Annotated in this window: 116 protein-coding genes, 3 pseudogenes and 1 riboswitch (2 of these 120 cut by a window edge); of the genes and pseudogenes, 59 read left to right on the forward strand and 60 right to left on the reverse strand. The window is 76.1% G+C overall.

Annotation, left to right across the window (positions count from 1 at the left end; all coding sequences use genetic code 11):
* Both ACWIZO_RS16105 and ACWIZO_RS16110 read left to right on the forward strand, forming a co-directional pair.
* Positions 1-36 carry the end of a hypothetical protein gene (locus ACWIZO_RS16105; RefSeq protein ID WP_448638657.1) on the forward strand. The gene continues 930 nt to the left of window position 1, outside the view, so only the last 36 of its 966 coding nucleotides appear in the window; its start codon lies off the left edge, out of view; it ends in the stop codon at positions 34-36.
* Between the two features lie 187 nt (positions 37-223).
* Positions 224-586 (forward strand): cupin domain-containing protein, encoded by a 363-nt coding sequence (locus tag ACWIZO_RS16110; RefSeq protein WP_448638658.1) that lies wholly within the window; start codon positions 224-226, stop codon positions 584-586.
* A 122-nt stretch (positions 587-708) separates the two neighbouring features.
* Here the strand turns inward: ACWIZO_RS16110 and ACWIZO_RS16115 are convergent, their stop codons facing one another.
* Positions 709-1,227 carry an HAD domain-containing protein gene (locus tag ACWIZO_RS16115; protein ID WP_448638659.1) on the reverse strand — a complete coding sequence of 173 codons (519 nt, stop codon included), beginning with the start codon at positions 1,225-1,227 and terminating at the stop codon, positions 709-711.
* A gap of 249 nt (positions 1,228-1,476) precedes the next feature.
* Here ACWIZO_RS16115 and ACWIZO_RS16120 point away from each other — a divergent pair, with 249 nt between their 5' ends.
* On the forward strand, positions 1,477-2,151 hold the full coding sequence (locus ACWIZO_RS16120) for a hypothetical protein (protein ID WP_448638660.1): 675 nt from the start codon (positions 1,477-1,479) through the stop codon (positions 2,149-2,151).
* Between the two features lie 112 nt (positions 2,152-2,263).
* Here ACWIZO_RS16120 and ACWIZO_RS16125 read toward each other — a convergent pair whose 3' ends face one another.
* Positions 2,264-2,581, reverse strand: a complete 318-nt coding sequence (locus tag ACWIZO_RS16125) for a type II toxin-antitoxin system PemK/MazF family toxin (RefSeq protein ID WP_448638661.1) — start codon at positions 2,579-2,581, stop codon at positions 2,264-2,266.
* 348 nt (positions 2,582-2,929) lie between these two features.
* Positions 2,930-3,553 carry a hypothetical protein gene (locus tag ACWIZO_RS16130; RefSeq protein ID WP_448638662.1) on the reverse strand — a complete coding sequence of 208 codons (624 nt, stop codon included), beginning with the start codon at positions 3,551-3,553 and terminating at the stop codon, positions 2,930-2,932.
* Positions 3,554-3,709: 156 nt separating this feature from the next.
* Here ACWIZO_RS16130 and ACWIZO_RS16135 point away from each other — a divergent pair, with 156 nt between their 5' ends.
* The gene (locus ACWIZO_RS16135) at positions 3,710-4,393 is read left to right on the forward strand and encodes a hemerythrin domain-containing protein (protein ID WP_448638663.1); all 684 of its coding nucleotides are present in this window, start codon (positions 3,710-3,712) and stop codon (positions 4,391-4,393) included.
* Between the two features lie 163 nt (positions 4,394-4,556).
* Positions 4,557-5,273: a hypothetical protein gene (locus ACWIZO_RS16140; RefSeq protein WP_448638664.1), complete on the forward strand. Its 717-nt coding sequence runs from the start codon at positions 4,557-4,559 to the stop codon at positions 5,271-5,273.
* Between the two features lie 93 nt (positions 5,274-5,366).
* Here ACWIZO_RS16140 and ACWIZO_RS16145 read toward each other — a convergent pair whose 3' ends face one another.
* The 6 genes from ACWIZO_RS16145 to ACWIZO_RS16170 all read right to left on the reverse strand — a co-directional run bounded on the left by ACWIZO_RS16145 (position 5,367) and on the right by ACWIZO_RS16170 (position 10,981).
* Entirely contained in the window at positions 5,367-5,981 is a 615-nt protein-coding gene (locus ACWIZO_RS16145) for a GrpB family protein (RefSeq protein WP_448638665.1), read from the reverse strand.
* Between the two features lie 52 nt (positions 5,982-6,033).
* Positions 6,034-9,282 carry a BTAD domain-containing putative transcriptional regulator gene (locus ACWIZO_RS16150; protein ID WP_448638666.1) on the reverse strand — a complete coding sequence of 1,083 codons (3,249 nt, stop codon included), beginning with the start codon at positions 9,280-9,282 and terminating at the stop codon, positions 6,034-6,036.
* 98 nt (positions 9,283-9,380) lie between these two features.
* On the reverse strand, positions 9,381-9,809 hold the full coding sequence (locus ACWIZO_RS16155) for an SRPBCC family protein (RefSeq protein WP_448638667.1): 429 nt from the start codon (positions 9,807-9,809) through the stop codon (positions 9,381-9,383).
* 79 nt (positions 9,810-9,888) lie between these two features.
* A complete protein-coding gene (locus ACWIZO_RS16160; RefSeq protein ID WP_448638668.1) occupies positions 9,889-10,266 on the reverse strand; it encodes a type II toxin-antitoxin system death-on-curing family toxin in 378 nt (125 codons plus the stop codon).
* Complete coding sequence (locus ACWIZO_RS16165; RefSeq protein WP_448638669.1) at positions 10,263-10,466, reverse strand: ribbon-helix-helix protein, CopG family; 204 nt, start codon at positions 10,464-10,466, stop codon at positions 10,263-10,265. Before ACWIZO_RS16165 ends, ACWIZO_RS16160 begins: the two co-directional genes overlap by 4 nt.
* A 98-nt stretch (positions 10,467-10,564) precedes the next feature.
* Positions 10,565-10,981, reverse strand: coding sequence for a cupin domain-containing protein (locus ACWIZO_RS16170; protein ID WP_448638670.1), 417 nt, complete (start codon positions 10,979-10,981; stop codon positions 10,565-10,567).
* A gap of 156 nt (positions 10,982-11,137) precedes the next feature.
* Here ACWIZO_RS16170 and ACWIZO_RS16175 point away from each other — a divergent pair, with 156 nt between their 5' ends.
* Together ACWIZO_RS16175 and ACWIZO_RS16180 are read left to right on the forward strand one after the other, a co-directional pair.
* Positions 11,138-12,526 (forward strand): DUF4407 domain-containing protein, encoded by a 1,389-nt coding sequence (locus ACWIZO_RS16175; protein WP_448638671.1) that lies wholly within the window; start codon positions 11,138-11,140, stop codon positions 12,524-12,526.
* A 6-nt stretch (positions 12,527-12,532) separates the two neighbouring features.
* Positions 12,533-13,117 (forward strand): hypothetical protein, encoded by a 585-nt coding sequence (locus tag ACWIZO_RS16180; protein WP_448638672.1) that lies wholly within the window; start codon positions 12,533-12,535, stop codon positions 13,115-13,117.
* A 3-nt stretch (positions 13,118-13,120) separates the two neighbouring features.
* Here ACWIZO_RS16180 and ACWIZO_RS16185 read toward each other — a convergent pair whose 3' ends face one another.
* The gene (locus ACWIZO_RS16185) at positions 13,121-13,705 is read right to left on the reverse strand and encodes a tetratricopeptide repeat protein (RefSeq protein WP_448638673.1); all 585 of its coding nucleotides are present in this window, start codon (positions 13,703-13,705) and stop codon (positions 13,121-13,123) included.
* Between the two features lie 159 nt (positions 13,706-13,864).
* Here ACWIZO_RS16185 and ACWIZO_RS16190 point away from each other — a divergent pair, with 159 nt between their 5' ends.
* Positions 13,865-14,137 (forward strand): type II toxin-antitoxin system Phd/YefM family antitoxin, encoded by a 273-nt coding sequence (locus tag ACWIZO_RS16190; protein WP_448638674.1) that lies wholly within the window; start codon positions 13,865-13,867, stop codon positions 14,135-14,137.
* On the forward strand, positions 14,134-14,424 hold the full coding sequence (locus ACWIZO_RS16195; protein ID WP_448638675.1) for a type II toxin-antitoxin system RelE family toxin: 291 nt from the start codon (positions 14,134-14,136) through the stop codon (positions 14,422-14,424). Before ACWIZO_RS16190 ends, ACWIZO_RS16195 begins: the two co-directional genes overlap by 4 nt.
* Before the next feature lie 147 nt (positions 14,425-14,571).
* Here the strand turns inward: ACWIZO_RS16195 and ACWIZO_RS16200 are convergent, their stop codons facing one another.
* Entirely contained in the window at positions 14,572-15,252 is a 681-nt protein-coding gene (locus ACWIZO_RS16200) for a helix-turn-helix domain-containing protein (RefSeq protein ID WP_448638676.1), read from the reverse strand.
* A gap of 78 nt (positions 15,253-15,330) precedes the next feature.
* Positions 15,331-16,734 (reverse strand): ADP-ribosylglycohydrolase family protein, encoded by a 1,404-nt coding sequence (locus tag ACWIZO_RS16205; RefSeq protein ID WP_448638677.1) that lies wholly within the window; start codon positions 16,732-16,734, stop codon positions 15,331-15,333.
* Between the two features lie 84 nt (positions 16,735-16,818).
* On the opposite strand from ACWIZO_RS16205, the gene ACWIZO_RS16210 reads away from it, so the two are divergent.
* Positions 16,819-20,100 (forward strand): TM0106 family RecB-like putative nuclease, encoded by a 3,282-nt coding sequence (locus tag ACWIZO_RS16210; RefSeq protein ID WP_448638678.1) that lies wholly within the window; start codon positions 16,819-16,821, stop codon positions 20,098-20,100.
* Positions 20,101-20,121: 21 nt separating this feature from the next.
* Here the strand turns inward: ACWIZO_RS16210 and ACWIZO_RS16215 are convergent, their stop codons facing one another.
* A complete protein-coding gene (locus ACWIZO_RS16215) occupies positions 20,122-21,024 on the reverse strand; it encodes a carbohydrate kinase family protein (RefSeq protein WP_448638679.1) in 903 nt (300 codons plus the stop codon).
* A gap of 270 nt (positions 21,025-21,294) precedes the next feature.
* Between ACWIZO_RS16215 and ACWIZO_RS16220 the strand changes: the two genes are divergently transcribed.
* On the forward strand, positions 21,295-21,804 hold the full coding sequence (locus ACWIZO_RS16220; RefSeq protein ID WP_448638680.1) for a hypothetical protein: 510 nt from the start codon (positions 21,295-21,297) through the stop codon (positions 21,802-21,804).
* A gap of 56 nt (positions 21,805-21,860) precedes the next feature.
* Here the strand turns inward: ACWIZO_RS16220 and ACWIZO_RS16225 are convergent, their stop codons facing one another.
* Both ACWIZO_RS16225 and ACWIZO_RS16230 read right to left on the reverse strand, forming a co-directional pair.
* Positions 21,861-23,054 carry a DUF222 domain-containing protein gene (locus tag ACWIZO_RS16225; protein ID WP_448638681.1) on the reverse strand — a complete coding sequence of 398 codons (1,194 nt, stop codon included), beginning with the start codon at positions 23,052-23,054 and terminating at the stop codon, positions 21,861-21,863.
* A 191-nt stretch (positions 23,055-23,245) separates the two neighbouring features.
* Complete coding sequence (locus tag ACWIZO_RS16230) at positions 23,246-23,758, reverse strand: C40 family peptidase (RefSeq protein WP_448638682.1); 513 nt, start codon at positions 23,756-23,758, stop codon at positions 23,246-23,248.
* Between the two features lie 12 nt (positions 23,759-23,770).
* Positions 23,771-23,904, reverse strand: a riboswitch (cyclic di-AMP (ydaO/yuaA leader).
* Positions 23,905-24,277: 373 nt separating this feature from the next.
* Between ACWIZO_RS16230 and ACWIZO_RS16235 the strand changes: the two genes are divergently transcribed.
* The 4 genes and pseudogenes from ACWIZO_RS16235 to ACWIZO_RS16250 all read left to right on the forward strand — a co-directional run bounded on the left by ACWIZO_RS16235 (position 24,278) and on the right by ACWIZO_RS16250 (position 26,752).
* Positions 24,278-24,433: a hypothetical protein gene (locus tag ACWIZO_RS16235; protein ID WP_448643011.1), complete on the forward strand. Its 156-nt coding sequence runs from the start codon at positions 24,278-24,280 to the stop codon at positions 24,431-24,433.
* A gap of 253 nt (positions 24,434-24,686) precedes the next feature.
* Positions 24,687-25,322: a DUF4352 domain-containing protein gene (locus ACWIZO_RS16240; protein WP_448638683.1), complete on the forward strand. Its 636-nt coding sequence runs from the start codon at positions 24,687-24,689 to the stop codon at positions 25,320-25,322.
* Between the two features lie 238 nt (positions 25,323-25,560).
* Positions 25,561-25,983 carry a serine hydrolase domain-containing protein gene (locus tag ACWIZO_RS16245; RefSeq protein ID WP_448638684.1) on the forward strand — a complete coding sequence of 141 codons (423 nt, stop codon included), beginning with the start codon at positions 25,561-25,563 and terminating at the stop codon, positions 25,981-25,983.
* A gap of 118 nt (positions 25,984-26,101) precedes the next feature.
* Positions 26,102-26,752 (forward strand): annotated as a pseudogene (locus ACWIZO_RS16250) (serine hydrolase domain-containing protein).
* Between the two features lie 40 nt (positions 26,753-26,792).
* Here ACWIZO_RS16250 and ACWIZO_RS16255 read toward each other — a convergent pair.
* From ACWIZO_RS16255 to ACWIZO_RS16265, 3 genes are read right to left on the reverse strand one after another with little or no spacing between them, the layout of a single operon-like run.
* Positions 26,793-27,722: an MBL fold metallo-hydrolase gene (locus tag ACWIZO_RS16255; RefSeq protein WP_448638685.1), complete on the reverse strand. Its 930-nt coding sequence runs from the start codon at positions 27,720-27,722 to the stop codon at positions 26,793-26,795.
* Positions 27,723-27,781: 59 nt separating this feature from the next.
* Positions 27,782-28,309 (reverse strand): hypothetical protein, encoded by a 528-nt coding sequence (locus ACWIZO_RS16260; RefSeq protein ID WP_448638686.1) that lies wholly within the window; start codon positions 28,307-28,309, stop codon positions 27,782-27,784.
* 1 nt (position 28,310) lies between these two features.
* Positions 28,311-29,468 carry an RtcB family protein gene (locus tag ACWIZO_RS16265; protein WP_448638687.1) on the reverse strand — a complete coding sequence of 386 codons (1,158 nt, stop codon included), beginning with the start codon at positions 29,466-29,468 and terminating at the stop codon, positions 28,311-28,313.
* A 178-nt stretch (positions 29,469-29,646) separates the two neighbouring features.
* Here ACWIZO_RS16265 and ACWIZO_RS16270 point away from each other — a divergent pair, with 178 nt between their 5' ends.
* Together ACWIZO_RS16270 and ACWIZO_RS16275 are read left to right on the forward strand one after the other, a co-directional pair.
* Entirely contained in the window at positions 29,647-30,615 is a 969-nt protein-coding gene (locus ACWIZO_RS16270; protein ID WP_448638688.1) for a TIGR03557 family F420-dependent LLM class oxidoreductase, read from the forward strand.
* Between the two features lie 70 nt (positions 30,616-30,685).
* Entirely contained in the window at positions 30,686-31,042 is a 357-nt protein-coding gene (locus ACWIZO_RS16275) for a cupin domain-containing protein (protein WP_448638689.1), read from the forward strand.
* A 20-nt stretch (positions 31,043-31,062) separates the two neighbouring features.
* Here ACWIZO_RS16275 and ACWIZO_RS16280 read toward each other — a convergent pair whose 3' ends face one another.
* The gene (locus ACWIZO_RS16280) at positions 31,063-31,455 is read right to left on the reverse strand and encodes an ATP-binding protein (RefSeq protein WP_448638690.1); all 393 of its coding nucleotides are present in this window, start codon (positions 31,453-31,455) and stop codon (positions 31,063-31,065) included.
* Between the two features lie 98 nt (positions 31,456-31,553).
* Between ACWIZO_RS16280 and ACWIZO_RS16285 the strand changes: the two genes are divergently transcribed.
* A complete protein-coding gene (locus ACWIZO_RS16285) occupies positions 31,554-31,904 on the forward strand; it encodes an STAS domain-containing protein (protein ID WP_448638691.1) in 351 nt (116 codons plus the stop codon).
* Between the two features lie 10 nt (positions 31,905-31,914).
* Positions 31,915-34,227 carry a SpoIIE family protein phosphatase gene (locus tag ACWIZO_RS16290; protein WP_448638692.1) on the forward strand — a complete coding sequence of 771 codons (2,313 nt, stop codon included), beginning with the start codon at positions 31,915-31,917 and terminating at the stop codon, positions 34,225-34,227.
* A gap of 3 nt (positions 34,228-34,230) precedes the next feature.
* Here the strand turns inward: ACWIZO_RS16290 and ilvA are convergent, their stop codons facing one another.
* Both ilvA and ACWIZO_RS16300 read right to left on the reverse strand, forming a co-directional pair.
* Positions 34,231-35,532, reverse strand: coding sequence for a threonine ammonia-lyase IlvA (gene ilvA / locus ACWIZO_RS16295; protein ID WP_448638693.1), 1,302 nt, complete (start codon positions 35,530-35,532; stop codon positions 34,231-34,233).
* Positions 35,533-35,714: 182 nt separating this feature from the next.
* Positions 35,715-41,960: a DUF3320 domain-containing protein gene (locus tag ACWIZO_RS16300; protein WP_448638694.1), complete on the reverse strand. Its 6,246-nt coding sequence runs from the start codon at positions 41,958-41,960 to the stop codon at positions 35,715-35,717.
* A 359-nt stretch (positions 41,961-42,319) separates the two neighbouring features.
* Here ACWIZO_RS16300 and ACWIZO_RS16305 point away from each other — a divergent pair, with 359 nt between their 5' ends.
* The 7 genes from ACWIZO_RS16305 to ACWIZO_RS16335 all read left to right on the forward strand — a co-directional run bounded on the left by ACWIZO_RS16305 (position 42,320) and on the right by ACWIZO_RS16335 (position 46,093).
* A complete protein-coding gene (locus tag ACWIZO_RS16305) occupies positions 42,320-42,784 on the forward strand; it encodes an NUDIX domain-containing protein (protein WP_448638695.1) in 465 nt (154 codons plus the stop codon).
* A 129-nt stretch (positions 42,785-42,913) separates the two neighbouring features.
* Complete coding sequence (locus ACWIZO_RS16310) at positions 42,914-43,051, forward strand: hypothetical protein (RefSeq protein ID WP_448638696.1); 138 nt, start codon at positions 42,914-42,916, stop codon at positions 43,049-43,051.
* Between the two features lie 147 nt (positions 43,052-43,198).
* Positions 43,199-43,339, forward strand: a complete 141-nt coding sequence (locus tag ACWIZO_RS16315; protein WP_448638697.1) for a hypothetical protein — start codon at positions 43,199-43,201, stop codon at positions 43,337-43,339.
* 170 nt (positions 43,340-43,509) lie between these two features.
* Positions 43,510-44,481, forward strand: coding sequence for a ferritin-like domain-containing protein (locus ACWIZO_RS16320; RefSeq protein WP_448638698.1), 972 nt, complete (start codon positions 43,510-43,512; stop codon positions 44,479-44,481).
* Positions 44,482-44,597: 116 nt separating this feature from the next.
* Complete coding sequence (locus ACWIZO_RS16325; protein ID WP_448638699.1) at positions 44,598-45,023, forward strand: hypothetical protein; 426 nt, start codon at positions 44,598-44,600, stop codon at positions 45,021-45,023.
* 125 nt (positions 45,024-45,148) lie between these two features.
* Positions 45,149-45,388 (forward strand): hypothetical protein, encoded by a 240-nt coding sequence (locus ACWIZO_RS16330; RefSeq protein WP_448638700.1) that lies wholly within the window; start codon positions 45,149-45,151, stop codon positions 45,386-45,388.
* A 120-nt stretch (positions 45,389-45,508) separates the two neighbouring features.
* Entirely contained in the window at positions 45,509-46,093 is a 585-nt protein-coding gene (locus ACWIZO_RS16335; RefSeq protein ID WP_448638701.1) for an LppU/SCO3897 family protein, read from the forward strand.
* Positions 46,094-46,156: 63 nt separating this feature from the next.
* On the opposite strand, the gene ACWIZO_RS16340 is transcribed toward ACWIZO_RS16335, so the two are convergent.
* Positions 46,157-46,540, reverse strand: a complete 384-nt coding sequence (locus ACWIZO_RS16340) for a PaaI family thioesterase (RefSeq protein WP_448638702.1) — start codon at positions 46,538-46,540, stop codon at positions 46,157-46,159.
* 83 nt (positions 46,541-46,623) lie between these two features.
* Positions 46,624-47,088: a GNAT family N-acetyltransferase gene (locus ACWIZO_RS16345; RefSeq protein ID WP_448638703.1), complete on the reverse strand. Its 465-nt coding sequence runs from the start codon at positions 47,086-47,088 to the stop codon at positions 46,624-46,626.
* Between the two features lie 109 nt (positions 47,089-47,197).
* Here ACWIZO_RS16345 and ACWIZO_RS16350 point away from each other — a divergent pair, with 109 nt between their 5' ends.
* The 6 genes from ACWIZO_RS16350 (at position 47,198) to ACWIZO_RS16375 (ending at position 53,381) form a co-directional block, all read left to right on the forward strand.
* The gene (locus ACWIZO_RS16350) at positions 47,198-48,220 is read left to right on the forward strand and encodes an iron ABC transporter substrate-binding protein (RefSeq protein WP_448638704.1); all 1,023 of its coding nucleotides are present in this window, start codon (positions 47,198-47,200) and stop codon (positions 48,218-48,220) included.
* Between the two features lie 68 nt (positions 48,221-48,288).
* Complete coding sequence (locus ACWIZO_RS16355) at positions 48,289-49,797, forward strand: ABC transporter permease (protein WP_448638705.1); 1,509 nt, start codon at positions 48,289-48,291, stop codon at positions 49,795-49,797.
* Positions 49,794-50,858, forward strand: a complete 1,065-nt coding sequence (locus ACWIZO_RS16360) for an ABC transporter ATP-binding protein (RefSeq protein ID WP_448638706.1) — start codon at positions 49,794-49,796, stop codon at positions 50,856-50,858. The genes ACWIZO_RS16355 and ACWIZO_RS16360 overlap by 4 nt, the downstream gene beginning before the upstream one ends.
* A 200-nt stretch (positions 50,859-51,058) precedes the next feature.
* Positions 51,059-51,850, forward strand: a complete 792-nt coding sequence (locus tag ACWIZO_RS16365; RefSeq protein WP_448638707.1) for an aldolase/citrate lyase family protein — start codon at positions 51,059-51,061, stop codon at positions 51,848-51,850.
* Positions 51,847-52,704 (forward strand): NAD-dependent epimerase/dehydratase family protein, encoded by an 858-nt coding sequence (locus tag ACWIZO_RS16370; protein ID WP_448638708.1) that lies wholly within the window; start codon positions 51,847-51,849, stop codon positions 52,702-52,704. The genes ACWIZO_RS16365 and ACWIZO_RS16370 overlap by 4 nt, the downstream gene beginning before the upstream one ends.
* Positions 52,701-53,381, forward strand: coding sequence for a glycosyltransferase (locus tag ACWIZO_RS16375; protein WP_448638709.1), 681 nt, complete (start codon positions 52,701-52,703; stop codon positions 53,379-53,381). Before ACWIZO_RS16370 ends, ACWIZO_RS16375 begins: the two co-directional genes overlap by 4 nt.
* 1 nt (position 53,382) lies before the next feature.
* On the opposite strand, the gene ACWIZO_RS16380 is transcribed toward ACWIZO_RS16375, so the two are convergent.
* The 3 genes from ACWIZO_RS16380 to ACWIZO_RS16390 form a co-directional block, all read right to left on the reverse strand.
* Positions 53,383-54,231 (reverse strand): ABC transporter permease, encoded by an 849-nt coding sequence (locus ACWIZO_RS16380; RefSeq protein ID WP_448638710.1) that lies wholly within the window; start codon positions 54,229-54,231, stop codon positions 53,383-53,385.
* Positions 54,228-55,259, reverse strand: coding sequence for an ATP-binding cassette domain-containing protein (locus tag ACWIZO_RS16385; RefSeq protein ID WP_448638711.1), 1,032 nt, complete (start codon positions 55,257-55,259; stop codon positions 54,228-54,230). The genes ACWIZO_RS16380 and ACWIZO_RS16385 overlap by 4 nt, the downstream gene beginning before the upstream one ends.
* A 98-nt stretch (positions 55,260-55,357) precedes the next feature.
* Positions 55,358-56,791 (reverse strand): hypothetical protein, encoded by a 1,434-nt coding sequence (locus ACWIZO_RS16390; RefSeq protein ID WP_448638712.1) that lies wholly within the window; start codon positions 56,789-56,791, stop codon positions 55,358-55,360.
* Between the two features lie 62 nt (positions 56,792-56,853).
* Here ACWIZO_RS16390 and ACWIZO_RS16395 point away from each other — a divergent pair.
* Positions 56,854-56,964: pseudogene (locus tag ACWIZO_RS16395) on the forward strand (very short patch repair endonuclease); the annotation flags it as partial.
* A gap of 164 nt (positions 56,965-57,128) precedes the next feature.
* On the opposite strand, the gene ACWIZO_RS16400 reads toward ACWIZO_RS16395, so the two are convergent.
* Positions 57,129-57,719, reverse strand: coding sequence for a DUF6328 family protein (locus tag ACWIZO_RS16400; RefSeq protein WP_448638713.1), 591 nt, complete (start codon positions 57,717-57,719; stop codon positions 57,129-57,131).
* A 135-nt stretch (positions 57,720-57,854) separates the two neighbouring features.
* Between ACWIZO_RS16400 and ACWIZO_RS16405 the strand changes: the two genes are divergently transcribed.
* Both ACWIZO_RS16405 and map read left to right on the forward strand, forming a co-directional pair.
* Positions 57,855-58,082: a hypothetical protein gene (locus ACWIZO_RS16405; protein WP_448638714.1), complete on the forward strand. Its 228-nt coding sequence runs from the start codon at positions 57,855-57,857 to the stop codon at positions 58,080-58,082.
* Positions 58,083-58,124: 42 nt separating this feature from the next.
* A complete protein-coding gene (gene map, locus ACWIZO_RS16410; RefSeq protein ID WP_446759771.1) occupies positions 58,125-58,907 on the forward strand; it encodes a type I methionyl aminopeptidase in 783 nt (260 codons plus the stop codon).
* 54 nt (positions 58,908-58,961) lie between these two features.
* On the opposite strand, the gene ACWIZO_RS16415 is transcribed toward map, so the two are convergent.
* The 4 genes from ACWIZO_RS16415 to ACWIZO_RS16430 form a co-directional block, all read right to left on the reverse strand.
* Positions 58,962-59,474, reverse strand: coding sequence for a PGPGW domain-containing protein (locus ACWIZO_RS16415; protein WP_448638715.1), 513 nt, complete (start codon positions 59,472-59,474; stop codon positions 58,962-58,964).
* 44 nt (positions 59,475-59,518) lie between these two features.
* On the reverse strand, positions 59,519-60,064 hold the full coding sequence (locus ACWIZO_RS16420; protein WP_448638716.1) for a hypothetical protein: 546 nt from the start codon (positions 60,062-60,064) through the stop codon (positions 59,519-59,521).
* A 105-nt stretch (positions 60,065-60,169) separates the two neighbouring features.
* Positions 60,170-60,439 carry a DUF2277 domain-containing protein gene (locus ACWIZO_RS16425; RefSeq protein WP_448638717.1) on the reverse strand — a complete coding sequence of 90 codons (270 nt, stop codon included), beginning with the start codon at positions 60,437-60,439 and terminating at the stop codon, positions 60,170-60,172.
* A gap of 119 nt (positions 60,440-60,558) precedes the next feature.
* Complete coding sequence (locus tag ACWIZO_RS16430; protein ID WP_448638718.1) at positions 60,559-61,179, reverse strand: hypothetical protein; 621 nt, start codon at positions 61,177-61,179, stop codon at positions 60,559-60,561.
* Between the two features lie 138 nt (positions 61,180-61,317).
* On the opposite strand from ACWIZO_RS16430, the gene ACWIZO_RS16435 reads away from it, so the two are divergent.
* From ACWIZO_RS16435 to eutC, 5 genes are all read left to right on the forward strand, one after another.
* Positions 61,318-61,731 carry a hypothetical protein gene (locus tag ACWIZO_RS16435; RefSeq protein ID WP_448638719.1) on the forward strand — a complete coding sequence of 138 codons (414 nt, stop codon included), beginning with the start codon at positions 61,318-61,320 and terminating at the stop codon, positions 61,729-61,731.
* Positions 61,732-61,805: 74 nt separating this feature from the next.
* A complete protein-coding gene (locus tag ACWIZO_RS16440; RefSeq protein ID WP_448638720.1) occupies positions 61,806-62,687 on the forward strand; it encodes an SDR family NAD(P)-dependent oxidoreductase in 882 nt (293 codons plus the stop codon).
* Positions 62,688-62,869: 182 nt separating this feature from the next.
* Complete coding sequence (gene eat, locus ACWIZO_RS16445) at positions 62,870-64,339, forward strand: ethanolamine permease (RefSeq protein ID WP_448638721.1); 1,470 nt, start codon at positions 62,870-62,872, stop codon at positions 64,337-64,339.
* Positions 64,336-65,751, forward strand: a complete 1,416-nt coding sequence (locus ACWIZO_RS16450; protein ID WP_448638722.1) for an ethanolamine ammonia-lyase subunit EutB — start codon at positions 64,336-64,338, stop codon at positions 65,749-65,751. Before eat ends, ACWIZO_RS16450 begins: the two co-directional genes overlap by 4 nt.
* Positions 65,752-65,824: 73 nt before the next feature.
* Positions 65,825-66,568 carry an ethanolamine ammonia-lyase subunit EutC gene (gene eutC, locus ACWIZO_RS16455; RefSeq protein WP_448638723.1) on the forward strand — a complete coding sequence of 248 codons (744 nt, stop codon included), beginning with the start codon at positions 65,825-65,827 and terminating at the stop codon, positions 66,566-66,568.
* A gap of 3 nt (positions 66,569-66,571) precedes the next feature.
* On the opposite strand, the gene ACWIZO_RS16460 is transcribed toward eutC, so the two are convergent.
* The 4 genes from ACWIZO_RS16460 to ACWIZO_RS16475 form a co-directional block, all read right to left on the reverse strand.
* Positions 66,572-66,967, reverse strand: a complete 396-nt coding sequence (locus ACWIZO_RS16460; protein WP_448638724.1) for a nuclear transport factor 2 family protein — start codon at positions 66,965-66,967, stop codon at positions 66,572-66,574.
* Positions 66,968-67,186: 219 nt separating this feature from the next.
* Positions 67,187-68,800 carry a tripartite tricarboxylate transporter permease gene (locus tag ACWIZO_RS16465; protein WP_448638725.1) on the reverse strand — a complete coding sequence of 538 codons (1,614 nt, stop codon included), beginning with the start codon at positions 68,798-68,800 and terminating at the stop codon, positions 67,187-67,189.
* Positions 68,801-69,319, reverse strand: a complete 519-nt coding sequence (locus ACWIZO_RS16470) for a tripartite tricarboxylate transporter TctB family protein (protein WP_448638726.1) — start codon at positions 69,317-69,319, stop codon at positions 68,801-68,803. It abuts the gene before it with no gap.
* Positions 69,316-70,371: a Bug family tripartite tricarboxylate transporter substrate binding protein gene (locus ACWIZO_RS16475; RefSeq protein ID WP_448638727.1), complete on the reverse strand. Its 1,056-nt coding sequence runs from the start codon at positions 70,369-70,371 to the stop codon at positions 69,316-69,318. The genes ACWIZO_RS16470 and ACWIZO_RS16475 overlap by 4 nt, the downstream gene beginning before the upstream one ends.
* A 177-nt stretch (positions 70,372-70,548) precedes the next feature.
* Between ACWIZO_RS16475 and ACWIZO_RS16480 the strand changes: the two genes are divergently transcribed.
* From ACWIZO_RS16480 to ACWIZO_RS16490, 3 genes are all read left to right on the forward strand, one after another.
* Positions 70,549-72,132, forward strand: coding sequence for an ATP-binding protein (locus tag ACWIZO_RS16480; RefSeq protein WP_448638728.1), 1,584 nt, complete (start codon positions 70,549-70,551; stop codon positions 72,130-72,132).
* Entirely contained in the window at positions 72,129-72,848 is a 720-nt protein-coding gene (locus ACWIZO_RS16485; protein ID WP_448638729.1) for a response regulator, read from the forward strand. The genes ACWIZO_RS16480 and ACWIZO_RS16485 overlap by 4 nt, the downstream gene beginning before the upstream one ends.
* Positions 72,849-72,952: 104 nt before the next feature.
* Positions 72,953-73,348: a universal stress protein gene (locus tag ACWIZO_RS16490; RefSeq protein ID WP_448638730.1), complete on the forward strand. Its 396-nt coding sequence runs from the start codon at positions 72,953-72,955 to the stop codon at positions 73,346-73,348.
* A 51-nt stretch (positions 73,349-73,399) separates the two neighbouring features.
* On the opposite strand, the gene ACWIZO_RS16495 is transcribed toward ACWIZO_RS16490, so the two are convergent.
* Positions 73,400-74,113 carry a GntR family transcriptional regulator gene (locus tag ACWIZO_RS16495; protein ID WP_448638731.1) on the reverse strand — a complete coding sequence of 238 codons (714 nt, stop codon included), beginning with the start codon at positions 74,111-74,113 and terminating at the stop codon, positions 73,400-73,402.
* Positions 74,110-75,192, reverse strand: coding sequence for an Ldh family oxidoreductase (locus ACWIZO_RS16500; protein WP_448638732.1), 1,083 nt, complete (start codon positions 75,190-75,192; stop codon positions 74,110-74,112). The genes ACWIZO_RS16495 and ACWIZO_RS16500 overlap by 4 nt, the downstream gene beginning before the upstream one ends.
* Before the next feature lie 46 nt (positions 75,193-75,238).
* On the opposite strand from ACWIZO_RS16500, the gene ACWIZO_RS16505 reads away from it, so the two are divergent.
* From ACWIZO_RS16505 to ACWIZO_RS16515, 3 genes are read left to right on the forward strand one after another with little or no spacing between them, the layout of a single operon-like run.
* Positions 75,239-75,550 (forward strand): putative quinol monooxygenase, encoded by a 312-nt coding sequence (locus ACWIZO_RS16505; RefSeq protein ID WP_448638733.1) that lies wholly within the window; start codon positions 75,239-75,241, stop codon positions 75,548-75,550.
* On the forward strand, positions 75,547-75,987 hold the full coding sequence (locus ACWIZO_RS16510; protein WP_448638734.1) for a cupin domain-containing protein: 441 nt from the start codon (positions 75,547-75,549) through the stop codon (positions 75,985-75,987). Before ACWIZO_RS16505 ends, ACWIZO_RS16510 begins: the two co-directional genes overlap by 4 nt.
* Positions 75,984-77,084 (forward strand): isocitrate/isopropylmalate dehydrogenase family protein, encoded by a 1,101-nt coding sequence (locus ACWIZO_RS16515; RefSeq protein WP_448638735.1) that lies wholly within the window; start codon positions 75,984-75,986, stop codon positions 77,082-77,084. The genes ACWIZO_RS16510 and ACWIZO_RS16515 overlap by 4 nt, the downstream gene beginning before the upstream one ends.
* Positions 77,085-77,142: 58 nt before the next feature.
* On the opposite strand, the gene ACWIZO_RS16520 is transcribed toward ACWIZO_RS16515, so the two are convergent.
* The 3 genes from ACWIZO_RS16520 to ACWIZO_RS16530 form a co-directional block, all read right to left on the reverse strand.
* Entirely contained in the window at positions 77,143-77,790 is a 648-nt protein-coding gene (locus ACWIZO_RS16520; protein ID WP_448638736.1) for a dihydrofolate reductase family protein, read from the reverse strand.
* A gap of 84 nt (positions 77,791-77,874) precedes the next feature.
* Positions 77,875-79,050: an MFS transporter gene (locus ACWIZO_RS16525; protein WP_448638737.1), complete on the reverse strand. Its 1,176-nt coding sequence runs from the start codon at positions 79,048-79,050 to the stop codon at positions 77,875-77,877.
* Positions 79,047-79,802, reverse strand: a complete 756-nt coding sequence (locus ACWIZO_RS16530; protein ID WP_448638738.1) for a GntR family transcriptional regulator — start codon at positions 79,800-79,802, stop codon at positions 79,047-79,049. The genes ACWIZO_RS16525 and ACWIZO_RS16530 overlap by 4 nt, the downstream gene beginning before the upstream one ends.
* Before the next feature lie 111 nt (positions 79,803-79,913).
* On the opposite strand from ACWIZO_RS16530, the gene ACWIZO_RS16535 reads away from it, so the two are divergent.
* The 3 genes from ACWIZO_RS16535 to ACWIZO_RS16545 all read left to right on the forward strand — a co-directional run bounded on the left by ACWIZO_RS16535 (position 79,914) and on the right by ACWIZO_RS16545 (position 81,240).
* Entirely contained in the window at positions 79,914-80,231 is a 318-nt protein-coding gene (locus ACWIZO_RS16535; RefSeq protein ID WP_448638739.1) for a putative quinol monooxygenase, read from the forward strand.
* 46 nt (positions 80,232-80,277) lie between these two features.
* On the forward strand, positions 80,278-80,775 hold the full coding sequence (gene rraA, locus ACWIZO_RS16540) for a ribonuclease E activity regulator RraA (RefSeq protein WP_448638740.1): 498 nt from the start codon (positions 80,278-80,280) through the stop codon (positions 80,773-80,775).
* Between the two features lie 147 nt (positions 80,776-80,922).
* The gene (locus ACWIZO_RS16545; RefSeq protein ID WP_448638741.1) at positions 80,923-81,240 is read left to right on the forward strand and encodes a hypothetical protein; all 318 of its coding nucleotides are present in this window, start codon (positions 80,923-80,925) and stop codon (positions 81,238-81,240) included.
* Between the two features lie 2 nt (positions 81,241-81,242).
* Here ACWIZO_RS16545 and cydC read toward each other — a convergent pair whose 3' ends face one another.
* The 3 genes from cydC to ACWIZO_RS16560 are packed head-to-tail and all read right to left on the reverse strand — an operon-like array spanning position 81,243 to position 87,204.
* A complete protein-coding gene (gene cydC, locus ACWIZO_RS16550; RefSeq protein WP_448638742.1) occupies positions 81,243-84,614 on the reverse strand; it encodes a thiol reductant ABC exporter subunit CydC in 3,372 nt (1,123 codons plus the stop codon).
* The gene (gene cydB / locus ACWIZO_RS16555) at positions 84,611-85,630 is read right to left on the reverse strand and encodes a cytochrome d ubiquinol oxidase subunit II (protein ID WP_448638743.1); all 1,020 of its coding nucleotides are present in this window, start codon (positions 85,628-85,630) and stop codon (positions 84,611-84,613) included. The genes cydC and cydB overlap by 4 nt, the downstream gene beginning before the upstream one ends.
* A 14-nt stretch (positions 85,631-85,644) precedes the next feature.
* Positions 85,645-87,204, reverse strand: coding sequence for a cytochrome ubiquinol oxidase subunit I (locus ACWIZO_RS16560; protein WP_448638744.1), 1,560 nt, complete (start codon positions 87,202-87,204; stop codon positions 85,645-85,647).
* Between the two features lie 172 nt (positions 87,205-87,376).
* On the opposite strand from ACWIZO_RS16560, the gene ACWIZO_RS16565 reads away from it, so the two are divergent.
* A complete protein-coding gene (locus ACWIZO_RS16565) occupies positions 87,377-87,736 on the forward strand; it encodes a BlaI/MecI/CopY family transcriptional regulator (protein WP_448638745.1) in 360 nt (119 codons plus the stop codon).
* 1 nt (position 87,737) lies between these two features.
* Positions 87,738-88,670: a M56 family metallopeptidase gene (locus tag ACWIZO_RS16570; RefSeq protein WP_448638746.1), complete on the forward strand. Its 933-nt coding sequence runs from the start codon at positions 87,738-87,740 to the stop codon at positions 88,668-88,670.
* Positions 88,671-88,676: 6 nt separating this feature from the next.
* Here the strand turns inward: ACWIZO_RS16570 and ACWIZO_RS16575 are convergent, their stop codons facing one another.
* The 8 genes from ACWIZO_RS16575 to ACWIZO_RS16610 all read right to left on the reverse strand — a co-directional run bounded on the left by ACWIZO_RS16575 (position 88,677) and on the right by ACWIZO_RS16610 (position 95,942).
* Positions 88,677-89,576, reverse strand: coding sequence for an oxidoreductase (locus ACWIZO_RS16575; protein ID WP_448638747.1), 900 nt, complete (start codon positions 89,574-89,576; stop codon positions 88,677-88,679).
* A gap of 87 nt (positions 89,577-89,663) precedes the next feature.
* Entirely contained in the window at positions 89,664-90,950 is a 1,287-nt protein-coding gene (gene thrS, locus ACWIZO_RS16580) for a threonine--tRNA ligase (protein WP_448638748.1), read from the reverse strand.
* Between the two features lie 250 nt (positions 90,951-91,200).
* Complete coding sequence (locus tag ACWIZO_RS16585; protein WP_448638749.1) at positions 91,201-93,459, reverse strand: heavy metal translocating P-type ATPase; 2,259 nt, start codon at positions 93,457-93,459, stop codon at positions 91,201-91,203.
* 16 nt (positions 93,460-93,475) lie between these two features.
* Positions 93,476-94,276 carry a hypothetical protein gene (locus ACWIZO_RS16590; RefSeq protein ID WP_448638750.1) on the reverse strand — a complete coding sequence of 267 codons (801 nt, stop codon included), beginning with the start codon at positions 94,274-94,276 and terminating at the stop codon, positions 93,476-93,478.
* 25 nt (positions 94,277-94,301) lie between these two features.
* Complete coding sequence (locus tag ACWIZO_RS16595) at positions 94,302-94,511, reverse strand: heavy-metal-associated domain-containing protein (protein ID WP_446759807.1); 210 nt, start codon at positions 94,509-94,511, stop codon at positions 94,302-94,304.
* Positions 94,512-94,540: 29 nt separating this feature from the next.
* Positions 94,541-94,852, reverse strand: coding sequence for a metal-sensitive transcriptional regulator (locus ACWIZO_RS16600; protein ID WP_448638751.1), 312 nt, complete (start codon positions 94,850-94,852; stop codon positions 94,541-94,543).
* Positions 94,853-94,877: 25 nt separating this feature from the next.
* Positions 94,878-95,312 carry a helix-turn-helix domain-containing protein gene (locus tag ACWIZO_RS16605; protein WP_448638752.1) on the reverse strand — a complete coding sequence of 145 codons (435 nt, stop codon included), beginning with the start codon at positions 95,310-95,312 and terminating at the stop codon, positions 94,878-94,880.
* A gap of 141 nt (positions 95,313-95,453) precedes the next feature.
* Positions 95,454-95,942: an Hsp20/alpha crystallin family protein gene (locus ACWIZO_RS16610; protein WP_446759810.1), complete on the reverse strand. Its 489-nt coding sequence runs from the start codon at positions 95,940-95,942 to the stop codon at positions 95,454-95,456.
* Between the two features lie 130 nt (positions 95,943-96,072).
* Here ACWIZO_RS16610 and ACWIZO_RS16615 point away from each other — a divergent pair, with 130 nt between their 5' ends.
* From ACWIZO_RS16615 to ACWIZO_RS16630, 4 genes are all read left to right on the forward strand, one after another.
* The gene (locus tag ACWIZO_RS16615; RefSeq protein ID WP_448638753.1) at positions 96,073-96,609 is read left to right on the forward strand and encodes an STAS domain-containing protein; all 537 of its coding nucleotides are present in this window, start codon (positions 96,073-96,075) and stop codon (positions 96,607-96,609) included.
* 48 nt (positions 96,610-96,657) lie between these two features.
* A complete protein-coding gene (locus ACWIZO_RS16620) occupies positions 96,658-97,947 on the forward strand; it encodes a YibE/F family protein (RefSeq protein ID WP_448638754.1) in 1,290 nt (429 codons plus the stop codon).
* 119 nt (positions 97,948-98,066) lie between these two features.
* Positions 98,067-98,732, forward strand: coding sequence for a class I SAM-dependent methyltransferase (locus ACWIZO_RS16625; RefSeq protein WP_448638755.1), 666 nt, complete (start codon positions 98,067-98,069; stop codon positions 98,730-98,732).
* Positions 98,722-99,051, forward strand: coding sequence for a TraR/DksA family transcriptional regulator (locus ACWIZO_RS16630; RefSeq protein WP_448638756.1), 330 nt, complete (start codon positions 98,722-98,724; stop codon positions 99,049-99,051). Before ACWIZO_RS16625 ends, ACWIZO_RS16630 begins: the two co-directional genes overlap by 11 nt.
* 168 nt (positions 99,052-99,219) lie before the next feature.
* Here ACWIZO_RS16630 and ACWIZO_RS16635 read toward each other — a convergent pair whose 3' ends face one another.
* From ACWIZO_RS16635 to ACWIZO_RS16655, 5 genes are read right to left on the reverse strand one after another with little or no spacing between them, the layout of a single operon-like run.
* Complete coding sequence (locus ACWIZO_RS16635; RefSeq protein WP_448638757.1) at positions 99,220-100,122, reverse strand: glycosyltransferase family 2 protein; 903 nt, start codon at positions 100,120-100,122, stop codon at positions 99,220-99,222.
* Complete coding sequence (locus tag ACWIZO_RS16640) at positions 100,119-100,997, reverse strand: glycosyltransferase family 2 protein (RefSeq protein WP_448638758.1); 879 nt, start codon at positions 100,995-100,997, stop codon at positions 100,119-100,121. The genes ACWIZO_RS16635 and ACWIZO_RS16640 overlap by 4 nt, the downstream gene beginning before the upstream one ends.
* Positions 100,994-102,031: a prenyltransferase gene (locus tag ACWIZO_RS16645; protein WP_448638759.1), complete on the reverse strand. Its 1,038-nt coding sequence runs from the start codon at positions 102,029-102,031 to the stop codon at positions 100,994-100,996. Before ACWIZO_RS16645 ends, ACWIZO_RS16640 begins: the two co-directional genes overlap by 4 nt.
* Positions 102,032-102,068: 37 nt before the next feature.
* Positions 102,069-102,833 carry a class I SAM-dependent methyltransferase gene (locus tag ACWIZO_RS16650; protein ID WP_448638760.1) on the reverse strand — a complete coding sequence of 255 codons (765 nt, stop codon included), beginning with the start codon at positions 102,831-102,833 and terminating at the stop codon, positions 102,069-102,071.
* Positions 102,827-104,080, reverse strand: a complete 1,254-nt coding sequence (locus ACWIZO_RS16655) for a glycosyltransferase family 4 protein (protein ID WP_448638761.1) — start codon at positions 104,078-104,080, stop codon at positions 102,827-102,829. The genes ACWIZO_RS16650 and ACWIZO_RS16655 overlap by 7 nt, the downstream gene beginning before the upstream one ends.
* A gap of 62 nt (positions 104,081-104,142) precedes the next feature.
* On the opposite strand from ACWIZO_RS16655, the gene ACWIZO_RS16660 reads away from it, so the two are divergent.
* The 4 genes and pseudogenes from ACWIZO_RS16660 to ACWIZO_RS16675 form a co-directional block, all read left to right on the forward strand.
* Complete coding sequence (locus tag ACWIZO_RS16660; protein ID WP_448638762.1) at positions 104,143-104,436, forward strand: Dabb family protein; 294 nt, start codon at positions 104,143-104,145, stop codon at positions 104,434-104,436.
* Between the two features lie 55 nt (positions 104,437-104,491).
* Entirely contained in the window at positions 104,492-105,271 is a 780-nt protein-coding gene (locus ACWIZO_RS16665) for a hypothetical protein (RefSeq protein WP_448638763.1), read from the forward strand.
* A gap of 124 nt (positions 105,272-105,395) precedes the next feature.
* Entirely contained in the window at positions 105,396-106,493 is a 1,098-nt protein-coding gene (locus ACWIZO_RS16670) for a DUF4192 domain-containing protein (protein WP_448638764.1), read from the forward strand.
* Between the two features lie 413 nt (positions 106,494-106,906).
* Positions 106,907-107,176: pseudogene (locus tag ACWIZO_RS16675) on the forward strand (hypothetical protein); the annotation flags it as partial.
* 98 nt (positions 107,177-107,274) lie between these two features.
* Here ACWIZO_RS16675 and ACWIZO_RS16680 read toward each other — a convergent pair.
* The 4 genes from ACWIZO_RS16680 to ACWIZO_RS16695 form a co-directional block, all read right to left on the reverse strand.
* Entirely contained in the window at positions 107,275-108,009 is a 735-nt protein-coding gene (locus tag ACWIZO_RS16680; RefSeq protein WP_448638765.1) for a 4'-phosphopantetheinyl transferase family protein, read from the reverse strand.
* 78 nt (positions 108,010-108,087) lie between these two features.
* A complete protein-coding gene (gene sbnB / locus ACWIZO_RS16685; RefSeq protein WP_448638766.1) occupies positions 108,088-109,116 on the reverse strand; it encodes a 2,3-diaminopropionate biosynthesis protein SbnB in 1,029 nt (342 codons plus the stop codon).
* Positions 109,113-110,084 carry a TauD/TfdA family dioxygenase gene (locus ACWIZO_RS16690; protein WP_448638767.1) on the reverse strand — a complete coding sequence of 324 codons (972 nt, stop codon included), beginning with the start codon at positions 110,082-110,084 and terminating at the stop codon, positions 109,113-109,115. Before ACWIZO_RS16690 ends, sbnB begins: the two co-directional genes overlap by 4 nt.
* Positions 110,085-110,113: 29 nt before the next feature.
* Positions 110,114-110,532, reverse strand: the 3' end of a protein-coding gene (locus tag ACWIZO_RS16695) for a non-ribosomal peptide synthetase (protein ID WP_448638768.1). The gene runs 2,005 nt beyond the window's last position; 419 of the gene's 2,424 nt are visible here — the last part of the coding sequence; its start codon lies off the right edge, out of view; its stop codon occupies positions 110,114-110,116.

Here is a 110,532-nt window from a genome sequence, read left to right on the forward strand (position 1 = left end):
GCGCGAGCCTCCGGCTGGTCCTCGACGAGCACGTGACCTGGCCCCGCACCGACGCCGGTCACCGGGGCGCGACCGCGGCCGTTGACCGTCGCGGGTGGGGCGAGCACAGTCGACGGCACCGGACACCTGCGCCCGACGCGGCAGGAACATTCCGTTCGGTTGCGCTGCGGGGGACGCGGCCCGGTCGTCCACACCCCTCCCAGTCAGCAGGAGGCGACCAGCGATGGCCAGCATCGAGACGAAGAGCCTGGACCGCCCTGACGAGTCGCGGGCCCCGGACAAGACGAGCGTGGGCGTCGTCCACCTGGGCGGCGCCACCGTGGGTCGCTTCACCCTGCAGCCCGGTTGGCGGTGGTCGGACTGCATCAAGCCGGTGGCCGGCACGGACACCTGTGAGGCGGCGCACCTCGGATACGTCGTCTCCGGCAGGATGCACGTCGCCGCGACCGACGGCGCTGAAGCCGACCTCGGTGCGGGTGACGCCTACCGTCTCGAACCGGGCCACGACGCCTGGGTCCTGGGCGATGAACCGGTCGTGGTGTTGGAGTTCGAGAGCAAGACGGCCGACACGTACGCCAAGGGCTGACCCGACGGCCGCGGCCGTCGGTGCGCTCCGATCCGCACCGGAGCGGCTCCACGCCACGACCTCGGGGAGGTGAGCCGCTCCGGTTCACCGGGCACTCCCGGGACGCCACGTCACGGGCGCGGCTACAGCCACGCCTCGATCGCGTCGAGCTGGGCGTGGGTCAGCCCGACGGCCCGGTCCGGGGCGACCACCAGCACGTGCGGGTGGGCGGCCAGCCAGTCGCCGGTGTCGTCGGCCTGCTCGGCCAGGTCGTCGTCGATCCACACGATCCGCCGGTCGGGCTCCGCCTCGACCACCTCGCGGGCCATGGCGAGCTTCCACCACCCCGACGCGCCGTCGAGCGCCCCGAGGAACCCGGTCGGCGCGGCGCCGGCGCGGGCGTGCGTGCGCAATCCGCGCGGCAGCCCCATCGGCTCGGCCAGCAGCCGGTCGGCGTCACCTGCCCAGGTGGTCAGCCACTGGATCTCCACCCGGCCCGACTCGTGCAGCTCCCGCAGCCGGGCGGTGACGGTCGGGTCCCACGACAGCAGGAAGCCGTTGAACGTGCCCCGCTCCCAGCCCTCGGGGAGATCCCGGCGGGGCGCGTTGAGCACGCCGTCGACGTCGAGCAGCAGGACCGGGCGGTCCCTGGTCGCGCTCATGATCGGTCCTCCGCCTCTGCCGGATGCGCGATCGAGCGTGCCCTACCCCGGGCTCTGACGGCGGTGAACTCAGCAGCCGCACGCCGTGTCGGCCGACTCGGTCGTCGCCGTGTCGCCCGGTCACGCACGAGAGGCCGTCCCGGCGCATCCACACACGCTGCTACCGGTGAACAGCCGAGCTGGGGGTCCGGGACCGGACCGCTCCCGAGAACGCCTGGGAGCAGCTCCCGTCCCCCTATCCTCGCGGAGGTGCGGCAACCCGATCGCGCGGTCACCTCCCCCCGGCGCCGACGTCGCCGGTGGGAGGTGGCCATCGCCACCACCGCCGCGGCCCTGGGAGTGAGCAGCGTGGTGGCCCTGGCGACGACGGACGGCGAGCGTCCGACGAGCGCGACCCCGACCGCTGCCGCGACGACCAGCAGTTCGCCCTCGACGTCGCCGCCGGTCCAGCCTCCCGCCGAGGAGTTGGCCGCCGCCCCGCCGGAGACCATCGCAGGCCTGGTCGAGGACCTGACGGCGCGACCGGACGCGGCCGGACCGGCCGGCCCACTGCTGCGGGATGGGCTGCAGGGTCTCGGATCCGAGGACGAGGGCGTGCGCCAGGTGTCGGCCCTGCAGGTGCTGTCGGTCGTGATCAGTGGTGACGCGCTCGACCCCCGGTACGCCACCGCCACCCGGCTGGCCCTGTTCCGCACGTTGACCGGCCGGGCACCGGCGCCGGCCGGACTCCCGTCGTGCCTCGAGGTCCGGCAGGGGACGCCGCCGGCCGTGGTGCAGGGGTACGCGCGTCAGATCGTCGACGCGTTGCCGGCCTGGCAGGCCGACGGCTTCCCGGCCGACGAGAGCGCACGCCTGCGGGAACTGATCGCACCGGTGGTGGCGGGCCAGGCGACCCTCGACCTGGCTCCGTGCCCGGGGCAGTGACACCCACCGGGCACCGGCGGACTGCACGCACGCGTTACGGGTGCGACTGAGACCGCTCAGCAACACCGGCCCCGGGCCAGAGGTGGGTCGTCCGTTCGGGCCGTCCGTCCCGTCAGCTGGAGAGGGGTAGGTCCTCCAGGTCGAAGGCGGCGTGCAGCGCGGCGGTGAGGGAGACTTCCTGCTCCGGCCGCCGTAGGCCGATCTGCCGACCCAGGACCGACGCCGGCACGGTGACGACGTCGTCGCAGCTGACGACGCTCGGATGGTCGAGGCCGTTGTCGGTTCCGACCGGTACCTCGGTCGAGCGCCCGCGGATCCTGCTGGTGATCGGGGCGTTGGTGACCCGGGACAGATGTGGGCGCACCACCTCACGAGTCAGCACGAGCACGGGACGGGTCTCGTCGAGCTGAGCCAGGTGGATCGGGCGCATCAGTCGAGATCGTCGAGTGGCGTCCGGGCGGCGTGCTCGGCGAGTGCGTCCAGGTCGTCGGGGCCGGGATCCGCAGCCAGGATGGCCGCGTCCCGGGCTGCGATCTGGCGACGCCGTTCCCGTCGGAGCGCCTGGCTGACCACGGCGGCCCGGGACGACGCGGCCGTCGGACACCAGCTGGTCGATGAGCAGGGTGACGGCCGAGGAGATCCTCGAGCTCCGCGACACCGATCACCGGTGACGATCGCCGTCGACCTCCCCACAGGGGTCGCCCCGACCGGGCGGCGGACGACGGCGAGCGCCCCGCGCCCGGGGTCACGGGGCACGGGGCGCTCGGGTTCCGGCAGGTCAGGCGGGCGTCCGGCTCAGCCAGCCGGCGGCGGCGATGCCCAGGCCGAAGACGACGGTGCCGGGGATGATCCCCCAGCCCTCGACGGGCAGCGCCCCCGCCAGCACCCCGCCCACCGGTAGCGCGAGCAGCGACACCGCCACCGGCGCGGGCAGCAGCCGCGAGCGCAGCGCCCCGACGGCGACGAGCAGCGGGCCGAGCAGCGTGGCGGTGCCGGCCAGCGCGGAGAACCACAGGGTCGCCTGCTCGACCGCGGCGAAGCCGGAGTGCATGGCAGGCGCGACGTAGGCCTCCGTGTAGCCCCCGACCGGGATGAGCACCAGCCCCACCCACAGCACGGCCAGGCCGATCGTGGCGACCCGCGAGGGAGCGAGGCGGGCGGCGAGCGCGCCGGCCCCGGCGGCGACGAACACCGCACCGGCGCCGAAGGTGACGTGCGCGGCCACCCAGGTCGCCGCCTGGTGGGCCGCCTCGCTGTGCTCCATCGGGTGCAGGGCGTTGCCGGCGGCGAACAGCACGCCCCCGGCGGTGACGGCCAGCCCCCGCAGGGACGGGGACGGCCGGTGGTCGCGGACGGCGGCAGCCGGGGTCGCGGTGGACGGAGGGAGGGCGGTGGCGGTCAAGGCGTGTCCTCGTGGTGAGTCGGAGTCCGGGGAACCCGGTCGCTGAGGACCGTGGCCGGTCGCGCTTCCCGCCTCCTTGCAGCGGCGTCGTAAGCGACCGGTAAGTGGCCCGGGGGAGCGTCCGCGGCGACCGACCCCACCGCCCGGAGGAACACCGTGACCAGCACCGACCCGATCCGCGTCCGCCCCCGCGCCGAGGGCGACCCCGTGCCCGACGTCCTGGGCATGCGCCTGGCGCACCGCGCGATGCTGCGGGACGCCACCCGGTTGACCGACCTCGCCGAGCGGCTCGCCGCCGCGCCGGCGACCGGGCAGCGGCGGGCCGACGCCGTCGCGCGCTACGTCCGCGACTTCGCCGACTCGGTGCACCACCACCACAGCGTCGAGGACGACGTCCTGTGGCCGGTGCTCGCCGCCTCGGCCGGGCCGCACGTCGACCTCACCGAGCTGTCCGACGACCACGCCGCCCTCGACCCGGCGCTGGACCGCCTGCGCGCCGCCGCCGACGCCTTCCGCGCCCGTCCCGGTGAGGACACCGCCACCGCCCTCGCCGTCGAGCTGGCCGAGCTGCGCGACACCCTCACCGAGCACATCGGTGACGAGGAGGCCTCGGTCTTCCCGGTGATCGAGCGCCACGTCTCCGTCGCCGACTGGGCCGCGGTGGAGGCGCGCATCCGCAGGCGGGCGCGGCTGTCGTTCGAGGCGCCGCGGGTCCTCGCCGTCACCACGCCGGAGGAGCGCGCGGCCATCGAGCGGGAGGGCGGCCTGGCGCTCAGGCTGCTGCTCGCCGCCCTGGTCCCGCCGTTCCGGCGCCGGGAGAGGGTGGTCTTCTCCGGCTGAGGCTGCACCGGACGGGGCGCTGGGAGGACACCCGTCGTCCGACCAGCCCCCTACACTGCGTCGCGCGCCGGCTGCGTCGATGCGGAGGTGGGAGATGTCCGCCCTGCCCAGATCGCCCCGCCCGAGGTCCGCGTGCGCCGGGCGGAGCCGGCCTCTGGTCGCAGTGCTGGTCGCCGGCTTGCTCGGTGGGTGCCAGGGCGGTTCGGACGGCGGCTCCGCCGGCGCGGAGGCCTCGTCGTCCTCACCGTCCGAGCTGCCCGGTGGGTGCTCGCAGGACAGGCACTGCGAGTTCGCGGCCGGCACCTACCGGCTCAGCGGCGGCGAGGTCATCCCGGGGATGCAGCTGACCCTGCCCGCGGGGTGGTCGAGCAGGGAGAACAACCGGGGAGAACTCAACCTGCTCCCGCCGGACAGCGACGACGACCAGGTGTTCTTCTGGATCGACATGGTCCCGGTCACGAGCACCGGCCCGGGCCACGGGACCGCCTTGACCGACGTCGGGACCAACCCCGACGCCCTGGTCACCTGGCTCACCGGCAACCCCGACGTCGAGATCGTCACCCCACCGGAGCCGGGGACCGTCGGGGACACCCCGGTGACGACGCTGACCGCCACGGCCTCCGCCACCGCCGACTACGGGGACCCGGACTGCCCGGCGAACCCCCGGTGCGTCGACCTCTTCACCAACCCCCGCACGTGGGGGACCAACTCCTACGGCATCGGTGGCGACGAGGAGGCGATGATCTCCCTCGGCACGGTGGCCCTGGGCGACGGGACGCACACCGTGGTCGTCGCGCTGGACTCCCCGGACCACGAGCGGCTCACCCGCCTGTCGAGCGCCGCCCAGCCGATCATCGACAGCGTCCGGTTCCCGGCGTAGCACCGCAGCGGCGCCGGTCCGGGCCCTGCCGGCACCCGCCGGCCAGCAGGCGGCCGGTGGATCGGGCGCCGGCCGGCACGCGCGGCCGGCCGCTCACCCACCTGGACGGCCACCGCTCGCGGCCGGTGGGCCCTCCGCGGCGCCGAGGACCTCCTCGACCACGGCGGTCTTCGCGTCGGCGTAGTCCTGCACGTGCCGCCAGGTCCGCCGGGCCAGCTCGCGCTCGGTGCGCGCGTAGCGGTCGCGCGCCGTGTCGTCGGCGCGCAGCCGGTCCCGGAAGCGCACCATCCGCTGCACCTCGGCCGCGCCCGCGCCGAAGACGTGCACGTTGACGTCGGTGTCGGGTCCCTCGAGGAGGCGGTGCTCGAACCAGTCGGGCTCCCGGATGCGCAGCACGTAGCCGGCCGCCTCCAGTTGCGGTACGTAGCCCGGCTCGTCGGCCGGGTCGGGGACGACCAGGAGGACGTCGACGACCGGCTTGGCCACCAGCCCGGGGACCGAGGTCGACCCGACGTGCTCGATGCGCAGTGCCACGGGGCACAGCGCCGCGCGCAGGCGGTCGGCCTCGCGGCGGAACAGTCGCGGCCAGTCGGGGTCGTACGCCACGAGGGTGATCGGGCCCTCGTGCGGTTCCAGCGGACCGACCGTGACCGCCTGGAGCTCCTCGTCGCGGCGCTGGTCGTCGGTGCCGTCGGCCGGCGGTGCCATGGCGCCATGCTCCCCCGACCCGAGCCGTTCCCGGGCCGGGACGACTCGCCCGTCAGAGGTCGACGCCGGCCAGCTGCGCGGCCAGCGCCGCACGCACCCGGTCGGCGCCGCGCCGGGCGGCGGCCGCGGCGTCGGGCTCCCCGAGGACGTCGGCGACCGCGGCCAGCGCCTCGTCGACCGGCCCGACCACCAGCGTGCCGGAGTCCAGCCCGGCGATCCGCCCGACCCACGGCAGCAGCTCCTCGCGCGCCTGCCGCGCCACCGGGAGGTCACCGAGCCGGGCGGCGGCGTGCGCGCGCAGCGTGGTGGTGGCCAGCCAGTAGTAGTCCCGGCTGACCGGACGGCGCGCCCGCCAGGCCGCGCGGGCCTCGTCGACGCGTCCGGCGTCGAGCAGGCCGAGGACGACGGCGTCGGTGAGCGCGCCGGGCATCGCGCCGTGCAGCCACGCCAGCTCGTCGGCCATCGGCGCGAGGTCACCGCGCGCGAAGCCGGCGGCGAACCGGCCGACCAGCGCCATCAGCCCCCCGTTGGTCGCGCCGGTCTCGACCAGGTGCGCGGCGACCTGCTCGTAGCGGGCCCGCCCCTCGTCGTACCGGCCGGCGAGCACGAGCAGCGCGCCGTCGAAGATGCGCAGTGCGCCCAGCAGGTGGCCCAGCTGGCCGGTGTCGGCCAGGGCGACCGCGGTGTCGGCGTGCCGGCGGGCTGCGGCGAGGTCGGTCCGCGCCGCGGCGGCCAGGAAGAGCAGCCAGTGCGCCACGGCCTGGTGGTCGGCCAGCCCGGCGGCGGTCGCCACCGCCCGCAGCTCCTCGGCCAGCGGCTCCCGGACGGCGGCCAGGTGCGGACCGAGCGCGGCGTAGGCCCGCACGTTGAGCGCCGCGCACAGCAGCCGCGGCGCGCCGTCGACGGCGTGCACCCGCCGGGCCAGTTCCAGCGCCTGCGCGCTCGCCGCGTCGGTGCGGTCGTCGTCGACTCCCTCGGTCTCGCGCACCAGCGCCACCAGCAGCCGGCAGCGCACGTCGTCGGGCAGGTCCGCACCGGCCGGGGTCTCCAGCAGCTCCAGCAGCGGGTCGAGCAGCTCGGGGTCCTGCGCGCCGTCGTCGCGGACGGTCCACACCAGCGGCGCGTCCCAGGCGGCGAGCGCGTCAACCAGCAGGTCGCGCCGGCCCAGCCGCCGGGCGGTGCGGACGGCGTCCCGCTGCTGGGTGCGGGCGGTGACCGCGTCGCCGGCGCGGGCGTGCGCGGGGATCGACGGCAGCAGCACCGCCAGCTCCTCCGCACCGCCGGTCCGCCCGGCCAACTGGAGCAGCCGCAGCGCCGACGCCCACTGCCGGGCCTCCTCCGCCGCGGCGCCCAGCCGGCCGGCCTCCCGCGCCGCGGCGACGACGAAGGGGACGGCGTCGGCGGCGGTGCGCGGACCGGCCGAGGCGACCGCGTGGTGGGCCAGCGTCGCGGCGTCGGCACCGACCTCCCGCAGCACCGCCAGGGCCGCGGCGTGGACCCGGCCGCGGCGCAGCAGCGGGGTGTCCTCGTAGAGCACGTCGCGCACCAGGGCGTGGGTGAAGCGCACCCGCCCGGGCGCCGGCTCGTCGAGCAGGCCCGCCAGCACCGCGGTCTCCAGTGCGTCGAGCAGCTCGTCGGCGTCCCGCCCGGCCACGGCCGCGAGCACGTCGACGTCGGCCTCCCGGCCCAGCACCGCGGCCTGGCGCAGCGCCGTCACCGCCGTCCCCGGCAGCCGCTCGACGCGGCGGCGCAGCACGTCCCGCAGCCCGGCCGGCACGCCGGTGCGCGCCGCGCCCCGGCCCTCGGCCACCAGCAGGCGGGTGAGCTCGCGGACGAACAGCGGATTGCCGTCGGTGCGCTCGCGCAGCAGCGCGAGCTCCGCGGGCCCGGCGTCCGCCAGCCCGGACTGCCGGGCCAGGACGGCGATGCCGTCGTCGTCCAGCCCCCGCAGCCCCAGGTGCCGCGCCCCGGCCGAGGCGAGCGCCGCGCGGGTGGCGGCCAGCGCCTCGCCGGCCTCGGCGTCCCGGTAGGTCGCGAGCACCAGCAGCGGGCAGCCGGTCAGGGAGTCCACGACCTGGCGGAGCAGCTGCAGGGTGAGCTCGTCGGCGCGGTGGACGTCGTCGAGCACGACCAGCAGCGGCTGCTCCCAGGCGGCCTCGCGCAGCCGGTCGGCGACCGCCCGCGCCAGCCAGAAGGCGGTGCCCTCCTCGAGCGGGGCGGCGCCCAGCGCGCGGGTGATCTCGGTCCACGGCCAGGCCGGGGGAGCGCCGTCCACCTCGGGGCAGCGCCCCTCCACCACCCGCCAGCCGTCCGCGTGCAGCCGCGCCGCGGCGGCCTCGACGAGCGTGGTCTTGCCCGCGCCCGCCTCGCCGGCGATCCACACGACGCGGGCTCCCTCGGCGGCCAGGTCGACCAGCCGGCGCAGCTCGGCGGCGCGGCCCAGCGACGGCGGCGGCGCAGGCGGCAGCACCGCGGGCAGCGGCGCGCTGCGCGGCCCGGGCAGGTCCAGCGCCGGCACCTGCCCGAGGATCGCCGTCTCCAGGTCGCGCAGGCCGGAGCCCGGGTCGACGCCGAGCTCCTCGGCCAGCCGCTCCCGGGCCCGGCGCAGCACGGACAGCGCGTCGCCCTGCCGGCCGCTGCGGTAGAGCGCCAGGGCGAGCAGGCGCACCGCCTCCTCCCGCTGGGGGTGGTCGTGCAGGTGGCGCTCCAGCTCGGGGACGACGGACGCCGCCCGCCCGAGCGCCAGGTCGGCGTCGGCGCGCAGCTCCACGGCGACCAGCCGCAGCTCCTCCAGCCGCGCGACCTCGGGCGCGGCCCAGGAGGCGTCGGCCGACCCGGCGAACGCCTCACCGGACCAGCAGCCGAGCGCCCGCTCCAGCAGCTCCCGCCGGGTGGCGACGTCGTCGGTGCCGGAGGCCCGGGCGACGAGGTCCTCGAACCGCCAGGCGTCGACGGCCTCCCGCGGCAGCTGGAGGCGGTAGCCCGGCGGCACGCTGACCACGACGGTCGCCCCCGACCGCCGTCCACCGGCCGGCTCCAGGGCCCGGCGCAACCGGGAGACGTGCACCTGCAGGGCCGCGAGGGCCTTGGGCGGGGGCTCGCCGTCCCACAGGTCCTCGACCAGCCGGTCGGTGGAGACGACGTGCCCACCGGCGAGCACCAGGCGGGCGAGGACCGACCGCTGCCGCGGGCCGCCCAGCGGCGCCGGCTGCCCGGCGACCGTGGCCTGCACGGGCCCGAGGACGGACACCTCGACGGACGGGACCTGCGGGGACGGGACGTCGGACACGCGTTCAGCCATGGCGCGGGAAAGGTAGCCGGGCCGTCCCTCCGCGGAGGTGGATGCCGCCGTGTCGGGGGAGCGGCTCGTGGCAGGAGGGCGAACGGCGGGTGGGCCGGTCACTCCTGCTCGGCGAGGGCGGCGAGCCGGTCGAGCGAGGCCTGCAGCCGGTCGGCCGTGGTCGCCCGCGCGCGAGGGAGGCGCCCCTCGTCGGTCAGCCGGGACCAGTCGTAGGTGTGGGTGACGCGGGTCCGCGACGGACCGATCGGCTCGAGCTCCCACCGCCAGAGGTGCCCCGGCGGCTCCTGACCCGGCTCCGCGGGGCGCCACGCGATGAGCCGGCCCTCGTCGAACTCGACGACGTGGTTCTCCCGGACGCTGCCCATGGTGAGCGTCGTGCGGAACACCTCGCCGACGGCCCGGACCCGCTGACCGTCAGCGGCCTTGGCCAGGTTGTCGTTGCCGTCCCAGTCGGGTTGCCGGGCGGGGTCGGCGATGAGCTCGAAGACGCGTCCGGCGCCGGCTGCGATCTCACGCCTGGCGCTCACGACGCGCGGGACCTCCTCGTTGCCGCTCATGCCGACATGGAAGCAGTCGCCCTGGCTGTCGGCGACGTCGTGCGCTCCGTCAGCTCCACGGGGCCGTGCCGTCGCGCAGACGTCCGGCGATCGACGCGACGTCGTCGAGCTGCCCCGAGGCGATCGCCATCACTAGCTCGTAGGCCTCGTCGTTCGACAGGGTCAGCTGCACGCCGTTGAGGCCGTAGAAGGCGATGGTCGCGGCGAGCGAGAGCCGTTTGTTGCCGTCGACCAGCGGGTGGTTGCGGGCGACCGAGTGCAGCAGGGCTGCGGCCTTGTCGTGGATGGATGGGTAGGCGTCCTCCCCGAAGGCGGTCGCCTGCGGTCTGGCCGCCGCGGACTCCAGCAGACCGATGTCGCGCACCTCGAAGGCGCCCAGCGTCCGCCGGGCGACGTGCAGCAGGTCCTCGAGGTCGAGGTGGATCACTGGCCGAGCCGCTCCAGGGCCTCGGCATAGCGAGGGAGCTCCCGGTCGAGGACCCGGTCGAGCAGCTCGCGCTTGCTGTTCCGCTCGATGTAGTCGCGGACCGCCTGCCGGGCGACGTCCTGCATGGACCGGCCCTCGAGCTCGGCTCTGCGGCGCAGGGCCTCGGTCTCGTGCTCGTCGAGGCGCAATGTCATGGCCATGGGGTCGTATGATACCAGCACTGATACCGTGAGGGCCTGACCTGCAGCAGCTGTAGCGCAGGCTGCGTCGCCAGTGGTGGCCCCCGCGACAGGGTCGGTCAGGTCAGCCCGGGCAGGTTGACCACGATCGCCTCCTGGCTGCTGCGGGCGATGACGACCACGGCCTCCTCGTCGGTCAGGTTCTCCTCGCGGTGCGGGGTGTGCGGCGGCACGAACACGTAGTCACCCGGCCCCGTGGCCAGCCGCACCTCCTCGCCGTCCTGTGCGAAGACGAACACCGGGTGGCCGCGCAGCACGTGGATGGCGGTCTCGGAGTCGCCGTGGTGGTGGTCGCCGGACGACGTCCGTGGGGCGACGTGGGTCTGTCCCATCCACACCCGCTGGGAGCCGACGGTCTTGGCCGAGATCGCCTCCCGCCGCGTCATCCCGCTGGTCTGGCCGGTGTCCCCGGTGAGGTCGTCGGCCCGGACGTGCCGCAGCGGCTGGTGCCAGCCGTCGGCGTGCTGCTCGGTCATGCGGTCACCCGACCGTGCCATGGGGCCGCGGTCAAGCCGCGGCCGTGGGACGGGTGTGACGACGGCGACCCGGCCGGTGGTCCCGACCGAGATCGGGACTGCCGATGAGCCAGGGGAGCGGCGGTCCGACCCCCGTCGCGAGGGAGTGGCTCTCGCATGGCTGGACGACGACGGCTGCAGGACCGCCTGGCGGTCCTCGGTGGCGCGCGGCCCGACCTGCTCGAGGCGGCGCCCGGCGCGCGGCCGAAGTTCGCCGCGCTCGGCGGCGTCCTGCTCAGCACCGGCGGCCTCGCTGTCGCCTCGGCCTCCTTCGCCCTGCACATGGCCCTCGGCGTCTGGTGGCCCTTCGCGCTCGTGCTCGGCCTGGGCTGGGGCGCCGTCGTGGTCAACCTCGACCGGATGCTGCTCGTCGGCATGGCTCATGACGCCTCGCTCAAGCGGAACCTCGCGCTCGCCGTCCCGCGGGTCGGGCTGGCGCTGGTGCTCGGCGTCGTCGTCGCCACGCCGCTGACGCTGCAGGTGTTCCACAAGGAGATCGACGCCGAGATCACCGTCATGCAGGCCGAGGCCGCCGACGCCTACCGGCAGTCGCTGGAGTCCGACGCGCGCTTCGCCGGCCTCGACGAGCTGCAGGCGAAGGTGACCGCCGAGCAGGACGTCGTCGCCAGCGGCGGGGCCACCGACGCCGCGCTCACCGCCGTGCAGGCCGACCTCACCGCCAAGCAAGGCGCCTACGACTCGGCGCTGGCCACCCAGCGCGACCTCGAAGCCCGTGCCCAGTGCGAGCTCGACGGCACCTGCGGCACTGGGGACCCCGGCACCGGCGACGCCTACGTCCAGGCCCGCGCCGCCGCCGACGCGCAGGCCGCCGTCGTGGCGTCGGCCCGGGCGGAGCTCGACGCCGCGGAGGCGACCTCCTCCGACGCCGAGTCGCGCAGCGCCGACCTCGCCGCCGCCGCGCTGGCCACCGACTCCGCCGAGCTGACCCGGCTGACCGCCGAGCTCGACCGGCTGCAGTCGGCGTTCGACGCGACCAACGAGGGGTCCGGCGGCATCCTGCTGCGGCTGGAGGCGCTCGACCGGCTCAGCGACCGCAACGCCACACTGGCCGCGGCGAAGTTCATGCTCTCCCTGCTGTTCATGTGCGTGGAGATCCTGCCGGTGCTCATGAAGGTCCTGCTCAACTTCGGCCCGTCCACCGCATACGACGAGCTCGCCGCGCTGCGCGACTCCGGCGACGTCGAGATCGAGCAGCTGCAGCAGCAGTCGCGGCGCACCGTGGCCGAGGCCAAGGAGGAGCTGCTGGTGATGGCCGAGCAGGAGCGTCTCGACCGGCAGAAGGCCGCCATCCGCGCCCGCCACCTCGCCGCCCTGGCCGCCGCGCAGCTGGAGGCCGAGGAGGCCGCCCGCCCGGCGCCGCAGTCCGCGCCGGCCGTCGAGGAGCCCGGCCGGCAGCTCTGGGACACCGGCCCGATCCGCCTGGCCCGCTCGGCCGCGCGGACGCTCCGGACCTCCCGCCGTCCCAGCGACCGCGTCGCGGTCTGACCCGGGGTGACCGCGACCTGGGGGCCGCTCCCCGTACCGCAGCTCCGGACGGGTGACGAGCCCATCGCCGGAGCGGACGCCACCCTCCGCGACTTCTGGTCCTGGGCCTACTCCGACCTGCGCACCAACACGGTGCGCCCGCTGTTGGCCGAGTACCTGGTCGCCCGGGCCGTGGGCGCCGAGCCGCGGCCGCGCGTCGAGTGGGACTCCTACGACGTCCGGACGCCGGAGGACCTGCGGCTGGAGGTGAAGTCCGGCGCCTACCTGCAGGCGTGGGAGCAGTTGGCGCTGTCGACGGTCACCTTCACGGGCCTGCGGGGTCGCACGTGGTCGCCGAGCGGCGGTTACAGCCCTGAGGGCACCTACAACGCCGACGGGTACGTGTTCGCCGTCCTGACCGCCACCGAGCACGCTCGCTACGACGCGCTCGATGTCGGCCAGTGGTCGTTCTGGGTACTGCCGCGCAACATGGTCGCCGCGACCAGGCAGGCGAGCATGGGCCTGGCCCGAGTGCAGGCGCTGGCCGGGCCGCCGGTGACGTATGCCGGGTTGGCCGACCGCATACGCGAGGTCGTTCGCTTCGCTGCTTGACGGTCAGTCCGGCAGGGCGTCGAGGTCGACCGGAGGGACGAGCAGGTCCCAGTCGTCGGGTGGCATGCCGAGTCGCTGGCGCACCCGCCGCCGCGACCGCAGCAGGTGGGCGGCCTCGAACGACAGGTCGTCGTCCTCGACGTCGGGCATCGTCCTCCGTGCGCCCAGGGTCAGCCAGCGGTGCGCCTCCCGCAGGTCCCCGTGCCCCTCGTAGTCCTCGCCGATGAAGAGGTAGACGTCAGCCTCGACGGGGCGCTCCCGCCGGACCTGCTCGGCCAGCTCGCGGGCGGCATCGACGTCCCCTGCCTCGAGCAGTGCGTTGTGCAGGAAGCAGCGCGCGTCGGGCGTCGTCGGCTTCCCCGTTGCCACCGCGAGGCGGAACAGACGGACGGCCTCTGCGGTGTCCCCGACCCGGAGGAGCTGCTCCCCGGCTGCGACCAGGAGGTCGGCGGCAGTGACCTCGGCGCCGGCCGGCTCGTCCTCCCCGGCCCACACCTCGAGCTGCCGCGCCATCGCCCGGCTCCGGTCCGGCGTCCGACCGGGCGAGTAGGTCGCGTCCAGGTCATCCAGCGTGAGTGGCCTCCGCATCCGCCGACCGTATGCCGGTGTCTGCGGGGAGAGCAGCATCATGGACGTGATCGCGCTAGTGGTGCGGGGCGCGACCGGTCGCCGCGGGGTGGACCACCTCCGCGGACCGGGTGTACGAGCGCCCCTAGTTCTGGCCAGAAATGGGGCTAGGATGACCGGGTGACCACCGTTCCTCTCAGCGAGGCGAAGGACAAGCTCTCGGCACTGGTCGACGCAGCGGAGAAGACGCACGAGATCGTCACCATCACCCGGCACGGCCGCGAGGCAGCCGTCCTCATGGCGAAGGAGGACCTCGACTCGCTGCACGAGACCCTCTTCTGGCTCTCGCAGCCCGGCGTCCGCGAGGACGTCGAGGCGGCCCGCGCCGAGGACGAGCGCGGTGAGACGACGTCCGCTGCCGAGCTGAGAGTCGAGTTCGGCCTCGGCGAGTGACTGCACCGTTCGACGTCCGGGTCACCTCGGCCGCGCGGCGGCAACTCAGCCGCCTGCCCGTCAGGGTGGCGACGGCCGTCGTAGAGTTCCTGACCGCCGTCCTGCCCGAGAACCCGCTGCGGCTGAGCAAGCCCTTGACTGGCGAGCTGGCCGGACTGCGCAGCGCACGGCGCGGTGACTACCGGGTCCTCATCGAGGTCGACGAGCACAGGCGGGTGGTCCTCGTCGCCCGGATCGGACATCGATCCGACGTCTACCGTCCTCCGACACCGTCCGGCTCCGACTGACTCCGGGCTCCCGCTCAGGTCGCAGGGGCAGCCGGCCGGCGCCGCTCGTACAGAACGAGGCGAGCCTCGCGGCGCCACCGTGCTGGTCCGGTCACGCAGCAAGCACGCCGGCGAGCGGGGGCAGCACGACCGGCGGCCCGGCCTCCGTCACAGGTGCGTCGCCGCGAGCGCGCCGGCGAGCAGGTCGAGTCCCGCGCGCCGGGTCCGGACGTCGGCGGACTCGGCCAGGTCGACCGCGACGACCGCCGTCGGCATGTGCGCGCGGCCGGTCAGGGGGAGTGCGTCGAACCGGGGGACCCGGACGACGAGGTTGGGCTCACCGCGGTCGGACAGCCCGAGGTCGCGCCGGAGCCCGGCCAGCGTCGCGGCGGTGCAGTAGACCTCTACGGCCGCAATCGCTGCCACGATGTCCGCGCGTACCGCATCGGCGGCCGAGAGCCCCGAGACGACGACGCCCTCGCGTGCCAGCACCCGGTCGCGGTAGGCGGGGAGGACGCGCAGCTCGTACCGATCAGCGCGGTCGCGGGTCGCCGCGACCAGGTGCTCGGCGTCGGTGTCCCGCAGCCGAGCCTGCACCCGGGACCTGCCGGACCTCTCCAGCCAGTCGGCGCGTTCACCGGACAGCTCCCAGAGCGTCGCCCAGGCGACGGGTGCGGAGAGGACGCGTCCCGGGGCGATGTCGAGCCGCGCCCGCTCGTCCACCGCCTCGTCGGAGAGCACGAGCGTGCGCCCCACCCGCTGTGCGGACAGCGTGCCCGCCCGGACCAGCCGGCGTACCTCCTGGGCGCTGACACCCAACCGCGCCGCGGCCTGGTCCACCGTCAGCACGGCGGCCTCCTCGTTGCAGAAACAGCGCGATAGCGCATCAATTCTGCAACAGCGGTCCGGCTCGCCCGTGCGACACGCTCAGGAGCGGCTCCCGGCCAGGCGGTCCAGCGCCGCGGTGAAGCTGGCGTTCCACAGCCCGAGGTGCGGCCAGCGCTCGGCGACGTGCGCCGTCGCCTCGGCCGGCGTCATCCCCTGCTCACGCACCAGCCAGGCGCGCAGCACCAGCCCGGTCCGCGACGCCCCGCCGTGGCAGTGCACGAGCACCCGGTGGCCCTCGGCGTGCAGCGCGGCGAGGTCGTCGAGGACGTCGGTCAGCATCACGTCGAGGTCGACGTTGTGGTCGTTGTCGGCGATGTAGGCCAGCCGGTGGTTGGGATGCGGGAACGGCTCACCGAGCCGGCATAGCGAGATGACGGCGAAGTCCTCGTCGGAGAACCGCGCGCCGTCGAGGTTGCCCGCCCAGATCCCCGGCAGCACCTCCACCGGACCGATCCGCGGGATGACGCCGGGGTCGTAGGACTGCGCCGGCTTGCCGTCCAGCGCCGCGGCCAGCTGCTGGAGGTCGGCCAGCCGCCACACGCGGTCGCCGTGCCCGGGTACCTGGCCGTGCACCGCCGACGACCACCGCATCGGGATCCCGCCCATCCCGTACACCGCCCCGGCCAGCCCGCCGGCCACGCACGCCACCGTGTCGGTGTCCCCGCCCAGGTCGACCACCAGCCGCAGCACCTCGGCGAAGTCGCGCCCGTGCCGCAGCGCCCACACCGCCTGCCCGAGCGTCGGCCACACCGCGCCGTTCGACTCGGTGGCCTGGTCGGGTGTCCAGTCGGGCGCCAGCACCGCCGCCCACCGCTCGCGGTGCGGATCGCCCACGAGGGAGAGGGCAGACGGGACGGCGGCCAGCGGGTCGCCGCCGTCCAGCGCCACCCGCAGCAGCTCGTGGAACACCGCGCAGCCCTCGCCGGCCGCCGGGTCGCCGTGGGTCAGCATCGAGATCCGCCGGGCGGCGTCCACCGTCGCGTCGGTGCCGAACCGGCTGAACCGGATCGCGGCCGGCGTCGTCCGCATCAGCGACCCGTTGCCCGCCGCGCGCCCGGACCGCGCGACGTGGTCAGCGGCGGCGCGGTCCCACGGCAGCCCGGAGGTCAGGACGGCGCGCGTCTGCGCGCCGATGTCCGGCGGCCCGGCCTGCGCCCACGCGACGAAGCGGGCGAACAGGTCGGCCTCGTCCAGCCCGTCCCGCTCCAGCAGAGACGCCGCCACCAGCAGTGCCAGCTGCGTGTCGTCGGTGAACTCGCCCGGCTCCCGGCCCGCCGGCCCTCCGCCGCACATCTCCGTGGCCGAGCCCCGCGCCGGCGCGGGGAAGCGGGCGGAGAAGGCCCCGAGCGGGCCGAACTCGAACGGCGCGCCCAGCGCGTCACCCACGGCCGACCCGACCAGCGCGCCGGCCACCCGGTGCGAGCGGTGCAGTCCAGCGGTCACGTCCGCATCCTCCGCCCCACCGGATCACCGCCTCCGGCGCGGGTTCCCCCGGCCGGAGCGGCCGCGTGAGACCGTCCCGTCCCGATGTACCGCTCCGACGGCTCTCTGGTCCTCAGCCCCACCGACCTGACCCGCCACCAGGCCTGCGCCCACCTCACCACGCTCGACCTCGCCGTCGCCGACGGTCGGCTCGAGCCGCTCGCGGAGGGTCCGACCGACCACGCCGCGCTCATCGCCGACCTCGGCACCGAGCACGAGCTGCGCTACCTGGAGACGCTGGAGGCCGAGGGCCGGAGCGTCGTCCGCATCCCCGTCCGGCTCGACGCCGCGGGCCGCCGGGAGGCCGAGGCGCTCACCCTCCAGGCGATGCGGCAGGGCGTCGACGTCGTGCACCAGGCGCAGTTCACCGACGGCCTGTGGGCCGGCGCGGCCGACTTCCTCCTCAAGGCGCCGACGCCGTCCGCATTGGGACCGTGGTCCTACGAGGTCGCCGACGCCAAGCTCGCCCGCCGCGTCAAGGTGCCCGCGCTGCTGCAGATGGCCACCTACGCCGAGCGGCTCGCCGTCCTGCAGGGCCGGCAGCCCGACCGCGTCTGCGTGGTCACCGGCGACGGCGCGGCCCACCCGTGGCGGCTGGTCGACGTCGCCGCCTACGCCCGCCGCGCCCGCGCGAAGCTCGCCGCCTTCGTCGCCGACCCGCCGGCCACCGAGCCGGTCCCGGGGCCCTACTGCAACCAGTGCACGTGGAAGCCACGGTGCGACACCGAGCTCGCCGACGCCGACGACCTCAGCCTCGTCGCCGGGATGCGCCGCGACACCCGCGACGCCCTGCGTGCCGCCGGCATCACCACCCTCGAGCAGCTCGCGTCGGCCGACCCCGGGACGCTCAGGGCCGCCCGCATCGGCGCGGCCACCCGCACCCGGCTGCAGGAGCAGGCGCAGCAGCAGCTCGACGAGCGCCGCACCGGCGTCCCCAGCCGCACGCTGCTGCCGCCGTCGGCACCCACCGGCCTGCTCCGCCTGCCCGAACCCAGCGACGGCGACCTCTACCTCGACTTCGAGGGCGACCCGCACTCCGCCGACGGCGCCGGGCTGGAGTACCTGGCCGGCATCGGTGACCGCTCGGGCCGGTTCACCGCGCTGTGGGCGCACGACCCCGCCGCGGAGAAGCAGATGGTGTGCGACCTGGTCGACCTGGTCATCGACGCCTGGTCGGTGGACCCGGGCATGCACGTCTACCACTACGCCGCCTACGAGGTCAGCGCGCTCAAGCGGCTCACCGGCCGCTACGGCGTCCGCGAGGCCGAGCTCGACCAGCTGCTGCGCGCCGAGCGGTTCGTCGACCTGTATCCGGTCGTCCGGCAGTCGATGCGGATCAGCAAGGGCTCGTACTCGATCAAGAAGGTCGAGGCGTTCTACGGCCGGCAGCACACCGGCGACGTCGCTGACGCGATGGGCAGCGTCATCGCCTACGAGCAGTGGCTGGCCGACCGCGACCCGAAGCGCCTCGAGTCGATCGAGCTCTACAACAAGGACGACGTCGACTCCACCCGCGAGCTGCACGACTGGCTGGAGGAGCAGCGCGACGCCCTGGAGGCGCACTACGGACCGCAGCCGCGGCCGATGGTGCCCGAGGCCACCGGCCCGGCGCCGCGGTCGGAGGCGGAGGCCGCGGAGCTGGCGCTGGTCGGGCGGCTCTCCGATGCCGGGCACCAGCTGCTCGGCGACCTCGTGCAGTGGCACCGCCGCGAGGCCCGGCCCGGCTGGTGGGAGTTCTTCAGCCGCGGCGACCTGGAGACCGAGCAGCTCGTCGAGGACCGCACGGCGCTCGGCGGGCTGGCCGGCGGCGTCGAGGTCGGCGCCGAGAAGCGGTCGAAGCTCTACGAGTTCACCTTCCCCGCGCAGGACACGAAGCTGTCGGTGGGGGAGCGGGCATTCGACGTCGACACCCGGGTCGCCGTCGGCTCGGTGTTCGCGCTGGACGCCGTCGGCGGGCGGGTGGTCGTGAAGAGCACCAAGCCGCCGGCGTCGGTGCGCGGGCTGGGGCCGGGCGGGCCGCTGGACGACACGGGCATGCGCGAGGCCATCGCGGCCACCGCGGACGACGTCCTCGCCGGGAGGCCGTGCCTCGGGGAGGCGCTGCTGGCGCGGCGGGTGCCGGCGGACTGCCGCCGGCTGCCGGGGGAGGAGGCCGGGGACGCCGTCGTCCGGCTCGGCCTGGCCCTGGACGGCGAGGTGCTCGCCGTGCAGGGGCCGCCGGGCAGCGGCAAGACGCGGGCGGCGTCGCGGCTGATCCGGGCGCTGCTGGACGCCGGCAGGAAGGTCGGCGTGACGGCGACGTCCCACGCGGTGATCGGCAACGTGCTCTCGGCGGTCGGGCGACCGGCGCTGCAGAAGTGCGAGGAGAAGCAGGCGTGCGGGGCGCCGGGCGTCGAGTGGTCCCGCGACGGCAAGGACGTCGCCGCGCGGCTGCTGGACGGCGACGTGTCGCTGGTCGGCGGGACGGCGTGGTTCTGGACCAACCCCGACCTGGCCGCGGCGGTCGACGTGCTCGTCGTCGACGAGGCGGGGCAGTTCTCGCTGGCCAACGCCGTCGCGGTGGCGCGGTCGGCGCGCTCGCTGGTGCTGCTCGGCGACCCGCAGCAGCTGGCCCAGCCGACGCAGGCCGTGCACCCCGGCGACTCCGGGCTGTCGGCGCTCGAGCACCTCCTGGAGGGGCACCCGACGGTGCCGGAGGACCGCGGCGTCTTCCTCGACACCACCTACCGGATGCACCCGGCGCTGACGGCGTTCGTCTCGGACCTGGCCTACGAGGGCCGGCTGGAGTCGGCGGCCGGCCGCGACCGGATCACCGTGCGGCCGGGCGGGCTGGTGTCGGGCAGCGGGCTGGCGGTGCGGTACGTGGAGCACGCCTCGCCCTGCTCGGCGTCGTCGGAGGCCGAGGCCGCGGAGGTGGCGGCGCTGTGGCGGTCGCTGCAGGGCGTCGGGTGGGTGGACGCCGAGGGCGTCGAGCGGCCGCTCGGGCCGGACGACGTCCTCGTGGTGGCGCCGTACAACAGCCAGGTCGGGCTGATCCGCTCGCTGCTGCCCGACGGCGCGCGGGTGGGCACGGTCGACCGGTTCCAGGGCCAGGAGGCGCCGGTGGTCGTGTACTCGACGACCTCGACCTCGGCCGACGACGCGCCCCGCGGGGTGTCGTTCCTCTACGACCTCAACCGGCTCAACGTCGCCGTCTCCCGCGCCAAGGCGTTGGCGGTGGTGGTGATGAGCCCGCTGCTGCTCGACGCCGCCGTCCGGACGCCGCAGCAGCTCCGGCAGGTCAACGCGCTGTGCCGCCTGGCGGAGATGGCGGCCCGCGCCGGCTGACCCGCCGAGCCCGCGTGGGGGTCACGGCGGCGGCTGGCCACCGACCACCCCGGCGACCACGGCCGCCGCCGCGTGACCGGAGCGGACGGCGTCGAGCACGGGCACCCCGGCGCGCCAGCCGGTCAGCACCCCGGCGACGAACGCGTCCCCGCACCCGGTCGTGTCGCGCAGCCGCCCCTCCGGCAGCGGGTCGACCGGCACCTCCCACGAGCCCGCCGTCGTGACGACCCGGGTGGGGCGCGCGCCGGCGTGCACCAGCACCAGCCCCGGTGCCCAGCCCGGCATCTCGTGGCCGTCCAGGCCCAGGACCGCGGCCTCGGCGGCGTTGCAGGAGAGCAGGTCCGGCCGCAGCCCGGTGAGCAGGTCGACGTACGCCGCGGCACCGTGGCGCCCGATCCGCGTCGCGGCGGCGACGTCCGCACTGACCGGCACCCCGAGGTCGTGCGCCGCCGACGCCGCGGCCCGCACCGCGGCGGGGAAGCGCAGCAGGTCGTAGCCGTCCACGTGGACGACGGCGGCACCGGCGAACCACTCCGGACGGACGTCGGCCGGCTCCAGGCCGCCCTCGCCGCGATCGGTCAGCAGCGTGCGCTCGCCTCCGGGGTGCACCAGGACCGTCGACAGCGGCGCCCGGCCGCGGCGCGCCACCGCCACCTCGACCCCGCGCGCGGCCAGCCCGGCCAGCAGCCCGTCGGCGAGCGGGTCCGCACCGGCCCAGCCCGCCAGCCGGGCCGGCGCGCCGAGGCGGACGACGCCGGCCGTCACGTTGGCCGGTGCCCCGCCGGCCGCCGTCGTCCGCACCACCCGCTGCTGCCCGCCGACCACCAGGGGCGCCGACAGCTCGAGCAGTTGGTCGGCCACCAGCTTGCCCACCGCCACCACCGGGCCCCGGCCTGCGGGGCGCGGCCACCCCGGACCGTCCACGGGGTCAGCGTGCCGTGGGGCCGACACCGTCAGCACGTGGACGACGCCACCGGCCCGGGGAGCCGCGGCGCCGGACGCCACCTCCGCGTCGCCGTGCGACCACGGAGAGGCGGGCACGCCGGTGCGGTGGGTGCAGGCGGAGGTCAGGGACCCGGCGATCGACGCCCCACGGGCGCCCTCCGGCCCGTAAGCTCCCCGCTTCATACGGGCGGCCCGGACGTCACCGGAGCCGCCCGTGGTCACTGCCGAGTCGTCCGGAAGAAACCCCACATGGCCGACAGCCGCACCATCCCCCCTCCCTCCGACCGCCACCGGCACGCGCACCGGCCGGTGCCGAGACGCCGCCGGTCTGCGCTCCTGATCGCCGGCATCGCCGTCCTGGTGGCCGCCATCGCGGCCGCGCTGGTCCTCGCCTCGGGGGACGGGACCGACGAGGCGGACGCCGCCGATCGGGCCGTTGCGAGCCCGGCGGCGAGCACGACCCCCGTGGCGAGCAGCGAGAGCAGCCCGCCCCCCACAGCACCGGCTCTGAGCGCCGAGGAGACGGCGAGCACGCCAGACGTCCCCGAGGAGTTCGCCGCGGCCCTGCAGCAGATGGGGATCCCGCTCGACGCCCACACCGGCTGGGTCGTCGCGCAGGGGATCTGCGTCCGGCTGGGGCAGCCGGAGTACGACCAGTTCAGGATGTCCGAGGGCGTCGAGCGGCTCTTCCCCTCCGTGGAGGACGAGCAGGCCCACGACTTCGTGGCCATGGTCGCCGAGTCGGTCTGCCCCGTCTGACACCACCTGCCCGGCCCGCCGGCGGGTGTGCCGGACAGGCCGCCGGCGGCGGGCCGTCAGGCGGCGCGCAGCAGCGGTGCCAGGGTGGTGATCTCGGTGCCGTCGGGCCGCCAGGTGCGCCATCGGCCGTCCGGTCGTCGTTCGACGCGGAAGCCGTGGTGGACCTTCGTGTGGTGCCGCTCGCACAACAGCGCCGAGTTCTCCAGGTTGGTCTCGCCGCCGTCGATCCAGTGAACGAGGTGGTGAACGTCGCACCACCACGTCGGGGCTCGGCAGCCGGCGAACACGCAGGCCTGGTCGCGCAGCTCGACCGCGCGGCGCAGGTGGCGGTCGGCGAGGCGTCGTTCGCGGCCGAGGTCGATCGGAGCGCCGTCCGGGCCGAACACGACCCGGGAGACGGCGCCGTCACAGGCCAACCAGCGGGCCCGCGCCGCGGAGATCACCGCGCCGAACCTCATCCGCCCGGCACCGTGCCCGGTGGCGGGGTCGGCCAGGTCGTCGAGGTCGATCACGACCGCCACGTGCGGCTTGACCGTGCGCAGGGTCGGCAGGCCGCCGGCGGCCAGGGCGTTGTCGGCCAGCTGCACCAGGGCGTCGCCGAGCCGCTGGGCGCGGGTGCGCTCGTCGCCGGCGGGCCGGTCGGCCTGCGCGAACGACTCGACCGCCGCCTGCAACCTCTCCCCACCCACGGCGTCGAGCTCCCCGCGGATCGACAGCGACCCGTCGGCGTGCTTCGACAGCGTCAGCCGCCGCCCCTCGGTCGGGTCCGGCTCGGGCCCGTCGGGATCGAGCCGCGTCAGGTAGTGCCGCACCGCGCTCACGAAGTCCGCATGGGGGTGCTCGACGGCCAGCCCGGTGAGCACCGCGTCGATCTCCACCAGGTCCACACCACGCTCGGCGGCCGCGGCCAGCCGCTCGGGCGTGAGCACCACCGCGGCCACGCCCACCTGCTCGGCCGACACCAGCCCGGCGTCGTGCGCCTCGGCCAGCGCCGGCAGGTGCCCGAGCACCCGCCCGTTGCCCACCAGCCGGGCGGCCGCGGCGGCCGAGAGCCGGCAGTGGCCACGCAACCAGGACCGCATCGACCTCAGCCCGTCGCGCTCGGGTGCCTGCCGGTTCTCCGCCACCCGCGCCAGCCGGGTCAGCCGGGCGTCGATCCGGTTCCGCTCGGCGACCGCAGCCGCGATCTCGTCCAGGACCTCCGCGTCCGTCAGCGCGGTGGTGTCACCGACCGCGTCAATCGAACACATGTACGGAGTCTAGTCCACAGAGGTGGGCGGATCAACCTGAAAGCCCAGCTCAGAGCCCGATTTGCGGTCGTTGCCGGGTGACTGGGTCCGTTCGGACGCCGCTGCGAATGCAAGCGACTGGTGACGGCTGCGTCCGGACGTGACGGTGCCCCGGCCGGGGAGTCCGGCCGGGGCACCGTCAGGGCTGTCCGTCAGGCGACCCGGCGGGCGCCCACGTAGCTCGGCATGGAGTCGAGGTTCACCACCGCCACCGGCTTGCCGGCGGTCGAGGCGTGGACCATCTGACCGTTGCCGATGTACATGCCGACGTGCGAGACCGGGCTGTAGAAGAACACCAGGTCACCGGGCTGCAGGTCGGCCTTGGCCACCGGCGTGCCGAACGTCGACTGGGCCTTCGAGGTGCGCGGGATCGAGATCCCGGCCGCCTTGTAGGAGAAGCTGGTCAGCCCCGAGCAGTCGAAGGAGTTCGGGCCGGTCGCGCCGTACACGTACGGGTCCCCGACCTGGGCCAGCGCGGTGTCGACGGCGACCTGGGCCGCGCTGGAGGACGCCGCGGCCGGCGCGGCGGCCACGGCCGTGCCAGCGCTGTCACCCGCAGCAGCCGAGGCCGGCAGGGGGGAGAGGGCGATGCCGGCTCCGGCGATGGCCGCGACGGCGATGCCGCGGAACGAGCGACGAGCGATGGACGTGCGTGCAGTCGTCATCGACGACGGTTCTCCTGTTCTCCACGATCGCCTGCCGGGTTAGCTGACGGGTTCGGACGGGGGAGTCGCCCGGCGCGACGAGTCGCGCTTCACCCCAGTGCTCAGGTGGGTCCCCGGTCCGGGTACCGGCTGGGTGCCGGCATCCGGTTCGGCGTGTCCGGCGGGTGTCACGCGGGAGGTGACGAAGGGCCCTGGCCGAACCGCGACGACGGTAGGTAGGGGATGTGGAGCCCTCAACCGGCCCGGGGGATCGCCACGCCCGGACCACCTTGCTGGACTTGACAAGTACCGGAAATCCGAAACGCCGTGCTGAACTGCGGATATGTATCGACCTGTCGCCCTCTCACGGGCCCCTCGTGCGGGCTGACACGCAGGTCGGCGGTAAAAAGGACATAACGGTGCGTCCGAACGCTGAGTCAGCGGTTCGCCACGAGGACAGTGATCAGGACGCCGGGATCCGCACGGTTGCCGTGCCCGTTCACCGGGCATCGGGACAGCAGTCGACAGGAGGAGGACCCCGTGGGGATGTTGAGGAAGCTCGTGGCTTCGGGCGTCGCCGCCAAGGTGGTGCAGGAGCTCCAGAAGCCGCAGAACCAGGCCAAGATCAAGCAGTTCATCCGCGACTACCAAGCCAAGAACAAGAGGGGTGGAGGCGGCGCAGCCGGTCGCTACTGACGCCCACCCTGCAGCACCCCTCGCGACCCCCGTCCCCGGTACCCGGGACGGGGGTCGCGCCATGTTCAACGGGCGAGGCGGCCGTGTCGACGGTGACTGGTGTGTCGCCAGTGCGAGTTGGGGACGACTCGGTCTCGGTACATCCGGGATCAGAGACACAGGCGTGTCACGGTTCCTGCGTTCGCTCCCGACGCGGCGCCGTCACACAGCGCACGGCCACCTCCGCCGTCTGGGCCTCACACCAGGGAATGCCATGACCCAGCCGACCTACAGCCCGCCGCCGCCCGCCGCTCCGGCGCCCGAGCCCGCGAAGAAGCCCTTCTACAAGAAGGCATGGTTCCTCGTCCTCGCCGCGATCGTCGTCATCGCGGCCTTCGCATCACAGAAGGGCGGCGCCAGCACCAGTGATGCGGCATCGGGTGACTCGGCTGCCGGTGAGTCGGCGGCCCAAGGGCCGACCGACGCGGTGGAGCAGGAGTCGACCGACTCGGCGACCGTCGGTATCGGTCAGCCGGCCGCCGATGGGGACTTCCAGTACGTCGTCAACGGCGTCGACTGCAGCCAGACCCAGATCGGCGACCAGTACTTCAACACGACCGCGCAGGGCCAGTTCTGCCTCGTCGACCTGACGATCACCAACATCGGCAGTGAGTCGCAGAGCTTCCTCGGCGACAACGCGACCCTGTTCAACGCCCAGGGGCAGGAGTTCAGCGCCGACACCGAGGCCGCGATCTACCTCGAGAACGCCGACTCGCTGTACGAGGACATCAATCCCGGTAACACCCTCAACACCAAGGTCGTCTTCGACGTCCCGGCCGGCATGGTCCCCAGCTCCATCGAGCTGCACGACTCGATGCTGTCCGGCGGTGTCACCGTCGCCCTGCAGTAACCCGATTGACCGCAGGGGGTCTCGCCACGTCGGCGAGGCCCCCTGTCTCGTCTCATGGTGGCCGCCGGCGTCAGGAGCGCAGGCTGCAATCGACCTCGGGCGCTGAGAGGGATCCGTCCCATCCGAACACCCGGTCCCGCCGGCGTCCGGACACGGCGCCGTTGCGCCACCCCTGGTCACGCGCCAGCCTGACGCCGGGGCCACCGCAGAGTCGCGGCGGACCAGCCGAGGAGGGGGCATGAGCAGGGACATCGACGGCAGCCGGATCGACGCGGTGCTCGCCGACGCGGTGCTCGCCGACGCGGTGCAGAGCGGAGCGGTGCCGCACGTCGCCGCGATCGCCGCCGACCGGGACGGCGTCCTCTACGAGGGCGGCGCGGGGGTGCGGGTCGCCGGGGAGTCCGACGACCCCGTGGGCACCGGCACCCAGTTCCGGATCATGTCCATGACGAAGATGGCCACCACCACCGCCGCCCTACAGCTGGTCGAGCGCGGCGACCTCGACCTCGCCGCGCCGGTCGAGGAGTACCGCCCCGAGTTCGCCGCCGTCCAGGTGCTCGAGGGCTGGGACGGCGACACCCCGCGGCTGGTCCCGCCGGTCAGCCGGGCGACCGTCCACCAGCTGGTCACCCACACCACCGGCCTGGGCTACTGGTTCTAGAGCGCCGACCTGCTCCGGTACGAGACGGTGACCGGCGTCCCCAACGTCGTCCCGGGCTCGGCCGAGGCGTTCAAGGCGCCGATGGTGGCCCACCCCGGGCACCCGGTTCGTCCACGGCATCAACACCGACTGGCTCGGCAGGGTCGTCGAGGCCGTCGCCGGCACCACGCTCGACGAGGTCGTGCGGACGGGGATCACCGAGCCGCTCGGGATGGCCGACACGATGTTCCGGCCCGACGAGAGCCGGAAGGCCGACTGCGTCGCCATCCAGACCCGCGGCGAGGACGGCCGTTGAACCGCCGTCCCCGAGATCCTCAACCAGGAACCCGACTGGTGGGCCGGCGGACACGGCCTGTACTCGACGCCGCGCGACTACACCCGCTTCGCGCGGGCGCTGCTGCGCGGCGGCGAGCTCGACGGCGAGCGCATCCTGTCCGAGGAGACGGTCGACCGGGCCTTCACCAACCAGATCGGCGACCTGGGGTTCCCCGCCGAGATCCCCACCGTCGACCCGCCGATCACCGACGGCCTGCGGGTCGGGCCGGGCTGGACGTGGGGCCACGGGCTGCTGCTCAACACCGAGGACCAGCCGGGCCGCCGCCGGGCCGGCACCGGCGCATGGGCGGGCCTGTTCAACACCCACTTCTTCATCGACCGCACCACCGGCGTCTGCGCCTCGATCTACACCAACTCCCTGCCCTTCATCGAGCAGGACGGCGCCTGGCGGGTCTACGGCGAGTTCGAGGAGGCCCTCTACGCCGCGCTCTGAGCACGCGCGGGGGACGGCGCGCCGTCCCCCGCGCCTCGGCTCAGGCCCGGCAGCCGATGGGGCCGCCGTGGAACGCGACCATGTCCGGCCAGATGGCCGTCAGCGGCAGCCGCTCGCCCAGCGGCCGGCCGTCGAGCTCGGCGTACGCCCGGTGCAGGTTGCCCACCAGCCGCTCGGACTCCTGCCAGGCCGCGTAGGGGTTGTCCGCGTGCCGGCGCGCGGTCTCCAGCGGCGACCACCCGGCGGCGTGCCCCTCCCGCGCCGCCGCGTCGACGAAGGCCGCGTAGCCCGCGAGGTCGTCGAGCAGCCGGGTCACCTCCGCGCCGCGGCACACCGGGCCGTGGCCGGGCACCAGCACCTCCGGCTCCAGCGCCCGCAGCGCGGCCAGCGCCCGCGGGTACCCGGCGACGCTGCCCTCGGCCAGGAACGGCTGACCGCCGGCGAAGGCGATGTCGCCGGCGAACACGACCCCCTCGGCCGGCAGCCGGACGACGACGTCGCCGCGCGTGTGTGCCGGCCCGACGGCGTGCAGCCCGACCGCGCGCTCGCCCAGGTGCAGCGTCATCGCGCCGGTGAAGGTGACGTCGGGCGGCCGCACCTCCAGGTGCCCGTAGTCGGGACCGGTGAGCACCTGAGCGGCGATCAACCCGGCGGCGAGCTGGTCCTCCCGCGCGAGCGCGTGCCCGACGACCGGGGTGTCGGCCGGCGCCAGCCAGTTGCCGAAGGTGTGGTCGCCGTGGTGGTGGGTGTTCACCAGCGCGCGCAGCCGGCCCGGCGCGACCCCGCCCACCGCCGCGAACAGCGCCCGGTTGCGGGCCTCGGTCGAGGTGGTGTCGACCATGAGGCCCGCGCCGTCGTCGCCGACGACGACACCGGTGTTGTTGATCATCCAGCTGCCGTCGGGCTGCACGTAGGCGAAGACGCCCGGTGCCACCTGCTGGAGCGCCGCTGCCTCGATCGACGTCGTCACCGGGCCACTGTCCTGCACCGCGGCCCCGACCGGAAGCGAGCCGGCATCCCCGTCATCGCTCAGGACACGGCGACGCCCGAGGATGCATCACCCTCGGCGGACGACTGTCCGTCGACACACAGGAAGGTGGCGGGTGCTTCGCTCGTTCTGAGCGACGTGCGTGTGGCTGCTTTGAGAGCCATCTCGGCGCGTTCAGCCAGAAGACGGTCGGCTGCATCGAACGCCAGCCAGCGTCCGTCCATGCCACGTCTGACGACGGACCGCTCCTGCCAGTACGTCAAGGCGATGTCCGCTTCTGCAGCCTTGATGTACAGCCAAGGTCGGATGCCCTGGAGCACCCGGATGCCGCTGGAAGCGCTCGCCTGCCAGTTCCAGGCCTGGTTGGCGTAGCGCCTGTTCATGACCGTCAGCGAGCCGCCCCATCGGGCCTGGCGGCGTTCGAGGAGGTCTGTTGACCTCGGTGTGGCTCGTTGCGTCACCTGGACGCGCAGCGTGCGACCGGGACGCAGCTTGTTGCCGTTGCCGTAGATCCCGATGCTTCCCTCGCCGTCGAAGAAACCTGCGAAGTACGGCAGGAAAGCGTCCACTTCAGTCGCCTTTCACATTGACTACTTGCCGGAGTCGGTGCTTCACCTCCACTAGATCAGCAGCGTCTGACATCACAACGTCAATGCTCTTGTAGGCATCGGGGTGCTCGTCGAGGAAGGCGTCCGAGCGGCCCCACGCGATGCCCCTCATCCGCCGGTCGAGGTCGGCGCGGGTGAACATCCGCCGCGCGGCGCCGCGCGAGTGGTTGCGGCCGGCACCGTGCGGGGCCGACATCAGCGCCTCGGCGTTGCCCTTGCCGACGACGACGTAGGACGCCGTGCCCATCGACCCGGGGATCAGCCCCCACTGGCCCTCCCGCGCGGAGATCGCCCCCTTGCGCGACAGCCACACCTCGGCGCCGTGGTGGGTCTCCCGCTCGGTGTAGTTGTGGTGGCACTGCACCACCTGCACCCGCCGGACCTCCTCGCTCAGGAAGCGCGACACCTGGTCGGCGACGCGGTCCATCATCTCCTCGCGGTTGAGCGCGGCGAACCGCTGCGCCCAGTGCAGCGCCTCGACGTAGGCGTCGAACTCCGCCGTCCCCTCCTCCAGCCAGGCGAGGTCGCGGTCGGGCAGGTCCGTCCCGCTGCAGCGCTCCTGGGCCACCCGGATGTGCTTGGACGCCAGCTTGTTGCCGACGCCGCGCGAGCCGGAGTGCAGGAAGAGCCACACCTGGTCGGCCTCGTCGAGGGAGATCTCGATGAAGTGGTTGCCCGACCCGAGCGAGCCCAGCTGCAGCGGCCAGTTGGGCGCGACGCCGTCGGCCTGGGCCGCCCCCGGCAGGTCCCGCAGCTCCGCGACCCGCGGCGCCGCCGTGTCCCGCACCTTCCTGTTGTGCCGCCCGGCCGACAGCGGGACGGACCGCGAGATCTGCTCGTGCAGCGTCGCCAGGTTGCGGCCGCGGACGTCGTCGCCGGTGAACTGGGTGCGCACGGCCATCATCCCGCAGCCGACGTCCACGCCGACCGCGGCCGGGATGATCGCGCGGTCGGTCGGGATCACCGAACCGACGGTCGCGCCCAGACCGAGGTGGGCGTCGGGCATGAGGGCCACGTACGGGTGGATGAACGGCATCGAGGCGGTGCGCTCGGCCTGGGCCCGGGTGGTCGGTTCGAGGATCGACGCCCAGGTGAGCAGCCGGTCGTTGATCTTCTCCATGGCTCGCTTCTCGTGACGCGGGTGGGGCCGGCGGATGGGCAGGGCCGGGGCGGTCGACGGGCCCCGCGCACCCGGTTACCCGGCCGGGACGCCGGCACCCCGGCGTGCCGTTTCCGTTCCGCGGACGCCGGGCAGGCCGGACGGCGACCGAGCGCACCCCACAGTGAGGACGACGACGATGCAGGTCGGACTGAAGCTCGCCACCGAGGCCTTCCCGCCGAAGGAGATCGTCCGGCAGACGGTCCGCGCCGAGCAGGCCGGCTTCGACTTCGTCGAGCTGAGCGACCACTTCCACCCGTGGCTCGACGTCCAGGGGCACAGCGGCTTCACCTGGTCGATGCTCGGCTCGATGGCGGCCAGCACCGAGCGCATCGGCCTGGCCACCGGCGTGACCTGCCCGATGATCCGGTACCACCCGGCGGTCATCGCCCAGGCCGCGGCCACCGTGCAGATCCTGTCGGACGACCGGTTCACCCTCGGCATCGGCGCCGGCGAGCGGCTCAACGAGCACGTCGTCGGCGAGGGCTGGCCGGCCGTGCGGACGCGGCACAAGATGCTCACCGAGGCGCTGGAGATCATCAAGCTGCTCTGGCAGGGCGGCTACCAGTCCTACGACGGGCAGTACCTCCAGCTCGAGGACGCCCGCGTCTTCGACCTCCCGGACCGGCTGCCGGTCATCGCCGTCGCCAGCGGCGGGCACAACGCCTCCGTGCTGGCCGCCGAGCACGGCGACGGGCTGTTCGCCACCGAGCCGCGCGCCGACCTGGTCCAGGCCTACCGCGACGCCGGCGGCAGCGGCCCGCGCTACGCCGAGGTGCCGATGGCGTGGGCGACCGACGAGGACACCGCCGCGCAGACCGCGCTGGAGACCAGCCGCTGGGCGGTCACCGGGTGGAAGGTCATGAGCGAGCTGCCCAACCCGGTGAACTTCGACGCCGCCAGCGCGACGGTCACCCTCGACGACATCAAGCAGCAGTTCTCCTGCGGCCCGGACGTCGACGAGCACGTGCAGCAGGTGCAGCCCTACGTCGACGCCGGCTTCGACCACCTCGTGCTGCAGAACGCCGGCCCCGACCCCGACGGCTTCATCGACGCCTGCGCCGGCGGGCTGATCGACCGGGTGCGCGCGCTCACGCCGTCGTCCTGACCGCCCGGGCCGGCGGGCTGCCCGCGGGAGGTGCGCTTGTCCGGCACCTCCCGCGGGTAGCCCGCCGTCCGTGAGCGGGACGAGTGAGAGCCGGGTCAGCAAGGTGGAGGCGGCGGCCGTGGCGGCCGGACGGATGGGGCAGCGGAAGCTGGCGGCGGGCTCCCGGGTCGCGATGCGCCTGTGGGCCGCGCAGCAGCCCAGCGAGGGCGAGCCCGAGCTGGCCCGGGAGTACGAGACGGTGGGCTACGCCGTCTCCGGGCGGGCCCGGCTGCGCGCGGAGGACCAGACGCTCGAGCTGGGACCGGGTGACTCCTGGGTCGTGCCGGCGGGGGTGAGCCACACCTACGAGATCCTCGAGGCGTTCACCGCGGTCGAGGCCACCTCCCCGCCTGCGCAGGAGGCCGACCGGGACGCCCCGCCGTCCTGAGCCCGCGGCGGGGTCGGGCGTCAGCGGCGGTCGAGCAGCCGCAGCGGCGGGCGGGTGGACAGCCGCTTCTCCAGCACCACGCGGTGGCGGCCGTCGGCGTCCTGGCGGAAGTCGAGCCGGTCGACCAGCGCCTGCATGAGCGTCAGGCCCGCGCCGCCCTCGACCGGATCCCGGTCGGCGACGTCCTCGGGGTCGAAGCCGCTGCCGTCGTCGACGACGGTGATGCGGCAGACGTCGTCGCGGATGTCGACCGTCACCTCGTACTCGGCCTGCTCGCCGGCGTGCTCGACCACGTTCGCGCACGCCTCGGTGAGCGCCAGCGTGGTCTCCTCGACGACGGCCCGCTCCATCTGCAGGTGTTCCAGCGCCTGCCGGCACAGACCACGGATGAAGGGCACGCTGTCGACGTCCACCGGAAGACGTACGGTGAAGCCGATCTCCACCCCGGGCCCCTCTCCGCACCGTCCGGTTACGCTCCCTGGGTCCGTCACCGCACCGAGGGAGCCCGATCGTGCAGTTCGCCGTCGACCGCACAGCGGTGCACGGACGGCCGGCGCTGAGGGTACGCGGTGAGCTCGACGTCGCGACGGTGGCGCGGCTGGCCGAGTGCGTGGAGGTCGAGCTGTCCGCCTCGCCGCGCCGTCTGGTGGTCGACCTGACCGAGACGACGTTCCTGGACTCCTCCGGCGCCCGGCAGCTGGCCCGCACCGCCCGCCGGGCCGGCGAGACCGGTACGGCGCTGCAGGTCGTCTGCCCGCGGGAGAACACCCCGGTGCGCCTGGTCATCGACCTGCTCGAGCTCGACCGGGTCGTGCCGGTGGTGGAGCAGGCGGGCATCGCCGACGGAGAGGTCGGGTCGTAGGGTCGCGCCGGTGACGACGCCCGAGCCGCCGCCCGCCGCCGCGGACGCGGCCGCACCGGCACCGGCGGCACCGTCGCGCGCCGACGCCCCGTTCCTCGACCCGCGGGCCCTCGCCCGCTGCGCCGACGAGCCGATCGCCGTCCCCGGCGCGATCCAGCCGCACGGTGCGCTGCTGGCGGTCACCGAGCCTGGCCTCGCCGTCGTCGTCGCCTCGGCCAACGCCGCCGACGTCCTCGGTGCCGACGTCCTCGGTGCCGACGTCCTCGGTGCCGACGTCCTCGGTGCCGAGGTGGCCGACGCGACGCTGGCCGACCTGCTGACGCCCGCCGAGCTCGACCGGCTGCGCGAGGCGCTGGCCGGGGACGTCGCCGAGGCCGAGCCGCTGCGCGTGGCACCCGGGGGCCGCGACGTCGACCTGGTGCTCTCGCGCAGCGGCGACCTGCTGGTCACCGAGTGGGAGCCGCTCGCCGGCGCCGGGCAGGCCGGCGCGACCTGGCACCGCCGGCTGCCCACCGTCCTGCAGCGGCTCTCGGCGCCGACGACGCTCGAGGGGCTGACCGGGGTCCTGGCCCGCGAGGTGCGGGCGCTCACCGGCTTCGACCGGGTGATGGTCTACCGCTTCGACGCCGAGTGGAACGGCGAGGTGGTCGCCGAGGACCGCCGGGAGGACCTCGAGCCCTTCCTCGGCCTGCACTACCCGGCCAGCGACATCCCGGCCCAGGCCCGCGCGCTCTACGCCACCAACTGGCTGCGGCTCATCCCTGACGCCACCTACACCCCCGTGCCGCTACAGCCGCGGCTGGTGCCCGGGACCGGTGCGCCGCTGGACCTGTCGGGCGCGGCGCTGCGCAGCGTCTCGCCGGTGCACCTGGAGTACCTGGCCAACATGGGCGTCACCGCCTCGATGTCGGTGTCGCTCATCGACCGCGGCCGGCTGTGGGGCCTGGTCGCCTGCCACTCCTACAGCGGCCCGCACCGGCCCTCGCCCGCCGACCGCACCGCCGCGGAGTTCCTCGGCCGCACCGCCTCGCTGCTGCTGCACACCACCGTCGAGGCCGGCGCGCGCGACGAGGCGGTCGCGGTGGCCCGGCGCGAGGCCGAGCTGGCCGCCGCGGTCGGCCGCACGCCGCGGACGCCGGCCACCGCGCTGGTCGACGGCGCGGTCACCGTGCTCGACCTGCTGCCCGCCGCCGGCGCCGCCGTCCGCCTCGGCGGCCGGCTGCACCTGCTCGGGTCGACGCCCCCGCCCGAGCGGGTCGCCGCCGTCGTCCCCGCCGTGCTGCGCACCGGCGGGGCCACCGACCGGCTGACCCGCGACCTGCCCGGCTTCGCGGACCTGGCCGACGCCGCCAGCGGCGTGCTCGCCGTCGAGGTCGGCGGCGGACGCGGAGGTTTCCTCGCCTGGTTCCGGCCGGAGACGCCGCGCGAGGTCACCTGGGGCGGCGACCCGTACGCCTCGGAGCTCACGCGGGACGACGGCGGCCCGCGGCTGAGCCCGCGCCGCTCCTTCGCCCGCTGGACCGAGACCGTCCGCGGCACCGCCCGCCCGTGGCGCGAGCACGAGCGGGCCGCCGCCCGCGCGCTGGCCGGCCACCTGGGCGAGGCGGTGCTGGCGCGCGCCGGCGAGGACGACCGGCTCGCCACGGCGCTGCAGCGCACCCTGCTGCTCGAGGAGCTGCCGAAGGTCCCCGGCGTCGCGCTCGGCGCCCGGTACCGGCCCAGCCAGGAGGACGTCGTCGGCGGCGACTGGTACGACCTGGTGCCGCTGCCGTCGGGCCGGCTGGCGGTGGTGCTCGGCGACGTCGCCGGGCACGGGCTGTCCGCGGCGTCGGTGACCGCCCAGCTGCGGCACGCCCTGCGCGCCGCGCTGCTGCGCGACGAGGGCCCGGGCGCGGCGCTCACCGAGCTCAACCGGCTCATCGGCGCGCTGCTGCCCGAGGAGATGGCGACCGCCGTCGTCGTCCAGCTCGACCCGGCCACCGGCGAGGTGGCCCTGGCCAGCGCCGGGCACCTGCCGGCCGTGCACGCCGGCGACGGCGGGAGCCGGCTGGTCACCGACGGCCGCGGCCCGGCGCTGGGCCTGCTCGACGCCGCGGACTACCCGCAGGCCGGGCTGCGCCTGGACGCCGGCGACCGGCTGCTGCTCTACAGCGACGGCCTGGTCGAGCGCCGCGGCCGGGACCTCGCCGAGGGGCTGGAGGCGCTGCGCGCCGCGGTGGCCGCCGTCCCCGGGGCGCCGCAGGAGGTCGTGGACGGTGTGGTCGCCGCGCTCGACCCGCCCGGCACCGACGACGTCACCGTGGTCGGCCTCGCGCGGCTGTGATGCTCAGCCGGCGCCGCCGCGGACCAGGTAGCGGTAGGCCGGCGAGTCCGGGTCCAGGTGCTGGATGCGCAGCGGGCTGGCTTGCGTGCGCTCCAGCAGGCCCGGGAGGCTCCCGGCGCAGCCGAGCTCGATGCCGGTCAGCGCCGCGCCGGTCTCGCGGTTGTCCCGCTTGACGTACTCGAACAGCACGATGTCGTCCTCGGGGCCGAGGACGTCGTCGAGGAAGCGGCGCAGCGCCCCGGGCTCCTGCGGGAAGTCGACGAGGAAGTAGTGCTTGAGGCCCTGCTGCACCAGGGACCGCTCGATGACCTCGGCGTAGCGGCTGACGTCGTTGTTGCCGCCGGAGAGCAGGCAGACGACCGTCTGGCCCGGCTCGACCCGCACCGCGCCGCCGGTCAGCGCCGCGGCGGCCAGCGCCCCGGCGGGCTCGGCGATGACGCCGTCGACCTGGTAGAGCTCGAGCATCTCGGTGCAGACCTGGCCCTCGGGAACGGCGACCAGCTCGGCGCCGGAGTCGCGCACCAGCGGATAGGTGACCGCGCCGGCCCGGCGGACCGCGGCCCCGTCGACGAACGTGTCGATCGCCGGCAGCTCGACCGGCCGGCCCGCCGCCAGCGCCGCGGCCATGCTCGCCGCCCCGGCCGGCTCCACCCCGACCAGCCGGGTGCCCGGGCTGGCCTGCCGCAGCCAGGTGCCGCACCCGGCGAGCAGCCCGCCACCGCCCAGCGGGAGGACGACGACGTCGGGCGCGCGGCCCAGCTGCTCGAGGACCTCGACGGCGACGGTCGCCTGCCCGACCACCACCGGCCACGCGTCGAAGGCGGGCACCAGCGTGGCGCCGGTGCTGCGGGCCCGCGCGACGGCGGCCGCCGCGGCGTCGTCGTAGGTGTCGCCGGTGACCACCAGCTCGACCATCTCGCCGCCGAGCGCCTGGATGCGGGCGCGCTTCTGCCGCGGCGTCGTCCCGGGCACGAACACCGCGCCGCGGACGCCGAGTGCCCGGCAAGCGTACGCGACGCCCTGGCCGTGGTTGCCGGCGCTGGCGCAGACCACGCCGGCCTCGCGCGCCCCGGTGTCGAGCCGGCTGATCGTGTTGTAGGCGCCGCGCACCTTGTAGGACCGGCCGACCTGCAGGTCCTCGCGCTTGAGCCACACGTCGGCGCCGGTGAGGGTGCTCAGGCGCTCGTTGCGCTGCAGGGGTGTCCGCTCGGCGACGCCGGCCAGCCGGCCGACGGCGTCGCGCACGTCGGCGGGGAAGCTCTCGAGGTCGCGCAGCGCGGAGGGGCTCGCGGCGGTGCTGGTCACGGCGTCCATCCTCCCGCCGGCGCCGCCCGGGCCCCGGCAGGGTGTGCCCGGCCGGTCGTCGTGCTCTGCCCACACGTGTGGGCAGAGCTCGAAGGGGCGGGGCAGGGGTGTCCGGCCGGACCTCGTGCTCTGCCCACCGGTGTGGGCAGAGCACGAGGTCGCCGGCAGGAGACCCTCGTGGGTCAGGCAGTGACGCGGCCGTCGTCGTGCACGGTGAGCCGGCCGGCGGCGGTCAGCCGGTCGAGGGCCGCGGTGAGCAGCGGGGCGAGGGACGGGGTGCGGCGGCGGTAGCCGAACACCTCGGCGGTGCGCAGGAACAGCTCGTCGCGGGTCGGGACGGCGCCGGCGTCGGTCGCGGCCCGGCACAGCGCCGCCATCGCGTTGCCGACCTCCTCCGGCGCGACGTGCTCCAGCGGACGGGCGCTGCTGGCCGCCTGGCGGCGGAAGGCGGTCCACGAGGCGCGGTCGAGCGACTCGGGCCACACGAACTCCCCGTCGACGCTGGCCTCCGGCAGCAGCGCGAGCAGGGCGTCGCGGCGGGCCTCGCCGACCCGCGACAGGCCGAAGGCGCCGGCCGTGAGGCGGGTGAGCCGGTCGCGGTGCACCGGGCCCTCGGCCTTCACCCCGGCGAGCAGGACCCGCCGCACGAGTCGGGCGGTGCGCGCGTCGGCCAGCTGGTCGAGGGCCTTGCGGTCGCCGGCGGGCCGAGGTGCCCACGGGCGGAACGGCAGCTCGCCGTCGAGCCCGGGTTCGGCGAGGCGCGCCGCCGCCGGCCGCGGCGGCGCAGCGACCTCGGCGACCGCCCCCGCGAGTGCCGGGGCCGGCTCGTCCACGGCGGGCTGGGCGACCGGCTCCGTCCCCACCGGCTCCGTCCCCACCGGCTCCGTCCCCACCGGCTTCGTCTCCACCGGCTTCGTCTCCACCGGCTCCGTCTCCACCGGCTCCGTCTCCAGCGGCTCCGTCCGCACCGGCTCGGTGTGCACGGGTTCGGTGTCCACCGGTGCCGGCACCACGGTCAACGTCACCGGCCCGGGACCCGGCTCGGCGGAGGCGCCGGCGGGCAGCGCGGCGAGGGCGGCCGGCCCCACCGAGCGCAGCGCCCGCGGCGCGACGGGCGCGGCAGCGGGGACGTCGTCCGCGACCCCGACTGTCGGCACGCTCGCCAGCACCGGCGCCGGCACCGCCGCCACCGGGAACGCCATCGGGAACGCCACCGCCGGAACGGCGGGGAGGGCGGCGACCAGCCGGTCGAGCACCGCCTCGCGGTCGCGCAGCCACGCCGGCAGCCACACCCGCTCCACCGCCGGCCAGCCGAGCGGCCCGCCGAGCACCTCGACCGGCAGGCCGTCGCGGTCGCCGACCGTGGCCCGCCGCGCCCACGCGGGACCGTCGAGCAGCACGGCCATCAGCGGCGTGTCCGGTGCCGAGGGCCGGGCCACCGACAGGTCCACCCGGAAGCCGGAGAGCCCGACGTCGGTGCGCACGACGAGCCCGCGCGAGCGCAGCGCCGCCGCGACGTCCTCGCGGTGCCGGTCGGGCACCCCGGCCCGTCGGGCCCCGCGGGGCAGCGCGTCGGTGCCGGGCGCGGCCAGGTCGAGCCAGGCGCGCAGGTGCTTGACGCCCACCGACGAGGTCTGCTCGGCCCGCAGCGCCGCGGGGTCGAACGAGGAGAAGACGACGACCTGCCGCCGCGCCCGGGTGATGGCAACGTTCAGCCGGCGCTCGCCGCCGAGCCGGCTGAGCGGGCCGAGGTCCAGGGGCAGCACCCCGCGGTCGTCGGGGCTGAACGCGGTGGAGAACAGCACGACGTCGCGCTCGTCGCCCTGCACGTGCTCCAGGGTCTTGACGAACAGGCCCTCGCCGTCGGTGCGCTCCAGCGCCTCGACCAGCCGCTCGTCGCCGGCGTCGCGCAGCAGCGACTCGACGTAGGCCCGCTGCTGGGCGTCGACGGTCACGACGCCGATCGACGGGGCCGTGTCGGGGGAGGCGGCGAACCGGCGGCGGACCTCCGCGACGACGGCCTTGGCCTCCATCGGGTTGGTCCGCAGCAGCCACCCCGCCCCGGTGCGGTGGAAGGTGCCGTCGACCCGCACCAGGCTCAGCCCGCGGCCGTCGACGTCGGCCGAGGGCCGCCCGTGCGCCGGCGCGGGGAACGACGCCAGCCGGTCGTCGTAGTGGTGCGCGTTGCTGAACGCGATCAGCGACTCGTCCTGGCTGCGGTAGTGCCACGACAGCCGGTGCCGCGGCACCTGCGCCCGCACGCAGGCCGAGAGGATCGACTCCTCGTCCTCCACCACGGTGCCGAGCAGGTCGGCCAGGTCGTCGTCGCAGGCCGCGGCCAGGTCGGCGGACGACGGCGGCAGCTGCCGGCTGTCGCCGACGACGACCGCGGCGCGGGCGCGGCCCAGCGCGCCCACGGCCTCGGCGACCCGGAGCTGCGAGGCCTCGTCGAACACGACCAGGTCGAACAGGCCGGCCCGCGCGGGGAGGAACCGCGCCACCGCGTCCGGACTGGCCAGCACGCACGGCAGCACCGCGGTCACCGCGTCGCCGTGCTCGGCGAGCAGCGCGCGCACGCCCGAACCGGGCGAGCGGCCCAGCTCCCGCTGCAGCGCGCCGAGCCGGTCGTTCCCCGCGTCGGGCCGGCCGTCCCGGAGCCGGGCGGCCGCCACCGCCGCGGGCAGCGCCGTGGCCAGGTGCCGGCGGACCGCGCGCGAGGCGGCCGTGAAGCGGGCGACCGCCCGGTCGTGCGCCGCCGCGTCGAAGCCGTCCAGGCCGGTGGCGGCGCGCCGCTCGGCGGCCGCGGCGGCGGCGAGGCCCGCTTCGAACGCGCGGCCCGCGTCCTCGGCGGGCAGCCGGCCGCTGACCAGCGCCTGGCGGGCCTCGGTCAGGCCGGCGGCGCGCAGCGGCTCGAGGGTGTCGAGGAGCTCCGCCCACCGGCGCAGCGAGATCAGGCCGGGGTGGTCCAGGCCGCGCTCGGGGCGGGTCATCGCCCAGCGCAGCACCACGCCGTCGTCCCCGCACCAGGTGGCCAGCTCCGCGGAGCTGCTGCCGCACACCCGCAGCAGGGCCACGAGGGCCGTGCGCAGCCGGGTGACCGCCGCGGCGGCGGCCACGTCGGGACCGGGCCCGGAGACGACGTAGCGGCGCAGCGCGACGGCGAAGGTCCGCGCGCTGTCGACGACGGCGCCGGCCCGCTGCAGCCAGGCCACCTGGGGGTCGAGCAGCGTGGGCTCGGCCAGCGGGTTCCACCCGGCGGGCACCGACAGTCCCGGGATCACCGAGGCCCGGGCGACGAGGGCGCCGGCCGCCGTCTGCACCCGCCACAGCGCGGCGGTCAGCTCCGCGACGTCGCGCAGCCGCACCGCCGCACCGGGCCGCAGCACCGGCGCCAGCCGGTCGCGCACCGTGCGCAGCCCCTGCCGCCGGGTCCACCAGCGGGCGGCCTGCGCGGTCTGGGCGGCGACGTAGAGGTCGGCCAGCGGCAGCTCGAGCGCCTCGGGGGTGGCCAGCTCCAGGCCGGGGTGGACGGTGGCGGCGAAGGCGGCCACGTCGCCGAGCACCGTCTCCGTCGCCGTCCGCCAGCGCTCCGTGGGCACCTCGTCGAGCACGTCGAGGCCGATGTCGGGACCGGCCAGCAGGTGGGCGAGCACCCCGAGGTCCTCGGGGGAGCGCACCTCGCGCAGCGCCCGGCCCAGGTGCTCCTCGGCCGGCAGGGCGCGGATGGCGTCGTCGACCTCGGCGGCGGCCCGGTGCGCGGCCGTGAGGTCGACCCGCGCGGTGTCGACGAAGGCCCACGGGTGCCGCGCCGAGGGACGGGCCAGGTCGGCGACGTCGGGCAGCAGCGCCAGTGCCCGGCGCACCGCGGTCAGCGTCGCGGCCGGGGCGGTGGCCGCGAACGCCGGCGGCAGGGGCAGCGGGCGGACGTCGTCGCCGACCGCCAGCTGCGCCGTCCGCGCGGAGTGGAACGACAGCCCGGCGGCGTTGGGTGCGTGCAGCCGGTCGGCGTAGCGGGCGAGCGTGCGGCGGGCCGCGCGCAGGTCGTCGCGGTCGGCGGCCAGGCCCTGCTCGTCGACGGCGACCGCGCAGTCCAGCGCCGCGCGGACGCGGGCGCGCAGGTCCGCGGCGCGCGCTCCCCGGTCGTGCAGGTCGAGGGTGAACGGGCCCATGCCGACCGCCTCGAGCCGCCGGGCGACGGCGTCGAGAGCGGCTCGCTTGCCGGAGACGAAGAGCACTCGCCGGCCGTCGGCGGCCGCACGGGCGAGCAGGTTGGCGACGGTTTGCGACTTGCCGGTGCCCGGCGCGCCCTCGAGCACGACGGTGCGCCCGGCGAGGCCCTCGGCGACGGCGCGCAGCTGCCCCGCGTCGGCCGGCAGCGGGCAGGCGGCGGCCAGGTCGTCGAGGTCCGGCGCTCCGGCACCGGCCGGTACCGGGTCGACGAAGGCCTCGCCCGGGGCGTGCAGGAGGTGGGACACCAGCGGGTTGGCGGCGTACTCCGCCCAGTGCTCGTCGAGGTCGCGCTCCAGCCGATACCGGGCGGAGGGCAGGACGGCGAGGTCGGCGGTCGCCTCGACGCGGAAGGGCAGCCCGGCGTCGGCCAGCGCCTGGCGGACGCCGGTCAGCGCGCCGTCGACGTCGACGCCCTCCGGTCCGTCCTGACCGGCCAGGTCGGGCACCTTCAGGCCGTGCACGCGGCGCAGCTCCTCCAGCAGGCACCGGTTGGGGCCGGCGCTGCCGGTCCCGTCGACAGCGAGCCGGTAGCCGGCGCGGCCGGCGGGGGAGAGGACCACCGGCAGCAGCACCAGCGGGGAGCGCACCGGCCGGCCGTCGAGCTCCCAGGCCAGGCTGCCGAGGGCGACGTACAGGTCGTTGGCGCCGGTCTCCTCGTGCACGGTCCGCGCGCGGTGCGCCAGCGCGCGCAGGCGCGGCAGGTAGCCGCCCTCGGTGACGTCGGCGTGCACCGCCCGCTGCTCGTGCAGCAGGTCCCCGAGCCGCCCGACCGGCAGCTCGCGCGCCGAGCGCAGGCCCTGCTCGGAGTGCTCCGCCGCGAGCCGGTCGGCCGGGAGCAGGGACACCGGGGTGCCGCCGGTGAGCAGGTCGGCCAGCGTGGCCAGGTAGGCGCCGGGGACGGTCAGGGGCAGGCCGGCACCCTCGGAGGAGTCGAGGAGCCGGTCGCGCGTGCCGGTGCCGAGCAGGGCGGTCCGCCACTCCTGCACGCGCGGGGGCACGCCGGGGCGGCTGCCGGTGCCCGGGGCGGCGTGCCGGCCGGGGGACCGCGCGGCCGGGTCGGAGTCGGCCGGGCGGTACTCGACCACCTGCACCGCGCCGGTGGCGCCGCGGGTGCGGGCCGGCAGCGGCAGGATGCCGTCGCGGCGGGCCCGCGCGACGTCGGTGACGCCCAGCACCCGGTCCGGCGGGCCGGCGAGCCAGGCGTCGTGCGCGGCCCGGTGCAACCGCTCGACCGTGGGCTCCGCGGTCGGCTCGGCAGGGGGCTCGGCACCGGGCCCGGCGTCGGCGTGGCCGGTCAGCAGGGTCGTCTCCACCAGGCCCACCAGGCCGCGGTCGACCAGGTCGACCAGCGGCGTGACGTCGGTGGTGGCGGCGCTCGGCGTGCTGCGCTCCTCGCGCCAGTAGCCGAGGAACGCCGAACTGTCGGCCAGGAACAGCAGCGGGCGGACACCGGCCGCCTCCAGCGCGGCGGCCACGACCACGGTGGTGTCCAGGCTCGTACCGGCCCGCCCCTCGAGGACGTCGCCGGGCGTGCGCACCTCCTGGGCCCGCGCGGTCCAGCCGGCCGGGAGCCCGACGCGCCGGATCCCGCGGGCGCGGACGGCGGCGGCGACCGCGGCGACGATCTGGTCGATCCGCTCCGGACCGGCGGAGGACCCCTGCACCGAGGCGTCGGCGGTGCGCTGGTCGAGCAGCGCGGCCGCCTCGGTGAGCAGCGCGGTCACCGCCGGGTCGTGGGGGAGGACGTGCGCGGCGAGCAGCTCCAGCGCCAGCGGCAGGGGAGCGGCCGACCACTGGCCGGCCGCGAGCACCTGCACGGGGACGGCGGTGCCCCCGACGTCGACGCCGTCGGCGGTCACGTCGATCTCGATCGAGCCGGGCCGCTGCTCGCCGATGTGCCGCACGGCCGCCGGGTCGACCAGCAGGCCGACGTCGCTGAGGACCGTCGTCCGGCCGGCGTCGAGGTCGACGGTCAGCTCGAGGGGGCTGCCGATCGGCCCCTCGGTGTCGCGCACGCCCAGCCGCACGGTGGCGTCGTGCAGCGCGCCGCCGTGGGTGGTGAGGGCCAGCCGGGACACCACCGGCACGCGGGTGTGCGCGAGGGCGGAGGACAGCACCGGCGTGGTCGTCGCGGCGATCGACACGGCCACCCGGGCAGCCCCGTCGTGCGGATGCGACGGGGTGCCCGTGGTGCCCATGGCGTCCTGTCTACCGGTCCGGACGGACCGGTCCGGTCTTCGCCGACCGCGTCTGGGACGGGTGTGACGGGAGCGTCGAGACGTTGCCCGGCGGCGCCCGGCGGCTGCCGATGACGACCGCCCGCGGGGCCCTTCCGTCACCGCCGACTGCTGTCCCGGCGGCCCCGACGGCGACCACCCCGCTGCCGACGACCCCGATCGCGCCGTCGGCCGCCCCCGATCCCCCGGCACCGGTCCCACCGGCACCGCCCGCCGAGGTGTGCGACGCACCCGGTCGCAGCGAGCACGCCAGAGGGAACGGGACCCCGGACTGCGGTTGACCGGCGCGCCTCCTCCCGGAGGCGTGCCAGGCTGGGCCGGTGCCGAGGCGGAGCGCGGGGGTCCTGCTGTACCGGCGGGAGCCCGACGGCACCGTCGCGGTCCTGCTCGGGCACATGGGCGGCCCGTTCTGGGCGAGGAAGGACGACGGCGCCTGGTCGATCCCCAAGGGGGAGTACGCCGACGGCGAGGACCCGCTCGTCGCCGCCCGCCGCGAGTTCGCCGAGGAGCTCGGCAGCCCCGTGCCGGCGGCCGGGCTCGTCCCGCTCGGCGACCTGCGGGCCGGCGGCAAGGTGCTCACCGTGTGGGCCGCCGAGGGGGACCTCGACGCCACGGCGATCCGCAGCAACACCTTCCCGCTCGAGTGGCCGCCCCGGTCCGGGCGCGTGCAGGAGTTCCCCGAGGTCGACCGCGCCGCCTGGTTCGGCGTCGAGGAGGCGCGCACCAAGCTGGTCACGGGCCAGCGGCCCTACCTGCAGCGGTTGCTCGACCTGACCGCCGGCTGACGACGGACCACCTCCGGGGGAACGGCGTCGGTCGATCGCGTGACGTCTGCGCCGCGCGGCTGTGCCGGGCCTGCCGGACGGCGCCGCGTGCTGCCACCCTCGGCGCCTCCCGACCCACCGGAGGTCCCCGTGAACCCCGATCCCCACCGTCCCGGCGAACCCGACCGTCCCTCCGCCTGCACCCGCACCGCCCGCCCGGTGGTGACCGCGGTGGTGCGCCGCCGCCCGCGCTGGACGCCCGCCGCGGACGTCCAGCCGTCCTCCTGACCCGGCCGCCGGCACGGGGGAGAGTCGCCCAGGTGACGGATCGCTGACGACTCGTCCCACCCGTCACACGGGACGTGCTCCTGTCGGCTGCGGGTGGCAGGTTCTCCCTCCCGAGTCCCGTCGGACTCCTGAGCGAGGAGATCCCCCGTGCCGTGTGTCACCTGCGCCGCCGAGACCACCCCCGGCCCGGTCTGCGCCCGCTGTGCCGCCCTGGCGCAGCTGACCCAGCCGGTACTGCGGCTGCAGACCCGCCGCCGCCCGCCGGTGCCGACGACGCCGGCCCGCTGACCCTCGCCGGCCGCGCCGTCCCTGCGGGACGGCGCGGCCGGCACCGACCCAGCGACACGGCGTGACCGAGCTCACCGCTAGCAATGCGCTTGCAGGAGTTAGCGGCGCGGGGGAGCGGGGCATGACCGATGACGTCAGGTCATCCCCGATCGTTGGAGTCCCCCCCCGTCATGACCGACAACACCAAGATCGTCAACCAGCTCCGCGCGCTCGTCCTCCTCAGCCAGACCGAGGAGCAGGTCGCCCGCACCCGCGTGTCGCAGGCCCGCACGGACGCCGTCCGCCGCGAGCTCAACCAGAACGCCGACCACGCCGCGGAGCGCACCCGCGCCATCACCGAGCAGCTGCGCGCCCTCGGTGGCGTGCCCGACGTCGTCACCCCGGCCATCGGCCGGCTGTCGTCGGTGCTCAAGGCCACCTTCGAGCAGGCCGAGCCGCTCGAGGAGGCCCTGCTGCAGGACCTGCAGCTCGAGCACCAGCTGCACGACCGCGCCACCTACGTCAAGGTGCTCGCCGAGAAGAACGAGCTGCCCCGCGTCCGCGCCCTGGCCGAGCGACTCGTCACCGCCCACAAGGCGACGATCGAGTGGCTGACCGTCGTGCTGGCCGAGGAGGCGCTCGGTGGCCCCGCCGCCCTGCAGCCGACCCCGTTCCAGCAGGTCGCCGGCACCGCGGTCCGCGCTGCCAACCTCCCCTACCGCTTCGTCGCCAACCGCGTGAACGAGGCGCTCGACACCGCTCAGCAGCGTCGTGAGGCGGCGGAGGACCGGATCGGCCAGGCGGCCGAGCGGGCCAGCAGCTTCACCGACGCCGTCCGCGAGACCCTCACGGTCGGCCGCAGCGCCGCGCTGCGCCGGGCGGAGCGGATCGCCCGCCGCGAGGGCAACCGCGAGGCCGCCAACACGGCCAAGGCCGCCCGCGAGGAGCTCGGCGACGTCTCCGCCGACGAGCTGCCGGTCAAGGGCTTCGACTCGCTGTCGACCTCGGACGCCGCCAAGGCGGTCAAGGCGCTGCGCAAGCCGCACGACATCCGCGTGATCATCCGGTACGAGGAGACCCACAAGAACCGGTCGGGCGTCATCAGCGCCGCCCAGGTCGCCCTCGCCGAGGTCGCCAAAGAGGCCGTGGGCGTCGACAGCTGACGTCCGCCACTCTCCGGAGGGCCCGCACCCGTCTCGGGTGCGGGCCCTCCGCCGTTCGGGGAGACCTCCGTCGCAGCGGGCCCGCCGCCCCCGGCCGCTGCGGCACAGTGGGGTGCATGAGCATCACGCCCGAGGCCCTGGAACAGGAGTTCTCGCTGCAGACGGCCGCCACCCGACTGGACTTCCTCAGCCGGCGCGACAGCGGGGCCACGACCCTGAACACCGTCAGCGAGCCCGCGGCCGACGACTGGAGCACCCTGCTCGACGCCGGCACCTCCCTCGACGTGCCCGAGTCGCTGGAGCTGCTCGCGCTCGGTGAGGTCATCGCCCGCAAGGCCCACGACAGCCAGCTGGTCGGCTTCCGCGCCGCGCTGCGCGGCGGGGCCACCTGGGAGCAGATCGCCGCCGCGCTCGACGTTCCCCCGGCCGAGGCCTGGTCGGCCTTCCACGCGGCGATCGAGCGCCAGGAGCGCTCGGCCGCGCTCGGACCCGACGAGGCCGCCTCCGCCCGCGAGCTGGCCGGGGCGCGCCCCCGCACCTGAGCGAGCCCGCAGCGGCCCGGGCAGGCGTGAGACCGGTCCGGCTGGGCATGTGAGCAGGGAGCGCACCAGAGCCGACACCGCCGACGGGCGCCGACGACGCACCCATCGACGAGCAGGAGCCAGCCGTGTCCGAGGCCGACCGCACACCCGACCCGAGCGACCCGCGCCGCGGCATGACGCCGAAGCCGAAGCGCGGCCGGGCGCTGTTCTTCGGCACCTTCCTCGGCCTGATCGTCCTCGTGTTCCTGTTCATCACCCTGGTCGCCCAGTGCGGCACCGGTGACGACGACGAGGTCTACGAGAACGACCCGCAGGGCATCGCGCTGGTGGTCGACGACCCGGCTCCCTCGCCCACCGGGGTCTGACCGGCGACAACGGGTCGGCAACGGCCCGCGCGCGTCGCGCAGGACGGCTCACCGCGGCTGCCATGCTCCCGGCCGTTGACCGGCGCCCGCCCGGCGCCGGCCGGAGACCAGGAGCACGACATGACCCACCCGGGGCAGCCCGGCACCCCGCCGTCGCCGACCGGAGGCCCGCAGCCCGGGCCGCAGACGCCGCCGGGGCGGTCCGCCGCGTGGGGCCCCCAGCAGCCCGGCGCCCAGCTCTTCGGTGGCCCCCAGCCCGGCGCGCCGGCCGGCAGCTGGGGCCGGCTCAACCCCGGCATGCCGCCCGCTCCCGACCTGCAGCCCGGCGGGCAACCCGCCGTGCAGCCCGGCGCGGACGTGCCGCCGGCCGCCCCGGCCCGCAGGAGCCGGGGGGCCCGCCTCGGTGTGCTGATCGGTGCGGTCGTGATCGCGGGCGGGGTCGCGGCCGTCGACCTCGGCGGCGTCGGCGCCCCGGAGGTCGGCGACTGCGTGCAGCGGGTGGGGGTCTCGTTCGAGACGGTCGACTGCGGTGACGCCGACGCCGACGTCCGCATCGTCGGGGTCGTCGACGACGCGATGAGCGAGGACGAGTTCGACGACCCCACCGTCGACCCGTGCACCGACTTCCCCGAGGCCACCGCCGCCCTGTGGCAGCAGGACGTGGTGGGGACCGACGGCACCGTCTACTGCGCCGAGGGCGTCTGACCCCTCCGCCTCCCGTCACGAGCGCCCCACCGGTCCGGCCGGCGGGGCGCTCGCGCGTCGAGGTCAGCGGTCGAGCAGCGCGAACGTGGCGACGGCGTGCGCGACGGCCCGGCCGTCCTGCTCGACGTCGGCCTCGCAGATCGTGAGGTGCTCGCCGCGGGTGCGCACCCGGCCGCGCACCTCCAGCCGGCCGGGCCGGCCCGGCCGCAGGTAGGTGACGGTGAGCTGGCTGGTCGCCGGCACCTCGCCCTCGCCGGTGGTGCTGCGCACGGCCTGGCCCATGACCGTGTCGACCAGCGTCGCGACGACGCCGCCGTGCAGCGTCCCCGCGGGGTTGAGGTGCTCGTCGGCGGCCTCGAAGGTCAGCGTCGCGGAGCCGTCGTCGGACTCCCGCAGCGCCGCTCCGAGCCGTTCCGCGAAACCGCCTACGGGCGCGTCGTCTGCCATGGCGCGGCGGTACCCGGCGGCACGTCCGGGACACCCAGCTGGGGACGCCGGGTCGGCCGCGGGTCCGCGACCGCGGGCGCGGGTCAGGCCGGCTCGCGGCGCATCGGCACGTGCGGGATGCCGTCCTCGACGTAGCCGGGGCCGCTGCGCCGGAACCCGAACCGTCCGTACCAGTGCTCCAGGTGCGCCTGCGCGCCCAGCGTGACCGGGACGCCGTCGCACAGCCCGATGGCCGCCTCGACCAGCCCGGCGGCCAGACCGCGGCCGCGGGCGCTCGCGTCGGTGGCGACCCGGCCGATGGCGCGGGTGTCGCCGTCGTCGAGGACCCGCAGGGTGGCCAGCACCCGCCCGTCCTCCTCGACCCACAGGTGCACCGTCGCCGGCTCGGTGTCGCGCCCGTCGAGCTCCGGGTACGGGCACTGCTGCTCCACGACGAAGACGTCGACCCGCAGCCGGCAGAGCGCGTAGACCTCGAACGGGGTGAGCTCGGCGAAGCGGGCGCGGCGCGGCGCAGGGGCGGTCACTGAGGCGCTCACGGAGGCGGTCACGGGGGATTCGTACCCGACGGGGCGCGACGCCGGCCGCGCCGTCTGTTTAGGTGTGCCTACCCTGGGCCGTGCCCGCGTGCACACCCCCGACGACCGCTGGAGGACCTCCGTGACCAGGCCCGGCCGCGCGACCGCCGCCGCCCTCACCGCGCTCGCCCTCGCCGGTGGGCTGACCGCCTGCGGCGACGCCGGGGCTTCCGACGCCGAGACGCTCACCGTCTACAGCGCCCAGCACGAGAGCCTGGTGCGCACGATGGTCGAGGGCTTCACCGACGAGACCGGCATCGAGCTGGAGTTCCGCGACGGCAGCGACGCCGAGCTGGCCAACCAGGTGGTGCAGGAGGGTGACGCCTCCCCGGCCGACGTCTTCCTCACCGAGAACAGCCCCTCGATCGACGTGCTCGACCGCGAGGGCCTGCTCGCGCCGCTGGACCAGGCGACCCTCGACCAGGTCGGCCCGCAGTTCCGGCCCGCCTCGGGCACCTGGACCGGCTTCGCCGCGCGGTCGACGGTGCTGGTCTACAACCCCGCGCAGCTGCCCGAGGCGGAGCTGCCGGCCTCGATCCTGGACCTGGCCGACCCCGCCTGGCAGGGCCGCATCGGCATCGCGGCCGGCGGCGCGGACTTCCAGGCGATCGTCGCCGCCGTCCTGGCCCTCCGCGGCGAGGACGCCACCCGCGCCTGGCTGCAGGGCCTGGAGCGCAACGCGAACGTCTACCAGAGCAACACCGCGGTGATGGTCGCCGCCGACGAGGGCGAGATCGACGCCGGGATCATGTACCACTACTACTGGTACCGCGACCAGGCCGAGAACGGCCTCAAGGGCGACGACGCGGCGCTGCACCTCTTCGGCAACGGCGACCCGGGCGCCTTCCTCAGCGTCTCCGGCGCCGGGGTGCTCGCCTCCTCCGACCAGCAGGACGCCGCCCAGCAGCTGGTCGCCTGGCTGACCGCCCCGGAGGCACAGCAGCGGCTGGCCGAGAGCTCGGCGCTGGAGTACGCGGTCGGCACCGGCGTCGCCTCCGCCGAGGCGCTGCCCCCGCTGGACACCCTCGGCGCCCCCGCCGTCGACCCCGGCTCGCTCGACCAGGACCGCGTCACCGAGCTGATGCAGGAGGTGGGTCTGCTCTGAGCACCCCCGTCCTCCCGGCGTCCCGGCAGCGGCGCTCGTCCGCGGCGCGGCGCCGCTCGCCGGTCCCCGTGCTGCTGGCCGCCGCGGTCGCGGCGCTGGCGCTGGTACCGCTGGGTCACATCGTCGTGTCCGCCGTCGGTGTGGGGTGGAGCGGGATCGCCGAGCTGGTGTTCCGGCCGCGGGTGGCCGACCTGCTGGGCAACACCGCCCGGCTGGTGGCGGGCACCGTCGTCGTCTGCGTCGTCCTCGGGGTGGGGGCGGCCTGGCTGGTCGAGCGCTCCGCCGTCCCGGGGCGGCGGGCCTGGCACGTGCTGCTGGTCGCCCCGCTGGCGGTGCCGGCGTTCGTCAACAGCGTCGCCTGGATCTCGCTGCTGCCCGGCTTCGACACCTACGGCGGGGCCCTGCTGGTGGTGTCGCTGTCCTACTTCCCGTTCGTCTACCTGCCCGCCGTCGCCGCCTTCCGCGGCCTGGACCCGGCGCTGGAGGACACCGCCCGCGGGCTGGGGCTGTCGTCGTGGGCGGTGTTCCGGCGGGTGCAGCTGCCGCAGCTGCAGGTGGCCGTGCTCGGCGGCGCGCTGCTGGTCGCGCTGCACGTGCTGGCCGAGTTCGGCGCGCTGGCGATGCTGCGCTACCCGACCTTCACCACCGCCGTCTACGACCAGTACCGCGCCACCTTCAACGGTCCCGGCGCCACGATGCTGGCCGGCGTCCTCGTGCTGCTGTGCCTGGTGCTGCTGCTCGCCGAGATCCGGCTGCGCGGCGCCCGCGGCTACGCGCGCACCGGCGCCGGCGCGGCGCGCACGGTGGTGCCGGTGCGGCTCGGCGCGCTGACCGGCCCGGCGCTGCTGGCGCTGGCGGCGCTGGTGGCGCTCGCGGTGGCCGTGCCGCTGGGCAGCCTGGTGTCCTGGCTGGTCACCGGCACCTCCGCGCGGGTCGATCTCGCCGCGCTGGCGGGCACCACGGGGACGACGCTCGCGCTGGCCGGCGCGGCCGCCGTCGTCACCACCGCCCTGGCGCTGCCCACCGGGTGGCTCGCCGTGCGCCGGCGCGGGCCGCTGACCACGCTGCTCGAGCGCTCCACCTACCTGGGCAGCGCGGTGCCGGCGATCGTCATCGCGCTGGCGCTGGTGACCGTCGCCATCCGCGTGGTCCCGGACCTCTACCAGACCGTGCCGGTGCTGCTGGCCGCCTACGCGATCCTCTTCCTACCGCGCGCGCTGGTGACCGTGCGCGCCGCGGTGGAGCAGTCGCCGCCGCTGCACGACGACGTCGCCGCCTCCCTCGGCGCCTCGGCACCGGCCCGGCTGTGGCGGGTGACCCTGCCGCTGCTGGCCCCGGGCATCGGCGCCGGCGCGGCGCTGGTGTTCCTCGCGGTGGTCACCGAGCTGACCGCCACGCTGCTGCTCGCGCCCACCGGCACGACGACGCTGGCGACGGCGTTCTGGTCGGCCAGCAGCGCCCTGGAGTACGGCGCCGCCGCGCCCTACGCCGTCGTCATGGTCCTGCTGTCGGCGCCGGCCACGGTGCTGCTCTCCCGCGACGCCCTCCCCGCTGCCCGACGAGGTCTCCCCACATGAGCGCGCTCACCGTCACCGGCGTGACGAAGTCCTACGGCCGCACGCCGGTGCTCACCGGCGTCGACCTGCACGTGCCCGCCGGCACCACCACCGCGCTGCTCGGGCCCTCCGGCTGCGGGAAGACGACGCTGCTGCGGATCGTCGCCGGCTTCGACGACCCGGACGCCGGCACGGTCGAGCTCGGCGGCCGGGGAGTGGTCGGGGCGGGGCGCGCCGTGCCCGCACGCCGGCGCGGCATCGGGTTCGTGCCCCAGGAGGGCGGCCTGTTCCCGCACCTGTCCGTGGCCGGCAACGTCGCCTTCGGCCTGCCGCGCCGGCTGCGCCGCGACCGGGGGCGGGTGGCGGCGCTGCTGGCGCTGGTCGGCCTGGACGCCGCGCTGGCCGCCCGCCCGCCGCACCAGCTCTCCGGTGGGCAGCAGCAGCGGGTGGCCCTGGCCCGCGCGCTGGCGCCCGAGCCCTCGCTGGTGCTGCTCGACGAGCCGTTCTCCTCGCTGGACGCGTCGCTGCGCGAGGACACCCGGCGCGCGGTCGTGGAGGCGCTGCGGGCCACCGGCGCCACCGCCGTCCTGGTCACCCACGACCAGGCCGAGGCGCTGTCGACCGCCGACCAGGTGGCGGTGCTGCGCGGCGGGGCGCTGGCGCAGCTGGCCGACCCGCGCACCCTCTACCGCGACCCGCGCGACCTCGACGTGGCCGCGTTCGTCGGCGAGGCGGTGGTCCTCGACGGGGACGCCGTCGGCGGGCGGGTCGCCTCCGAGCTCGGCGAGCTGGTGCTCGGCCGCGCGTGCCCCGACGGGCCGGTGCGCGTGCTGCTGCGTCCCGAGCAGCTGCGGCTCTCGGCCGGTCCGGGCCCGCGGGCGCGGGTGTGCGCCGTCGACTTCTACGGCCACGACGCCCGGGTGGAGCTCGAGCTGCCCTCGGGGCGGCGGGTCAGCGCCCGCACCGAGGGCGGCGACCTGCCGGTGACCGGCACCGAGGTGTCGATCGGCGTCCTGGGGACGGCGGTCCCCTACCCGGCAGCGCCGTCGTCGCCGTCCGAGGTGACCGCGGCCCCCGCCTGAGGTGGGCCACGATCAGGGGACCTGATCATGGCGTGTCCTCCCGCACCGCAGACGGTGAGGGAGGACGCGCTGCGGTGAGGGAGGACGCCGTCCCGGGCCCGCGGTGATTCCCCGCCGGCCCGCACCGGTCAGCGCGGTCGCGGCCACCTGGTGAGGGGCTGGGTGTCGCCTGTTAGTTAGGTGTGCCTAAGCTCACTCCCGTGGACTTGCTGCTCTTCACCGTGGACCCCGGCTTCGGCCGTGACGTCGTCGCCGCCGGTGCGGCTGGCATCGTCGTCGACTGGGAGCGCCGCGGGAAGGCCCGCCGCCAGGCGGGGGAGGGCACCCAGATCAACGCCGACACCCTCGAGGACCTCGTGCGCATGCGGGCGGCCACCGACGGCCGGCTGCTGTGCCGCGTCAACGGCGCCGGCCCGTGGACCGCCGGGGAGGTCGAGGACGCTCTCGCCGCCGGCGCCGACGAGATCCTGCTGCCGATGGTGCGCACGGCCGCCGAGGTCGACCGGACGCTGGACCTGGTCGCCGGCCGCTGCGGGCTGGGCATCCTCGTCGAGACCCAGGACGCCGTCGACCGGGTCGCCGAGCTCGCGCGCCGACCGCTGTCGCGCATCTACGTGGGCCTCAACGACCTGCGCATCGACCGCCGGTCGACCGAGCTGTTCCGGCCGCTGGTCGACGGCACGGTCGACGCCGTCCGCGCCGCGGTGGCCCAGCCCTTCGGCGTCGGCGGGCTCACGCTGCCCGGCGGCGGGTTCCCGGTGCCGGGGATGCTGCTGGCCGCCGAGCTGGTGCGGCTGGGCACCGGTTTCACCTTCCTGCGCCGCTCCTTCACCGCCGACATGGCCGGCCGCGACCCGTTCGTCGAGGTGCCCCACCTGCTCGCGGCGCTGGCCGGCCTGGCCGACGCCGACCCGCTGACCGTCGCCGACCGGCGGGCCGACTTCGTGGCCGCGGTGGAGGGCGCCGCGGCTCCCGTCCCCGTCCCGGCGTGAGCGGTCGCGCGCTGGTCACCGGCGCCGGCGGTTTCGTCGGGCGGCACCTGGTCGCGCGGCTGCGCGGCGAGGGCTGGTCGGTGACCGGCCTGACCCGCGCCGACGTCGACCTCGCCGACCCAGTCGCGGCCGCGGCGGCGGTGCGCGACGCCGACCCCGACGTCGTCTTCGCTCTCGCCGCGAGCCGGGTCAGGGCGACGGCGGCCGAGCGGGCCGCCACCGTGGCGGTCAACACCAGCGCCTGGCTGGTCGACGCGCTGCCCGACCGCTGCCGCGCCGTCGTCCGGCTGGGCTCCTCGACCGAGTACGCGGCCGGGCCGGCGCCGCTGGCCGAGGACGCGCCGCTGCACCCGCGCGGCTTCTTCGGCGCGACCAAGGCGGCCGGCTCGCTGCTGCTGCAGGCGGCCGCCGCCGAGCGCGGCGTGCGGGCCGCGGTGCTCCGCGCCTTCCAGGTCTACGGCCCGGGCGACCACCCGACCCGGCTGGTCCCCGTCGTGCTCACCGCCGCGCGCACCGGGACGGCGGTGCCCCTGCCGGCCGCGGTCAGCCGGCGCGACTGGGTGTGGGTGGGCGACGTCGTCGACGCCTGCGTCCGGGCCGCGCTCGCCGAGGACCTCCCGCCGGGCGCGGTGCTCAACATCGGCACCGGCGTGCAGACGGACGTGCCGGAGCTGGTCGCCACCGCCGAGCGGGTGACCGGAAGGCCGATCGCCACCGCGGCCGGCGCGCACCCGGGCCGGGCCTGGGACGCCGCCGACTGGGTGTGCGACCCGCGCGCCGCCCGCGACGCGCTGGGCTGGGTGCCGGGCGTCGACCTCGCCGAGGGGCTGGCGCGTACATGGGCGGCCGGGTGAGCGCGCCGCGGGTCTCCGTCGTCGTCCCGGTGTACGGCAACGCCGCGACGCTGTCGCCGCTGGCCGCGCGGCTGGCCGGCGTGCTCGCCGGCCGCGACTGGCGACTGCGGCTGGTCGTGGACGCCTCGCCCGACGACAGCCTCCGTGTGGCGACCGAGCTGGCCGGCGGCGATCCCCGGATCACCGTCACCGGGCTGGCGGTCAACGTCGGCCAGCACCGGGCGCTGGCCACCGGCCTGGCGGCGGAGGACGCCGACGTCTGGGTGTGCCTCGACGCCGACCTGCAGGACCCGCCCGAGGCGGTGCCGCTGCTGCTCGACCGGCTGGCCCGCGGCGACGCCGGCGCGGTCTTCGCCGGCCGGCGGGGCCGCTACGAGTCGCCGGGACGGCGGCTGACCGGGGAGGTGCACCGCCGGCTGGCCGCCCGGCTCACTGGCCTGCCGCCCGACGCCGGGGCCTTCCTCGCGCTGGGCCCGGCCGTGCGGTCGGCCGTCGTCGACCTGGTGCTCGGCGGGAGCGCCCCGAGCGTCGTGCTCGCCGCCGGCCGGGCGGGGACGCCGCTGGTGAGCGTGCCGGTGACCCGGGACCGCCGGCCGGCGGGCTCCTCGGCGTGGACGGCGCGTGCCCGGGTGCGGCAGTCGCTGCGGTCACTGGCCTGGGCGGCCCGCACGCGCTGACTCAGGCGCGGTTGCCGTAGCGCCGCATGGTCAGCGGCCCGAGGACGGCGACGAGCGCGACCGCCCAGACCAGCACCAGCACGACCTCGCCGCCGACCGCCGCACCGTGCACCAGCCCGCGCACCGAGGTGACCAGCGAGCTGACCGGGTTGACCGCGACGACCGCCTGCAGCCAGCCGGGCATCGTGGCGGGGTCGACGAAGATGTTGCTGCCGAACGTCAGCGGCATCAGGACCATCATGCTCCAGCCCATCACCGCCTGCGGCGTGCGCAGTCGCAGCGCCAGGTAGGTCCAGATCCAGCCGAGGGCGAAGGCGAAGACCAGCAGCAGGGCGACCGCGGCCAGCACCCCGGGCAGCCCGCCGCCGGGCCGGAAGCCCAGCGCCAGACCGAGGCACAGCACCACCGTCGAGGCCAGCACGAACCGGACGACGTCGCCCAGCAGCGCCCCGACCAGCGCGCTCGGCCGCCACACCGGCAGCGACCGGATGCGGTCGAAGGTGCCCTTCTCGATGTCGGTGTTCAGGGCGACGCCGGTGTACATGGTGATCATGAGGATGCTCTGCACGAGGATCCCGGGGAGGAAGAACTGCACGTAGGCCTCGACCGAGCCGGCCAGGGCGCCGCCGAAGAGGTACGAGAAGATCAGCGTGAGCATCACCGGGAAGACGGTAACGTCGAAGAGCTGCTCGGGGACGTGCTTGATCCGCAGCAGCGTGCGCCACCCGAACGTCGCCGAGGCCGCCACCGGGCCCTGCGGGCGAGGGCGCTCCCCGGACCCGAGGGCCGCGAGCACGGCCGCGGTGTCGGGGGCCGCGAGGGCGGGTGGGGCGTGCTCGACGGCGGTCATCGCGGGTCCTCCGGATCGGGGGGAGTGGGCTCGGCGGGTCGGCCGGTCAGGGCCAGGAACACCTCGTCGAGGCTGGGCTGGCCGAGCGCGAACTGCGCCAGGGTCAGGCCGGCGTCCTCGAGCGCGGTCAGTGCGCGGGCCGTGGGGGCCCTGTCGGGAGTGCGGGCGGTGAGCGCCGCGGGGTCGCTGCCCTCGGCCACCGGCACCCCGAGCACCTGCTCCAGCAGGCGGCGGGCCTCGCCGCGCCGGGCGGGGTCGAGGACCCGCACGTGCAGGCTGCCCGACCCCACCGACGCCTTGAGCTGCCCGGGCGTGCCCTCGGCGATGACCCGGCCGGTGTCGATGACGGAGATGCGGTCGGCGAGCTGGTCGGCCTCGTCGAGGTACTGGGTGGTCAGCAGCACCGTCGTCCCCCCGCGCACCAGCGCCCGGACGACGTCCCAGACCTGGTTGCGGCTGCGCGGGTCCAGACCGGTCGTCGGCTCGTCGAGGAAGACCAGGTCGGGCCGCACGACGATGCTCGCGGCGATGTCGATCCGCCGCCGCATGCCTCCCGAGTACTGCTTGACCTGCTTGCCGGCCGCCCCGGTGAGGCCGAACGCGGACAGCAGCTGGTCGGTGCGCTGCCGGGCGGCGGCCCGGGAGTACCCGAGCAGCCGGGCCAGCAGCAGGAGGTTCTCCGCGCCGCTGAGGTCCTCGTCGAGCGAGGCGAACTGCCCGGTCAGGCTCACCCGGGCGCGGACGGCGTCGGCCTCGGTGACCACGTCGTGACCGAAGACCCGCGCCGTCCCGCCGTCGGGGCGCAGCAGCGTGGCCAGCACCCGGATGGTCGTGGTCTTGCCCGCGCCGTTGGGGCCGAGGAAGCCGTGCACGCCCCCGACCGGGATGCGCAGGTCGACCCCGTCGACGGCGCGGGTGCTGCCGAAGAGCTTGACCAGGCCCTCGGTCTCGATCGCCAGGGGGGAGCGGTCGCCCGGCCCCTGCTGGTCCGTGCCCGCCGCGACCACGTCGCCGATGTCGGCCGTCACGTGCCTCACCTCCGGGGTCGGTCCGGTGACACCGTGCCACGCGGGTCCGACAGTCCCGACCGCCCGGCGCCGGTGGAGTCATCGGCGCGGATCGCGGCTCAGCGGGTCCAGAGCTGCAGTACCAGGTCGGTCTTCGTCCCGGGGAACTCGCGGCTGTCGGTGAGGGACAGGCCGGCGTCGGCGAGGATCGCGTCGTCGTCGGTGGGCACCGGCGCGCCGTCGACCAGCCGCCGCACCACCCAGACGCGGCCGGCGCCGGGCGGGGCGTCGTCGGGGGGCAGGACGACGTCGGGCCGCAGCCGCGGGGCCATCGTGCGGACGTAGTGGTCCAGGCCCAGGGCCGCGCGCTGGTCGGCGGCGACGACCGGCTCCCCGGGCTGCTGCACCCGGGCCAGCACGGTCACGAGGTCGTCGGAGCGCTCCCGCGGCTCCCGCACGGCCAGCGGTGAGCTGGCCAGCAGCGAGAAGGCGACCAGTGCGGCGCCGACCGGAGCGCGGGCGCCGCGGGGGAGGGCCGTGGCGCCGGCCGCGGCCAGCACACCCAGCCCGAGCAGCCCGGCCAGCAGGTAGCGCGGGTGGTACAGCGGCCGGACCAGCTCGCCGGCGAGCAGGAGCAGCAGCGGGACCAGCAGCCAGCAGACCCCGACCACCCGCACGCCGGCACCGCGCAGCGCCCCGACCACCGCCAGCCCGACGGTCAGGTACAGCAGCGGGGTGCGGCCGCCGGCCCAGGCCTCGACCGCGAGGTCGGCGAGCGTGCTGCCGGTGTCGCGCAGGTGCTCGGCGTTGCGCGAGCCGGTGCCGTTGAGCAGGTTGACGCCGATCAGCGCGACCACCGGCAGCACGGCCAGGACGCCGGTGACCGCGACGCGGACGGCGGCCCGGCCGCGCAGCAGCAGCGCCGCGACGACGAACGCGGCCAGCACCGTGACCGCGTACCAGTGCGCCAGCCCCATCCCCGCGCCGGCGAGACCGAACAGCGCCAGGCCGCGCGGCGGCTCCTGCAGCCACCGGACCAGCCCGAGCAGCGCCCCGCCGGTGGCCAGGACGACGAGGCCGTAGCTGCGCGCCTCTACCGCCTGCTCGAGCAGCAGCGGCGCGGTCGCGAGGGCCAGGCCGGCCAGCACGCCCGTCGCCGGGCCCGCCAGCCGGGTGAGCGCCCGGGTGACCAGCGCCAGCCCGCCGGCGGTGGCCAGCACGGAGAGCACCCGCAGCGAGGTGTCGCCGCCCAGGCCCGGCAGCGACACCCACGCGTGCACGACCAGGTAGTACGGCGCGTTGTAGGACGGCGGGACGTCGGCCAGGTAGCTCGTCACCCCCTCGCCGGTGACGATCGCGCGCAGGATGTCGGCGAGCGGGCGGCGGCCCACCTCGGCGGTGAACAGCTCGTCGAACCACAGGCCGTGACCCGGGGCGAGCAGGACGGCGGCGAGCAGGACGAGCGCCAGCGGGGGCAGCAGCTCGACCGGCGTCCAGCGGGGGACCGGCGGGGCCTCGGGTGCCGCGGTCGCCCGGGTCGCCGTCGTCGTCACGGAACGGAGGGTAGGCGACCCTTACCTGCACCGATCGTCGGTGCAGGAGTCCAGCCCGCGACCGGCGCGCCGACGCCGTCCTCACCGGACTGGGGTGGCGGGTGCTGCGCTTCTGGGAGCACGAGGACCCCGACGACGTCGCCGACGCCATCTGCGCCGCCCTCGGCCGCTGAACCCGCGCTGTCTCCCGGGTCCGACCTCCACCGCGATCATGGCGCGGCGGTCGCGACCCGCCGTGGACCGTCGGCGTGTCGGCGTCACAGCGCCATGATCGTCGTGGCGGGATCGTCGTGGGGGGATCGTCGTGCGGGGAGGCCGAGCGCCCCGGGAGAGCCGCTCAGGCGCCGCCGCGGCGGTCGCGGGCGCGCTGCACCGCGGGGCTGCCGATCCACAGCCAGCCCAGCAGCACCGCGACCAGCGCACCGGTGACCAGGGCCTGCGGCAGGGCGAACAGGAAGTCGACGACCAGCACCACCGCCGAGACGATGGCGAGGGCGAGCACGACCAGCCCGAGGAAGGCGTTGCGGTTGCTCCGCCGCAGCAGGTCCTCCTTGTCGTGCTGGCGGAACAGCGCCCGGTGCTGCGCGGCCGGCGCGATGAGCAGGCCGGTGGCCACCACGGCCGCGATCAGCGTCACGAAGTAGACGTCGCGCTGGAAGTCCGTCGCGCGGGACGTGGCCTGCTGGAACGGCACGACGAGCAGGAAGGCGAACAGGAACTGCACGCCCGGCAGCGCGATCCGCAGCTCGTTGAGCAGCTCCATGAGCTCCCGGTCGATCCGCTCGGCACGGCTCTCGTCGCGGCCGTCGGAGCCGTCGCCGCCACGGGGCCCGCCCCGGCCGTCCCCGGCCGCGCCGGTTCGCGTTGCCGGTGCCTGCCCCGGCCGCGCGCCGCGCCGTGTCCGCTGTCCCGATCCCGTGGTGGCCATGTCTCGGCTCTCCTCGTGTCCCGGCGCCGTCCCTGGGCTGGTGCGCCCGACCGTCCACCCGCCGTGTGCCTTACCGCAACCCCCTCGTCACCTCGCCGTCACCGGTGTCCTCCGCCGGTGGGTACGGATGCGGTCGTGTCCACGTGGGAACCGATGACGCCGTACCGCCCGCACCCGGACGACGAGATCGCCGCGGCCGATCCCGGAGCGGGCGCACCGCCGCCGGCCGAGGGGTTCGGCGTCGCCGGTGAGGAGCCCGACCGCCCGGACGAGGTGGCGGCCGACCCCGAGGAGCCCGGCGGGACACCGCCCGGGGACGTCCCCTTCCGCACACCCGACCCGGCCGAGGTCCGCCGGACCTGAGCCGGGACGGGCGCCGTCCAGGTCCGCCGTACCGTCGAGGGCGTGGACCTGACCGTGCTGCCGCGCCGCACCGCCGACGAACTGGACGCCATGCGCGCCGCCGGCCGCGTGGTGGCCCGGACGCTGGCCGCAGTTCGCGCCGCCGCGGTGCCCGGCGTCCGGCTGCGCGATCTCGACGACCTGGCGCAGACGACCATCCGCGAGGCCGGCGCGACGTCGTCGTTCCTCGGCTACAAGCCGGCCTGGGCGCCGACGGCCTACAACGGCGCCCTGTGCCTGTCACCCAACGAGGTGGTCGTGCACGGCCGGCCCAGCGGGCAGCGGCTCAAGGACGGCGACCTGCTCAGCGTCGACTGCGGCGCCATCGTCGACGGCTGGCACGGCGATGCGGCGGTGACCGTGCAGGTGGGCGCCAGCGGGGCGGCCGAGGACGCCCGGCTGGTCGCCGCCACCGAGGAGGCGCTGGCCGCCGGGATCGCCGCGGCGGTGCCCGGAGCGACCCTGCTCGACGTCGCCCGGGCGATCGACGCCGTCGCCCGCGCGCACGGCTACGCCCACCTGCCCGACCACGGCGGCCACGGCATCGGCCGGTCGATGCACGAGCCGCCGTTCGTCCCCAACCGCCCGGCCGCGGGCCTGGACCGGGTGCGGCTGCACGCCGGCAGCACGCTGGCGATCGAGCCGATGCTGCTGGCCGGCGGCGAGCGCTACCGGCACAAGAAGGACGGGTGGGCGGTGGTCACCGCCGACGGCCGCCGCGCCGCGCACGTCGAGCACACGGTCGCGGTCACCGACGAGGGCCCGGTCGTCCTCACCGGGGCCTGAACGCGGACCGGCCGCCGCCCACAGTGCGGACGGCGGCCGGTGGGCGAGCAGCGGTCAGCCGAGGCCGACCAGGCGCTTGCCCCGGTCGACGAGGTGCCAGTGGCCGACCGCCCAGAACACGAAGGCGGCGGCCGCGAGCCCCCCGATCGTGACGGCCGCGGAGCTCACCGGGTGCTGCTTGGCGTGCCGCCAGGTGTCGACGGCCTTGCGCTTGGAGGCGGCGAAGAACCGGCGGGCCCACTCGAACTCGGTCGACCACACCCACAGGCCGACCAGGACCGGCGGGATGGTGAGCGGTCCGGGCAGCACGGTCAGCGCCAGCCCGAGCAGCACGAACAGCAGCCCGACGACGAACACGGCGATCCGGTAGGTCAGCGCCAGCGGCGGGTTGCGCCGTACGCGGTCCCGCCAGGACCCGGGCGTCACCGGCCGTGGCCCGCCGAAGCCGTCGGTGCAGTCGGGGCACCGGGTGGCGCCCTTCCCGCCGTCGTGGCGGTCGTGCGACCGCTCGTCGGCCACGGCGTTGCCGGTGACGGAGACGCTGCGCGTCGCCGGGCTCCGGGTCACGGGTCCCCCCCGGACCGGTGGTGCAGGTGCGGCCGGGCCGGCCGTCAGCGGCGGGCGACGCCCTTGACGACCTCGCTGGCGCGCTGCTGCTCGCCGGCGTAGGAGCTGATCGCCACGAGCGTGCCGGTGAGGGCCGGGATGACCCACTGCAGCGTGTCCAGCTGCTCCTGCGCGGCGGCGATCTCGGCCTTGGTGCGCTTGGTCGGCTTGGTGCCCGACCGCGACGACGGGTTGCCGGCGCCGCTGCCGGGGCCGTTGACGACGATGCCCAGCGAGCGGCTGTAGGCGGTGGCGCCCAGGGCGGCGGCGGTGACGAGGGTCTTGAGGGCGGACATGCCGGCCACGCCCTCCTGCTGCGCGACGCGGCCGCGGTTGCCGATCAGCTGGCCGACGCTGCCGACCAGGTGCGCACCGATCGCGACGGCGTTGACCGGGGTCCAGCGGTTCCAGCCGACGTTGGCCACCTTGCCGGTGTCCTTGCCGGCCTCGCCCGCGGCGGCGTTGAGGGCGACGGCGTTGGCGAGGGTCCCACCGAACCAGGCGGACAGGCCGAGGTCGTGCAGCGCGCGGGACACGGTGTTGCGGGCCATGGGTGCTCTCCCAGAGTGATCGGGTCAGGTGAGCCCGGCACCTACCCGCTCAACCCGCGGCCATGCCCACCGTCGGCGGTCGGATCATGCACCACCGGACGGGGCTCACCTCCCGTAGCGCACCGCGGCCCGCGCGCGGGCCTTCGCCGCCTCCACCTCGCGGTCCTTGGGCGGCGCCGTCGTGACCAGCGCGTCGAGCAGCCGGGCCGAGGCCGCTGCGATCTCGGCGACGGCGCGGTCGAAGGCCTCGCTGTTGACCCGCGACGGCGCGGCCGAGCCGCTGATCTTGCGCACGTACTGCAGCGCCGCGGCCGTGACCTCCTCGTCGGTCGCCGGCGGCTCGAAGTTCGACAGCGGGCGGATGTTGCGGCACATGCCGCGCAGCGTAGGACCGCAGGACGACAGCGGGCCGTGCCGGCGGACCAGGCATCGGAGGCTCCACCCACGTCCCGGACGCCAGGAGGTGGGTGGAGCCTCCGATGCCTGGGGTGCGCTCAGAAGCCGGCGCGGTCGACCCTGCGGTGGTAGCGGGTGCCGAGCGTGCCGCCGAGGACGGCGCCCAGCAGCGTCACGACCAGGACCGCCACCAGCGTGACGATGCCGGCCGTCGTCGCCGTGCCCTCGTCGATCGGGATGCGCGGCAGGTTCAGCTGCTGCAGCACGTCGTACCGCGTGCCGAGCACGGTGCTCACGATGGCGAGCACCACCACGACCAGCAGGCCGATCAGCCACACGGCCAGGCCCTGACGGACGCCGTCGAAGCGGGACATCCGGCCGGCGACGTACCCGCCGGCCAGGTAGGCGAGGAACAGGATGACCAGCAGCGCGATGCCGCCGGCGATGCCGAGGGTGCTCGCCGGGTCGGCCGGGACGTCCTCGACGCCGTCGACCTCGGCGAGGCTGAGCCCCACGCCGGTGGCGGCCAGCAGCGCGATGAGGATGACCGCCAGTCCGTTGGCCGACAGCCAGCCGAAGAACGCGGCACCCCACTTGATGCCGCCGAAGCGGGCCCGCTGCGCCGCGACGGCGTCGCGGGCCGCGCCGCGGGTGACGTGCGCGCCCTCGGGCGTGACCGTCGCGGCGCGGTCGGGGTGGATGCGGTCGTCGGTCGCCATCGGACCTCCTCGTCGGCGGCGGGAGTGGCTCCCCGCCGGGCCTGGCACCGGTCCTCCCGGTGCGTTCTCGCAGGTCGGGTACCCGGTCGCGACGATGGTGAACAGCCGCGCCCGACCGGGTGACCCGCGGGAGGTGGGATGACGGTCCTGCTCGTCGACGCCGCCAACGTCGTCGGCTCGCGCCCCGACGGGTGGTGGCGCGACCGTGCCGGCGCCACCGCGCGGCTGCTGCGGCGGCTGGCCGGGCTGCCCGGCCGGGAGCTGCCCGAGGAGGTCGTGGGGGAGGGGGTCGTCGAGGAGGTGGTGGCCGTCGTCGAGGGGGTGGCGCGCGACGTCCCGGCCCCGGACGGCGTCCGGCTGGTGCGCGCGCCCGGCAGCGGGGACGACGCCCTGGCCGCCACCGCCGCCGCGCTCGCCGGGGCCGGCCGGCGGGTGCTCGTGGTCACCGCCGACCGCGGCCTGCGCGCCCGCCTGCCGGAGGGGACCGGGGTGATCGGCCCGGGCCGGCTGCTCGACGTGCTCGATCGCATGGCGGGCAACGAGTCGGGGTAGCCGGGGGAGTCCGCCGAGCCGGGGCGGCGGCCGGTCCGCGTCCTCGGCACCCGAGTCGAGGAGACGAACGCCGCATGCCGCAGACCGTGCTGATCACCGGGGCCTCCAGCGGCATCGGCCGCGCCACCGCCGTCCTGTTCGCCCAGCGGGGCGCCCACCTCGTGCTGCTGGCCCGCGGCCGGCCGGCGCTGGAGGAGGCCGCGGCCGAGGCGCGCGCCGCGGGTGCCGCCGACGTCGTCGTCTGCCCGGCCGACGTCCTCGACGAGGACGCGCTGGGCACCGCCGTCGACGGCGCCGTCCGCCGGTTCGGCTCCCTCGACGTCGTCGTGCACTCCGCGCAGGTCATCGCCTACGGGCGGATCGAGGACGTGCCCAAGGAGGTGTTCGAGCGGGTGGTCGACACCGCCCTGCACGGCACGGCCAACCTCGTGCGCACCGTGCTCCCGGTGTTCCGCCGCCAGGAGGCCGGCCACCTCGTGGTCGTCAGCTCACTGCTGGCGTCGGTGACCACGCCGTTCATGGGCAGCTACAACGCCGCCAAGTGGGGCCAGCTCGGTCTCATCCGGACGCTGCAGCAGGAGACCCGCGACGTCCCCGGCATCTCCGTCTCGGCCGTCGCCCCGGGCGGGGTCAACACGCCGATCTATTCGCAGGCGGGCAGCTACATCGGGCTCAAGGGCCGCCCGCCCATCCCGATCTACTCGCCCGAGCGCGTGGCCCGCTCGGTGGTCGCCCGGCTGGACCGGCCGCGGCGGCTGATCCAGTCCGGCTTCGCCAACCCGGTCGTCATCCTCGGCTTCCGGCTGTTCCCCGCGGTCTACGACGCCCTCGTCGGGCCGCTGCTGCGGGTCTTCGCCCTCGCCGACGACGACCGGAGCGAGCCGACGCCGGGCAACGTGTTCGAGTCGCGGCCGGAGGGCAACGCGACGACGGGGCGCTGGCACGGCATCCCCTGAGACGACGGCATCCCCTGAGACGACGGCATCCCCGGGGACCACGGCATCCCCGGGGACCACGGCATCCCCGGGGACGGGGCGGTGGACGGCGCGTTGCGGCCGGAGCCGGCCGTTGACCCGGTGCGCGGCGCGGGTCGAGGCTGGCCCTCCCGCCTCCGGCGGGCCCACCTGCGGAGGCGCCCGTGACCGTCGATCCCACCGCCCGTCCCCCCTCGGCCCGGCCCGGCGCGCACGCCGGGGTGGAGGCCGAGCGGGTCGACGCCGGCTACCTCGAGCGGCGCCGGCTGCGCACCGGGACGGCGGGCTGGCTGCTGCTGGCCGGCCTCGGCGTCTCGGCGGTCATCTCCGGTGACTACGCCGGGTGGAACTTCGGCCTGGCCCAGGGCGGCTTCGGCGGGCTGCTGATCGCCGTCGTCCTCATGGCGGTCATGTACACCGCGATGGTGTTCGGGCTGGCCGAGCTCGGCTCGGCGCTGCCGACCGCCGGGGGCGGCTACACCTTCGCCCGCCGCGCCCTGGGCCCGTGGGGCGGGTACGCCACCGGCGTGGCGGTGCTCATCGAGTACGCGATCGCCCCGGCCGCGATCGCCACGTTCATCGGCGCCTACGTCGAGTCCCTCGGGCTGTTCGGCATCACCGACGGCTGGTGGGTCTACCTCGTGGTCTACGCGCTGTTCATCGGCATCCACCTGATGGGCGTCGGCGAGGCGCTCAAGGCGATGTTCGCCGTCACCGTCGTCGCGCTCGCCGGGCTCGTGGTCTTCCTCGTCGGCGCCGTCCCGCGGTTCGACGCCGGCAACCTGCTCGACATCACGCCCACCGGCGCCGCCGGCGCGTCGTCGTTCCTGCCCTACGGGGTGCTCGGCATCTGGGCGGCGTTCCCGTTCGCCATCTGGTTCTTCCTGGCGGTGGAGAGCGTGCCGCTGGCCGCCGAGGAGGCCCACGACCCGGCCCGGTCGATGCCGCGGGGGATCGTCGCGGCGATGGGCGTGCTCGTCGTCCTCGCCGTCCTCATGCTGGTGGTCACCCCGGGTGCCGGCGGCGCGTCGACCATCGCCGACTCGGGCAACCCACCGGTCGACGCGCTGGCCGCCGGCGGTGCGCCCGACGCCCTGACCCGGGTGGTCAACTACGCCGGCCTGTTCGGGCTGGTGGCCAGCTTCTTCTCGATCATCTACGCCTACTCGCGGCAGACCTTCGCGCTCTCCCGCGCCGGCTACCTGCCGCGGGCGCTGTCGGTGACCAACGCACGCAAGGCGCCGGTGCTGGCCCTGCTGGTGCCGGGGGCCATCGGCTTCGTGCTCTCGCTGACCGGCCAGGGCGCGATGCTGCTGAACATGGCCGTGTTCGGCGCGACGGTGTCCTACGTGCTGATGATGGTCAGCCACATCGCGCTGCGCCGACGCGAGCCGGACCTGCCCCGCCCGTACCGGACGCCGGGCGGGACGGCGACCACCGGGGTGGCGCTGGTGCTCGCCGCCGCGGCCGTCCTGGCCACCTTCCTCGTCGACGTCACCGCGGCGCTGTGGACCCTCGTCGCCTACGCCGCGTTCCTCGCCTACTTCGCGCTCTACAGCCGCCACCACCTGGTGGCCTCGGCGCCCGAGGAGGAGTTCGAGCTGCTGGCCGACGCCGAGGACGAGGTCCGATGACCGCGCGGCGGGCCACCGTGGGCGGGCACACCCACGAGTTCCCGACGCTGGTGGAGCTGATGGCCAAGGCGACCCCGGCCCGCTCCGGCGACGTGCTGGCCGGGTGCGCGGCGGAGTCGGCCGCCGAGCGGGTCGCCGCGCAGACGGTGCTCGCCGACCTGCCGCTGGCCACCTTCCTCGACGAGCAGGTGGTCGGCTACGACGAGGACGACGTCACCCGGCTGGTCCTCGACACCCACGACGCCGCGGCGTTCGCGCCGGTCGCGTCGCTGACGGTGGGGGAGTTCCGCGACCGGCTGCTGGCCTGGGCCGCCGCCGGTGACGAGGCGTCGATCAGCGGGCTGGCGCCGGGGCTGACCCCGGAGATGGTCGCGGCGACGTCGAAGCTCATGCGCAACGCCGACCTGGTCGCCGTGGGCCGGCGCACCCGGGTGGTGACCGGGCTGCGCTCCACCCTGGGCCTGCCCGGCCGGCTGGCCTCGCGGCTGCAGCCCAACCACCCGACCGACGACCCGCTGGGCGTGACGGCGTCCATCGTCGACGGGCTGCTGCAGGGCTCCGGGGACGCCGTCATCGGCATCAACCCGGCCACCGACTCCCCGGCCCGCACGGTGGCGCTGCTGCAACTGGTCGACGAGGTCATCGCCCGCTACCAGATCCCCACCCAGTCGTGCGTGCTCGCCCACGTGACCACCACGCTGCGGGCGCTGGAGCAGGGCGCGCCGGTCGACCTGGTGTTCCAGTCGGTCGCCGGCACCCAGGAGGCCAACCGCGGCTTCGGCGTCACCCTCGACCTGCTGGCCGAGGCCCGTGCGGGGGCGCTGGCGCTGGGCCGCGGCACGGTCGGGGACAACGTGACCTACTTCGAGACCGGGCAGGGCTCGGCGCTGTCGGCGGACGCGCACCACGGGATCGGCGGGCGGCCGGTCGACCAGCAGACGCTGGAGGCGCGGGCCTACGGCGTCGCCCGGCACTTCGCGCCGCTGCTGGTGAACACCGTGGTCGGGTTCATCGGCCCGGAGTACCTCTACGACGGCAAGCAGGTGCTGCGCGCCGGGCTGGAGGACCACTTCTGCGGCAAGCTGCTCGGCCTGCCGATGGGCGTGGACGTCTGCTACACCAACCACGCCGAGGTCGACGAGGACGACATGGACGCCCTCATGCTGCTGCTCGGTGCGGCGGGGGTCACCTTCCTCATCGCCGTGCCCGGGATGGACGACGTGATGCTGCACTACCAGTCGCTGGCCTTCTCCGACGTGCTCACCACCCGCTCGGTGCTCGGGCTGCGGCCGGCGCCGGAGTTCGAGGCGTGGCTGGCGCGGATGGACCTGCTCGACGACGCCGGCCGGGTGCGGGAGCTGACCGCCGACGCGCCCGCGGCCCGGGCCCTGCTCGCGGCGGCGTCGGCATGACCGAGCCCGCGAGGTCGTGCAGGGACACAGCACCGCCGGGCACGAGGCTGACGAGCGCCAGCGAGGAGGACTCGTGACCGAGGCGCTGGACCGGCCGCTGCCGCCCCGCGACGACCCGTGGTCGGTGCTGCGGTCGGCCACCCGGGCGCGGGTGGCGCTGGGCCGCGCCGGTGACGCGCTGCCCACCGCGCGGGAGCTGGAGTTCCGCGCCGCGCACGCCGCCGCGCGCGATGCGGTGCACCAGCCGCTGGAGGCCGACCGGCTGCGGCCCGCGCTCGGGGAGTTCCTCGAGGTGCACTCGGCGGCGCCCGACCGGGCGACCTACCTGCAGCGGCCCGACCTCGGCCGGCGGCTGGCGGAGGGCACGTCGCTGCCGCGGGCCGACGCCGACCTGGCGGTCGTGGTCGCCGACGGCCTGTCGCCGCGCGCGGTGCACGAGCACGCCGCCGGCCTGGTGACGGCGCTGCTGGAGCGGCTGCCCGGCTGGTCGGTCGCGCCCGTGGTGGTGGCACACCAGGCGCGGGTGGCGCTGGGCGACGCGGTCGGGGAGGCCCTCGGCGCCCGCGCGGTGGTGGTGCTCATCGGCGAGCGGCCCGGGCTGTCGTCGGCCGACTCGCTCGGCGTGTACCTCACCTGGGACCCGCGGCCGGGGCGGGTGGACTCCGAGCGCAACTGCGTCTCCAACGTCCGCCCGCCGCACGGGCTGTCCTACGCGCAGGCCGCCGACACCGTCGCGGCGCTGCTCGGCGCGGCCCGCGAGCTGGGCGCCTCCGGCGTCGCGCTCAAGGACGAGGGCCCGGCGCTGCCCGCCGGGTGAGCGTCAGGCGAGGAACGCCTCCATCACCGCCGGTTCGGTGGGGGCGTTCCAGAACTCGGCCACCCGACCGTCGGCGTCGAAGCGGACGACCTGCGCCACCAGCGTGTCGAGGTGCCGGTCGCCGCGGTGCGCGGTGAACCGGACCAGCGCGGTGCCGTGCTCGTCGTCGGCGCACAGGAGCACCGGGTCCACCCGCAGGCTGTTCTCGGTGAGCTCCATCGAGCGGCCGAACATGGCGAAGACCGCCTGCGGACCCTCGTAGTCCCCGGAGAGCGGGCCCTCGCCCGGCTCGTGCCAGCGGATGTCCTCGCCGAACAGCTCGGTCATCGCGGCGAGATCGCCCTTGGCGAAGGCGGTGTAGGCCTCCCGCATGCGGGCGACGTTGGTGTGGTCGGACACGGTGCGCTCCCTCCCGAGGACGGCTCCCCCGTGGACGGCGCGAGCAGTGTCGGCCCGCCGCGGCCACGGGGGGAGGAGCTCCCGCGCGGCCCGGTGTGGCGGTCGCCGGGGGTGAGCCGCCGGTGCCCGACGGCGCGGGCGCCGGCAGTGCAGGCCCGTCCCCGGACAGCACGGAGGGGAGGGAGCTCGCGCGTCCCTCCCCTCCGTGGGCCCGTGGTGTCAGGTCCCCTCGCCGCCGTGCGGCCGGTCGGGGGCCTTCGGCGCGTGCCGCTCGACGGCGACCGCCGTCGTCGCGCCGTGGTGGGCGTGCGCCTCCTCGATCTCGTGCACCGCCTCGTCGAGCACCGGCAGGTGTGCCTTGCGCGGCAGCAGCCGCCGGACCAGCGGGAACAGCAGGACCAGCGCGACGATCGCGAAGACGACGACGGACATCGGGTCGACCAGCCCGCCGAGGTCGCCGTTGCTGATCTGCAGCGCCTGGCGCAGCTCCTGCTCGGCGTAGGGCCCGAGGATGACGCCGATGATCGCCGGCAGCAGCGGCAGGCCGTAGCGCCGCATCACGAACCCCAGCGCCCCGATGGCCAGCAGCAGGAACAGGTCGAAGGTGGAGGCGTCCGAGGCGTAGGCGCCGAGGCTGGCGAAGAACAGGATGCCCGCGTAGAGGTAGGACCGCGGGATCCGCAGCAGCCGGGCCCAGATCGGGGCCAACGGCAGGTTCAGCACCAGCAGCGCCGCGTTGCCGATGAACAGGCTGGCGATCAGGCCCCACACCAGCTGGGGCTCGTTGTCGAACAGCTGCGGCCCGGGCTCGATGCCGTAGCTCTGGATCGCCGCGAGCATCACCGCCGCGGTGGCCGTCGTGGGGATGCCGAGGGTGAGCAGCGGCACCAGGCCGCCGGCGGCCGAGGCGTTGTTGGTCGCCTCCGGGCCGGCGACGCCCTCGATCGCGCCCCGGCCGAACTCCTCCGGGTGCTTGGACAGCCGCTTCTCGGCGACGTAGGAGAGGAACGTCGGGATCTCGGCGCCGCCGGCGGGGATCGCGCCGAAGGGGAACCCGATCGCCGTCCCCCGCAGCCACGGCTTCCACGACCGGGACCAGTCCGACCGGCTCATCCGCGGGTTGCCCACGGGGATGACCTCGACCGGCCGCCGCCGCAGGTGGGCCGCGGTCCACAGCGCCTCGCCGACGGCGAACAGGCCGATCGCGACGACGACGACGCTGATGCCGTCGGCGAGCTCCGGGATGCCGAAGGTGAGCCGCTGCTGCCCGGAGGTGAAGTCGATGCCGATCAGGCCGATGGCCAGGCCCAGGCCCAGGGAGGCCAGGCCGCGGACCCGCGAGCTGCCGAGCACCGAGGTGACGGCGATGAAGGCCAGCACCATGACGGCGAACATGTCGGCGGGGGAGACCTCGATCGCGAGGTCGGCGACCGTCGGGGCCAGCAGCGCCAGCAGCAGCGTGGCGATGGTGCCGGCGACGAACGACCCGATCGCCGCGGTGGCCAGTGCCTGCGCGGCCCGCCCGGCCCGCGCCATCTTGTTGCCCTCGACGGCGGTGACCACCGAGGCGCTCTCGCCCGGGGTGTTGAGCAGGATCGACGTGGTCGACCCGCCGTACATGCCGCCGTAGTAGATGCCGGCGAACATGATCAGGGCGCTGGTGACGTCGAGGCCGCGGGTCAGCGGCAGCAGGAGGGCCACCGCCATGGCCGGGCCGATGCCGGGCAGGACGCCGATGGCGGTGCCCAGCAGCACGCCGAGCAGCGCGAAGGCCAGGTTCGTCGGCGTCAGCGCGGTGCCGAAGCCGTCGACCAGGGAGCTGAACGCGTCCATCTAGAGGATCCCCCTCAGGACCCCGGGGGGCAGCACGGTGCCCAGCCCCAGGGCGAACAGGTAGAAGGAGCCGATCGACAGCGCGAAGGCGATGAGCGCGTCGCGCACGTAGTGCCGGCTGCCGAGGGCGAACGCCGAGCCCCAGAAGAGGATGGCGCCGGAGAAGACCCAGCCGAGCGACTCGATGAGCAGGGCGTTGGCGGCGAAGGCCGCGGCGAGCAGGAGGATCGTCCGCCAGTCGCTGCCCCCGCCGAGCTCGACGTCCTCGCCGCCCTCGGGCTCGCCGCGGCCGCCGCGGGCGACGTCGACGGCGAGGAACGCGGCGACGACGACCAGCAGCCCGCCGACGACCAGCGGCACGACCCCCGGGCCGACCGGCCCCCGGGAGATCCGGCTCTCGGGCAGCAGCAGCGCCTGGACGACGACCAGGACGCCGAGCGCCCCCAGGAACAGGGCCACCCCGTACTCGGAGCGGCCCTGCTCCCGTGCCTGCTCCGGGCTCCGCTGGGCGGAGGTCACGCCAGCCCCAGCTGACCCAGGACGGACTCGACCCGCTGGCTCTCCTCGTCGAGGAAGGAGGAGAAGTCGTCGCCGGTGGTGAAGGCGTCGGTCCAGCCGTTGTCCTCGAGGGCCTGCTGCCAGGCGTCGCTGTCGTGCATCTCGGTGATGGCGTCGACGAAGCGCTGGGTGTCCTCGTCGGAGATGCCGGGAGCGGCCACGATGCCCCGCCAGTTGGTGAAGGTCAGGTCGACGCCGGCCTCGGAGAGGGTCGGCGCGTCGACGCCCTCGACGGGCTCGTCGCTGGTGACCGCGAGGATGCGGACGTCGCCGCCCGCGGCGGACTCGGCCACCTCGCCCACGCCGGTCGCGGCGAACGCGACGTCCCCGCCGAGGATGCCGGCCAGCAGCTCGCCACCGCCGTCGTAGGGCACGTAGTTGACCGCGGCCGGGTCGACCTCGACCTCCTGCGCCAGCAGCATCGGCGTCAGGTGGTCGGGCCCGCCGGGGTTGGACGCGCCGCCGACGGGGGTGTTGCCCGGGTCGGCCTTCCACGCCTCGACCAGCGAGTTGAGGTCCTGGTAGGGCGAGTCGGCCGGGACGACGATCGCCTCGGCCTCCTCGATGAGGCGGGCGATCGGGGTGGTCTGGTCGAGGGTCGCCTCGGACTGGTTGCTGAACTGGGCGCCGACGACGCCGAGGCCCATCTGCATGAGCATGTCGGCGTTGCCCTCCTCGTTGACCAGCCGCTGCAGGCCGACGGTGCCGCCGGCGCCCTCGACGTTGAACACCTCGGTGCCCGAGGCCAGCCCCTCGTCGTCGAGGATCTGCGCCCAGGCGCGGGCGGTGGTGTCGTAGCCGCTGCCGGGGGAGTTGGGGACCATGACCCGCAGGCCGGTGATCGCCTCGTCGCCGCTGTCGCCGCCGCCGGAGGCCGAGCCGCCCTCCGCCGTCGTGCCGCAGCCGGTGAGCACGAGGCCGGCGGCCACGGTGCCGACGGCGAGTCGCCGCAGGTGGGCAGTGCGCGTGTGGGCAGTGCGCGCGTGGCCAGTGCGCATGTGGGCAGTGCGCATGGATCTCCTCCAGGTGTGGGGGCGGCTGGTCTGCCGCGTCGGGAGGAAGGCTGGCAACCGGTGCGGGGGGTGTCACCGTTGCGGACGCAATGCGCCTTGCGGTCGTTGTGTTCACGGTCACACGGGTGCGGTGGCGTGGTGCACTGAGGGCCCATCCCCGGGCCCTGGGAGGCGCTCGTGCTCCGGCGACTGTCGCTGGCCGGCCAGCTGCTGGCGCTGCAGGTCGTGATCATCCTGCTGGTGCTGGTGGGCGTCGCGGCCGTCTCGGTCGCCCAGACCACCCAGCGGGCCGAGGAGGTCGAGGGGCGCCGGGCGCTGTCGGTGGCCGAGACCCTGGCCAACGCCGTGTCGCTGCGCTCGGCGCTGGACGAGGACCTGCTCCGCTACGTGCGCATCGCCGCCGAGAGCGCTCGCACCGTCTCCGGGTCGGCGTCGGTGGTGGTGGCCGACCGCGACGGCACGGTCCTGGCCACCGCCCGTCCCGCCGAGCTGGGGACGGCGTTCCCGCTGGGGGACAGCACCGTGCTCGAGGGCCGGGCGTGGGTGGGGGAGCGCGACGACGGCGACGGGCGCTACGCCGTGGCGATGGTGCCGGTGCTCACCGGCCGGGAGCAGCTCGGGTTCGTCGCCGTGGAGCGCTCCTACCCGGGCGTCCTCGACGGCTTGGCCGCGGCCGCGCCGAACCTGCTCACCTACCTCGGCGTCGCCAGCGTGCTGGGCATCGTCGGCTCGCTGCTGGTGGCCCGGCGGGTCAAGCGCCAGACCCTCGGCCTGGAGCCGGCCGAGATCACCGGGCTGGTGGAGCACCAGCGGGCGATGCTGCACGGCATCCGCGAGGGGATCGTCGGGCTGGACCTGTCCGGCCGGGTCACGCTGGTCAACGACGAGGCCATCCGGCTGCTCGGCATCCCCGGCGACGCGGTGGGCCGCGACCTCGCCGCGCTGGGGGTGGGTGAGGAGCTGCGCGACGCGCTGCTGCGTGGCGACGAGGAGCGCGACCGGGCGGTGGCCACCGCGGGCCGGGTCGTCGTCGTGAACCGGCTGCCGATCAGCAGCCGGGGCCGCAGGCTCGGGTCGGTCACGACCCTGCGCGACCGCACCGAGCTGTTGGAGCTGCGCCGCGAGCTGCAGCTGACCCGGCACGTCACCGACACGCTGCGCGCCCAGGCACACGAGTTCAGCAACCGGCTGCACACCATCGCCGGGCTGATCGAGCTGGGCCAGAGCGAGGAGGCCGTCCGGTTCGTGCACCGGGTGAGCGCCGGCCGCTCCCGGCTGGGTGCCGAGGTGACCGCCGCGGTGCAGGACCCCGCCATCGCCGCGCTGCTCATCGCCAAGGCCAGCCAGGCCGCCGAGCTCGGGGTGGACCTGCGCTTCGCGCCCGACTCGGCCCTGCCGCCGCTCGGCGACGAGCTCTCCACCGACGTGGCCACGGTGGTGGGCAACCTGGTCGACAACGCGCTCGACGCCGCCGCGGCCTCCGCCGAGCGGTGGGTCGAGGTGTCGCTGGGGCTGGTCGACGGCGAGGTCGACGTCGTCGTGCGCGACTCGGGGGCCGGGGTGCCGCCGGGGCAGGAGCGCGAGGTCTTCCGCAAGGGCGTGACCACCAAGGACCCCGCCGGCGCCGGCGAGCGCGGCATCGGGCTGTCGCTGGTGCACCTGGTCTGCACCCGTCGTGGGGGTGAGGTGGTGGCCTCCTCCGACGGCGGCTCGGTCTTCACCGCCCGGCTGCCCGCCGACCCCGAGCTGGTGGGCGCGTGATCCGCGTCCTCATCGTCGACGACGACTTCATGGTCGCCCGCGTGCACGCCGGCTTCGTCGCGGCGGCCGACGGCTACGAGGTGGTGGGCACCGCGTCCACCGGCGCGGCGGCGCTGGCCGACGTGGCGCGGCTGCGGCCCGACCTCGTCCTGCTCGACGTCTACCTGCCCGACATGACCGGCCTGGAGGCCCTGCAGCGGCTGCGGGCAGGCGGCTCGCCGGTCGACGTCGTCGTCATCAGTGCGGCCCGCGACGTCGAGAGCATCCGCAGCGCGCTGCACGGCGGCGTCCTGCACTACCTGGTCAAGCCCTTCGACCGGCGCACGCTGGAGCGCTGGCTGGCCGACTACGCCGCCCTGCGCGCCGACCTCGCCCGGGAGCCCCAGCTGGCGCAGGACGACGTCGACCGGCTGTTCGGCCGGCGCGCGGCCGCCGAGGCCCGGCCGGTGACGACCCCCAAGGGCATCAGCCCGGAGACGCTCGAGCTGGTCCGCGGGGCGCTGGCCGAGGCCGGCCGCGACGGGCTGTCGGCCAGCGAGGCGAGCGAGCGGACCGGCCTGGCCCGGGTCAGCGCCCGCCGCTACCTCGAGCAGCTGGTGGCTCAGCAGGAGGCCGACGTCCGGCAGCGCTACGGGACGGCGGGGCGGCCGGAACGGCGCTTCACCGCCCGGTCGGCGCGGGGAGCCACCCCGGCGGGCCCCACTCCGGCGCCGTGAGCGCGACCGGCGGGCCGTCCCGTGCGGGTCGTGGACGAAAGGAACGCTGTGGCCGCTAGGACCGCAAGCGTGACCCGGGCCACCGGCTGCCGCAGGCTGCGGGCATGACCGTCCTCGTCGGCTACGTGCCCACCCCGGAGGGCGAGGCCGCCCTCGCCGCCGCCGTCGCCGAGGCCCGGCGCCGCGACGAGCCGCTGCACGTCGTGAACACCTCGCGCGGCGACTCCCTCGTCGACCGCCGTTTCGCCGGCGAGGAGGTCCTGCGCGCGGTCCGCGAGCGGCTCGACGCCGCGGGTGTGCGCTACGAGCTCGAGCAGCAGGTGCGCGGCCGGGAGGCGGCCGAGGAGCTCGTGGACACCGCCGAGCGGCTCTCGGCCAGCGTGCTGGTCATCGGGCTGCGCCGCCGGACGCCGACCGGGAAGCTGATCACCGGCAGCTCGGCCCAGCGCATCCTGCTCGACGCCGAGTGCCCGGTGCTGGCGGTCAAGGCGCCGCACTGAGGCCCCTGCCCCCACCACTCGCCGGCGCGCGCCGGCCCTCTGCAGGGGGCCTCAGCCCAGGAGGTCGACGTCGTCGCCGGGACCGGCGGCCAGGTTGCGGAAGATCGTCCGCAGGCTCTGCGCCAGGTGCTCGGCGATCGCGGCAGCCGCGCCGTCGGCGTCGCCGGCGAGCAGCGCGTCGCACATGCGCAGGTGCTCGGCGGCGGAGACCTCCACGCGCCGGGGGTCGACGTGGGACAGGTTGCGCAGCCGGGCGGTGTGCGGCCGCAGCTCGGCGATGGTGCGCCGCAGGTGCTCGTTGCGCGTGGCGCCGATGACCGCCCAGTCGAAGCGGTCGGCCAGCTCGTAGAACGCGCGGGACCGGGCCGGCGAGGGAGCGCGGCGGGCGATGCGGGTGAACTCCGCGCGCATCGCGGCGAACGCCCGGTGTACCTGCGGATCGGCCGTCGCGGCCTCGGTCGCCTGGCGCATCGCGGCCGGCTCGAGCAGGGAGCGGAAGTCGAACAGGTCGCGGACGCTCTGCAGCGAGACCCGCGACACCCGGGCGCCCTGCCGCGGGACGAGGTCGACGAGGCCCTCGGCGGCCAGCCGGCGCAGCGCCTCGCGGACCGGCGTGCGGGAGGCCCCGGTGCGCTCGACCAGCGACAGCTCCGACAGCGGCGCGCCCGGCGCCAGCTCACCGAGCTCGATCTCCTCCTTGAGCCGGCGGTGGACCAGGTCGGCCTTGCTGGCGTCGGGCCCGGTTCCCTCGGGCACCGCGGTCATCGTGCCCCCGCCGTGGGGAACGGCACGCCGGTCCCCGCGCCGAGCGCGCGCAGGTCGGACAGCGACTGCCCGGCGAGGACCACGCCACCGGCCGCGAGGTTCGCCGCCTCGGCGCGGTCCTCGACCTCGCCCGGGTAGAAGACCTCGTCGAACCCCTGGGCGAGGGGGACCGTCTTGACCTCCTCGATCAGTTGCCGCACCCGCGCCTCGTACCCGGTGCGGTTCCCGAAGGCATCGGGGTCGAGCACGAGGAAGAGGTGGCCGGCGCCGCTGGGCCGGTCGGCCTCGTAGGGCCCGTGGACACCGGTGCCCACGGCGCTGCCGGTCAGGGCCCCGGAGAGCACGTCCATCAGGAACGAGATGGCGTAGCCCTTGTGGCCGGCCATCGGCAGGACCACGCCGAGCACCCCCTCCGCCGGGTCCGTCGTCGGGGCGCCGTCCGCGGTGAGCGCCCAGGTCTCCGGGATCGGCTCGCCGCGGCTGTGCGCCAGGTAGATCTTGCCCCGCGCCACCGCGGTGTTCGCGATGTCGACGGCGACGACCCGCCCGTCGGGCCCGGGGGCCGCGATCGACCACGGGTTGGTGCCCAGCCGCTTCTCCCGGCCGCCCCACGGGGCCATGGCCGGGCTGGCGTTGGTGGTGAGGACCGCGACGAACCCCTCGTGCGCCGCCCGGCGGGTGAAGTACATGGCCGTGCCGAAGTGGTTGGAGTTGCGCACGCCGACGACGCCGACCCCGTGCGTCCTGGCCCGCTCGACGGCCAGCCGGCGCGCGCGCTCGGTGAGCACCTGACCGATCCCGTCCCGGCCGTCGAGCAGCACCAGCGGACCGGTGTCGGACAGCACCACCGGCTCCGTTCCCGCGCGCACGGCACCCGAGCGCAGGCGGGCGGCGTACCAGGGCAGCCGCAGGAGACCGTGCGACGAGTGCCCCCACAGGTCGGCCTGCACGAGGCTGTCGGCCACCAGGGCGGCGTCCTCCGCCGGTACCCCGAGGGCGGCGAGGACGCGGGTGCCGAACTCCCGCAGCGGCCCGACCGCCAGCCGCACCTGGGGAGCATGTCCGCTGCTGTTCTCCATACTGTATACAGTAACGCATACAACGACGGGCGAGGAGAGGACGACGGTGTTCAGCCTGGTGGTGCAGATGGAGGTGCAGCCCGGCCGGCGGGAGGAGTTCCTCGCCGGCATGGCGGCCAACGCGGAGGCGGCGGTGCGCGACGAACCCGGCTGCCTGCGGTTCGACGTGTGCTCGGTCGAGGGGGACGAGAACCGCTTCGTCCTCTACGAGCTCTACGCCGACGCCGAGGCGTTCGCCGCGCACAAGGCCTCGCCGCACTTCCGGGAGTGGCGGGTCGTCGCCGAGCGGGTGCTCGCCGCCCAGCTCAACACGCCGGGGACGCTGCTGGTCAGCCACGCCGCCGGGGAGGCGCCGTGAGCGCCGGGCGGGGGCAGCCGGCCGCGCCGTCGATGGTGCTGCGCCCCGAGGACATCGAGCGCTTCGACCGCGGCAACGGCGTCGTCACCATCCCGTTCGTGGGGCGGTGGAACTGCGCGGAGAACCGCGTCACCACCGGCATGACCGTCTTCTCGCCCGGCACCGGCATCCCGCTGCACTCGCACGACGTCGAGGAGACGGTGCTGGTGTTCGAGGGAGAGGCCACCGCGGTCGTCGGCGACGAGGAGTTCGACCTCGTCGCCGGCCAGGCCACCTGGGTGCCGGCCGGGGTCCCGCACTGCTTCCGCAACCGGGGCGAGGGGTCGATGACCATCTACTGGGTCTACGGCGGCCGCGACGTCACCCGCACGATCACCGCCACCGGCGAGACGGTCGAGCACCTGTCCGACGCCGACCGGGGAGCGACGCCGGCATGAGCACCCCAGCGGCGCCCACCCCGCCGCCCTCCTACCGGCTCGGCCTGATGCTGGGCGACGGCATCGGTCCGGAGATCGTCCCCGCCGCGGTCCGCGTCGTCGACGCCGCACTGGCCGCCGTCGGCGCCGCGCCGGTCGAGTGGCAGGAGCTGCCGCTGGGGGCCGCCGCCATCGACACGCACGGCAGCGCCATCCCCGGCAGCACCCTGGAGGCGCTGGCCGGCCTCGACGGCTGGCTGCTCGGGCCGCACGACAGCGCCGCCTACCCGGAGCCCTTCCGGTCGCAGCTCAACCCGAGCGGGGCCATCCGCAAGCACTTCGACCTGTACGCCAACGTCCGCCCGGCCCGGGGTCTCGGCGGCGGGACGGCGATCGCGCCGGACACCGACCTGGTGATCGTCCGGGAGAACACCGAGGGCTTCTACGCCGACCGCAACACCCACGCCGGCACCGGCGAGTTCATGCCCTCGCCCGACGTCGCCGTCGCGATGGGGGTCTTCACCCGGCCGGCGGTCGAGCGGATCGCCCGCGCGGCCTTCGCGCTCGCCCGTCGCCGCCGCCGGAGGGTGACGATCGTCCACAAGGCGAACGTGCTGCAGCTGAGCTCCGGGCTGTTCAGGCGGGTGTGCCTGGAGGTGGCGCAGCACCATCCCGACGTCGCGGTCGACGACGTCCACATCGACGCGATGACGGTGCACCTGCTGCGTCGGGCGTCGGCCTTCGACGTCGTCGTGGCGGAGAACATGTTCGGCGACATCCTGTCCGACCTGGCCGGGGAGCTGGCCGGCTCCCTCGGGACCGCTCCCTCGCTCAACGCCTCCGACGACCGCGCCATGGCCCAGGCCGCGCACGGGTCCGCCCCGGACATCGCCGGGAGGGGCCTGGCGAACCCGGTCGCGATGATCCTCTCGGCGGGCATGCTGCTGGACTGGCTGGGCCGGCGGCACGGCGACGAGCGGGCGGTCGAGGCCGCGGTGCGCCTCGAGGAGGGCGTGCGCGCCGCCGTCCGCGACGGGGTGGCCACCCGCGACCTCGGGGGCACCGCCTCGACCGAGGACCTCACCGCCGCCGTGGTGGATCGGGTCGCCGGGCGCTGATCCCCCGGTCGGCACCCGGGCCGCGGGTGCGCCGCCGCGGCCCGGCTGCGGGAGGGGGTCAGCCGTCGCGCCCGGCGCCGCGGTCGGGGGCGGCCATGTCGCCCGTGCCGGGCGTGCCCTCGGCGAGCCCGTAGCGCAGGTACACGGTGCCCTTCTGACTGGCCACCGGCGGCTCGAGGAGCGTGAGGTTCGTGGGCACCGCGCCACCGTCGAACACCTTCTTGCCGACGCCGAGCACGATCGGGTGCACCCAGAGGTCGAGGCGGTCGAAGAGCTGCTCGCGCAGGAGGGTTTGCACCAGGTCCAGGCTCCCGACGACCTTCACGTGCTCGTACCGGTCCCGGATCTCGCGCACCGCACCGGCCAGGTCCGGGCCGAGCTGCGTGGACCCGGCCCAGGAGAGGTCGGGCCGGCCGCGGGAGGCCACGTACTTCGGCACGCGGTTGAACAGCGTCGCGATGTCGTCGTCCTGGCCGCCCTCCTGGTGCGGCCAGAAGGCGGCGAAGACGTCGTAGGTCCGCCGGCCGAGCAGGAGGGCATCGGTGTCCGCGTACGCGGCACCGACCTGCGCCCCGGAGACCTCGTCCAGGAGGGGCGCCTGCCAGCCGCCGAACGGGAACCCGCCCGTCGGGTCCTCCTCGGGGCCGCCGGGCGCCTGCCCGACGAGGTCGAGGGTCGCGAACAGCTCGATGTGGATGAGGCCCATGTCCTGCTCCCGATGCGTCGGTCGTCGCGGTCGGGGTGTGGACCGGGAGGCGCCGGCGAACTCATCGCTGCGCACGCACCGGTGTCAGACCCCGGGGCCGCCGTCGACCGCCAGCCGCCGGGCCGCGGCGCCGGCGACGGCGAGCGCCCCGGCGGTCGCCCACAGCACCCCGGCCGAGCCGACGCCGGCCGCCAGCAGGCCCACGGTGGTCGGGATGAGCACCTGCCCCAGCCGGTTGCCGGTCAGCCGCAGCGACATCGCCCGGCCGCGCAGCCCCGCGGGAGCCACCTCGGCGAGCCACGACATGGTCAGCGGCTGCCCCACGCCCAGCCCGAGTCCGAGCAGGACGACGAGGACCGCGAGCACCGCCGGCGGCGCCGGGACGGCGACGGCCGCCATCGCGGCCGCCGACAGCAGGACGCTGGTGAGCATCAGCCTCCTGCGGCCGAGCAGCCGCACCAGCCGGCCGAGGAAGAAGCGCGAGGTCATCGACGCGACCGCGCGCAGGGTCAGCAGCAGGCCCACCAGCCCGGCGGCCAGGCCGCGGTCGGCGCCCAGCGCCGGCAGGTAGACCAGCGTGATGTCGACCGCCGCGAGCACGATGCAGCTGATCGTCAGCGCCCGGACCAGCCCGGGCAGCCGGAGCAGCGTGCCCATGCCGCCGCTCTCCGTGGCTCCGGCGGCCCGCTCGCGGTGCGGCAGCCGCAGCGCGGCGGTGCAGACCAGCAGCGCGCCGCCGAGGACCACCGCGACGAGGAAGACCGGCCGCGTGTCGGGGATCGTGCCCGCCCCGCCGACCGCGGTGATGAGCGCCGGGCCGAGCGCCTGGCCCAGGGACGCGGCGAAGGTGTAGTGGCCGAACGCGGTGTCGAACCGGCCCGGACCCGCGGCGTTGGCCACCGCCGCCTGCTGGCCGACCACCGACAGCAGGTGCCCGGTGCCCAGCACCACGCTGGCCGCCACCAGCCCGGCGGCGCCGCCGCGCCCGGTGGCGAACAGCAGCGCGGACGCCAGCACGAGGACCGCCCCGGCCAGCAGCACCCGGCGCTCGCCGAAGCGGTCGGTGGCCTGGCCCGAGGGCACGGCCAGCAGCAGCGGGACGACGGCGAACGACGCGGTCAGCGCACCCAGCCAGGCCGCCGGCACGTCGAGCTCGAGCGCCCGGTAGGCCGAGGCCGGCCGCAGCACGAAGGTCACCACCTGGGTGAGCACCGAGTGGGTGAGCAGCACCGCCAGTGCCCGGCGCCCCCCGCCGTTCACCGTCGACCCCCACCGGCGACCTGCCGTCGACCCCCGCCGGCGACCTGCCGGTCCCGGTGCGGTTCGTGCGGCCCGTGCCGCCGGCCCTGCTCGTGCGTGAGCCGGTCGGCCGAGCGGGCGCCCAGACTGGTCTCGACGTGGGCGCGCATGATCGCCGCGGCCGCCTCGGCGTCCCGGTCGGAGACCGCCGCCAGCAGCGCGCGGTGCTCCTCGGCGCGCTGCTCGACCTCCTCCTCGCTGCGCCCGGCGGCGAGCGCGTGCCGGCGGTAGCGGTCGGTCTTGTCCCACAGCCCGTCGAGCGCCTCGACCAGGACGGCGTTGTGCGACGCCCGGTAGACGGCGGCGTGGAAGGTGCGGTGACCGGCCAGCTGGGCGGGCGAGGCGTCCGCGCGCAGGGCGGAGAGCGAGGCCAGCGCCGCGCGCATCCGCTCGAGGTCCTCGACGGTGCGGCGCTGGGCGGCCAGGCCGGCGGCGAGCGGGTCCAGGCTCTGGCGCAGCTCCAGCAGGTCGCGGGCCTCCGCGGCGTCCAGTGGCGTCACCCGGGCGTCGCGGTGGGCGTCGAGCTCGACCAGGCCCTGCTGCTTGAGCAGCCGCAGCGCCTCGCGCAGCGGCGTGGTGCTCACCCCCAGTCGGTGGGCGAGGGCGGCCTGGTTGAGGACCGAGCCGGGCGCCAGCTCCCCGGACAGCACCATCTCCCGGACCCGCTCGTAGGCGCGCTGGCTCTTGGTCGCCAGACCCTCCTCACCGGCCACGACAGCACCCTCCTTGCAACGACGACACTCGTCTGGCCTGCACATCGACCCTGCTGCTGGTCACGTCCGGCAACAGCTTATAACCTCCACAGCAACCGAGAGGGGGAGGCCGTGTTCAGCCTGGTCGTGCAGGTGCGGGTCCGGCCCGGGTGCCGGGAGGAGTTCCTGACCGGCGCCTCGGCCACCGCGGAGGCGTCGGTGCGGGACGAGCCCGGGTGCCTGCGCTTCGAGGTCTGCCAGGTGGCCGGCCGGCCCGACTCCTTCGTCCTCTCCGAGCTCTACGCCGACGACGCGGCGCTCGACGCCCACCACCGGACCCCGCACGCGGCCGCCTGGCGGCGGGTGGCCGAGCGCACCGTCGTCCCCGGCAGCGAGGTCGACACGGTCGGCCGGGTGCTGGTCGGGCACTGCACGGAGGGGTGGGCGTGAGCGCCGCCCCGCTCCCCGTTCCGCAGCCGACCCCCGAGGAGAGCCGATGACCCCCACCCGTCCCGCCACCACCGACGTGTGCGACGCCCACCCGGAGGCGCAGGTCTGCGATCCGGTGTTCCGGTCCTTCGGCGGGCGCCCGGAGTTCAGCGGCACGATCGCCACGCTCAAGGTCTTCGAGGACAACGGCCTCGTCCGCGAGGCGGTGCAGCGACCGGGCGAGGGGCGGGTGCTCGTCGTCGACGGCGGGGGCTCGCTGCGCTGTGCGCTGCTGGGCGGCAACCTCGCCGTGGCGGCCGCGGAGAACGGCTGGGCCGGCGTCGTGGTCAACGGCGCGGTGCGCGACGCCGACGAGATCGACGCCCAGCCCATCGGCGTCCGTGCGCTGGCCACCCACCCGCGGCGCAGCGTGCGGGGGCTGCACTCCGGTCAGGCCGGACTGCCGGTCCTGTTCGCCGGCGTGGCCTTCCGCGAGGGCGAGTGGCTGTGCGCCGACCGGGACGGCGTGGTCGTGCTGCCCGCCGCCCCGGGGGACGACGGCTAGGCCGGCCGCACCCGCCACCGTCGGCCGGGCCGCTCGGCGGGATCGCGCCCTCCGGTATCAGGCCGGGACCGTCGGTCCTCCGGTGTAGGCACGACTCCGTAGTCCCCGGCGTTCTCAGAGCACGGGGATCCGCCCAGGAGGCTCGCCATGGCCACCGCCGCCCTTCTCGTCCCGACCGACCGCACCGTCCCGCGCGGGCACCGGGCCCGACCCGACCTCGCCGGTGACCTGCTCGCCGCCGCCTGGGCCCCCGGCACGGCGCCGCCCCGGGAGATCCGCCTGCGGCCGGAGCTGCACGACCGGCTGCGTGCGCAGCTCGGGGCGGCCGCGGTCGAGCAGGGCCTGCTGGGGGACCCGGCGGGCGTGCCGCTGGTGGTCGACCCGCGGCTGCCCGCCTGCCCCGGCTACGAGGTGCTGCGGGTCGCCCCCGGCGGTCCGCTGCGCCCGCGGGCCGCGGCCGCGTGAGCTCAGGCGGCCAGCGCGGGCTCCCCGGCGCCCAGCCGGACGACGGTGTCGCCGGGCTGCTCGAGCCCGTCGTCGTGGGTCACGCAGACGACCACCCGGCCGGCCAGCGCCGCGCGCAGGTCCCGCACGAGCGCCGCGGCGGTGGGCGGGTCGAGGTGCGCGGTCGGCTCGTCGAGCAGGACCACGTCGCGGTCGGCCAGCAGCGCGCGGGCCGCGGCCAGCCGCCGCCGCTCGCCACCCGACAGCGCCGTGCCACCGGCGCCGACCGGGGTGTCGAGCCCGTCGGGCAGGCCGGCCAGCAGCGGGCCCAGGCCCGCGGCGGTGAGCGCGGCGGTCATGCGTGCCTCGCCGTCCGGACCGGCCAGCGCCCCGCGCGGCGCGGCCAGCGCCAGGTTGGCGCGGACGGTCGAGGCGAACACGTGCGCGTCCTGCGGCAGCCAGGCGGTGCGTGAGCGGACGGCGTCGCCGGTCAGCCGGGCGGTGTCGACGCCGCCGAGCACGTAGCGCCCGCCGCGGGGACGCAGGGCGGCCAGCAGCACGGCGAGGAACGTCGACTTGCCCGCGCCCGACGGTCCGCGGACCACGAGCCAGCCGCCGTCCGCCCTCGCCCGCGCGGTCAGGCCGCGCAGCACGTCGGGTCCACCCGGCCAGCCGGCGGTGAGGTCGGCGACGGCGACCTCCCGGACCGGCGCCGGGGCGCGCAGCGGGTCGGCCAGGTCGGCCGGCACCGGGGCGGTGAGGACGGCGTCGAGGCGGGCGCGGGCGTCGGCGAGGGCACCGCGCCGCTGCAGCGCGGACACCAGCCCGGTCAGCGGCTCGGCCAGGGCCAGCGGCGCCAGCCCGAGCACCGCGACCGCCGGGCCGCCCAGACCGCTCGCCGTCCCGATCGCCGTGGCGAGGACGGCGGCCAGCCCGGTGCCGAGCACGACCAGCCCGGCGCCCAGCGCGCCGGCGCGGGCGCCGGTGGCGGCGACGGAGGCGCGGCGGCCGGCCGCCGCCGCGAGGTCGGCGGCGGTGGCCGCGGCCAGGCCGTGCGCCCGCAGGTCGGCCGCTCCCTCGAGCGCGGTGGTGACGTCCCGCAGGGCGCCCACCCGCAGCGCGCCCTCGGCGCGGGCGGCCCCGGCGTCGACCCGGCGGTGCACCAGCAGCACGAGTGCGGCGGTGACCGCCAGCGCCGCGGCGACGGCCGCCGCGGCGGCCGGGGAGAGCAGGGCCAGCGCAGCGACGGTGAGCGCGGGCACGGTGGCCGCCACCAGCGCCGGCGGGACGACGCGCACGGAGAGGTCCTGCACCAGGCCGACGTCGCCGACCACGCGGGCCAGCGCGCTGCCCGGCGTCCGGTCGGCCGCGACGCCCTGCGCGGCCAGCGCCCGCCAGACGCGCACCCGCAGGTCGGCGGCGGTGCGCAGCGCGGCGTCGTGCGCGGCCAGCCGCTCGACCCAGCGCAGCGCGGCGCGGCCCAGGCCGAACGCCCGGACGCCGACGATGGCGACCATCAGCGTGAGGATCGGCGGCATCTCCGCGGCTCGCACGATGAGCCAGCCGCTCACGGCGGTGAGCGCGACCCCCGCGCCGGCCGACGCCGTCCCCGCCGCCACAGCGCGCGCCAGTGCCCGCCGCGGCCACCCGAGCCGCGTCGTGGTCGGGGCGATCACCGGGTCCACCGTCGTCCCGTCGGTGACCGCGAGATCTGCACACCGGTCGTCATCGGGCGCTGATGAGGGCCACTGTGCAGATCTCGCGGGGGAGGGGGTGGGGACGGGGGTGCCGGGGAGGTCGACGGTGCGGTCGGCCAGCGCAGCCAGGGCCGGGTCGTGGGTGACCAGCAGGACCGTGACCGAGCCGCGCAGGTCGGCGAGGACGGCGGCCACGCGGGCGGCCGAGGCGGCGTCGAGGTGCGCGGTGGGCTCGTCGAGGAGCAGCAGCGAGGCGCCGCGGCGGAGGCGCACCAGCGCCCGCGCGACCGCGACCCGCTGCAGCTCGCCGGGGGAGAGGGTGGTGCAGTCGCGGCCGGCGAGCCCGCTCGCGCCGACCCGGGCCAGTGCCTCGACCACGTACGCCTCGGCCGCCACGGCGTCGACGCCGGGTGCGGGTGCGGCGTGCCGGCGCAGCTCGTCGGCCACGGTGGGCGCCGTCGTCCGCGGGTGCTGCGCCACCAGCGCCACCCCGCCGGCGGGCACGCCGGTCACGGTCCCGGTGACCGCCGCGGCCGGGTCCAGGGCGCCGGTGAGCGCGGCCAGCAGCGTCGACTTGCCCGAGCCGCTGGCGCCGCGCAGGACCACCAGCTCGCCGGGCCGCAGCGCCAGGTCCACCGGCGGCAGCGCGGGCAGCACCCGGCCGGAGTGCCGCACGCTCAGCCCGGTGACGGCGACGTCGGCGCCGCGCGGGTCACCGCCGCCGGCGGCAGGGGCGGGCGGGGCGACCGGCGCGGCGAGCACGGCCCGCGCCTCGGCGGCGGCGAGCGTGGCGGCCTCGTTGGCGTGGTGCGCCGCGCCCAGGGCGCGCAGCGGGGCGAACGCCTCCGGCGCCAGCAGCAGGGCGGTCAGCCCGACGGCGAGGTCGAGGTCGCCGTGCACCAGCCGCAGGCCCACGGTGACCGCGACCAGCGCGACCGACAGCGTGGCCACCAGCTCGAGCACCAGCGCCGAGACGAACGCCAGCCGCAGGGTGGCCAGGGTGCGCCGGCGCGAGACCTCGCCCAGCTCGGCGAGCGCGGCCACCTGGTCGGCGGCGCGGCCGAGGCCGGCCAGCACCGGCAGCCCGCGGACGAGCTCGGCGACGTGCGCGGCCAGCCGGTCCAGCGCCCGGGCGGCGTCGGCGGTGCCGTCGCGGGTGGCCAGCCCGACCAGCGCCAGGAACACCGGGACCAGCGGCAGCGTGACCGCGACCAGGCCGGCCGAGAGCAGGTCGGTGGCGGCCAGGACGACCAGCAGCACCGGCGGGACGACGAGCGTCTGCGCCAGCGCCGGCAGGTAGGCGGCCAGGCCCGGCGCGAGGTCGGCCAGCCGGGTGGTGGCCAGCACCGCTGCGGGGGCCGGTCCGCCCGCGGCGGCGACCGCGGCCGGGGAGGCGGCCAGCCGGCCGAGCAGGGCGCGGCGCAGGCCGTCCTCGGCGCGGCGGGCGTCGCGGTCGGCGGCCAGGTCGCCGAGGGTGCCGGCCAGCGCCCGCAGCGCCGCACCGGCGGCGGCCACGGCGAGCGGCGGCAGCAGCGCGCCGTCGGCGGACCCGGCGGCGCGGGCGAGGGCGTGGGCCAGCCCGGCGGCGAGCAGCACCAGCCCCGCGGTCGAGCCGAGGGCGGCCAGCGCCGCCCGGGCCAGCGCGCCGGGCAGCCCCGGCACCCCGGCCAGCGCCGCCAGGGGACCCCGGGAGGTCACGCGGCCACCGTCTCGTGCTGCGGCTCGGCGGTCAGCCGCCGGCGGAAGACCCAGTAGGTCCAGGCCTGGTAGGCGAGCACCACCGGCAGGCCGATCCCGGCCACCCACGTCATCACGGTGAGCGTGTAGTCGCTGACCGAGGCGTCGGTGACGGTGACGTCGAAGGCCGCGTCGACGGTGGAGGGCACCACCACCGGGTAGGCCGCGCCGAACAGCGTCGCCGCCGAGGCCAGCAGCACGGTGGCCCAGCCGGCGAAGGCCTGCCCCTCGCGGTCGAGCCGCACCCGGGTCCAGGTGACGATGACGGCCAGCGCCGCGACCAGCCACAGCACCGCGGTGAGCACGGTGCCCGAGCGCAGCTGGACCAGCCCCGCCCAGGCCAGCAGCGGCAGCGCGCCCACCGGCGACCAGCGCAGCGCGAACGCCCGCGCCCGCAGCCGCAGCGGGCCGTCGGTCTTCAGCGCCAGGAACAGCGCGCCGTGCACCAGCGAGTAGGCGACGACGGCGACCGCGCCCAGCAGCGACGACCAGCCCAGCCCGGCGAGGGCGCCGCCGACCCGGGTGCCGGAGCCGTCGATCGGCAGGCCGAGCGTGGTGGCGCCCAGCGCCGCGCCGATGCCGGCCGCCGCGACCAGCGAGCCGCCGGTGATGACGCGGGTCCAGGCGGCGTCCCACCGCGGGTCGTGCGACTGGTGCCGCCACTCGAAGGCCACCGCCCGCACGATCAGGCCGAGCAGCACGACGACGAAGGGCAGGTACAGCGCCGGCAGCCAGGTGGCGTACCAGCCGGGGAAGGCGGCGAACACCGCGCCGGTGGCGGTGATCAGCCAGACCTCGTTGCCGTCCCAGACCGGGCCGATGGTGCGCAGCATCAGGTGCCGGTCGGCGGTGCCGTCCGTCCCTCGCCGGCCGAGCACCGGCAACAGCGCCGCGACGCCGAAGTCGAAGCCCTCCAGCAGCAGGAAGCCGGTCCACAGCACCGCGACGGCGGCGAACCACAGGGTCTGCAGGTCCATGTCAGGCGCTCCGGTCAGTACGCGAAGGAGAGGACGTCGTCGTCGGCACGGTCGTCGTCGGCACGCTGGTCGTCGTCCCGGCGGGAGCTGCCCACCGCGGGCGGCGTCGGCGTGGTGTCGCCGGTGGTCACGCCGCGGCGGACCAGCCGGGTGACGAGGAAGAGCTCGACGACGGCGAGCGCGCCGTAGAGCAGGCCGAGACTGATCAGCGAGGTCCACACCTCGGCGGCGCTGATGCCGGGGGAGACGGCCTGGGCGGTGAAGAACCAGACCTGCTCGCCGACCGGCACGTCCGGGTTGGGGTAGACGACGAAGGGCTGGCGGCCCATCTCGGTGAACACCCACCCGGCCGCGTTGGCCACGAAGGGCGCACCGACGGCCAGCAGCGAGCCGTACACGCCGATCCGCGACGTCGGCACCCGGCCGCGGCGGGTCGACCACAGCGCGTAGGCCGCCACCCCGGCCGACACCGCGCCCATGCCGATCATGAACCGGAAGCTCCAGTAGGTCACCGCGAGCACCGGCGTGTAGTCGACCGGCTGGCCGGCGCGGTCGCCGAAGGACGGGTCGTCGGGGTAGGTGGCGCCGTAGACCTCGGCGTACTGCTCCTGCAGCTCGTTCACGCCCGGGACGGCGGTGGAGAAGTCGCTGTGCGCGAGGAAGGAGAGCAGGCCCGGGACGGTGTAGCTGTGCACGTCGTCGCACTCGTTGCTGCCGAGCTTGGCCCAGGCGAACAGCGAGAACGGTGCCGGCGCCTCGGTCTCGCACAGCGCCTCGGCCGAGCTCATCTTCAGCGGCTGCTGCTCGTACATGAGCTTGCCCTGCCAGTCGCCGGTCAGGGAGACGAGCAGGAAGGCGGCCAGCGAGACGAACCCGCCGAGGCGGACCGAGCGGCGCCACACCGCGTGGTCGACGTCGGTGGTGGGCCGGCCGGCGAGGGCTCGCCGGCGCAGGTGCCACAGGCCGATGCCGACCAGCAGGGCGCCGGCGACCATGAGCGCGGCGACGACGGCGTGGCTGAAGGCGGCCAGGGCGGTGTTGTTGGTCAGGACGGCGAGGAAGTCGACCTGCCGCGGGCGGCCGTCGTCGCCGGCGACGACGCCGACCGGGTGCTGCATCCACGAGTTGGCCGCGATGATGAAGTAGGCGCTGACGATCGAGCCGACGACGGCGGCCCAGAGCGCGGCGAGGTGCAGCTTCGCCGGGATGCGGCCCCAGCCGAAGATCCACAGGCCGAGGAAGGTCGACTCGAGGAAGAAGGCCAGCAGCGCCTCGAGGGCCAGCAGCGAGCCGAAGACGTCGCCGACGAAGCGCGAGTACTCGCTCCAGGCCAGGCCGAACTGGAACTCCTGGACGAGGCCGGTGGCCACGCCGAGGACGAAGTTGACCAGGTAGACCTTGCCCCAGAAGCGGGTCATGCGGAGCCACTCGGGCTTGCGCGTCCGCAGCCACAGGGTCTGCATGACGGCGACCAGGATCCCCAGGCCGATGGTCAGCGGGACCATCAGGAAGTGGTAGACGGTCGTGATGCCGAACTGCCAGCGGGCGATGTCCAGCGTGTCCAGGACGTCCACGGCACCTGCTCCTCACCTGTCGGGAGCGGCCCCCGACGCCTCCTTTCTACGCTCCGTAGAACTGTTTCTCTACATCTCGTAGAAGACGTCGGGGTGAGGTGCGCGACACGGTCCGTGCGCTGCCGTACCCGCCCGTTCTACGCTGGGTAGAAACCGATCGGCAGGAGGGACCATGGCGTCGCTGGGCGACCTGGAGCGGGCGGTCATGGACCACCTGTGGGCGGCCGACGGGCCCGTGGCCGCCACCGAGCTGCGCGACGCGCTCGCCGACCGCGGCCTGGCGCTGACCACCGTGCACACGGTGCTGTCCCGGCTGGAGGGCAAGGGCTTCGTCGAGCACGACGACGCCCGTCCCCGTCGCTTCCGACCCACGGCCAGCCGCGAGCAGCACGCCGCCGAGCTGATGCACGAGGTGCTCGGCCGGTCCGGCGACCGGCAGGCGGTGCTGGCCCGCTTCGTCGGCGGGGTCGACCCGGAGGAGGCCCGGCTGCTGCGGCAGCTGCTGGACGGGGCGGCACCGGACGCCCGCTGACGTGCTGCCCGCGACCGCCGCCGCGCTCGGGGTCCTCGCCGCGCTGCTGGCCTGGCCGGTGCCGGCGCTGCTGGGCCGCGCGCGGTGGCCGCGGCGCGACCCGCTCGTGGCGCTGGTGTGCTGGCAGGCGATCGGCCTGGCCGGCGGGCTGTCGATCATCGGCGCCCTGCTCGTGCACGGCCTCGCGCCGTGGGGGCACTCGCTGCCCGAGGCCGGCTGGGCGGTGCTGGCCGGCGACCCCTCCGAGGGCCCCGTCCGGGGCGACCACTGGGTCGCGCTGACGCTGGCCGGGGTGCTGGCCGCGGAGCTGCTCGGCGTCCTGGCGCTGTCGTGGGTGCGCACCGCCCGCACCCGCGGCCGGCACCGCGCGCTGCTGGAGCTGGTGGTGCGGCCCTCGGCGGCGGCCCCCGACGCCCGGTTGCTCGAGCACCCGGCGCCGGTGGCGTTCTGCATCCCCGGCGCCCGCCCGCTGCTGGTGCTCTCCTCGGGCATGGTCGCCGAGCTCGACGACGACCAGCTGGCCGCCGTGGTCGCGCACGAGCGGGCGCACCTGGCCGAGCACCACCACCTCTACCTGCTGCCGTTCGTGGCCTGGGAGGCGGCGCTGCCGGTGCTGCCCGCGGCCGCCCGCGCGCACGCCGCCGTCCGGGAGCTGGTGGAGATGCGCGCCGACGACCGCGCGCTGGCCACCCTCGGCGGTCCCGAGCCGCGGCGCACGCTGGCCCGGGCCATCGTCGCGGCGGCCGGCGCGGCCGGGGGAGGGCAGGTGCCCAGCGGCGCGCTCGCCGTCGCCGGTGCCGCCGTGCGCGAGCGCGTCGTCCGGCTGCTCGCCCCGCCGGCCCCGCTGCCGGCCGCCGCCCGTGCCGCGGCCCTGCTGGCCGCCGGCCTGCTCCTGCTCGTCCCGACCGTCCTGCTCCTGGCCCCGGCCCTCTGACCGTGCTCAGGCCCGGGCGGGCAGGGAGGCCGGGAGGTCGACGCCGGTGAGCTCGGCCGACGCCGCCCAAAGCCGCGCGGCCAGGTCCAGGTCGCTGGCGGGGGCGGTCCGGCCCACCAGCGTCGGGTACCCGCGGGCCTCCATCGGACCGTCCGGGCCGGCGTAGCTCCCGCCGGGCAGGTCGGCCGTGGCCACGAACAGGGTGGGCAGCGCGCCCTGCTCGGCGGACTGGGCGACCACCCGGTTGCCCAGCGCCATGACCGCGTCCTTGAGCCGGTTCTCGGTCCGGCCCTGCAGGTTCGTCGCCGACCAGCCGGGGTGGGCGGCCATCGCGCGCACCGGCGAGCCGGCGGCGGTGAGCCGGCGCTGCAGCTCCAGGGTGAACAGCAGGTTGGCCAGCTTGGACTGGCCGTAGGCGCGCTCGGCCGAGTAGCGCCGGGTCTCCCAGTTGAGGTCGGTGAGGTCGATCGTGCCCATCCGGTGCGCCGTCGAGGAGACGGTGACCACCCGGTCGGTGACGTGCGGCAGCAGCAGGTTGGTCAGCGCGAAGTGCCCGAGGTGGTTGGTGCCCAGCTGCAGCTCGAAGCCGTCGGCCGTGCGGCCCTGCGGCACCATCATGATCCCGGCGTTGTTGACCAGGACGTCGAGCGGGCCGGTCCACCCCGCGGCGAAGGCGCGCACCGAGGCGAGGTCGCCCAGGTCCAGCCGGCGCACCTCGACGTCACCGGGCAGGCCCGCGGCGGCGCGCGCGCCCCGGTCGGGATCGCGGACGGCGAGCACGACGCGGGCGCCGGCCTGCGCCAGCGCACGGGCGGTGGCCAGGCCCAGCCCGCTCGTGGCGCCGGTGACGACGACCGTGCGGCCGGTCTGGTCGGGGATGTCGGCGGTGGTCCAGCGACTGGTCATGCCCGGCCCAACGCCGGGGGCGCTCCCGGTGTGCCGCCGGGGGACGTCCTGGGCCGGCGGGTGTCCCGGCCGGCCCCGGACCGGGAGTCACGGCCACAGCCGCTGTAGGCGCCCCGCGGCGACCCCGGCGGCCAGCCCGACGAACCGCTGCGCGGGCACCGGGCCGAGCCGGCGGCCGTCGCGCAGGTCCACGGCGACCTGCCCGGCGGCGGACTCCCGCTCGCCCACCACCAACCGGTAGGGGGCCCGCGCGAGCCGGGCGCGGCGCACCCGCGCGCCGAGCGGCTCGGCGGCGTCGTCGACGTCGACCCGCAGGCCGGCCGCCCGGGCCGCGGCCGCGACCTCGGCCGCGGCCCGCGCCTGCGCGGCCGAGGACGGGTCGACCGGCAGCACCACGGCCTGCACCGGCGCCAACCACACGGGCAGGTCGCCGGCGTGCTGCTCGAGCAGGAACGCCAGGCAGCGCTCCATGCTGGAGAGCACCGTCCGGTGCAGCAGCACCGGACGGCGGGGGCCGTCCGGGCCGGCGTAGGACAGGGCGAACCGCTGCGGGAGCAGGAAGTCCAGCTGCACCGAGGAGAACGACTCGACCCGGCCGCCGCGGCCGGGCACCTGGACGTCGATCTTCGGACCGTAGAAGGCCCCCTCGCCGCGGACCGGCTCGTAGGGCACGCGCAGGTCGTCGAGCACGCCCGCGAGCACCGCCTCGGCCCGGTCCCACTGCGCGTCGTCGGCGGCGTACTTCGCCCCGTCCCCGCGCAGCGAGAGCCGGTAGGAGTGCCCGGACAGGCCCAGGGCGGCGTAGGCGTCCTCGATGAGGCCCACGACGAGCGCGACCTCCCCGGCGACGTCGGCCGGGTCGCAGAAGTGGTGGGCGTCGTTGAGGACCATCGCCCGCACCCGCGAGAGCCCCGACAGCGACCCGGACGGCTCGTCACGGAACATCGCGCCGAGCTCGGCGATCCGCAGCGGCAGCTCGCGCCAGGACCGCGGCCGGGACCGGTAGGCGACGACGTGGTGGGGGCAGTTCATCGGGCGCAGCACGATCGGGCCGCTGCCGCCGTCCTCGATCGGCGGGAACATCGCCTCCGCGTAGTGCTCCCAGTGCCCGGAGAGCTCGTACATGGCCTTCCTGCCCAGCGGCGGTGAGTAGACGTGGGCGTAGCCGGCGGCGCGCTCGGCCTCGCGGACGTAGCGCTCGAGCTCCCCGCGGACGACCGCCCCGGCCGGCAGCCAGATCGGCATGCCGGCGGGCAGCAGCGGGTCGGAGGCGAACAGGTCGAGTTCCCGTCCGAGGCGGCGGTGGTCGTCGGCCGGCAGCGACTCGACCGGGCGGTGGTCGCGTGCGTCCGCGGGGGAGGGGTGGGCGTTCATCGGGTGCTCCCTGGGGTGGGCGGGGAGCTCCCGGGACGTCATCCGGCCCCGGGAGACTCCCGGGGCCGGATGGGTGGTCGAGCGGTGCGGCGCTGGTCAGCGCGCTCGCGGGCTCACGGCGCCGAGAGGTCCCGGCGCGGTGGTGCGGAGCCTGCGCGCTGCCATGCCCCCAGTGTGCGCGGGGACGTCGCCGGGGCAACGGGTTTCCCGTCCGGCCGCCACCCCGACCGGGGCGGCTCGGGCCCGGTCGTCAGCGGCCGGCGTGCTCCCGGGCGCGCCCCGCGGGCAGGGCGGCCCCGGCCGCGGCGCCGTCCGGCAGGGGTGCGAACCGGCGCAGCCGCAGGCTGTTGGTGACGACGAAGACCGAGCTCAGCGCCATCGCCGCGCCGGCGATCATCGGGTTGAGCAGTCCGGCCATCGCCACCGGGATCGCCGCGACGTTGTAGGCGAACGCCCAGAACAGGTTGCCCTTGATCACCGCCAGCGTGCGCCGGGCCAGCCGGACGGCGTCGGCGGCGACGCGCAGGTCACCCCGCACCAGGGTCAGGTCGCTGGCCTGGATGGCGACGTCGGTGCCGGTGCCCATGGCCAGCCCGAGGTCGGCCTGGGCGAGGGCGGCCGCGTCGTTGACGCCGTCGCCCACCATCGCCACGGTGCGCCCCTCCGCCTGCAGCCGGCGGACGACGTCGACCTTCCCGGCCGGCAGCACCTCGGCCACCACCTCGTCGATGCCGACCTCGGCGGCGACCGCGCGGGCGGCGGCCGCCGAGTCGCCGGTGAGCAGCACCGGCCGCAGGCCCAGGTCGCGGAACCGGCGCACCGCCTCGGCCGACGTCGGCTTGACCGTGTCGGCCACGACCAGCACGCCGCGTGCCGCGCCGTCCCAGCCGACGGCCACCGCCGTCCGCCCCGCCGCGGCGGCGCCGGCGACGGCGGCGGCCAGCTCCGCGGGCAGCTCCCCGTGCACGGAGGGCCGACCGACGACGACCTCGGTCCCCGCCACGGTGCCGCGCACGCCGAGCCCGGCCTCCGCGCGGAACCCCGTGACGGCGGGCAGCGGCCCCCGCTCGCGGGCCGCCCGGGCGACCGCGGCGGCGATCGGGTGCTCCGAGGCGTCCTCCAGCGCGCCGGCGCGCCGCAGCACCTCGGCCGGGTCCTCGCCGGGGGCGGCGGCGACGTCGACCAGGCTCATCGCGCCGGTGGTGACGGTGCCGGTCTTGTCCAGCACCACGGTGTCCACCCGCCGCGTCGCCTCCAGCACCTCGGGCCCGCGGACCAGGATGCCCAGCTGCGCGCCCCGCCCGGTGCCGACCATCAGCGCGGTCGGCGTGGCCAGCCCGAGCGCGCAGGGGCAGGCGATGATCAGCACGGCGACCGCCGCCGGGAAGGCCCCGGCCGGCCCGGCGCCGGTGCCCAGCCAGAAGCCGAGCGTGGCGAGGGCGAGCGCGAGCACGACCGGCACGAAGACGCCGGAGACGCGGTCGGCCAGCCGCTGCACCTGCGCCTTGCCGTTCTGCGCCTCCTCCACCAGCCGGGCCATCTGCGCGAGCTGGGTGTCCGCGCCGACCCGGGTCGCGCGCACCACCAGCCGCCCGCCGGCGTTGACCGTGGCCCCGACGACGACGTCGCCCGGGCCCACCTCCACCGGCACCGACTCGCCGGTGAGCATCGAGGCGTCCACCGCCGAGGAGCCCTCGACCACCTCGCCGTCAGTGGCCACCCGCTCGCCGGGGCGGACGACGAACAGGTCGCCCACCCCCAGCTGCTCCACCGGCACGCGGCTCTCGGCGCCGCCGCGCAGCACCGACACCTCGCGGGCGCCCATCTCCAGCAGGGCCCGCAGCGCCGACCCCGCCCGCCGCTTGGCCCGCGCCTCGGCGTACCGGCCGGCGAGCAGGAAGGTGGTCACCCCGGCAGCGGCCTCGAGGTAGACGTCGCCGGACCCGTCGGTGCGGGGAACGGCGAGGCTGAACGCGTGGGTCATCCCCGGCTCGCCGGCGGTCCCGAGGAACAGCGCGTACAGCGACCACAGGAACGCCGCCCCGGTGCCCAGCGAGACCAGGGTGTCCATGGTCGCCGCGCCGTGCCGGAGGTTGGTCCACGCGGCGCGGTGGAACGGCCAGCCGCCCCACACCACGACCGGCGCGGCGAGGGTGAGCGAGAGCCACTGCCAAAACTCGAACTGCAGCGCCGGCACCATGCCGAGGACGACGACCGGCACGCTGAGCACGGCGGACACGACGAGTCGGTGCCGCAGGGGCGCGTCGACGTCGACCTCGGCGACGTCGTCCACCGGCGGCGCGGGCAGCGTGGCGGTGTAGCCGGCCTTCTCCACCGTGGCGACGAGGTCCTCGGGCGCGACGCCGTCGCCGAAGCTGACGCGGGCCTTCTCGGTCGCGTAATTGACCGTGGCGGTGACGCCGTCGAGGCGGTTGAGCTTCTTCTCGACGCGGGCCGCGCAGGAGGCGCAGGTCATGCCGCCGATCGACAGCTCGAGCTGCGTGCTCACGAGGCCCTCCGGGCGGTCAGGGTGACGGCGGCGGTGTGCACGACGTCGCCGTGGCGGAAGTCGAGGAACAGCCGGTGGGGTGGACGTGCAGGTAGCCCAGGTCGCCGGCGCGCAGCGCCACCAGGTGGCCGCGGGCGCCGAGGTACGGCTGCAGGTCGGTCACCGGGACGCCGTCGCGGGTGACGGTGAGGACGACCTCCGACTCCCGGCCGGCCACCAGCCCGCCGTCGAGCGTGACGGTGTAGCCGTCGACCTCCGCGGTCGGTGCCGGTGGCGGGAGGGGCACGGGCTCGGACGCCCCGCCGACGGCCAGGTCGGCGCCGAGCACGACGCCACGGCCGAGCGCGGACGGGGTGGCGTCGGCGACCACCCGCCAGGAGCCGGGGGTGAGCGCCAGCGTCGTCGTCCAGGTGCCGTCGGGGGCCAGGTCGGGGTGCACGTGCTGGTAGCCGGTGAGGTCGCGGCGGACGGCGACCAGGTGCAGGTCCTGCTCGTGCACCGTCTCGTAGGCGGTCACCGGCTCGCCGTCGGGGCCGAGCAGCCGGAACGACAGCGGGACGGCGTCACCCGCGGGCAGGGCCGTGCTGCCCAGGTCGAGCGTGTGGCCGTCGTGGGAGACGGCGAGGCCGCCGGGGAGATCGGTGTCGGGAGCGGCCGCGGCGGCGTGCCCGGCGTCCTCGGCGTGCCCCGTCGCCTCGTCGGCGTGGGCGGACGGCGGCTCGCCCACGGGGCCGGCCAGCGCGCCGACGCCCCAGCCGGCACCGAGGACGGCGGCCGCGACCGCGACGGTGGCGGCGACCCGGGTCGCGGTGCGCACGGCGACTCCCTCGCGACCGCCCGCCTCAGCGGGCGGCCACCTCGTAGCCGGCCTCCTCGACGGCGGCGCGCACGGCGTCGTCGTCGACCGGGGCCTCGCTGGTGACGGTCAGGCCGCCGCTGGCCAGGTCCACCGCGACGTCGGTGACGCCGGGCAGGCCGCTGACCTCCTCGGTCACCGCGGAGACGCAGTGGCCGCAGGTCATGCCGACGACGGTGTAGCTGGCGGTGCTCACGGAGGTCCCTCCAGAGGGGAGCGGGTGGGTCAGGAACGGACGAGCCGGGCGATGGCGGCGGAGGCCTCGCGGACCTTCTCGTCGGCCTCGGGGCCACCGGCGGCCGCGGCCTGCGCGACGCAGTGGCTCAGGTGCTCCTCGAGCAGGCCGAGGGCGACCGACTGCAGGGCGGAGGTCATCGCCGAGACCTGGGTGAGGATGTCGATGCAGTACTTCTCGTCCTCGACCATGCGCTGCAGCCCGCGGGCCTGGCCCTCGATGCGCCGCAGCCGCTTGAGGTAGTCGTCCTTGCGGTTGATGTACCCGTGGACGTGGCCGGGGGTGGTCTCCTGGTCGGTCACAGGAGGAACCATACCCCCCTAGGGTTCATGGCGCCACGCGCCGGCCGTCCCCCTCGTCGCTCCGGGACGGGGCGTCGTCGTCGCCGGCCCGCAGCCGGTCGACCGTGTCGCGCAGCCGGTCGCTGGTGGCGCGGGCGTCGGCGAGCTCGTCCTGCAGCCCGAGGATCACCTCGGCCGAGGCGAGCGTGTGCCCCTCGTCGAGCAGGCCGCGCAGGCGCGCGGCGAGCTGCAGCTGGTGGCGGGAGTAGCGGCGGTGGCCGCCGGGGGAGCGGTGCGGCTGCAGCACGCCCGAACCGTCGAGGCTGCGCAGGAAGGCGGCCTGGACGCCGAGCAGCGTGGCCGCCTGGCTCATGGTGAGCGCCGGGAAGTCGGGGTCGTCGAGCCGGCGGACGACGTCGGAGGCCGGGTCGCCCGCGGGGTCGGCGGCGTCCCCGGTGCGGCTGTTCGGATCGGGAGCCACGGGTCCTCCTCGGTCGGCCGGTCTCCCGGCGCCGGTGTCGGGTGCCCGGCCGGGTCCGGGGGTGGGAAAACACCGCGGGGCCGGGCCACGGCTGGCCCGGCCCCGCGTGGGGTCGCCGATCGTGCGATCAGCGTGCTGCCGTCACTTCTCGACGGCCCGCTGCTCACCGGACTCGTGCTCGATGGTCCGGCCCTCCACCGCGGTCGGCACGTCGGCCCGGGTCACGGTGATCTTGCGGGCGCGGGCCTTCTCCGCCACCGGGATGCTCACGGTGAGCACGCCGTCGTGGTAGCTGGCCTCGAGCCGGTCGGTGTCGAGGCTGCGGCCCAGCACCAGCTGCCGGGTGTAGGCGCCGTACGGGCGCTCGGCGACGGCCCACTCGGCGTTCTCCAGCTGCGGCACCGAGCGCTCGGCGCTGACGGTGAGGGTCGTGCCCTCCACCGACAGGTCGATCGAGCCCGGGTCGACACCCGGCAGGTCGAAGTGGGCGACGAACTTGTCGCCGACCCGGTAGGCGTCCATCGGCATGCCCGACAGGGCGCGGGCGGTGCCCGGACGGCCAGCGAGCTGGTCCAGCGCGCGGAACGCGGCGGACGTGGCGGCGAACGGGTCGTAGGCGGTCAGCATCATGACTGGTGCACCTCCTGGTGGATCCGGTGTGTGTTCGCTGCCCGAGGTAAGACCTCTAGTGGCAACTGGAGATTACCTCGGGCGCGCACCTATGTAAACATCCATCCGCGGACTTTGTTCCCGTCCAGGCATGGACGGCCGCGCGGGCGGGAAGTCCCCCGGCATGGACGAGGACGCACCTCCCGGCGGACCGGCCCAGGACCAGGCCCCAGCGCAGGACCACGACCCGGCACAGGACCAGGACCGGGCCGGCCACCCCGGGGACGGCCCGCAGGTGACCGCGACGCTCGACGGCGACGTCAGCTGCGTCACCGTCACCGGGGAGCTGACCGAGGCCGCCCGCCGGCCGCTGGTCCGGGTCGTCACCGACCAGCTGCTGTCGGTGCCCACGCTGCGCCGGCTGGAGCTGCAGCTGAGCGGGGTGACGTTCATGAACTCGGCCGGGATGGCCGTGCTCATCCAGCTGCAGCGGATGACCCAGCCGCGGGCGGTCACCGTCGCGCTCGTCGAGCCGCCGGTCACCGTCGTCCGGCCGCTGCAGCTGACCGGCCTGTGGCGGCGCTTCGAGGTGGTCGACCCCGCTGCCGGCCCGGCCGACGCCGGTGGTGCGCCGCCGTCCGGGGCGCCGTCGCGCCGGCCCGACGGTCCCGACGGGCGCAGCGCCTGACCGTGGTGTCGCCGGGGGCGGGGGCGGTGCTGCTCCTAGCCTGACCGGGTGCCCGCCACCCCCTCGCACACCCACCCGCACACCCACTCGCACGGCTCCGGGACCGACGCCCCGCCGGCGGACCTGGAGGTCCTGACCCGCCGCCGGCGCGCCGTCTGGCTGATGCTCCTGCTGCTCGTCCCGGCCGGGCTGGCCACGGTGGTCGGGCTGGTCGTGCTCTGGCCCGGCGACGAGCCCACGCAGGCGCAGCAGGTCGCCGAGACCTACCTGCCCCCGGGCCAGACCTACCCCGACGCCCGGGTCGTCTCGCTGCAGACCCTGCCCTGCGGGGACACCGGCGCCGGGCAGGCCACCTGCGCCACCGCCGTCGTCGAGGTGCTCGAGGGGGAGGGCGCCGGTGACTACCAGCAGGTCGACCTGCAGGCCGACGTCGTCGCCAACGGGGTGGCCGAGGGCGACACCGTCGTGCTCACCCGCGACGCCGGCGCCGACGGCGGGGTGAGCTACCAGTTCTACGACTTCGCGCGGACGACGCCGATGGTGGTGCTCGCCGTCGCCTTCGCGCTGGTGACCGTGGCCGTCGCCCGGCTGCGGGGGCTGGCCGCGCTGGTGGGGCTCGCCTTCTCCTTCGTCGTCCTCCTGCAGTTCGTCATGCCCGCGCTGCTGACCGGTGCCTCGCCGACGCTGGTCAGCCTGGTCGGCTCGGCGGCGATCATGTTCGTCGTCCTGTACCTGGCGCACGGCTTCTCCGCCCGGACGACGACCGCGCTGATCGGCACCCTGTTCGGCCTGGGCCTGGTGACCGTGCTCGGGTCGGTCTGCGTCGGGGTGGCCCGGCTGACCGGCCTGACCAGCGAGGAGACCACAGCGCTCGCGACCTACGACCCGACGCTGGACTTCTCCGGCCTGGTCATCGCCGGCTGCGTCGTCGCCGGGCTGGGCGTGCTCAACGACGTGACGATCACCCAGGCCTCGGCGATGTGGCAGCTGCACGAGGTGGACCCGGCGATGGGCTGGCGGGAGCTCTACCGCCGCGGCATGGCGGTGGGCCGCGACCACATCGCCTCGACCGTCTACACGATCGTCTTCGCCTACGCCGGGGCCGCGCTGCCGCTGCTGCTGCTCTTCGAGCTCTACTCCCGGCCGGCCGGGGTCACCCTCACCAGCACGGTGGTGGCCGAGGAGGTGGTCCGGACGCTGGCCGGCGCGATCGCCCTCGTGCTCGCCGTCCCGGTGACGACGGCGGCCGGCGCGTTCTTCGCCACCGCGGCCGGCACGGCGGCCGGTGCGGTCCCCGAGCGGCGGGTGTCGGCACTGCGGGCGAGGTTCGCCCGCTGACCGGCCGTCGTCGCGGCGGTTCCCCTGCACCTCCGTAGGCTGGCCGGCGCGAGGCCGGGGTGCCCGCGGCGCCGGCGGACGGCGGGCGCGACCCCGGACGAGGGACGGAGGCCGCTGCGGTGGAGGGACCCGGGGGAGTCCGGCTGCGCGGGACCGGCCCGGCCGGTGCGGCGGAGCTGCTCGCCGCCGCCGAGGCCGCGCCCGGCTTCATGCCGGCCGCGGAGGGCCGCGCGCTGTACGAGGCCGCGCGCACCGTGGCGGTGGCCGGCCCGCTGCTGGAGATCGGGTCCTGGATGGGCAAGTCGGCGCTGTACCTGGCCGCCGCGGCGCGGGAGACCGGCCGGCAGGTGGTCACCGTCGACCACCACCGCGGTTCGGAGGAGCACCAGCCGGGCTGGGAGTACCACGACCCCTCGCTGGTCGACCCCGCCGTCGGGTGCATCGACACGCTGCCGCGGTTCCGCCGCACCGTCGCCGACGCCGGTGCCGAGGACGTCGTCGTCGCGGTGGTGGCGCGGTCGGAGGTGCTCGCCCCGCTGTGGTCGACGCCGCTGGCGCTGCTGTTCCTCGACGGCAGCCACACCGAGGAGTCCGCGCGCCGCGACCAGGACGCGTGGGTGGCCAAGCTGGCCGTCGGCGGCACGCTGGCCATCCACGACGTCTTCCCCGACCCCGCCGACGGCGGGCAGGCCCCGTTCGGCGTCTACACCCGGGTGCTGGCGTCGGGGGACTTCACCGAGCTACCCGGCACCGGCTCGCTGCGGCTGCTCCGCCGTGAGCGCTGACGCGCTGGGGGCCGAGCGGGCGGCCGCCCAGGCCCAGCTCGAGGCGCTGACGCGGGAGTTCGACGCCATCGTCGCCGCGTCGCAGGCGTCCAACGCCGACGACGAGCACGACCCGGAGGGCGCGACGATCGCCTTCGAGCGCCAGCAGGTGGCGGCGCTGCTGGAGCGGGCGCGCCGCCGGCTGGCCGACGTCGACGCCGCGGTCACCGCCGTGGAGGCCGGTACCTACGGGCGCTGCGCGTCCTGCGGCCGGGCGATCGCCCCCGAGCGGCTCGCCGCCCGGCCCGCCGCCCGCACCTGCATCACCTGCGCGACCTGACCGAGGCAGAGGAAGCTCTCCGCACGTGTCCGGGCCCTCGGACGTGGGGATTGCCTCCCATGCCTCGGCGCAGACCCGAGCGTGTGCGCTCAGGCTGCGTTCCACCACGGAGAACGCGGCGTCCGCGCACACCCTCACCGGCGCTCCGGCCGGGTCGGGCCGGCGAGGTCAGCTCACGTAGCGGCGGGCCGTCGAGCGGCGCTGGACGGCGTCGAGGGCGGCGAAGCGGGCCTCCGCGTGGGCGGGGAGCACCCGCCGCTCGCGCGCCACCCACGGGATCCCGCGGACGGCGGCCCAGATCCCCTGCGCGGTCACCCGGTCGCGCGGCAGCGTCTGCAGCAGGTGCAGCGTGCGGCGCAGCGCCGGGCGCAGGGGACGGCGCAGCCACGTCGTCCAGAGGGTGTTGCGGATGCCGTCGCGGCGGCGCCGGTGGGAGTCGCGGGCCGTCGACGCCTGGTGGTGCACCGTGAGCGACGGCAGGTAGCACAGCTCCCACCCGGCGGCGGCGAGGTCGCCGGCCATGAGCTCCTCCTCGCCGCCCAGCCACAGCCGCTCGCAGAACCCGCCCACCTCGAGGAACGCCGCCCGCCGGACGACGCTGGCGCCGGCGAGGAAGGACCCCAGCGCCGGGCCGGGCAGCCAGTCGGCGCCGGGCACGGGGGAGTCGCGCAGCTCCGGCACGATCGGGTCCTCGCGCGCGCCGGGCTCGACGACGATCCGCGCGGTGACCACGGCCAGCCGCGGGTGCGCGTCGAGGACGTCGGCGGCGTGCCGCAGGGATCCCGGGTCCCACCACGTGTCGTCGTCGCAGAAGGCGACGTAGGGCGTGGTGAGCCGGGCGACGCCGACGTTGCGGCCGATGGCGCCCAGGTTCTCCGGGCTGGCGATGAGCTCCACGTCCGGGAACCGCTCGGCGACCGCCGCCGCCGTCCCGTCGGTGGAGCCGTTGTCCACCACCACGACGTGCGGCCGCTCGGGCAGCTCGACCAGCCGGGACAGCGCGAGCAGCGCCTCCTCCCGGCGCTGGTGGGTGATGACGACGACGGCGACCCGCGCGTCGGGGGCCGTCATCCGGCGAGCAGCCGTCGGTCGGCCAGCACGTGCGCGGGCAGCCGGCGACGGCGGCGCAGCGCGGCCGGCAGGTCGGGCAGGGCCCGCCCCAGGCCGCGGCGCTCGGGCGCGCCGGCCCGCAGCCCGGCGACGACGGTGCGGACGACGTCGCGCAGCGGGAGGCGCATCACCGCGGTGAGCACCTTCGACCGCCAGATCGCGGTGCGCCGCGCGGCCGGGTCGTGCCGGTGGGCCGAGGGGTGGTGGTGCACGGTCACCGCGTCGACGTAGGCCAGGCCCCAGCCCGCGGCGGCCAGGTCGAGGGAGAGCCGCTCCTCCTCGCCGGGGAAGCGCACCACCGGGTCGAAGCCGCCGGCGGCGAGGAACGCGTCGGTGCGCACCATCGCCCCGCAGCCGATGAAGCCGAGCAGGGCCGGCCCCGGCAGGTCCGGCGGGGTGCCGAGCGGGCTGGTGGCCAGCTCCGCGCACAGCGGGTCGAGCCGCTCCTCGGGCCCGACCAGGACGCGGGCCTGCAGCACCGCCAGCCGCGGGTGCGCGCGCATGACCTCCGCGGCGCGGGCGAGGTCGCCGGGGGCCCACCACGAGTCGTCGTCGGCGAAGGCCACGAACTCGGTGCCCGCGTGCCCGGCGCCGATGGTGCGGGCCCGGGCGCCGGCGTTGGCCTCCAGCGCCAGCACGGTGACCTCGGGCAGCGCCGCGCGGACGGCGGCGACGGTGCCGTCGGTGGAGCCGTTGTCCACCAGCACCACCGGGGCCTCGTGCCGGGGGAGGGTCGCCAGCAGGTCCTCGCGCCGGTCGCGGCTCATGACGACGACGGTCACGCCGTCCGGGGCGGGCGACCGGGTGGCGGCGGGTCCGGTGGACGTGCTGGTCACGGCTGGACCCTTCCCGGCAGGGGCGCCGCCGAACCCGGGGTGTCCACCGTGCCCGGCGCCGGCAGCGCGGACGGGTCGGCGAACAGCTCCGCGGCCGGTGTCGCCTGCGCGAGCGCGTCGACGGCCAGCACCACCGCGGCCGCCGTCCACGTCGGGCGCTCCACCGGCCAGCGGGCGTCGTCGGCGTAGACCAGGCCGGTCCAGTAGGAGCCGTCGTCGTGGCGCAGGTGCTGCATCGCCGCCACCTGCTCGCGGGCGGCGTCGTGCTGCCCGGCGACGACGAGCGCGAGCGCCAGCTCGCAGGTCTCCGCGCCGGTCACCCACGGGCGGTCGGCGACACAGCGGGCGCCCAGACCCGGGACGACGAAGCGGTCCCAGTCGGCGGCCAGCCGCACGCGCGCGGCCTCACCCGTCACCGCGCCGGCCAGCACCGGGTAGTACCAGTCCATCGAGTACCGGGACCGGTCGGCGAAGGCCCCGGGGTCGCCGCGCAGCGCCGTCCCGAGGTCGGTGACGGCCAGCTCCCAGTCCGGTTGCGCCTCCCCGGTCAGCCCGGCCAGGGCGATGCCGCAGCGCAGCGCCTGGAACAGGCTGGCGTTGCCGGTCAGCAGCGCGGTGTCGTCCGGGGTGCCGTCGGGCCGCAGCGCCCAGCTGACCGCCCCACCGGCCAGCTGCATGCGCACCACCAGGTCCAGGCCGCGGCGCACGGCCGGCCACAACTCGGTGACCAGCCGCTCGTCGCCGCTGGCCAGCCAGGAGTGCCAGGCGCCGACGGCGAGGTAGCCGGCGTGGTTGCTCTCGACCGCGCGCTGCGTCTCGGCGCCGTCGCGGTACTCCGCGGCCCAGGAGCCGTCGGGCCGCTGGCGGGCGGCCAGCCAGCGGTAGGCGGCGCCCGCGCGCTCGTGCTCGCCGCCGACGTCGAGGGCCATCGCCGCCTCGACCGAGTCCCACGGGTCCAGCTGCCCGCCGCGGAACCACGGCAGCGCCCCGTCGCGGCCCTGCTCCGCGGCGATCGCGGCCACGGTGCGGCGCACCGCGGCGCCGTCCAGGACGCCGGGCAGCTCCGGCAGCTCAGCGCGCGGCAGCGGTCTTCTCCCGCTCCGTGAGGACGCCCTGGACCGGCGGGACGGCGGGCCTGTTCGCGTAGACGACCAGGCTCTTGCCGATCAGCGGGTCGAGCAGCCGCTCGGCGGTCCGCGTCAGCCACGGCCGGTGGGTCAGGTCCCAGACCAGCAGCCGGTGGTAAGCCCGGACGACGGCGGCGTCGCGGTCGACCCCGAGGGCGCACCGGAGCCACCAGAAGGGCGCGTGCAGGGCGTGCGCGTGGTGCTGGCGGCCCGGGACCAGGCCGGCGACGGCGAGCCGCGCGCGCAGCACGTCGCCGCGGTAGATGCGGACGTGGCCGCCCTCGTTGGCGTGGTAGGCGTCCGACAGCGCCCAGCAGACCCGCTCCGGGCCGAAGCGCGGCACGGTCACCGCCACGCGCCCGCCCGGCTTGAGCACCCGGGCGATCTCGGCCATGGCGCGGGCGTCGTCGGGGATGTGCTCGAGCACCTCCGAGGCGATGACCCGGTCGACGCTGGCGTCGGGCACGGGCAGGTGCCGCAGGTCGCCGCGCACCACCTCGTGGCGGGCGCCCGCCGGGGCCTCCCCGGCCTCCGCGATCGCGCCGAGCCACTGCCGCGTCGTCGTCACCTCGGGCACGCCCCAGTCGACGGCGACGACCCGCGCGCCGCGGCGGAAGGCCTCGAAGGCGTGCCGGCCCTCGCCGCAGCCGAGGTCGAGCACGGTCATCCCGGGCCGCACGTCGAGCAGGTCGTAGTCGACCGTCAGCACGGGCGTCCCTTCCGTTCGAGGACCTGCGCGTACCAGTCCGCGGTCCGCTCGGCGGTCGAGCGCCAGGTGTAGGAGGCCAGGACGCGGCGGCGCCCGGCGCGGCCCAGCTGCTCCTGCAGGGACGGGTTCTCCAGCACCAGCCGCAGCGCCGCGGTCAGCTCGTCGACGTCGCCGGCGCGCACCCGCAGCCCCGCCTGGGTGCCCACGACCTCCGGCAGCGCGCCGGCGTCGGTGGTGACCAGCGGCGTCCCGCAGGCCATCGCCTCCACCGCCGGCAGCGAGAAGCCCTCGTAGAGCGAGGGGATGGCGGCCACCGTGGCTCGCTGCAGGAGCGCGACCAGGTCGGCCTCGGGCAGCGGGCCGGTGAACCGGACGGCGTCGCGCAGCCCCAGCCGGTCCAGCGCGGACTCCGCCGGCCCGCCCGGGCGCGCCGTGCCGACGACGGTCAGCCGCACCGGCCGCTCGGTGCGCAGCTTGGCCAGCGCCTCGAGCAGGTGCGCCAGGCCCTTGAGCGGGACGTCGGCGCTGGTGGTGACCACGATCGAGTCGCCGTCGCGCCGCTGCCCGGCGGGCGGCCGGGCGAAGACCGCGGGGTCGATGCCGACCGGGATGACCTCGACGCCGGCCGCGGGCACGTGCAGGTGGGTCTCGATGTCGCGCCGGGAGCTCTCCGACACGGTGGTGACGGCGTCCAGGCGCGGCGCGACCCGGGCCTGCATGGCGGTGAAGCCGTACCAGCGGGCGAGGGTGAGGCGGCGGCGCAGCGTGGGGGCGGCGGCCAGCTCCAGCCGCCGGTCGATGGCCACCGGGTGGTGCACGGTGGCGACGGTGGGGACGCCGGCGCGGACCAGCCGCAGCAGCCCGTAGCCGAGGCTCTGGTTGTCGTGGACGACGTCGAACTCCGACGCGCGGGGCAGGAGCTCGCGGGACGCGCGCAGGGTGAAGGTGAGCGGCTCGGGGAAGCCGGCGGTGCACATGGCCGCCCACTCCAGGACGTCGACGGCGTCGCGGAACTCCGAGGGCCGCGGCGTGCGGAACGGATCGGGCTCGCGGTAGAGGTCGAGGCCGGGCAGCCGGGTCAGCGGGACGCCGTCGTCGAGCTCGGGGTAGGGCTGGCCGCTGAACACCTCGACGGCGTGGCCGAGCGCGGCCAGCTCGCGGGAGAGCGCCCGGACGTAGACGCCCTGGCCACCGCTGTGCGGCTTGCTCCGGTACGACAGCAGGGCGATGCGCAGCCGTCGTCCCATGGGCCGGACCCTACCGACCCCATCCGGTCCGCATCCCGGGCCCGCCTGACAGGGTGGCCGGCGTGATCCGACACGTCGTCCACTTCACCTGGTCCGACAGCGCCGACGAGGCCCGCCGGGCCGAGACCCTCGCGGCGCTGCGCCGGCTGCCCGAGCAGGTGCCCGGCTCGCTGGCCTTCAGCGTCGCGCCCGACGCCGGCCTCGTCGAGGGCAACGCCCACACCATCCTCGTCGCCGACTTCCCCGACGCCGAGACCTTCCGGGGCTACGCGACCGACCCCACGCACCTGGCGGTCATCGCCGAGCACGTGCGCCCCTACCTGGCCGCCCGCAGCGCCGTCCAGTACGAGGTGTGACCCGTCCGGGCGACCGACCTGCGGTTCCTCCGGTCCCGTGGCTACCGTCCGCCCCGTGACCGCCCGCCGTCGTCCCGTCCTCGCCGCTGTCGCGGGTCTGCTCGCCGCGCCCCTGCTCGCCGCCTGCGGCGGGGGCGACGCCGAGGGGACGGCCTCGCCCGCGGCGACCCCGTCGGTGACCGGGTCGTCGGCCACCTCGTCCGCGGCGGGGTCGCCGAGCGCGGGACCGGCGTCCGCGGACGGCACCGATCTCGCTCCCGGTCTGCTGCCGGCCGAGGCCTTCGGCGCCGGGGCGCAGGTCACCCCGGTGACCGAGTCGCAGCTCGCGCAGGGTGCCGCGCTGGCCGGCGGCTCGGCCGAGGGCCTGGAGGTGTCCCCGCCGGAGTGCGCCGACGTGGTGACGGGGACCCAGCCCTCGTTCGACGAGTACGAGGACGTCGCCGCCCAGGTCGCCGTCCTCGGGACGACGACGACCGTGCAGGCGCTGGTCGCCGGTGGTCCGGCCGCCGACGCCGTGGCCGACTTCGAGCCGCCCCGGGACGGGTGCACGTCGGTGCAGGTGACCTCTCCGCAGGTCGGCACGGCCACCGTCGACTACGCGGAACTCGACGTGCCCGACCTCGGCGACGGATCGGCGGGTGCCTCCGTCACGACCACGGTCACCGGCCCCGACGGCCGGCTGCTGAGCGTCCCGGCGCTGGTCGGTGTCGTGCAGGACGGCGGGCGCGCGCTGGTGCTGGTGAGCACCGACACGCAGGGCGGCACCCCCGACCCGGCCGCCTTCACCGCCCTCCTGGAGCAGGCGTTCGACGCGCAGGCCGCCGCCCTCGACTGAGGACCTCTCTGCCCCCACCACCCCTCGACCGACGGTCCGGCCCGCGCCGTCCACAGCGGCCGGCCGGTCCACAGGCCGGCCCGACGCGCCCCGGCGGGAGGCGCCGGAGCCCAGGGTCGGTGGCGTGGACGAACCCCAGCCCCCCTCCATCCGGCTCGGCGACAGCGGTGAGGTCGCCGCGGCACTGCCCCACCTGCTCGGCTTCCACCCCGCCGAGTCCCTCGTGCTGGTCAGCCTGCGCGGGCCGGGCGGCAGCCGGGTCGGCCTGACCGCGCGAGCCGACCTGCCGCACCCCGCCGACACCGCGGCGCTGGCCCGTGCGCTGGCCGCCAGGGTCGCCACCGACGACCCGGCCGCGGTGCTCCTCGCGGTGGTGTCGGAGGCACCCGACGACGTGCCCGGGAACGCCGCGGGGCCCGCGCTCCCGGCGTTCGCCCGGGTCCCCGACGGGATCGCCGAGCTGCCCCACCGCGACCTGGTGCACGAGGTGGTGCTCGCGCTCGACGCGCTCGACGTGCCGGTCCGCGAGGCGCTGCTCGTGCGCGCCGGCCGCTGGTGGGACTACGACTGCCCCCACCCGTGCTGCGAGCCCGGGAGCGGCACCCCGCTGCCCGGGGGCGCCAGCCCGCTGGCCGCGGCGGCCGTCGCCGGCGGCGCGGTCCTCGCCGCGGACCGGGCGGCGCTCGCCGCCCGCATCGCCCCGCCGACGGAGGTCACCGGGGTCGCGGCGATGGCCGAGGCGTGCCTGCGCGCCGGGCGCGAGCACGCCGCCCGGCTGCGCACGGCGGGCCGTCCGGCCGTGGCGGAGGAGTGCGACGCCGCGGTCGCCGAGGCCGTCGCGGCCTGCCGCCCCGGCCCGGCCACCGCGAGCACCCGGCTCCCCGACGCCCGGGTGGCCCGGGTGCTCTGGGCGCTGACCCTGAGCGAGGTCCGCGACCGGGCGCTGGGGCTGGCGCTGGGGGAGGACGCCGCGGCCGCCGAGGTGCTCTGGACCGAGTGCACCCGCCGCGCGCCGGTGCCGCTCGACGGCCCGCCGGCCACGCTGCTGGCCGTCAGCGCGTGGCTGCGCGGCGACGGCGCCATGGCCAACATCGCCCTCGACCGGGCCCTGGCCGCCGACCCGGGCGCCTCGCTGCCCCGGCTGCTCGCCGAGGGCCTGGCGGCCTGCCTGCCCCCGGCCGAGCTCCGCGCGCTGATCACCGACACGCTGACCACCGGGTGAGCCGCCGCTCGGGGCTCCCCTCCGGGCCCCGCGCCGATCCCGCGAGGGGTGGGCCGCGGCCCTCCTGGAGGGGCCCGCCACGGGGGCGTACGCGCCGACTGCCGGCGAGCGAGTCCCGGTCGTCCGGCGGTTGGGGCAGCTCTTCCTCGGACTTCTACGCGCAGGAGGTCCTGTCCTCGTCCCCGATCTGACTCGGGGTACCGGCGCACCCGAGCAGGTGTCCACGCAGCTGTGTCCGAGGGGCGGCTTTGTACTTCGACCCCGGATCGCGCCACCGACGGGTCGTGGTGGCGCCGACGACGCCAGGCCCAGGCCCGGGCCGCCCACTACCGCAAAGGCAGAACGCCGGCTTCAGTCGTAGTCCTCGACGTCGCGGCCGGTGACCTCCTGGACTTTGGGTCCTACAACAGGGGGCGCAGATCTGCATTGCCGCCGCCGGTGGTGTTGATGTGCTCCCGGCTCCCGGCTCCCGGTCGACCTCCGCGCTGGGCGGCTTCGACAACTCCATCGCACATGCGCTCGGGGCGGGAGACGTGCTGGACGTCGGGGCAGGAGCCGGCCGAGTCGGTCAGTGGGTCCCCGAACACCTCCGCCCGGCGCTGGCCAATCTGTGCAACTGGGACGACGCCGCGCTGGTCGCCCTCCATAACCTCGGAGCCCTGAGCCGCGCAGCGTGCCGCTGACTCCGGACGGCTGCGACGCTGGCCACTGCTTGCAGGACTGCTGGTCACCGATACAACGCCGGTCGGTGAGGGCGGCGCGGTTGAGCTGACCTCGACGGCTACGAGGACCGCTGGCTGCGGATGGTCGGTCCGGACAGCCGCCGTCTGCTCCGACGCAGCAGCGGCCCGGCGTCCCGGTCGACGACGTCGTCCGGGGCGGGGCCCACGCCGGCCAGCGCGGCGACGACGCCGGCCGGCGCGAGCAGGTCGTGCAGCCACACCGGTTCCGAACCGTTCCGGTGCAGCACCCGCGGCGGGGTGGACGGCGGAGTGAGGACGAGCTCATCCGGCGGAACGCCGAGTCCCTGGCCGGTGGCCTTGAGCACCGCCTCCCGGCGCACCCAGGAGACGGTGAACGCCCACGGCTGCTGGGCGGCCGGCAGCCGGGCCAGGTAGTCCCGCTCGCGGCTGGGCAGCGCGCAGCCGGCCAGCTCACCGACTTCGCCGGGCGCGAAACGGCCGACCTCCTCGACGTCCACGCCGACCGGGCTGCCGGGCAGCACGGCGACGGCGACGCAGTGGCCTGAGTGGGAGACCGAGAAGTGCAGCCCCTCGGCGTCCAGCAGCCGGGGCCGGCCGTGCGGCGAGCCGCAGGCGGTGCAGGTCCGGTCGATCCGCAGCGCTGCCGGCGGCGTCCCGAGGGCCGCCCCCAGCACCAGCCGGGCGACCGCCGCGCCCGTTGTCAGCCGCTGCCGATCGGCCGGATGGGCCAGACGGTCCCGCCGGGCCAGGTCCGCGTCACCGAGCAGCGTGTCGTGTTCTGGGCGGACGTCGCCCGGGCACGCCCACCACACTTGGCACACCCCGGGCAGAGGCGCCAGGTCAGGCCCCGAACGTGGCTGGGGCGGCTGTACGTACGTTGGCACCCCGGGTCATCCGTAGCGGGACAGCTCGGTGAAGAAGTCGTCGACCACGTGCAGGTCGCCCGTCCGCGCCACCTCGTCGTGTACGAAGCGGCCGACCGCCAGGTCCAGCACGCCCAGCCCGAACGGGGAGAAGATTACGGGCCGGTCGTCGGGCACCGTCACCAGCCCGGTCATCACTTCGGCGAGCGTGCCTAGCAGGAAGTCGCGGTTGCCGGTCAGCTGCTCGACCAGGTGCGGCGAAGTGTCGGCCTTGAGGCAGTGCTCGACGTCGTCGACCAGGTTGGTCGAGGCCAGCAGCACCTCGGGTGCGAGGTCGCGCAGCGACACGTGCAGCACCACGGGACAGTGGGCAAACGCCGACACGTCGGAGACGTAGGGCTGCCCGGCGATGGTGGCGAAGACGACCAGGTCGCTGGCGCGCACCACCGCCTCGGGGCTGTCGTGCACGGTGACCCGACCGGCGGTGCCCGTGCGCTCCAGGTAGCCGCAGAAGCCGGCCGCGCTGTCGGCGGACAGGTCGTGCACGCCCACCTCGTCGAACGACCAGCCAGTGCCGGTCAGGTAGGTGTGCACGTAGCGGGCGATGAGCCCCACCCCGACGAACCCGACCCGCGCCGGGCGGCCGCGGTCGCGGGTCAGCCAGTCGGCCGCCAGTGCCGCGGACGCCGCCGTCCGGGTCGCGCTGACCACCGAGGCCTCCAGGCAGGCGAATGGGTAGCCGGTCTGGTGGTCGTTGAGGACCAGCACCGCTGAGGCCCGCGGGATCCCGGCCGCCACGTTGTCCGGGAAGCTGGAGATCCACTTGACGCCGTGCACCCGCACGTCCCCGCCGATCGAGGCCGGCAGCGCGATGATCCGGACCGAGGGCCGGTCGGGGAAGCGCAGGAAGTACGACGGCGGGTTGACCGTGTCCCCGGACGCGTGCACCAGGTAGGTCGCTTCGACCAGCTCCATGACCTGCTTCTCGTTGCCCTGCAGGGCGCGCTGCACCTGGGCGCCGGGCACCACCGCGAAGGACGGGACGGCGGCGGTCACCGGGCACCCACCGGGACCGTCGGGGAGCAGTCCGCCAGGTGCACCGGATCCGCGAGGGCGACCAGCACCTCACGGGGCCCGGTGTAGGCCTCCCGGCTGTGCGCGGTGCGCACGTTGTCGACCAGCAGCAGGTCGCCGTCCTGCCATGGTTCGCGGGCGGTGTGCCGCTCGTAGACGGAGTTGAGCAGCGCCACGACGTCCTCCCCGATCGGCTCCCCGTCGCCGTAGGCGGTGGTGAACGGCAGCCCCTCGGGGCCGTAGACGTCGACCAGGTACTCGCGCACCTCCTCGGCCAGCGTCCACTCGTTGAGGAACGCCACTTGGTTGAACCAGCAGCGCCGCCCGGTGACCGGGTGTCGGACGACGGCGCTGCGCCGCTGCCGAGTGCGCAGCCCGCCGTCGGGCTGCCACTCGACGTCGATGCCGTTGGCCCGGCAGTAGGCCTCCACCGTGCCGCGGTCGTCGGTGCCGAAGGCCTCGGGCCAGGGGGCGCCGATCTCGTCGTTGTAGCTGCGCAGCAGCAGCCATCCCTCGCGCTCGAAGCGCGCCACGAGGTCGACCGGGAGCGCGTCGAGCACGGTGGGCGCGTCGGCCACCGCGGTCGCGCCGCCCTCGGCCGGCGCGGTCAGGCAGGCGAACAGCAGCAGGCCGGGGAACTCCAGCGCGTAGCTGAGCTCGTGGTGCATGCACATCGGCTGGTTGGCCGGCCAGGGCGTGGTCGAGTACAGCTTGCCGGGCTGCGGCTGCCGGGGTGCGAAGGCCTCCCGCTCGAGGACCAGCCGGTCGGTCAGCCGGCCGGCCACGGCGGCGACCGTGCCGGCGTCGGCGAGGCCCAGGCCGCGGACCAGCACCGACCCGTGGTCGACGACGGCGGCGCGCAGCGCTCCGCGGTGCTCGGCCGCCCAGGCCGAGGGGTCGCCGGGTGCGCCGACGCGCAGCACCGGGGGGCTGCCCAGGCGCAGGTCCACGTCGAGGAGGGATGCTGGGGATGAGGACGTCATATCGCACTGCCTTCCGGAGCTCGGGGGGAGGGGACGGGAGAGGGGTGGCCGCGCTCGTCGAGCAGGGCGGCGAGGTCGGCCAGGACGGGGTGCTGGAGGAGGTCGGGCAGGGAGACGGCGCGGTCCAGCGCGATCGCTAGTTTCACCGCTGACAGCGACGTCCCACCGCGGTCGAAGAAGCCGTCGGTCCGGCCGATCTGGTCGGCCGGGATGCCGAGCACCGTCGACCAGGCGGCGGCGACCCGCAGCTCGCTCGGCGTCCGCGGGGCGGCGGTGCCCTCGGCCACCGCGGCGAGTTCGCCGGCCAGCGCGGTGAGGACCTTGGTGTCGACCTTGCCGTTGGGGGTCAGCGGCAGCGTGGGCCGGCGGTGGAAGGCGCGCGGCACCATGTACGCCGGCAGTGACGCGGCCAGCC

It is taken from the genome of Geodermatophilus sp. URMC 63, from assembly GCF_053502565.1.

What these genes read in the sequence shown, in the direction of transcription:
- ACWIZO_RS16300 (WP_448638694.1), bottom strand. Translation starts at nt 41,960, where the DNA reads ATGGGCACCACGGGCACCCCGTCGCATCCGCACGACGGGGCTGCCCGG.
- ACWIZO_RS16500 (WP_448638732.1), bottom strand. Translation starts at nt 75,192, where the DNA reads ATGGAGAACAGCAGCGGACATGCTCCCCAGGTGCGGCTGGCGGTCGGG.
- thrS (WP_448638748.1), bottom strand. Translation starts at nt 90,950, where the DNA reads ATGAACGCCCACCCCTCCCCCGCGGACGCACGCGACCACCGCCCGGTC.
- ACWIZO_RS16125 (WP_448638661.1), bottom strand. Translation starts at nt 2,581, where the DNA reads ATGCGCCCGATCCACCTGGCTCAGCTCGACGAGACCCGTCCCGTGCTC.
- ACWIZO_RS16145 (WP_448638665.1), bottom strand. Translation starts at nt 5,981, where the DNA reads ATGGCACCGCCGGCCGACGGCACCGACGACCAGCGCCGCGACGAGGAG.
- ACWIZO_RS16515 (WP_448638735.1), top strand. Translation starts at nt 75,984, where the DNA reads ATGAGCACCCCAGCGGCGCCCACCCCGCCGCCCTCCTACCGGCTCGGC.
- ACWIZO_RS16450 (WP_448638722.1), top strand. Translation starts at nt 64,336, where the DNA reads ATGACCGCGCGGCGGGCCACCGTGGGCGGGCACACCCACGAGTTCCCG.
- ACWIZO_RS16425 (WP_448638717.1), bottom strand. Translation starts at nt 60,439, where the DNA reads ATGTGCCGCAACATCCGCCCGCTGTCGAACTTCGAGCCGCCGGCGACC.
- ACWIZO_RS16610 (WP_446759810.1), bottom strand. Translation starts at nt 95,942, where the DNA reads ATGATGCTGACCGCCTACGACCCGTTCGCCGCCACGTCCGCCGCGTTC.
- ACWIZO_RS16270 (WP_448638688.1), top strand. Translation starts at nt 29,647, where the DNA reads ATGCAGGTCGGACTGAAGCTCGCCACCGAGGCCTTCCCGCCGAAGGAG.
- ACWIZO_RS16360 (WP_448638706.1), top strand. Translation starts at nt 49,794, where the DNA reads ATGAGCGCGCTCACCGTCACCGGCGTGACGAAGTCCTACGGCCGCACG.
- ACWIZO_RS16440 (WP_448638720.1), top strand. Translation starts at nt 61,806, where the DNA reads ATGCCGCAGACCGTGCTGATCACCGGGGCCTCCAGCGGCATCGGCCGC.
- ACWIZO_RS16615 (WP_448638753.1), top strand. Translation starts at nt 96,073, where the DNA reads ATGGACGGCCGCGCGGGCGGGAAGTCCCCCGGCATGGACGAGGACGCA.
- ACWIZO_RS16545 (WP_448638741.1), top strand. Translation starts at nt 80,923, where the DNA reads ATGGCCACCGCCGCCCTTCTCGTCCCGACCGACCGCACCGTCCCGCGC.
- cydB (WP_448638743.1), bottom strand. Translation starts at nt 85,630, where the DNA reads ATGGACCTGCAGACCCTGTGGTTCGCCGCCGTCGCGGTGCTGTGGACC.
- ACWIZO_RS16490 (WP_448638730.1), top strand. Translation starts at nt 72,953, where the DNA reads ATGACCGTCCTCGTCGGCTACGTGCCCACCCCGGAGGGCGAGGCCGCC.
- ACWIZO_RS16110 (WP_448638658.1), top strand. Translation starts at nt 224, where the DNA reads ATGGCCAGCATCGAGACGAAGAGCCTGGACCGCCCTGACGAGTCGCGG.
- ACWIZO_RS16230 (WP_448638682.1), bottom strand. Translation starts at nt 23,758, where the DNA reads ATGACGACTGCACGCACGTCCATCGCTCGTCGCTCGTTCCGCGGCATC.
- ACWIZO_RS16430 (WP_448638718.1), bottom strand. Translation starts at nt 61,179, where the DNA reads ATGGCGACCGACGACCGCATCCACCCCGACCGCGCCGCGACGGTCACG.
- ACWIZO_RS16185 (WP_448638673.1), bottom strand. Translation starts at nt 13,705, where the DNA reads ATGCGGAGGCCACTCACGCTGGATGACCTGGACGCGACCTACTCGCCC.
- ACWIZO_RS16150 (WP_448638666.1), bottom strand. Translation starts at nt 9,282, where the DNA reads ATGGCTGAACGCGTGTCCGACGTCCCGTCCCCGCAGGTCCCGTCCGTC.
- ACWIZO_RS16265 (WP_448638687.1), bottom strand. Translation starts at nt 29,468, where the DNA reads ATGGAGAAGATCAACGACCGGCTGCTCACCTGGGCGTCGATCCTCGAA.
- ACWIZO_RS16435 (WP_448638719.1), top strand. Translation starts at nt 61,318, where the DNA reads ATGACGGTCCTGCTCGTCGACGCCGCCAACGTCGTCGGCTCGCGCCCC.
- ACWIZO_RS16575 (WP_448638747.1), bottom strand. Translation starts at nt 89,576, where the DNA reads ATGACCAGTCGCTGGACCACCGCCGACATCCCCGACCAGACCGGCCGC.
- ACWIZO_RS16565 (WP_448638745.1), top strand. Translation starts at nt 87,377, where the DNA reads ATGGCGTCGCTGGGCGACCTGGAGCGGGCGGTCATGGACCACCTGTGG.
- ACWIZO_RS16225 (WP_448638681.1), bottom strand. Translation starts at nt 23,054, where the DNA reads ATGTGTTCGATTGACGCGGTCGGTGACACCACCGCGCTGACGGACGCG.
- ACWIZO_RS16165 (WP_448638669.1), bottom strand. Translation starts at nt 10,466, where the DNA reads ATGGCCATGACATTGCGCCTCGACGAGCACGAGACCGAGGCCCTGCGC.
- ACWIZO_RS16325 (WP_448638699.1), top strand. Translation starts at nt 44,598, where the DNA reads ATGAGCATCACGCCCGAGGCCCTGGAACAGGAGTTCTCGCTGCAGACG.
- ACWIZO_RS16335 (WP_448638701.1), top strand. Translation starts at nt 45,509, where the DNA reads ATGACCCACCCGGGGCAGCCCGGCACCCCGCCGTCGCCGACCGGAGGC.
- ACWIZO_RS16210 (WP_448638678.1), top strand. Translation starts at nt 16,819, where the DNA reads ATGTACCGCTCCGACGGCTCTCTGGTCCTCAGCCCCACCGACCTGACC.
- rraA (WP_448638740.1), top strand. Translation starts at nt 80,278, where the DNA reads ATGACCCCCACCCGTCCCGCCACCACCGACGTGTGCGACGCCCACCCG.
- ACWIZO_RS16420 (WP_448638716.1), bottom strand. Translation starts at nt 60,064, where the DNA reads ATGGCCCGCAACACCGTGTCCCGCGCGCTGCACGACCTCGGCCTGTCC.
- ACWIZO_RS16220 (WP_448638680.1), top strand. Translation starts at nt 21,295, where the DNA reads ATGGCCGACAGCCGCACCATCCCCCCTCCCTCCGACCGCCACCGGCAC.
- ACWIZO_RS16635 (WP_448638757.1), bottom strand. Translation starts at nt 100,122, where the DNA reads ATGACGGCCCCCGACGCGCGGGTCGCCGTCGTCGTCATCACCCACCAG.
- ACWIZO_RS16240 (WP_448638683.1), top strand. Translation starts at nt 24,687, where the DNA reads ATGACCCAGCCGACCTACAGCCCGCCGCCGCCCGCCGCTCCGGCGCCC.
- ACWIZO_RS16380 (WP_448638710.1), bottom strand. Translation starts at nt 54,231, where the DNA reads ATGACCGCCGTCGAGCACGCCCCACCCGCCCTCGCGGCCCCCGACACC.
- ACWIZO_RS16170 (WP_448638670.1), bottom strand. Translation starts at nt 10,981, where the DNA reads ATGACCGAGCAGCACGCCGACGGCTGGCACCAGCCGCTGCGGCACGTC.
- ACWIZO_RS16320 (WP_448638698.1), top strand. Translation starts at nt 43,510, where the DNA reads ATGACCGACAACACCAAGATCGTCAACCAGCTCCGCGCGCTCGTCCTC.
- ACWIZO_RS16475 (WP_448638727.1), bottom strand. Translation starts at nt 70,371, where the DNA reads ATGCGCACTGCCCACATGCGCACTGGCCACGCGCGCACTGCCCACACG.
- ACWIZO_RS16340 (WP_448638702.1), bottom strand. Translation starts at nt 46,540, where the DNA reads ATGGCAGACGACGCGCCCGTAGGCGGTTTCGCGGAACGGCTCGGAGCG.
- ACWIZO_RS16175 (WP_448638671.1), top strand. Translation starts at nt 11,138, where the DNA reads ATGGCTGGACGACGACGGCTGCAGGACCGCCTGGCGGTCCTCGGTGGC.
- ACWIZO_RS16115 (WP_448638659.1), bottom strand. Translation starts at nt 1,227, where the DNA reads ATGAGCGCGACCAGGGACCGCCCGGTCCTGCTGCTCGACGTCGACGGC.
- ACWIZO_RS16655 (WP_448638761.1), bottom strand. Translation starts at nt 104,080, where the DNA reads ATGGGACGACGGCTGCGCATCGCCCTGCTGTCGTACCGGAGCAAGCCG.
- ACWIZO_RS16400 (WP_448638713.1), bottom strand. Translation starts at nt 57,719, where the DNA reads ATGGCCACCACGGGATCGGGACAGCGGACACGGCGCGGCGCGCGGCCG.
- ACWIZO_RS16245 (WP_448638684.1), top strand. Translation starts at nt 25,561, where the DNA reads ATGAGCAGGGACATCGACGGCAGCCGGATCGACGCGGTGCTCGCCGAC.
- ACWIZO_RS16465 (WP_448638725.1), bottom strand. Translation starts at nt 68,800, where the DNA reads ATGGACGCGTTCAGCTCCCTGGTCGACGGCTTCGGCACCGCGCTGACG.
- ACWIZO_RS16495 (WP_448638731.1), bottom strand. Translation starts at nt 74,113, where the DNA reads ATGACCGCGGTGCCCGAGGGAACCGGGCCCGACGCCAGCAAGGCCGAC.
- ACWIZO_RS16520 (WP_448638736.1), bottom strand. Translation starts at nt 77,790, where the DNA reads ATGGGCCTCATCCACATCGAGCTGTTCGCGACCCTCGACCTCGTCGGG.